Origin of the sequence: Neobacillus niacini, from assembly GCF_031456445.1 — a bacterium.
GTDB lineage: Bacteria > Bacillota > Bacilli > Bacillales > Cytobacillaceae > Neobacillus > Neobacillus niacini_I.
Window position 1 is genome coordinate 1 of sequence record NZ_JAVDUQ010000009.1, and the last position, 115,343, is coordinate 115,343.

Sequence of the window (115,343 nt, forward strand, 5' to 3'; positions counted from 1 at the left end):
TTGATGAATTTGTTCCTTTTGTTTTTTGTTTGGTTCTAATCGGAGTTTGAGCCCATAATGGCGTAGAATTTTACCTTCTTTAGCTAATTCTTCATTCTTTTCTTTGGTTGTTTTTCTTTTTGCCATTTGACTCACCTCTATTTGTTAAGAATATTTTACCAAAAACCAGAACACCTGTCCTGTAAAACACTTTTTATTTTCAAAAAAAATATGCCCTAACTCACGACTGAAGTCACGAGTGTGCGGGCATAAATCATCAAATTCATTCCGGTTTAAAATTCACTGCTAAATAAAAGATCTCCATATTCTTTCATTTACTTAACAATCTATTAACAAATTTGTTACTATATGATGGTTCGACAATTTTGTCAAGTTCCTCTTGTTATACTTTAAATAAATAGAATATTCGCAAATTAAATATTTGACTTTTAGACTGTTCATGGTGGTTGAATAAAAACGTTTATGATCAAGCACATGGGTCAAGTGAGCTATACCATTTTGCGGAGGTGACATGTTATGAGTGTAATGTATTCACCTAAAGATGTACAAAAATTACTTAAAATAAATAGCAATACTTTACGGAAATATGCGAATCACTTGGAAGAGCATGGGTATCCCATTCACCGTAATACTAGAGGACACAGAAGCTTTTTTGAAAAAGATGTGAATACGCTCCGCCAATTAATTGAATTCAGTAAGCAAGAAGGCATGACATGGGAACAGTCTGTTGAAGCCGTGATGGCCTGTGTTTCTGAAGAAATTAAATCGGATACCTCATCTGGACCGATACAAATAACGAATGACCGGGATGTGGAGCAGGATTTTCACCATAACGAGTTATTGGAGAATTTGGTTGAAGGAGAAATGATAGAGCTTTCAGAAGTAAATGAATCGAACAACGCAGCAGGAACGATAAAGATAACGAATGACAGGGATATTCAGCAGGATCGTAACCATCAAGAGCTATTGGAACGAATCGAACATTTGGAGCAAATAAACATGGATTTAATCAAACTTTTAAAGGAGAAGGCTGTACGGGAAGCTTCTCTGGAAGAAAAGCTTAATCACATCGTAAAGTTTGTAGATCGTTCAGAGCAATTGGTGGCAGAACGATATAAATTGATGGAAGAAGAAACCAGAATGCAGATTGCAGCCGCCCAGCAAAAGAAATGGTGGCAATGGTGGAAATGAGAAAAGTTGAACTCAGCATAACTTATAAAATTTTACCAAAACGCCTGATTTATTCTAAATTGGCGTTTTGTTGTCTTTATGGTATGCTCTAGCTATTTTTTTGAACTCTTCCTAATTTAATTATAGCATATAAAAAATGGTCAATATAGCCTTTTTATTCTCATTTACTACTGCTAAAATGCAATAGAACTTTAATGAGATTTGTTGGAGGGATATAGAATGGGTTCATTGGTTCTCGGTTTTCAGGAAATGGAAAAAACACAGCTTTTGCTCGTTGGCGGAAAAGGGTTAAATTTAGGGGAATTATCAAAAATTCAAGGAATACAAGTACCAGAAGGATTTTGCGTTACAACAGTAGGATTTCAAAAAGCCATCGACCAAAACGAAACATATCAAGCTTTGTTGGATCGACTAACAATGCTAAAAGTAGAAGATCGAGATCAAATTGGCGAAATTAGCAGGAAGATTCGACAAATCCTTATGGAAGTAGAAATTCCTTCCGATGTTGCGTGCGCAGTTGCTGACTACCTCTCCCAGTTTGGCGATGAACATGCTTATGCAGTGCGTTCTAGTGCAACTGCTGAAGATTTACCACATGCCTCTTTTGCGGGTCAACAAGACACCTATTTAAATATCATCGGAAAAGAAGCCATCTTGCAGCATATCAGCAAATGTTGGGCTTCCCTGTTTACGGATCGCGCTGTAATTTATCGAATTCAAAACGGATTTGACCATCGGAATGTTTGTTTATCCGTTATCGTTCAAAGAATGGTTTTCCCACAGGCTTCAGGGATTTTATTTACTGCAGATCCGATTACCTCTAACCGAAAGTTACTATCAATCGATGCCAGTTATGGGCTGGGAGAAGCACTGGTCTCTGGCTTAGTGACTGCGGATTGTTATAAAGTACAGGAAGATAAAATCGTCGATAAGATGATTGCAACCAAAAAATTGGCTATCTATGCACGAAAAGAAGGCGGAACAGAGACCGTGCCGATCGATCCAGATCAGCAAGAGACTCAAACACTTACTGAACAACAAATATTACAACTAGCACGGATAGGGAGACAGATCGAAGCTTATTTTGGTTGCCCACAAGATATCGAATGGTGTTTGGTTGATGATACATTTTATATTGTCCAGAGCCGGCCAATCACTACTCTTTTCCCCATCCCTGAAGCGAATGATCAAGAAAATCACGTCTATGTATCTGTCGGTCATCAACAAATGATGACTGATCCCATGAAACCACTGGGATTGGCTTTTTTCCTGTTAATAACTCCTGCACCCATGCGTAAAGCTGGTGGAAGGTTGTTTGTTGATGTCACACATCAACTGGCTTCACCCGCCAGTAGGAAAATTTTATTAAATGCCATGGGACAACACGATCCGCTCATGAAAGACGCACTTATGACTATAGTCGAGCGAGAAAATTTTATAAAATCGTTACCAGATGATGAAAAAATACAAAGTTCCAGTCAAAGCAATAATGGTAGATCTGTGGATTTTAAAACACAAATCGAAAACGATCCGACAATCGTTACAGAATTGATCAAGAGTAGTCAAACATCGATAGAAGAGTTAAAACAAAACATCCAAACAAAATCAGGATCGGATTTATTTGATTTTATTCTGGAAGATATCCAGCAATTAAAGAAGATATTATTTAACCCACAGAGCTCGGCTGTATTTATGGCAGCTATAGATGCCTCATCATGGATCAATGAAAAAATGGAAAAGTGGTTAGGTGAAAAAAACGTAGCAGACACGCTTTCTCAATCGGTACCAAACAATATTACTTCGGAAATGGGTCTAGCATTATTGGATGTCGCCGATGTGATTCGTCCTTATCCAGAAGTAATTGATTATTTAGAACATGTAAAAGATGATCACTTTTTGGATGAACTGGTTAGGTTTGAAGGTGGACAAAAAACCCGAGACGCAATCATAGCTTATCTCAACAAATACGGAATGAGATGTGCCGGAGAAATCGATATTACCAGAAGTCGTTGGAGCGAAAAACCAACTACACTTGTCCCCTTGATTCTGGGTAATATCAAAAACTTTGAGCCGAATGCTAGCAATCAGAAATTTGAGCGAGGGCTGCGTGCTGCCTTGAAAAAAGAACAAGAATTATTAGATCGCTTAAAGCAATTACCGGATGGTAAACAAAAAACCAAAGAGACAAAACGAATGATTAGCATCCTCCGGAATTTCATTGGGTATCGTGAATATCCAAAATACGGCATGATCAATCGCTACTTTGTTTATAAGCAGGCATTACTGAAAGAAGCAGAAAAACTCGTAGAAGCGGGCGTTATTCATGAAAAAGAAGATATATACTATCTTACTTTTGAAGAACTTGGCGAAGTCGTACGCACAAATAAACTGAATTACCCGATCATCAGCAAACGAAAAGACGAGTACAAATTATATGAAAAACTAACTCCCCCACGTGTGATCACGTCTGATGGTGATATCATTGCAGGTGCGTACAAACGAGAAAATCTTCCAGTCGAAGCGATTGTAGGTCTACCTGTTTCTTCCGGAGTTATAGAGGGACGCGCCCGTGTCATCTTAAACATGGAAGATGCTGATCTAGAAGTTGGAGATATATTAGTCACCTCCTTTACTGACCCTAGCTGGACACCATTGTTTGTATCCATAAAAGGCTTAGTCACCGAAGTTGGCGGACTAATGACCCATGGAGCAGTGATCGCACGTGAATATGGCTTACCAGCAGTTGTCGGAGTGGAGAATGCTACCAAACTGATAAAAGATGGGCAACGAATTCTTGTCAATGGAACTGAAGGGTATATCGAAATATTGTAATGGCTGAATATGTCCAGAATTAATTAGTAGCACCGCTCCAGTGAATACCAGAGCGGTGTCTCACAATTTTCCATTGGGACAAAAAGTTGAGGCCAACTTTATTTATGGTCCAGGCTTAAAAAATGATAGTTTTTATGAATGTAAAAAGAGTCAAAATACGCAAGTAGTGAAAAAAACTTGCATATTTTAGACTCTTTATTTTTATTCCTTATAGTGTATATGCACCCTATAGTCATTTTTTTAATTGTTTTATGAATTCTCTCATGAAGCCTGGCAGATCTGGCCATGCATGTCCGGATATTAGGTTTCCTTGTACGTGGAGATGATTTTCTATATATTTTGCTCCCGCTGCTTCTACGTCTGGTTTACAGGCTATATAGGCAGTCAACTCACGCCCTTCCATGTATTGGCGGACGGTTGTTAAAATCAGACTGGCATGGCAAATGGCAGCTACTGGTTTATTCGCTTCAAAAAAATGCGCAACAATCCTCGGAACGTTTTCATTTAAACGAATATATTCGGGTGCTCTTCCTCCCGGGATAATTAACCCGTCATATTCCTCCGGATTGACATCATCAAATGCGAGGTTTGCCTCAATCAAGTAACCTTTGCTTTCCGTATAAGTATCCCAACCAATAAAATCATGTACCACTGTTTGAAGTTTCTTCACGGATGGAGCGGCAATTTTTACGTCATATCCTTCTTCTAAGCAGCGAAAATACGGGTAATAAATCTCTAAAGCCTCAACAGCATCCCCTGCTAAGAGTAGTATTTTTTTCGTCATTAGTTCATTCCTCCTACAATATTGGTCAAATCACCATTATTTATATATTCGTAATTCAACCTATTATTTCCTCTTTTTAAATATTATTGAAAGTAAATTAAAACGGATAAATAGGAACCGAAAATAAAAAAAATCTGCCAGAGTTCTATGGCAGATTTTTAAATTAAAAAGTCAATTTAACAAGTACTATTTCCTCGCTGGACAAATTACTTTGCCCACAAAAAATCCAAGAAATCTAAATACTCGCTCAATTGTGTAGTACTCATATTGTCTAAATCTCTTGGTTTTAATCCAAACTCAACTTCGCTTTGTTTAATAAATTCTCGATATGTTTGTGTTTTTATAGAATCCAATTCAATCTCACAAATACGACTATCCAAATTTATTTTTGCTAACATTTTCAACCTCCCTTTCCATCGCAATTTTCAACAAATACCCCCACTGATCTTAAGTAAGTTACAAAGTAAGTAGTGGGAATCGTTTTATGATGGGAGTTGTCAGCTCTTTTCAACCTTTATAAGCGTCAATATGTCGCTTTTTCTTAGTGAGCTATATGGATTATAAATGTATTTTCCAATTTTTGTATAACGCAACCTATAAATAGTGAAAACTAATATCAGAGCAAAGCGATAAAATCCTTCTTAGTAAACAACCACCATGAAATGCTTTGCTCCAATAATTTGATAAAATGGCGAATATCCAAGATATACTATCTCGGATTAAATTTTCTGTATTCAAATACTGACCTTCAATGCGTATGATTATAATTAAGATCTTCAATTTTTACGTATGCCGAAAGAAATCCAGGCTTGTTTAATTAGTGATATTTACTAAAAGCAACATATTTTGCGCCATTCCACTACTTCAACGAACCTTCCTTCAGTAGATGAAGACATCAGGATTAAACATTTTTAATACCAAAATATAATCCTACTATTTAAATATCATGTTGATAATTTATCATATTATTTTGAAATACTTTTGAATGGACATGTTAATCAGATGAAAAGCGGATTTTATCAGCCTCAAGGTATATACACATATGCTACCTTGTTAAAAAAAAATGAATATGGGTTAGGACCAATTGATATTCTAAATTTACACTAGAAATATTTCGCACAACTATCCTGCACCGTTAAAAAAAGTGGGGTTCACTTAGAACAACCCACGAAGAAAATATCCATCGATATCAATGATAAAAATTGGAGAGGATAGGGTCTAAGTAATCAGTCGGCTAGTCCCTTCCATTCTTTGTAAAGAGACGGACGAAGAATTTTTACATGCTTCATAAATTCATTTAAATATCCAATCTTACTTAAATCCTTTAGTAATCTTACAGGGACATCAGTTTTTCTTCTAAATGCTCTTTTGTGGTCAATAACCTTTAATTCTCCTGATTCATTAACGAAAATATGACGGATCTGTGTATCTTGTCTCGTAAAACAAATTCTTTTGAATTCATCCAGCATGAATAAAAGTTTTTGAGCGGTTGGTTCGGTTAACTGTTTTTCATTTTTTAGATAATGTCTGAGAGATGGCCCGTTAATATACTCCATGACAATATAGTTTTTACCATACTCGTAGAGCCTCGGAATAACTGAAGATGATTTACCTGCCTGGTATGCAAATAATTCATTCTGAAAAGTTTCTTCCTTCTCAAAGATTTTTACACATTTCTCAGGCGTTAATTGAAAAATAGACCCGTCACTCCCCTTCCCAATTTTTTTATACTCGCCTAAGTCTTCAATAAAAACCCACCCTTTATTCCTAGTAACAATGTCTTCAAATTTATTCAAATCGTATCCCCTCTTCCATAATTTATCATCCACTATTCATAATGGTTTATAATATTTGAGAGTTTCCCTTAATCCAGTATTCAAATCAAAGGCCGGCTCCCAGTTCAAAAGTTTTATAGCTTTTGAATTATCTAATTGGCTATACCGAATATCTCCTTTTTTTTCAGTCATAAAAATGGGCGGGGGCCATAAACATTCGCATATCTTAATATGGTGTAGGGAATTTAATAAATACTGTTAAAGGTCTGAATATACAATTCTGAAGTGTATTTTGAATTACCGTAAAAGGATTTAGTTTGAATAGGGGATGTCTCCTTTATACTTCGGTCATCCTGTTCGCCATATACGGCACAGGAAGAGGAAAAAATGAATTTTTTTACGTTGAACTTATGGCAACAGGTAAGTAAGCGAATCGTACCAAGGATATTTTGTTTTGCATCTTCTACCGGATCCTTTATGGACCTGGCAACATCTACTTGGGCAGCAAGATGAATAACGACCTCCGGTTTTTCCTTTATAGTATTATTTGGGCAATTAGATTAACCCTAGTTCCTCTCCCCAAACCACAATTTTCTCCAGATATCTTTTTAAAAGTGCACTTTTTTGTCCGTTAAGTGCTCTATTTAAATGTTTAGCGAGTTTTTTCTCTAATGTTCTTTGCAAATACGCCATTTTTAATAGGTTTAATGGGTCTTCCTTAAAGTGGATTCCATACTTTTTCATTTCCTCCGTATATAAATGCACGCAGCGAGTTCGGATTTCCTCCTCCTTTTTTTGCCAATCCCAGCGAAAATCAATTAATAATTCAACAAGAATCACCAGATCATACCAGCATGGCGCGTATTTTACTGACTCCCAATCTATTAATTGAATATCCCATTCTCCGTCGTCACTTGCGTTTTTACAACAAATATTATGAACGTGGAGATCACCGTGAATAAGACACTGTCCGGCTTCGATAATTTCTGGGAAGAAAAGAGGACCTTTTTTCAATATTTTTTGAATGGCGTCATATTTTGGTTCAACTAATTCTTTTAATTTTGGGTCGATCATTGCTTGATCGAGGTACTTTCTAGTTTTTTCTAAATATTCCACTCTCTCTTTTCTTTTATCTGGCGAATCAAATTGGGGAAGAGAGATATCAAAAAGGTCTGAGTGCTGCAAAGATCGATTTCCAAAGGTTCGGGCATGAAATTTTGCGATAGTAGGAATAATTAGTTCCAAATGATGTGGTGCAAGTTTTATTTGCCCCCTTAGCGGCTTAACAAATTCAGTAACCATCCAAATTTCTTTACTACTTTCATTTGGTTCAAGCCAATACATTTTCGGCATATATTCATGGTAAAAAAGATAAGCCTTTGTATACATATTGATTTCTACCATATGATTTTCTTTTAGCGGCAATTTGAAGATTTTTAGAACAATTGGAAAGTATTCAGAACCATCTGTCATTACCAGCTTCCAAATACTTGTCTTTTCCCGTGAATTTTTTAGGTTTTCTATTTGATCTTGTATTAAATAGACCGATTTACCAAATGCTTTTGATAATTTTTTATCCCATTTGAATTGCTGCCACTGGAGAACAACTTCTTCTATATGGTTCAATGGTATGTTACCCCTTTAACTATTAGATTTTTCAACGTCTTCCCCATAGGTTTCGAATGTGGGAAATAAAACTACGAATAAAAGGAAGCGGATCATACAAGGAAAATAGGGCCTCTACCTTCTTTCCGGACAGACTTTTCATCCACCCAAAGAACGTCATCTCACCATTTCTTTTTTTCTGACGGAAGGATAGAAAATCTCGGACGAAATAAACCCACTTTATTCCTTCTTTTTGTTTTAGAACAGGAGATGGATTTTGGTCGGTAAGCGATAAATAGTACAAGTAGGCCAAATTAACACCTATAGAACTCGATAATGCTTGGGTTAGTCCAATTCTTGGATTTATTTCAATAAATTTTAATTGGCCATCTCTTGGATCTCTTTTAAATTCAGCAATCGCTAAGCCTTTAAACTGTATTTTTTTGAGAAAAGGTATAGCTGTCTGAATGACTTCTTCGTTTCGTTTACTTAGAACAAGAGCGGAGGATCCATAGTGCGGAGGAAATTGGTGTAATTTTTGGTTCATCCATAACCCAATTAAGTTCATCTGATCATCAAAAAACGTTTTAATAGAATAAATGCTATTGTCCTCTCCAGGAATTATCTCCTGAATCATTAACTCCCCAAAGGAACGGTAAAAAAGATACTCCTCCCATAGTTTGGAGGCATGTTGCACTACAATCGCTTTTTTATACAATCGCGTGTCAATATGTGAACGAAAATAGGAAGAATGAATGGGCTTTAATATACAAGGGAATGTAATTTGGTCGATGATTTGCTTAAGTTGCTTTTCATCCTGGATAGCGAAGGTTTTAGGACAGGGGAGGTTTGATTTGACGGCTAGTTCATACGTTAATCGTTTATCTAAGACTGCTTTAACTAGTGAATGTTCTGGCAGCAGAAATTTATAGTTTTGTGATAAGACGTATCTATTTTTAGATATAAAATAGACAAAATCGTCGGATCCAGCATACAAGACCGCTTTTTTGCCCAGATTTCGTGACAAATTCGCTAAAAATTTTAGCAGCTCATCTTCCTCCGAAACAGGACTTGGACATATACCACAGCTGGCATATCGAGTTTTACCAATTTTATATTTTCCCTCCGTATCATACGCATAAACCTGAATTCCTTGTTTTGCAAGACTCCGAACTATACCAATACCCGTTGCACTCAAATCAAATACAACTGCAGGAATGTCATTTCGCATGGATTCTTCTCCTTTCATAATAATGATCGGTAGATTTTATCTATTTCTTTAACCATATTAGTGACCGTCAATTGTTCATCAGCAAAATTCTTGGCTTGCTTAGCAAGTCTTATTCTTAACAATTGATTCTGCACGAGCAATAACAATTTTTCGGCTAGCTGCTTAGGATTAGCAGGTTCAATAATAAGTCCGGTATAATTGTCTTGAATGATTTCTGGGATTCCCCCCACATTTGTTGCCAGAATAGCCTGCCTAGCAAACATTGCCTCAATAATCGAGATTGGTAGTGTATCACTAATGGTTGGCTGAACAAATATGTCGGATTGCCTAAGTAATTTGGGTATATCGTTTCTACTCCCTAAAAAGTAAACATTCTTTAATTTAAGCTCCCGAATTTGATTTTCAAGCTCCTCTCGCATCTCTCCATCACCAACAATCCGCACCTCTACATTATATAAATCGTCTTTAAGAAGAGATAGCGCTTCGAATAAATACTTATGCCCTTTACGCGGGCGAAGGCGTGAAACACAGGTTATAATTATTTTGTTTTGTCCATTCTGAAATTTCTTAACCTCAAAATCGATTCCTGTGTAAACCGTGGTCATGCTGCTGTTTTTGGCCCCTAATTTTTTTAAAATCGGTCGAAAGGCATCACAAAGAATAATCAGTTGATTTGCATTTTTAATAGCTTGTTCGTCAATAGTGGAAAAATAACGTTCTTCAATTGACCCCTTTTCAATTAAATTAAACTTCAGTTTGGAATGAGTCATAAATCCATGCGGGGTAAATAGAATCGGTTTTTGAGAAGCCTCATTTAATGTTCCTAATACATTGCAAGTGAACCGATCCTGGGCATGAATGATATCATATTTACTGAAATCCACATTCATTAGCATCATTTTATAAAGAGAAAGATTGCATATATTGATAAGGATTTTTTGGCTTACAGTGCCGTAGCGGTCTAGAAAAAATTTTTTGAACTGATCTTTCATATCGGAATAGATCCCTTTTGTTTCTTCGATCGGAAACTGCTCTGGTGAAAAAACATCTACCAGATACCCTAATTTTTCCAATCCGTCTTTAAGATTAGCAATATAGTTTTGCAAACCTCCAATAACATGATAGTCCCAAAAGGTCGTAATTAGGATTCGAAGCTTTTTGTTTTGCTTTTTACCTTCGGGTGCATTACCTTTCTTCATTATTGGTTTATCCACAAAATTTGAAGCTACACCGTAATATTGATCCATGGCTGCGATTAGATAAGGGAAATGAGCAGGAAGTGGGGGCAAATCAACGAATTTTGCTTTGGTCATTTCCATACCCTCCTAATGATTTCAAAGGCTTCTGCATATTCTACACCAACGGTCATTCCTCGAACACGAGCTAAATATTGTACACCTTCATATGAACGCGGATGAGGAAATGGCCTCATTTCTACGTCATAATGCTTTAAAGATTTAATTTTTTCATCAATGGTGTCTGTTATATCGACAAAATAATTTGGTTTAAATTCTTTGTCATTCGTATGCTGGCTCCATTCACTCGAAGACACGGTTTCAAAACAAAGGATTTCCACCGACCTTTTTCCAGGCAGCGGCCGTGCAGCCGTTAACACAGATTGAAACAAAATTTGATGGTCACGATTCGTATCACCATAATGATGGGTAAAAATAATAGATGGATCATACTTAGCCAATAAGGCTTCAATCGATTTATTGATATCATGAAGAGGTATGGTTTCTAATAATAGATTGGGAAAATCCAAAAACAATACCTCTTCCACCCCTATTTGCTTGTTTGCTTTTAACATGAATGGTTTGATGTGATGCTCCTCTTCCTTTCTTCCTTTGGCGACAATAACGGAAATGACTCTATAGCCATTATTCACTAGCTTTTTTATCGTCCCGCCGCTTCCAAGAATTTCATCATCCGGATGAGCCGCAATCACTAGTACATTCTTACTCATTAAACACATCAACTCCAGAAAAAATCCTTTAAAGGAGTATATGAATATAATTTTTTTATGAACTGGACAAATGTTGAAAAATGACAAAAATAGGAATGTAATTCAAAGAATTATGCATTTCATAAATTATATATTCCTCAAATTGTATGAAGTTAAAAGTAAAAAAGGATGAGCAGGATAATGTAAACCTTTATTCATCTTTAAAACGTTCTTACTAACAATCTGTATAGTGGACACTCGTTTTTTCCAAAAAGAAGAGACCTTGAAGGGGATTTAGTCTTTCAAGGTCTTGTTTTACAAGGCTATTTTCGCATAGATTGTTGTTTTTCGTATAAGTTCATCAACCCGTATAACTATATGCTTCGTGGCATCTTTTCGTATGAATATTTGCAAAAATTGCCTACAAACTTAGTATATGGACCTTATTAAACCCCAAAAGCAACAAAGTTTACGAAAAAAGCCTTTACAAATTAGTTAATTTAATTTCATTATAGATTCTGTTTTTCATAAACTTTTAAATTGGCAAAAACGGCTTCTAATACTGGCGTGGAAATTTGTTCACTATGAGCAATCCCTAGTAAATAGCCATGCAAATGGTCTGCCTCCACAGGCAGTGATTTTTCCATATCCCTTTGCATCGATGATTTCATGAAATAAGCTAAACTTTCCATTTGTTTCATTAATTGCGTTTCAATTCTCTCGGGAAGTGGAGCGTTGATTCGATGCATGATAGAGACAATTTCATTTATTAGCTGGGCTACTACGGCTTTTCCGGCTGCTTGTTCAAGGATTGGTCCAATCGGTGCTCTCATTAACGTTGTAATCCCCGACATGGTTGAAATAAATAAATATTTATTCCATAAATCCAGTTTGATGTTCTCACTTAAGCGATACCCAACCTTCGACCCATTAAAAGCATCTTCAATTTTTACTACCCGATCTGACCGTTCCCCTGTCCGCTCACCAAATACTAAATCATGCTTCTCACTCGTTTGTATAATCCTACCCTGTTGATCGAGGGTGGTTTCGATAAAGCAAAGACCACCGATAATCCGCTCTTCCCCAAACTTTTCTATCAATTTTTCAATATGTAGTATACCGTTTAACAATGGCAGGATGACAGTTTCTGGACCAACATATGGTTGAATGCTCTCAATTGCTCCCTCAAGATGATAAGCTTTTGTCGATAATAGAATGACATCAAATGAACCTGCTTCCGCACCAGCTAATATCGTATTAGGACTAAGGATTACATTTCCATGAATACTCTCGATGACAAGTCCTGTTTCTTCTAATTGCTTTTTTCTTCCCTCGCGGACCAAAAAGGTAACGTCCTCCCTTTTTTCCAGTAGCCGTCCACCAAAATAACCACCGACTGCACCTGCACCCACAACTAAAAATCTCATGTAAAACTCCCCTTTCTAACTTCTATAAATCTAGTATAAGGGAATTTTCCCTGGGATAAATGGCGAAAAATCAAAATAGCAGGAATCCCCTGCTATTTTTACGAAATTAGTTTGCAGCTAAGTCAAATTCCGTTTCCTGTCCACACTTCAAGAAGTTCTTGAAAAAGAAAATATTCCATATCAGCATCAGGTGACTTTAAAATTTCCAATGTAGAAATGTCTCCGTTCTCCGATATATTAATGTTGTTTTTTGTAAATACTTGTCTGGGAATCTTCTGTTTCGCGATGATAAGTCAGGCTATGACTTCCAGTTTAAGAACGGATATTATTTCTAAATTAGATAAGATATCTGACGATATGAAAAAGTTTTACGGACTAGGTATACTTTTAGCGATAAAAGAAAAATGGTTTGAACAACCTCCTAAAGCAGTAAATAGAAGAGTCTAGTTGGATAATAGTACTTTATGTTATAGACATAGCTCAAAACCGCCCCTATTTATTGGACGGTTCAACCTAAATTCTAAAAAAGAACAATAATATTTAAAACCTATCCTCACTTTTATGTATTAGGGGTAGCGTCACATACCCATCAAGCTAACAGCACTGAAAAAATAAATGTAATAAAATGAATTTTTTTCGCCTAAACTTCCGGCATTCAAAATGATTATTAGATATATTTAAATAAGCCTTCACAGACTTTATTTTTTAAAATTCCATTATTCTACGCAGTAGCACGAGATTTCTGTGTACATTCATATACCACACCCAATATATCAAAGACTGTTTTCTTCTCGTATCGATGAGCCTTTCTCCCGTTTTTCTGTAGGAGGGTAAACAGGCGAAAGTGCATTGGTTGTGTATACATTTATCGCACTCAATCGTTTACTCCGTTCCTTCATAACAATTCCTTTCTTTTTCTCCTTTAACGCTTGATTTTTCCACCGTTTTCTTGTTTGTTCATCCGTTAGTCTGTGGATAATGACTCTAGCTGGCAATTTTTGATACTGCCCGATGTAAGCGTCAGATATTTCATAGGTTTGCCCCGGTTTTAATTGATTCATAAATTCTTCCAAATCTAATAGAATATACTCCGTTTGCTTTTTGACTGTTTCATTTTTGAAGTATTCGGGGTCAGGATTTCTCTGATAAATTCGAGTATTTAATTTTAAGCGAGAGATATAATAAGCTCCATTCTCATCTATTTGATGGAGATCTTTCAGGTCGAAATAACCTAAATCTCGTATACATAAATCACCTGTTTGTACGGTTTGTAATCAGGTGGAACCGTAGGTTCGATCATTTTGTTTACCTGGTCCTGAGTGAACGTGCATAAATTGACCACTAAGAAGATCATATTCTAATTGAATCTTTACGCCAGCTGTATGACTACTCCCTTCAGATCCTTGATAAGCTGAGGCAAACACATCTGGAAGTTGGAAAGTAGTAGAATCCAAGATTCGTATTCGGTGAAAACGAGTAGCATAACGATAAGGAAGAATCTTAGAGGAATAGAGCTTTTGAGTAAAACAAGGAAGTGAATACATGTCGTAAAATCTTGACTGCGGATGGATTAAATCGTTGGTTGAGTCCTTCAGGACTAATCAAGATACCCGTTGAAGATTCTAGACAACTACATAGTTGTGTTAATGAAGTATGAGCTACTTTTTGGCTCAACCATACGCATAAAGCAACCAAGTCTTGTGCTCGGTACTTACTTTTTCGTTGAACAAATCCTATCTTCTTAGCTAGTTGTTCTAGGGCTTGTGGCGACATATATCGGTGTAATTCCTGTGAAAAAAGGTAAAGCTCCTCAGAGATGGAAAGATTCATAAAAAAACACCATCCTTTCGTATAGTTCTACAAAAAGAATAGCGTTTTTCTTGTTTAGTGGAAATGATTTTTCCTCAGCTGCTGGCTTAAGCTAAAATGTGACCGCCTTCTACATGAAGAACGGTTCCAGTCACGAAACTATTTTGTAGCAAGTATAGTACGCCTTGTGCAACATCTTCAGCTCTTCCTATTCGTTTCACAGGAAGTTTGTTTTCAACAGTAGCATAGAAATTATTACGAGCTTCTTCTGGCATTTTGCTACGGGAAGGTGTATCAATTATACCGGGTGAAACGATGTTCACTCGGATCGGAGCAAGTTCTAATGCCAAGGTCTGTCCTAGATTCGAAACGGCCGCATTGACTGCCCCTAGAATTGACGAACCGACCATCGATTTGTAGGCTACAACCCCAGAGAATAAAATGATTGATCCGTTTGGTAAAATTTTCGGAGCACCGTATTTCGCTACATAATATTGTCCCCAAAATTTGTTTTCAAACAGTTGTCGGGCTTGGGCTGTATCCGTTTGGAGGAATGATCCGCTGGATGTTTCTGCCGCGCTTACCACAAGATGATCGAACTGGCCGACTTTTTCAAAGAAGGACTGAACTTGCTGTTCTTGTGTTGTATCTAGTGTATAAGCCGTAGCTCTAACTCCTAGTTGCTCTTTTGCATTCCGTAATTTATCTTCGGAACGGCTCGCAATGATTACTTCTGCCCCTTGGGCTATTAGCTGTTTAGCTGATTCTAAACCAATCCCAGAGCTTCCACCGATAATTACAACTTTTTTATCTTTTAACATGTTTTTACCTCCCTATGGGTTTACTTAATAGATTAAAAATTCAATACCTTTTGCAAATGTATATCAAGTTCGGATACAAACTTTTCAACCTTCGGATTTTTGATTACATCATAGCAAGTAAAACTCTTTAAAGGTTTCATTCCGAGGAATTTCTGTATACGATGTAAATGGCTTAATGCATCTTCTAAGCTGCTCCCTTCAAAAAATTGACTTGGATCGTTAAATGCTTTTTCAGGAGCATTCCAGGTAGTCGAAAACATATATTTCTTTTCGGTCAATAAACCGCCTCTTCCATACTGATCAGCACCCTTAAAAAATAAACCATAAGCATAAACTTCATCCATATACGTCTTCAGTAAGCCTGGAACACTAAACCAATAGATAGGTGTTTGATAAATAACAATATCAGCCCATAAAAATTTTTTTTGCTCTTCTTCGATTTTATATCCGTTTTGAATAATTGTAGTTTTTATATTGTTCTTTTCACTTAACAAACTGACCATCTTGTCCATCAAGGTTTGGTTCAAATTCCCCTTTGCTGAACTATATTTCTGATGACCGTTAATAATAAGTATATTTTTCATCTTTTTTCTAGCTCCTTTAATTCTGTAGTCTCTTTAAAAACCCTTAGGTGTTCAATTTTCAGATACTACTCCCAGCTGTTGCATTAATGTAAGATTATCCTCTAAGTGCCAATCCTCAACGATTTTTCCATTACTGAAATGCAAAATATCAATGGCAAAGAAATGAACAGGCTTCCCTGTTGGCGTTTTTCCCATAAACTTACCCTTGTAGGTCCCGGTGAATGAGAGACGAGCAGTCACCTTGTCAGCGGATACCAATAAATCCTCAATAGTACACTGTAAATCAGGAACAGCTTTACGAAAGTTGCTAGAAGCGAAGAGTAGTCCCTTCGGACCTTGAGGTCTTCCCTTCGGCAGTGTGTTGTCGAAGAAGCTGGAGGCAACAGCTTGTGAAATAAGATCTTCATTGCCAGTATTCCAGAATCCGTAGAAACGTTGGGCTGTTTGAACCATGGCCGTAGCTTCTTTTGATTTCAATGACGAATCTATTGTCATAGATTTTGGTTGAGGTAAATCCTTTAATAGTTGAATTTCCGCATGAGCTGTTTTAGCAGGTTCATAGTCAGTGTTGGTCTTAGTACATGCGGCTACCATGATTATTGCCCCAAGGACAATAGTAATATTAACTATCGACCGGAATGTTCTTTTTTGTAAGCCCATCATTTTTTCTCCTCAAATGTATTAATACAGGATGCGAATCATGCTCCCTAAGTGGCGACTTGCAATGAAAGCCCCCAAGGAAATAAGACATTGTACCTTTTTCTAAATTAACACACCTCTTTTCTCCATCAATGATGCAGCTCTACTCAAGCTCAGCGGATGAAGTATATGGTGCCTCTCCTCGATCCAAGGACCAGCTGAACAACGTAACCAAGAGACCGGCAACGGTAACCAATGCAGCTACCCACAACACAGCGTGAAGACCCGGTCCATGGTCGATTACCCAACCGCCCAGAAAAGCTCCTCCGGCATTGGCCAGATTAAAAGAGCTAATGTTCAATGCAGAAGCGATGTTCGGTGATTCTTTTGCTTTCGACAATACGCGCATTTGGAAAGTAGGAACTATCGCAAAGGATGCAATTCCCCAGACAAAAACCGTAACAACGGTAGCGAATTTAAAGGAGCTGGTTAGAGTGAATACCACCAAAACGGCAGCTAAGAGTGCCAGCATCCCAGCGAGGGAAGGCATCAGTTTCCAATCTGATAGCTTACCTCCAATCGCATTGCCGATTGTCATTCCTATGCCGAATATAAGTAGTATCGGGGTGACTGCACCTGAGTCGAATCCCGTGATATCCGTCAATATAGGAGTAATGTACGTAAAGACCGTGAATACACCGCCGAACCCTAGCGCCGTCATGAGTAAAGCAAGCAATACCTGTTTGTTACGAACGACGCGGATTTCTTGAAGATAATCCAAGATAACCTCTCCTTGGATACGTGGAACGAGCCAAGCAATCCCGATAAGAGATACGATACCTAGAACCGTTACAATCCAAAATGTAGCGCGCCATCCCCACATTTGCCCGATGAAAGTTCCAAATGGGACACCAAGAATATTAGCCAAAGTGAGACCAGCAAACATCATTGCAATGGCGCTTGCTTGTTTTTCACGAGGAACGAGACGGGTTGCCACGATAGAGCCAACACCGAAGAACGTGCCGTGCGCAAAGGAAGAAAGGACGCGGGCGGTCATCAGAACTTGATAATTGGGAGCTACAGCTGCCAGTAGATTTCCTGCAACGAAGATCAGCATCAAACTGAACAGCAGCGACTTACGTGACAAATGTCCGGTAAATGCGGTGATAATTGGACCGCCGATTGCGACACCTAGCGCGTAGCCGGTAACCAATAACCCTGCTGCGCTTAATGTAATATTTAAATCGTTTGCTACATCCGGAAGAATCCCCATGATGACGAACTCTGTGGTACCGATAGCAAAAGCACTGATTAAGAGTGCAATGAGCGCTAACGGCTGTTTGTTTAGTTGATTTCTCACACTAATTTTAATCACCTCCTCAATATAGGGATGGAATAATAGGTTCACCGATATTATATATGTAGTAAATTTATTTATGGAAGTAGTGATATTTAATTCATTAAGTTTCCAAAAATACACTATTGTGATATGATAAGGTAAATTAGTCGAAAAAATTTTTGAGAGGAAGTTTCAGATGAGTGTTATTGAGCCGGTCGTGCTGACCAAAGGGGCACCAGGTGAGCCTTGCCCCATTGCTAAAACGCTTGACGTGATTGGGACTAAATGGACCTTTTTAATTATTCGTGATCTGCTTATTGAAGGAACGATGCGATTCAGCGAGCTATTGAAATCAATGAATGGAATTAGCCCTAAAACACTTTCACTTCGTCTTAAGGAACTAGAAGATCATGGGATATTGAAAAGAAAGGTATTTCCAGAGGTTCCTCCTCGTGTGGAATATACGTTAACCGAAAAAGGAAAACGATTGGAAAGTATTTTCATTGAATTAAAAAAATTTGGATTAAATTTATAAAGGCTCTTTTCGTAAACTTTGTTGCTTTTGGAGCTTAATAAGGTTCATTTACTAAGTTTGTAGGCAATTTTCGCAAATATTCATACGAAAAGATGCCACGAAGCATATAGTTATACGGGTTGATGAACTTATACGAAAAACAACAATCTATGCGAAAATAGCCTTTATAAAAGATTAAATATAGATCATTCTTTAAATTTAGGTAAGTTAATTATGATCCATTTCAGAAATGCTTTGATTATGGAGGACAATCGAATCAGCTATGGATAGTTAATTCTAGCAGACGAATTTAATGACTCGGCTGGGTGTGAAAGTTCAAGCTGAAATCGAGGGTACCCATTTAATCCTTGAGGGAATATGAGTAGAAAAAAATAAACAGGCCACTTAGTGTATTTTATTACCATCAAGTGGCCTGTTTTAACAAAATGTTGGCCAAATTCCTCAAGCTGATATTTTGAAGTAATCCCAAAATGAAAATTTATATCTCTACAGTATTTATGAGAATTCAGCTCATTTTTTACGTTTTGGGGAACAAGGAATTTCTTACCTTGATGGGCATGGGGTAGCGTCAGGAAACCGCATTTACAACGGTAAAGAAATTATTATATTAAAAACCCCAATTTCTCAGTATTAATTAAGAATTGAACTTTTCGTTAACCTGATTACGGCCATAAGAATGTACCACTTCTGCCATGTTTTTTACCGCCGATTGTCACAAGATTTACCACTTGTTTCCAACACGTTAGCCAATGGAGTAATGTCAAGAAACGCGGATTTACAACGTTAAGGATTTTGAGAGATAAAAAATGTCTAATTCCTCTGCATTTTTACCAGGAATTAGACTAATGATCTTCAACAATCGCGCCCTATTGTTGAAGGTCATTGCTGAGTATTGTTGAAGAAAAGTACCTGTTGAAGAAGAAAAATTAAAATGTATTCCTAATATCATCCCAACCATATACAAGTTCGGATAGTTTCTTTTCTCCAATCTCCACTTCAACAGTATCTATTTTTCTACCTCCAAGTGATTCATAAAACTGACGAAAAATATTATCTTTCAAGACAAGAACAAGCATAGAGTTTAATCCCATTCCTTTAAATTCATCTATGATTGGTTTAACAAGGGCTGTTCCAATACCTTTACATTGATATTCTTTTAAAATATATATGGCGTATAACTCCCCATCGTACCCATTATATTTACCGCTTCTTTCCTTACCGCCTTTTGAAAAGCCAACTATTATTCCCTCATTGCTTTCTGCTACATAAACACCTCCATATGGAATGGCATTGGTCCACATTTGTTCGCGGCATTTATACGAAAGATTATTTAAATATTCATCTGGAACTATGTTGACATATGTTGTTTTCCAACTGTCGACGTGTACTTTAGCTATTCCTTTCGCATCGGTTAAAACTGCTTTTCTAACTTTAATGAACCCGTTATCCATTTGTTTCATCTTCTCCATATACTAAATTATACCAATTAAAACATCTTACTTTTTAAAACCGAAATGCAATCTTCAATCGTAGTTCTGATTGCCAGGTTCCCTCAGGATTTGTACGTAACCTTGAGTTCCATCTACTTTGATATAAGCACCATTTTTGATTATTTCCGTGGCACGATCGATACCGACCACCGCTGGAATACCATATTCACGTGCTACGACGGCTCCGTGTGTCATCATGCCACCTACCTCCATGACCAGCGCCTTTGCGGAGTGGAACAGTGGTGTCCAACCGGGATCAGTAAAGGGCGCAATCATGATTTCTCCTGCATTCAATGTTGCATCCTCTGGTCGAAGAACTACCCTCGCGTATCCTTCCATAATACCAGATGAGACAGGAGTACCAATTAAGGCACCTTCAGGTACATCCACTTCACGGCGTTTGCCTGAAATGATTTCGCCATCGCTTGTCATCACCCTTGGCGGTGTTCGTTTTTGGTTTAGATTATATTGATTCTTTCGTTCTTCTATCAATTCTCCAACATTTCCTTTAAACTCATTAGTTGTTAACTCATGCAATTCATTTATAGAAAGATAGAATGCATCGGACTCTTCACTTAATACACCATTTTTCACAAGCTCACTCGCTTCAAGTAAAATGGCCCGTTTGTAAATATCCAGATACTGAACTAAAAGATATTTATGATGCTCCCGCAATCCGCCCAAACCACGATAGACTTTTATAAATCGTGACAAAATTTTTGATTTCAGCTTGCCTTTATGTTTGCGGACTTGCTCAATGATTTCCATTGCAGCCTCTTCCGCTTCTTTTGCCCCTTGATTGAATTTCTCTCGATGTTCACCAGCCTCCACCGTCCTCAGATGACTCATAATCGGAGGAATCAATGTAGTCGGCACCTCACGCCAACGGGGTCTGGTAATGTCAATTTCCCCAGGACATCGCATCCCGAATTTTTTCATAAAACGATCAAGCTCTTGATGAAAAGAACGACCACCAGGCACTTCATCAAGACCCTCATAAAAATTCTCGTCCGTCCTTGACTGTAAATGGGCTGCCAGTTGTGGATGCCGGCGAACAAGATCAGCTAAATCCCCGATCATCAACCCAAGTTCACTGGTGACATTTCCCGCCATTGACCTTTCCAATCGATGAATGAGTTCGTTATTTTTTAACCATTTATCTAACACCCTCTTGATCATCGTTGAAGCAATCACACTTGAAACCCAATATGGCACAATTTTAAATACAGCATTTGGAAGTAATTTGCGTAAATCCTGCCTAACTGCTTCTATCCTATTTTCTTTTGAGGTATTCAAAATTTTTTCTTTGCCTATTTGAACTGATTTTTCTAGGAAATCTGTAGCTATTTTTCTCCCCTGTACAGGATCCGCAAACAGCAAATTTCTGATGATGGTCATAATCACTTGCCAGGCAAATGATGCGATTTTCCAAATGGGAACCCGTTTTTTAAAAGGAATTTCTTTTCCATAACGTTCCATTACTTCTTTCAGGCCAGCGCCGATTTGCTCATCCATGTGATCCAATACAAGCGGAATTCTTTTACGCAATGGTTTGATTGAAAAAACCGGTATCATATCTGCAAAGATTCTTCCGCCAGCCTGGCAAGCAATGGGAATGATGGTCTCGAAGATGGATATCCCTAAAGGTTTAATCGCTTCGGTCATCATTTGAATATGCCCCACCGACACTAGAACGTGAAGCTGGTTATCTGAAAAGATGGGAACTGGGTATAAGGATGTGATTGGTCTGCTCTGAACGATATAAAATTTTCCATTCGCAAAGCACCACTCAATATCTTGTTCCACGCCATAATGGGACTCAATCTTTCTTCCCAGTTTTACTAATTCAACAATTCTGTCATCAGACAATGCTTGTGCTTTTTGTTCTTCTGGTGGCAATTCTTTTGTGACGGTTCCCCCTTCTGGTATAGAGTAGATGGCAATTTTTTTCTCGGAGATTTTCTTTCGGATGATTTGACCTCCTTGGACTTGATATAAATCCGCCGACACCAGCCCGGATACTAAAGCTTCTCCCAAACCAAAACTGGCATCTATGGAAGCGATTTTTCGATTCCCTGATATAGGATCCGCTGTGAACAGGATGCCCGAAACATCCGGAAAAACCATTTCCTGAACAACCACAGACAAAAATACTTGACGATGGTCAAATCCATTTTTAGCTCGATAAGAGATCGCCCGATCAGTGAACAAGGACGCCCAACATTTCCTAACGGAATCAAGGAGTTGCTTTTGGCCACACACGTTTAGATATGTTTCTTGTTGACCTGCAAACGAAGCATTCGGTAAATCTTCTGCTGTTGCACTGGATCGAACCGCATAAGCTTTATCCTTTCCCGTATCATTCCACGCCTCTACTATTGTTATCTCTATCTCCTTTGGAATCGATAAATGTTCTAAATGATTGCGTATTTGTTGACCTAATAAACGAATTTCTTTTAAATTGTCAGGTTGGATGTGGTCAAGTTGGTCAAAGAATCTATTCATCTCTTGACTATTTTGAACAAATGTTTGAAACGCCATAGTGGTTACACAAAACCCTTGTGGAACAAGGAATCCTGCTTTCGTCATTTCCCAAGGTTCGCCCCTTTGCCTCCGACAAGCGGCAATGATGATTGATTGATTTCGTTGAAATACAAAACGAAATGATTCATTTTTTTCACCCTTTCGGTACGAATACCCACGGAACTCGTTTGTATTTTCAAGTTTTGAAAAAAATTAAGTGTTTAAAGGCTTACTGATTCATATTACTTATGAGGAACTTGTGTAATTCCTTTAATAAAAATGTCAATCAGTGCGCCAAGTGCTTCACTTGCGGTGAAGCCATGTCGTGATAGTGTATCTGGTCTGATCAGAGATTGTACGGTTTCCAAAAAAATCACTGTTGCCAAACGTGCATCTACATCCGTTGCCGCTCCCATCTTTTGAGCTTCTTTAATGGAAGATTCAATTTGCAAAATTCTTTGGGCACGAAATTCCTCTACCTTTTGCCATAAATCTGGCAAAAGCTTTTGTATATCTTCCAAGAAGAGAGGATGCAAACGAGCGACTTCAGTCTTGACTTGCTCCAATGAAGCACAAAGTTCAGCGATTGGATGATCATCATCTTGCTTGAGTGTGTCAAATTGCACAGATATTCGTCTGAAGACGGTCTCAATGACAGATGTTGCAATTTCCTCTTTTCCTGAGAAGTATTGATAAATGGTTTTTTTACTCATGCCCAATTTCTCAGCGATGTCGCTAATCGTCACACTCTTATAGCCCCGTTTATTAAAGAGTTCATCAGCAGCCTGGATGATTCGGTTTCGATTGAGATCCTCCATCATATCCTCCGATTCGTATACATTTTATACCGCGGAAACTATAAATGGATTTTTAGTTTCCTATCTCCAGTTTACTCCTATGATGCTTAGAGTTGTAAGGGGACTTGCGTAATAGTCAAGGCGCATTTTTCAGTTGAAAAATACAGAGTTTTAATTCTTGGGACATCCCGCAAGTCAGGGTGTAGATAAATGCTCTTTTAAAGGCTTTCAAAAGATAGTACCTCAACAGTAAATCCACCCGGTGCTTGAACATAAAATGTCCACCCGTGTGCTCTTTGTGGGGGTTTTACATCAAAGCCATCATCCTTCAAACGTTGATAAATCTTGTTCACCTGATCATCGCTAGGTTGGATAAAACCTATATGAAAGGTCTTTGGATAGTTGGCTTGAATGCCTTTCATCAAGGAGAGAACTAACCCATTATCGTCATGCAGTAATGCAAACGAATCACTACGAGTATGCTTTATTTGCAGATTAAAATATTTCTCCAAGAACTCTTTAGCCAATTTTACATCGGTCACCGTAAGATTGAGATGGTTTAGTTTCATAAGTTTCCCCTTCCTTTTATTAAATAATGTTTTGCTATCGATTTTTCCACAAATGTTTATGTAGAAACCATTCCTTTCATGCACAAATCTTCACTTTTCATGTTCAATAATAACCTCTTTGATCCCTTACTTTAATTTCTATTTAGGAAATAAAGGTCTTTTATATTTAGTTTTTCCTCGGAAGGATCCCACTTCTGTTTGATTTTGTTAGACAAAAAATAAAACGCCAAACTCGAATTGTTTGAGTTTAGCGTTTTTGCTTTTTGTTCTATGTAATAGCCCACACAATTTCACTAATGATGGCTGCTGCGTTCCCGCCCTGACCCGTTCTTAGTGTCCTTGTTGGACAAAACTTTTCGCAGGTAGGACTCGAACCTACGACCGATCGGTTAACAGCCGATCGCTCTACCACTGAGCTACTGCGGAAAAATGCTATGTTATTTGCTATCGCAAAAAAATCTAGTGGAAATGACGGGGGTCGAACCCGTGTGCAAAGATCATGACACTTATACCTCTACGAGTGTAGTCAGTAAAATTAGTTATCGCTCACTTCTTTAGCCTACTGACAGGCATGGAAGCAGCTAGTCTGGTTAATCTCTTCCTTTTTCCTCAGACGGTGGAATTCGGCGTAGTCCACTAAGAATGAGTCCCTTACCTGCCACATGGACGATGGAAGGAGGAACCGCTAACGACTGTTATTAGGCAGCGAAAGCGAAGTTGTTGTTTGGTTTGCCAGTTATTAGGCTTTATCGTTTTAACGAGGTCGATTCCTCGATTCGCAATATAAGCTCAAACGATCCCTGTCGATACCAAGACATTCCCATAATAGAATGGCAGAGAAGAAGGGATTTGAACCCTCGCGCCGGTTACCCGACCTACACCCTTAGCAGGGGCGCCTCTTCAGCCTCTTGAGTACTTCTCTGTAATAAAACCTTACGCGCAAGTTCCGTTAAGAACTTACAAGAGAAATATATCATGCCCTCCAAATGGAAGATAGCTGTAAATTTTGGTAGTCCAAAAGTCCTAATCATAACATTATGGTTTTCTTTAATAACCTTGCACATTTTTGGGAAAAATAATATAAAACTTTTGTTTTTACGGTAATTATTAAATAAATCTAATATTTGACCTTTGGAAAAAATACCAACTATGTTGGAAACAATGGAATGAACCTACTAAAGATTTATCCTGTTAATCCTGATATAGTATGTATTGTCGCTTCTGAACAAATTGATAAACATGAAATGGTGAGTAGTCGCGGTTCCTTTTACAGGAGCTGAGGAAAGTCCAGGCTCGCACAGTGCTGAGATGCCTGTAGTGTTCGTGCCATTCGCAAGAGTGGGCAGTTGGTCAATACCAACTGACGGCGGTGAAATCATGCTAAGTCCTTCGGGATATGCTGAGAATAACCTGAAAGTGCCACAGTGACGAGGCTTTTCTGGAAACGGAAAAGGTGGAACGGGTAAACCCCACGAGCGAGCAACCCAAATTTAGGTAGGGGCATCATCCTGCGGGAAATGAACCTAACGGATGAATCGATCTTTGGTCGATAGATAGATGACTACTACTTCTTATACAAGGCTTGCTGCCGTTTGCAGTACGGAAGTACAAAACCTGGCTTACAGCCATTTCATGAGTATTTTAACGTTATAGGAGCACAATAATTGCGGGGTGGGCTAGCCTGTGCTATTTACACTTAATAGTCCAGGTTTCATTACTCCCGCAACAAAATACATAAATCTATTTTATGTATGTACTTTTTTGAGATTTATCTCTTTTAAATTTGTCTAAGTTACCTCAGCTCTCCCCTCATCCACATTTTGTGTAATAATCGATTTGATCTTTCTTCCTTTTTCCCATAACAATTAAAAGTCCCTTCTGCTCACCAATCCAATAAACTTTTAAAAATTTTGGAAAAGGAACTCCTATTAATGGACTTCCCTTGTTTGCCTTCTTAAACGGAATATTATTATGTGTTGATTTTATTGAGGATGATCTCTCTGTACATACCATTAAACATTAAAGGTTTATCCTCTTTCACGAATAAAGCTCCTTTGTTTTTCTCGTATAATGTCTCAAAGTTTACACCTATGTCAGTACCTAATAATTTGATTAACGGTCTAGCCACTTTTTTCAAAGGAGAAAGTTCTTTTCCTTTCGGTGAAAACTTATCAAAGATAATCATCTCTCCATTGAGTTTCAAAACTCTTACCATCTCCTTGAAACACTTATCTGCATTAGGAACAACTGATAAAATAAGACTTCCAACCACTAAATCAAAATGATTATCTTTAAAACTCATATCTTGAGCATCCATTTTCAAAAACTGTATAGTAGAACCTTTGAATTTAGCTTTTGCCTTTTCAAGCATTTCGGTAGAGTAGTCTATCGCTGTAATATTTAATTTATTATGATGAATTAGTTCCAAATCAGCTCCTGTTCCTACACCAACGAACAGTATATTTTGATTTTTAATAAACATGTCCTCTTGAAAGATCTTTTTTCGTGCTTCGAGAAATTGTCCTGAATTAAAAAACTTATCATAGACAGGGGACCACAATTTATAGATTAATTCATTCCAGCGATTATCCATTCTTCACCTCATTATCTAAAACACCTTATTCAAAGGAACTACCCTTTAACACAATACCGAGTATGGTTTATTTGGTAAATTCTGATAATCTAAGTTTAACATAGGTCGTTTCCGTTGCAATCATTTTGCTGACAGTCTTATCGTCGTTTCGATGCTTGATATCGTCAAGAAATTTGAAACCAGGTATTTTTAATTGAACAATAGGTCCCCTTTTACAATCATCATTAAAAATGAAAGCCGCGATTCACTTGTTGTATAGCCTTCTATCTTTCCTGCAAATCCCCCTAATAACATATGCTTTTTCCCTGTTTCTGCGTGAACATGTACTACAGAATGTCTTGGTTTAAAAACCGTTGATTCAAATACAGCACGATACTATCGGCAATATCATATCCACGCCAATTATCCGGAGGAATGTCGCAGCGTGCAGCAATTGCCAGAGCCTTGCACCGCTTACTAAATTCTGCTTCAAACATAAAGTTCTGTTGTTTGTTGCTGTAGAAAGTAGTAAGCGGTCTTCCATATTCCACAAATAATGGGGGAGTATTTGTATCCATAAATAATTTCTCTTCCTCTAATTCTTTTAAGTCCCTGCGGATGGTAACCTCAGAAACATTAAAAAATTGACTTAATTCCTGAACAGAAGCTCTTAAGTTCTGTCGAGTTGTCTTGAGATGTTTTTTGTTCTTGGGTTACAGAAGTTAAAGCAGACGAAATTTCGTTTGATGCCTACTTAATCGCTTCCTGGGCGAGGATAGGATCGTAATTTGCTTTTTCAATTGTTTTTGTTAACAATTCCTGGGTAAGTGTTACATTTGCTTTTGCTTGATTTAATTGATTTACATCAATTTGAGGAATGAATCTCTCACCTTTATTTTAATTACTTCTATATCATGACATCGCAATTTATTTTTATAAAAGGAAAAAATTGCCTAACTTAAAATGGAATTTTGGTTTAAAAAGTTTAATGTATGAATCTCCCCCCATGGTGAACAGAATATACTCTATGATGATAATTAAAGGGAAACTCGAAGATGATAAAAAACACTCAGAAATGTCCTTTTTGAATGCATAACAAATTAACAAAGAGGGAGCAACTCGAAAATGTACTTGAAAAAAGTATAGAGGAATCATTTTTTTAATAGCCCTATATGTATTTTCAGAATCTATTACAGCAACCCATAGTTTAGCGAGTAATCGTCCAATTGAAGAGAAAGCTGAGACAACCTCAAAAAATCAAAAGTTAAAAAATGTGAAAATTTTAGCTACGGGGGGAACAATTGCAGGTTCTGCTTCATCTAAAACGGATACTACCGGTTATCAGGCAGGAGTACTTGGTATTGAAACACTCATTAATGCTGTTCCTGAATTAAAGCAAGTAGCCAATGTATGTGGTGAACAGATCGCCAATATCAGAAGTCAAAATATGGATAATAAAATTTTATTAAAGTTGTCGAAACGAATAAATGAATTATTAAAAACGAAAGCGGTTGATGGATTTGTCGTCACGCATGGAACAGATACCTTGGAAGAAACTGCATATTTTCTAAATCTTGTCATAAAAAGTAGCAAACCTGTGGTCATTGTCGGATCAATGAGACCTGCTTCAGCTTTAAGTGCAGATGGTCCTTTAAACTTATATAATGCAGTGAAAATTGCTGCTAGTGAAGAGGCTAAAAACAAAGGGGTTTTAATCTCACTTAATGGTCGAATTGGTTCTGCACGTTATATAACAAAAACAAATACAACGACGACAGATACATTCCAATCTGAGGAACAAGGCTATTTGGGAGCAATTGCAGGAAATAAAATATATTTCTATAATGAACCGACTCGTAAGCATACGACGGAATCCGTTTTTGATATAACAAAACTAGATGAATTGCCTCAAGTGGATATTATTTATGGCTATCAAAATGATAACAGATATTTTTATGATGCGGCTGTAAAAGCCGGGGCAAAAGGAATTATCATTGCAGGGGTAGGAAATGGGTCTATTTCGGATCATGCTCTTGAAGGGGCGAAAGCCGCAGCTAAAAAAGGAGTAATTATTATTCGCTCCAGCCATGTCGGAAATGGTATTGTGACGAGAGAAAAAACGGACGATGAAAATAATTTTGTTACAGCAGACTCACTTAATCCTCAAAAAGCACGCATTTTGGCCATGCTTGCATTAACAAAAACGAATGACCCAAAAGAAATCCAGAGATTTTTTAACGTATATTAATAAGATCCTGTCTTATATTGAAGCGGTCAATCAAGCGCAACCAAGAAATCCTTCTTACTTGAATACTTGTACGACCTCTTTTAAATATTTAATAGGAATATCCTAAACTATTACATTAACGAGATATTATTGTTGGAAAATCCTATTTATTTTTTAAACTGTTTTAAAAATAGATACAATTTCTATTTTTACCAAGGTGAATTGAAAGGCTGGAGTAAATGGGAGGCAAAAAAGAAAGTAAATTAAGCGTTTTGATTGCCTGTGTCAATAATTAAGGAATGATCTTTATCACTGACAGCCGCATAAAAGATGTTGTTAAAATGATAAAATCCTTTGTGCTGCAACTCTTCCAGAAGCCATTTTTCATCCTTATGGATGAATCTTAAATTTTTTTGCTGGATTTTCCCTTCGATAATTACGGCAATCGGCAATCCTTGATAGTCCGTTTCAATGCTTAAGTGTCTAGGATTCAAATTAACAACAGCCGGGTAGGCAATATACTAAGATCTCCATTTGGTTCTAGAATCACATAATCGAGATCCTGTATGTTCGGATATCCTGCAGCTCGAATTGCTGACAGTAGCTCCACAAGAGAAAAGCGTGTTTTTCGTAATTCTTTTTTAGAGATTTTCCCATGCTTGATTAAAATACTCGGATGCGCAAACTGAGCTAAGAAATAATTAAATTCTGATAGTACAAAAAACCGGCAGGCACCGGCTTTTTGCATATGACGATATCAGCTCTTTTGAGGATTCATTGCTTCCCATTCTTCTTTGCTAGGACCATATACGCCAGGAACTTTCAAGTCAGCTTGTCTCATTAGGACAGTCAATTGTCCGCGATGATGAGCCTGATGTTGAATTAGCAGACGGAAAACAGCCTGAAATGGCATTTCCATTCCAAATAAATTTACCATTTTGTTCATTTTTTCATCTGAAACCTGTTCAGAAAATGCTTGTGTTAACCGCTGACTTACTGTTTTGTAGGTCTCACTGATTTCAGCAGCAGATTTCGGTGCCTCTTTTTGAAGATCAGGATCCTCAAATTTCAATCCAACCTGTGATGGAAAGTAGAAAACTGCTCCAGTAATGTGCCAAGCCAGGCTTCCAATGCTGTATAATCCTGGAGAAACCTCCTGATTCAATGATTGATCCGTCATCGAATCTAGCACTTTTTGGGTGACTGCTGCTTCTTGTTTCCATTCGTTTAAGAAATCATTTACTGATGTAAACATTCCATTTCCTCCTTAAATTAGCAAATCCTTCATTTTTTAAACAAGCCTTTCAAATTCATTGTATCATGTCCAGCTAACCATCCGCTTCTCTAAAAGGCTTATTAATCGAAGGATATTTTGATATTTTTTTAAAACCTTATTCAACAATCGTGGCCCCGAAACATAAACAAAAGCACAATTCTTACTGTAGAATCGCGCCCGATTATGGAAGATCATTTAAGTTGTCTTATTGAAGATAAGTACCCGTTGAATAGCAATCCACTTTCTCAATTAATGTTTCTTTAAAAAATTTAGCATTTTATTGAAAGCGTTTTGGGATGATTTTTCATTAAATTTGGTAGAGTATGGGTCGCTAAAACCATGTTGTCCGTTAAATTTATGTATCTCGATATTCTTTTTATCTAGATTAGAAATTAACTCATCCACATTAAAAGATTGTTCCACTTGCGGAAAGAATAAAACTGTAGGACATAGTGGCACTATTTGTTTGTAATTCCTAATTCTCGAACCATAGTATGCCACAACCCCATCAAGACAATCTTCCTCACTACACAACCAAGCAACGGTTGCCCCAACGCTAAATCCAATAATATATATTTTTTGATAATCATTTTTAACATCTAATAATAGTTTCTTTATTTTAAGTACAGCTTCAGAGAACCCTACATTCTCCATAAAATTACGATAGGCAATCTCCTCTTGAGAATAATCAAAAGGTTGTTCTCGTTCTAATAAGTTTGGACAAATAACATCAAAATCCTGTTTTGAAAATATATCACAAAAATTCTTTATATGTTGATTAATGCCATAGATTTCGTGTATTACAATAATCAAATTACCTGACTTCTTCAATATCTGAAGCATTTAATCCCCCTTAAAATAATTCTCTGCTTCATACGGAAACGCAATTAGTTGAAAAACTAAAGAAAGGTGTCAGCAAATTGTTCTTCAGCCATTACTTTTAATCCATTTCTTTTTAGTAAAGCAGAAGTAACTCCCATCCCCTTAATTTTTTTACCAATAAATTCGCCGTTATAAATCTCTGAACTGCCGCAGGATGGACTATCCTCCTTGAGAACCACTATAGTCGCATTTATTTCTTTAGCCTTTTCGAGTGTAGCATATGCTCCTTTAATGTAAAGTTGCGTAACATCTTTTCCTGATTTATCAACTACTTTAGCCTTTCCATCCAGCACATCTTCTCCGTTTCCACCTATTATTTCAGCAGGTTCTCTGGGCGTTGAAAGTCCACCAAGTAATTCCGGACATATTGTAATAGCTTTATTTTCTTCTACTAGTTTATTTACTTTATTATTTAAACTATGCGTACCGTTATATCTCACCTCAAACCCAGCTAAGCACGAACTCACCAATATCATTTGCTAACCCCCTTCAATATTTGTGTAGTCTTTTGGTCTTGTATTAATTCATGTAGGTTAAAAAGTTCTAATTGTCCTTTTTTTGCATATCTTTCTCCATTATAAATCTATTCTTCTTAATGGACTACATTCGACAATAGACCGAAATTGTAATCATCAACTAAATATTATGGACATATCTATAGTGCATCTCCTCCAAATCATATGATCACACCCCTCACCCCAATAATCCTTCAGCAAATAATCAGGCTCTCCAAATTTTTTCTTCCATATCTTCTGTGCATTCGAATATCCACTATCTAAACAAAATTCTTCAATTCCCCTTGGCTGCTGACTTCACGAAACATTAAAGCAACGATCCATTGGTGGTCAATCCAGATCTATTTATAGAATTAGGAGCACCGATCGAACCCGCTTTTAAAACCAGTTTCTTTTCGGCATCACTCATTCGGGTTTCTGTAAGGACGATGAGCTTCTGGATTTAATTAAGCTAATGCTGATATTTTTTTATGCTGCGAATAGGCTCTTCCTCTAGTTGGTGAATACGCTGCGGAGAGACACCTGGAATATTGGAAAACTAGCAACTAAGATCATATTGAATATGGGTGAGAGCTTAATCAGATTGATGTTTCGCCTTTTCAATTTGAATGGCAAAATCCCGAATATCATGGAAGTTAATTTGAATTTTGCTCATTCTAATTCTTTTGCCTTCCCTTTTAATTGATGAATTTCTTTATGTATCTCCGCTAAGAGCTGTTCACCCATATTATAGATTTCACTTCTTAGAAAATTCAACTCCGCAGCCATCTTTTCGTATTCATTTCTTGCATCTCCATGCAATAGATGGGTATCCCTTGCGTGGGCAAAAACGAACATGTTTTTCCCTAGCTCTTGCTGCTGATCACCTGTTTCACATTCGTCCCCTGACGAAAGGAACCTTGTAAGGTATTTAGCCTGCGAAAAACCTTACCATTAAGAAAGTTGATTGGAGTACTGTGAAAAGATTAATACTTGTTTGTAATATCGAGCACAAATAAGTTCCCACACAAATAAATGGGAACTTTTTGTCTTTTAATTAATGATCCTAAGAAGAAATTTTTAAGAAAAACAATATGCGTTACCTTGAGCCCCGTTTCCAAATGAAGTCGTTTCTTATTTTAGACTTCTGAATATATCCAATTACTCATTAATAAGTTAAAATCTTAATAGTCAATAAGGCGACTTCCATGAGGAAAATGAGATTTTCTTAATTATATGTTTCCATTAAATTAAGATTCCTAGATAACGATTAACAGTGGAAAAACAAAAAATCCTTCTACAAACTATTTTTTCTTTTCTTTTAGCTTTAAGTGTCAGAATATTTCGTGTTATTATTAAACTAACAACTTAGTAACTAGCGGAAGTTGGTAGGTTATTTTATTAAAAAGCACGAAAAGGGGGATTGAAATGGATTTTTGCATTTCATGTGGAGAGGAATTATCTATTATGGAGAGGAATCGGACGGAATGCTGGGAGTGTAGAGACACATCAAACACAGAAGCGGAATGATGTATTTAATCTATATATAATCCCCCAATCTGGACTAGGGCCTAACCAAACTGCCGTTTTTGAATAAAAAAGACCAGTTTGGAAAAATTTCGAACACGCTCTCACACTAACACTTTTAACTTTAAATCGAGTCAGTTCCAGCCCCGGACAAATATAAGAATTTAACGAAATCATGTTTATTGAGGATTCTGTCATTAAATCGTTATCTCTTAATAAAAAGGAAGGGCATCCAAATTAATGGATGCCTGATTATACATTGGAAAGCAATGACTAAGGTGAGCTTCTTTTTTGTATTATAATTTACAATCAATCCATTCTGAACTTAATTCAAATCTATCATACTGATTGGTATTGTTTAATCAACAAAAATTTCTCATATTTTTTTATAGAATTGTTTACCAAATCAAAATCAACTAGTAAGAAAACCATTAAGATTTTTTAACCAGGAATCCAACGTTCATAATAATCTTCTGGAGTTTGAAGAAGCATGCTAAATGTAACGGGAACAATCAAAGCAAAAGGTGTACCATCTAATAGGATTGCTACTCGCCCTTCCATTAATGCACCGATGACACGATCCGGCCGTTCCGTACTTTGAACTTGTGGAAAGGGGCTGAGGTCATTATCTTCGATTAGTTGTTCAACATAGCCTGTATCCGAAACATCATCAAGGTCAATTTTCTGGTTGCCTTTTTGTCTAAAATTTGAGGCCTTTATTTAAAGTACAAAAATGAATGGTGTTGTTATGGTAATTTTATAATAAAGTCTCCTTTAAAAAGCAGTGTTAAACTTTCGATATAACTGCTTAATTAAAAGGAAAAATCCCAGTCATTTTATTAAAGAATATCGCCTACTAACGGAACAACTTATAGTCACTCAACAGTTACTTAATTGATCTTTCAATTTAGATATTCCACGATAAAAACACCCCTTTAGACCATATCCAAAGGGGTAAAACGGGACGATTTTTATTTTAAAATAATCGTGATAATCATAAATCCCGAAAAATTTGCGCCATTGTTATTTGGCATCATTCGTTTAGTTTTTCATCTTACAATTCGATTGCTTGGGCAGTATTCAGCATTTCTCAAAAAGTTTTAATAGATCATCTAACTGCATTGACTATAGAATGACCATTGAATCATTAAATAGTCGGAAACTCGTCCCATATCTTATCATCCGCTTACTTTCCTTCTTCTTACCAACCTTGTAAACTGATATGTAGAGGGTGAAGTTAAACCATTTTTTATTTAATTTACTTATACTAGTGCTAATAAATTGTTTTTGATCTTATCTACATTTACATTTTTTTGTGCAACACCGGTTTCTATCGCAGTTTTAGCAACAGCCGCTGCTACATAGGCAGCTACCCGACGATCAAATGGATCAGGGATCACATACTCAGGATGGAGGTCTTTCTCTGAGATCAATTGTGCAATTGCATAAACAGCCGCTAGCTTCATTTCTTCATTGATTTCTTTTGCGTGAACATCTAACGCACCTCGAAACATTCCAGGGAACGCAAGTACATTATTGACCTGATTGGGGAAATCAGAACGTCCTGTCCCAATGACTAGCGCTCCGGCTTCTATTGCATCTTCCGGCATGATTTCCGGTACTGGATTAGCCATGGCAAAAATAATTGGACGATGGTTCATGGAACGAACCATTTCTTTCGTTACGGCACCTGCGGCTGATACACCAACAAAGACATCCGCTCCTGCAAGAGCATCCGCCAGTGTCCCATGCTTTTGTTCTTTATTCGTGATACGGGCCAATTCCTCTTTGAACGGATTCATTCCGACAGAGCGTCCTTCATAGATGATCCCTTTAGTGTCACATAAGATGACATCTTTTACCCCCATTTGCAGCAAGAGCTTCACAATCGCTACACCTGCAGCTCCGGCACCGTTTGCCACCACACGAATATCCGCAATTTTTTTGTTAGCCAATTTTAGAGCGTTGATTAACCCTGCAGCCGTTACGATTGCTGTCCCGTGTTGGTCATCATGGAAAATAGGAATATTGCAAGCTTTTCGTAAGCGATCTTCAATTTCAAAACATTGCGGTGCTGCGATATCTTCTAAGTTGATTCCTCCAAAAGTTGGCTCCAATAATTTAACAACTTCTACAATTTTATCCGGATCATTGGTATCTAAACAAATTGGGAATGCATCCACATCTGCAAATGATTTGAATAACAATGCTTTCCCTTCCATAACCGGCATGGCAGCCTTCGGGCCAATATTCCCAAGACCGAGCACGGCTGTTCCATCTGAAACAACGGCAACAAGATTCCCCTTCATCGTGTAATCATATACTTTGCTTTCATCTTCATAAATGTCTATGCAGGGTTCTGCAACACCAGGCGAATAAGCAAGGCTTAAATCTCTCGCATCTCGTACTGGAATTTTCGAGTGGACGGCCAGCTTCCCTTGCTTTTCCTTGTGCAACTTTAAGGCTTCTTCACGTAAATTTGACATAAAATTTCTCTCCCTTTCATGAATGCGTTCTTTTGATGTTGACTTGTTTCCTCTTTTATTTTTTCTCTACAATACGTCTGACTTCTTAGTTGAAAAAAGAAATCAAACTGGACCCCATATATGCCGTTTGATTTCAATGGTATGGTTACGGGTTCTACTACTGTTTTCTTTTCTTACATCCGATTTGATGTAATTTTAATGGATCTAAGGAACCCTCAGAGGAATATACCGATTGGAATTGTTGCTTCGTTAGTTATTTTGGAGACAGTTCCTGTGTCACTATCTACCGTCCTCTTTATCGGATATAATCGTTAAGTCTCCTGCCAATGGTGTTTCAATGATCTCCTTGACCTGTTCCAGAGAATCAGTTTGTCCAAGCGCCCACATTAATTTGGCAACGATTGCTTCTGTATTCATATCCCCGGATAAAATAACCTGATGGTGCGCGACCATACGGCCCACTTCATAAAGAAACAGATTTTCTCCTTCTTCTAAGCATTGAGTGGTGATAACGATCGCAATACCCTTTTCTGTAAGCTCTTGTATTTTTGAAAGCAAGTTCCTTCCTTCAAAAGGCAAGCCACCGTTTCCAAAGCTTTCTATAATAATTCCTTTATATAAATCTTTTAGACTATCAAAGATTTCTGGCTTTGTACCAGGATACAATTTCATGAGAAAAACATCTGTACACAAATTAGTATTCAAAGAAAGTTTTTTTGCGGTAAACACAGGTTTCCATTGGTACTTAACTTCGTCTTTATTAACGTAAGCTACATACGGATGGTTGATACTCTCAAATGCATCATAGCTTTTTGTCCGCATTTTAATTGCTCTCGTTCCGAGAATCACTCGACCATCAAATACGATAAACACTCCACCAATATCCTCGAGAGCAAACCGAAGGGCATCAACAACATTTCTCTTGGCATCGGTTTTTTTGAAGCTGATTGGAACCTGCGATCCGGTCAGCACGACCGGTTTTTCCAGACCATGAAGCATATAAGAAAGAGCGGAAGATGTATAGGCTAATGTATCCGTTCCATGTGTAATCACAAACCCATCGTAGTCATGATAATGTGTGTAAACCGCATCCGCTATTTTTCCCCATTGCTCAGGCTGCAAATTGGTACTATCAATATTCATTAAGATTTTACCGTCAACTTCCATGTTATTAAATGTTTCTGGTAAGAAATTCAGCAATTCTTCAATAGATAATCCGGGAACCAGTCCTTCATTTCCCTCCACTGAAGCAATTGTTCCACCAGTAGCTAGCAATAATATTTTCTTCATGATCAACATCTCCATATCAAGAGGATAGTTATTTATTACGCGAAACGCGCACCTATACTAAGTATTATAAAACTAAATTTTAAAAAAAATCAATATTTTGTTCGCGTATCGCGTCTTTTTTCTAGTCAGCCCATTATCCCGTGTTCTAACGAGTTCAATCTTTTAAAAACGGAGTTTGAGAACATGATGGTACATAAATCCGAATTAAAAATAAGCAAAAATGGTTCTTACAAGATACAGCCGAACAATTTGAGATAACCAAAAGCACCTATGCGGGCATGAATTATAATGGCATGGCGCGGACCCTCGCTCCACTCACTACCACAATTTCCGATTTATTTGATATAACGATTGATGCTTTATTTGGAAGAACAAAAGAGAACCGGGATCTCATCCAGATTACAAGCTTTCAATAGATGGGGACTTTTTGTCAGCTGTTGAAATAATCGATTTAATCTCCTTTTTGAGGGTGAAAAGAATTTTAAGGAAATAGGAGAAAGAACTTCAACTAATACAAAATATGATTTTTTATAGCGGGGCAAGAATGGTAATTTTAAAAAATGGCTGGTTCCATTCAAATCGAACAAGCCATTTTTATTGCTCTTTTTACTAAAATGTTCGCGAATTGAATACAAAATATTGATTTTTTATCAAATTCAGTCTAAAATCCATTATAAAGGTACGCATATCGCGTGTTAATTATACTTTTTATCTTTTTTCGGAGGTTTTACGCAGAATTGTTTTTTATGTAACGCCCTTGCTTTCACAAAAGGAAATAATATCTCTACGTACATATACTACTAATCTGTGAAAAAATTGGGCGATTTTATCAAAAAGTATTTTGAAAACGCTTAAAGTCGTTTTAATCCAGATTATTACACCTTAAACTAAGGAATTACGTTTCTAAACAAATCGATATTTTAGTAGAACGGATTTTGAAATGGTGTAATGGTCTTTCTAAATAAATACATAATATGAGAGGAGTAAAACAAATGAACAATTTGCATCGAAGGATGGGGACTTTTTCGTTGACTATGGTAGGGCTTGGATCGATTATTGGATCCGGCTGGTTATTCGGGGCTTGGAGAGCAGCACAAATAGCCGGACCGGCCGCTATTTTCTCTTGGATAATTGGCATGGTTGTCATCACATTTATTGCACTTTCCTATAGTGAGTTAGGAGCCATGTTTCCTGAGGCTGGGGGAATGGTAAAATATACGCAATATTCACACGGTTCATTTGCAGGTTTTCTTGCAGCCTGGGCAAATTGGATTGCAATCGTTTCTGTCATTCCAGTTGAGGCAGTTGCATCCGTTCAATATATGAGTTCTTGGCCATGGAAATGGGCTCAGTGGACACATAGTTTGGTAGTAAACGGAACCCTTACTGGAGGAGGCTTGGCCATTGCTTCTGGATTACTGATCATCTACTTTTTATTAAATTACTGGACAGTTAGTTTGTTTTCAAAAGCTAACTCCTTTATTACTGTCTTTAAAATTATTATTCCTGGGCTTACGATCGGCTCACTTTTATTTGTCGGTTTTCATTCTTCTAATTTTACATCTACTGGAAGTATAGTACCAAATGGTTGGGCTAGTGTTCTTACGGCTGTTGCAACTTCCGGCATTATCTTTGCTTTCAACGGTTTTCAAAGCCCGATTAATATGGCGGGTGAAGCAAAAAATCCTGGGCGCTCAATTCCTAAAGCAGTAATTGGTTCTATTTTAATTGCTACGGTTATCTATGTACTGTTGCAAATTGCTTTTATAGGAGCCGTTAATCCGTCCATGATTGTGAACGGATGGCATCATTTAAATTTCAATTCACCGTTTGCCGACTTGGCCATTGCATTAGGCATAAACTGGTTAGTTATCCTACTATACTCTGATGCTTTTATTTCGCCCTCGGGGACGGGTATGACCTACACGGCAACCACTTCACGAATGATTTATGGGATGGAACAGAACAAATATTTACCAAGTGTATTTGGAAAACTGCATCCTCTTTATGGTGTCCCGCGTCAAGCTATGTTTTTAAATCTTGGGGTATCTTTCTTATTTCTATTCATGTTTAGGGGCTGGGGGGTACTAGCGGAGGTTATTTCGGTTGCAACTTTGATTTCTTATATTACAGGCCCCGTTACGGTTATGTCATTAAGACATACAGGTCCAAACTTGTACCGACCATTACGTCTAAAAGGTTTAAGCATTATTTCACCGCTTGGATTTGTTTTTGCGTCCTTAGTTCTATATTGGGCGAGATGGCCACTGACAGGGGAAGTCTTTTTTATCATTATGATTGGTCTCCCTATTTATTTCTATTACCAAGCAAAAATCAAATGGAAAGGATTCCGTCAAAACTTCCTGGCTGGTCTATGGATGGTTGTTTACCTGCTATGTATGATGGCGATTTCATATTTAGGCAGTGAAAAGTTTGGAGGAATAAACGTAATTCCATTTGGTTGGGATATGGTCTTCATTACATGTATGTCTCTTTTGTTCTATAGCTGGGCAATAAAGTGCGGATTCAAAACAGAGTATTTGGAACAAGGAAAGAAAATAAACGATGATTTGAGATCAAAAGAGAACAAAACGGCACCTCAATTGAATCAGAGCGATGCAATATAATAAACAATTCTAGCAAATTTTATTGTTACCTTGAAATAAAGTTTAATTAAATACACCTCATAAACCCGTATTTTTCGGTAAATATGAAGAATCCATTTTGAAAAAAAGATCGATCAAAATGGATTCTTATCTAGCAGTTTTAACTTATGTTTATAAATAACTAGAATCATTTTCTAACTTTCACCTTAAAATGGAGAAATGAGATTGAGCTTTCCTTTTCTCATTAATAGTGTCCTAAACGACAAAAAAGCTCTAGGGATAATCCTTAGAGCTATTCTATATTATACTATGCCTACTTATTTAACAGCTTCTTATAATTCCTTACCTGGTTTAAAAGCGGGAACTTTAGAAGCAGGGATCTGTAGTTCCTCACCTGTTTGTGGATTACGGCCTGTTCGCGCTTTGCTGAATAGGGGTTTACTTCTTACGCTACTGAGTGCTAGTAAAAAACTAAGGAGCAATTTTTGAAGTTCTATTGCATTTTTCAATATTCCGCAATCGGGCACTTTTCTATAGTAACGAAAGAGTCTAATTTCCTAATTAATCCTGATAAATCAAGCTTTTTAATATTATAATTTCCTTACCGTAGTAAATCAGTTTCCTAACGCTACCCCAATAGCAGCATTTAGTGAACTAGATCGAAAAATGATTAAGGAGAAGCAGCGTTCAGGGATGAATCATACCATAAAAATTTGATACCATCCTATTTGGAAAAGAGCATAAAACAACAGTAAGCAACCTCGTCAATCCGTACTGGAATGATAAGGTCGCTTACACTATTTTTTCATCCAATTATAACAAGCCCTTTCATTTATTTTATCATGTATTCGGAACAGAGAGGTTAGTAGAAAAAGCGCCTCCTTAAGCAGTATTGTGACTCTTGGATACCTAACGTATCAATTAATCGTCTGATTTCGCCTTACCTACTTCATTGGAATCACCTTCTTGTTTGGAATTTCAGATTATATGCAACCAAATAGTAAATGGATGCCTGACAAGGGCGCCTCTTCAATAATAAGGTGGTGTAATCGTAAGTTTCATTCACCATCTTTATAGAATTTTAGATCCCCCCTCACAAGTATCTTCAATTTTAAAACCTATTCTTCTTGCTGGTGCGTCTTCATTAAGTTTTGGAAGAGCCATCAATAAAAAGCTGATTTGGTCTACATTCTGAATTAGTTTGACTTTTGATCCATTGGGTAATCTTCCGATAAAAGCAATTAAACTAGGATTGTAATAACTCAAATCTTCAATATGAAATTGAACAGTTTGACCAAATGAAATTAGCCTAACACCAACCTCTTCATCATGATTAAGGCTAGCTTCGAAATCATTAATCATTTCAATTATTTTTCTATAAAATTCACTTGCATAATTGTTTTCTGCAATTCTTACAGCTGCTGGGTTAAAGGTCATTGGATCGATTTTTTGAATTTGTTCCATTTTTTCTCCCTCCCTTAAATATTCAAAGTTGTTTTTTACTCAAATTTTCTTCTTTGAATGCTTTAAATACTCTCGATTTCCATAGTTAAGATCATATCGTTTTGTTGGTAGGAATCCTACCAGAATTCGAAGGAAATTCTTGAGCTTTTTTCTTTTAGGGAACTTCCGAAACTCAATAATTTTACTCATCATATCCCTCCAGCAAAATGATGATGTAGATTTGAGTCCATTATAATTAGCTAATATTTTTGGTTACAGCCTTCGAAATCTCCTTTTTTAACCATTTTAGTCACCGATGAGATTGCACTAATCTAACTAAGCAAAGCAAACTCATAGGGGCACAGTACCAAACAAAGATAAATCCACCTTGATGATAGAAAGATGCATAGGCTACGGATACCCTAAATAGAACAAAAGATAGCATTAAGTAAATTCCAATACAGTTATGATAAAAACTATACTGATTAAAAGTTTGTTCTCTAATTTTTATTAAAAAATATCATTCATATTTTGAATACTAAAAAGGGGCAGAGTCACTAATGAATGAAGTCTGCCCAAACATATATAGGATTAGGGGAGCAACAATGGGATTTTCAAGATACAGATTTAATCACCCTTAATTTCTAGTTGTATAAAATAATATTTATCCTTGAGTTTTTCTTATAATCGTGTTAGAATAAAAATGGAATTAATTGTATTATTTAACTAACAATGGATATGGGAACATCCATTGTTTACGAAAGGTAATGTCTATATATGCAACATTTTAAATTATTTGCTATTCTTGCAATTTAAAATGTTATATATATTGTTTCTCTCCGATCTGTAACCGCTTTCAAATTTATGTTTCTCAATTATACAAAACAATAAGATTTTACATAAAGGATGATACACGTATTACCAAATAGAAAGACCATCAACGTAAGATAAAACAGAATCTCTATGAATTAATGAATGTTATAAAGAACCAATTTTTGTCTACTGTAATTTTCCTCTATCCTCCTTTTGGCAGATCCATGTATATAATCTACAAGAAAAAAAGTGAACTAAACCTAATTATTTACACGAATCGACATATTTAGACATTAGGTTCTATACAACTTCCTTAATTCTTGTTTATATTTTATAATTTTCTGAATATTTTTGTCAATATACTTTCTGAATTTTGTTTCTTTTTATCGTTTTTTGTTTTAAGAAAAACTTTCTTTAATGTAGGAGTTCTGAGTGCCAGGGGGTAATATCTGGATCCACCCGAACAAAATGCTCCAAGAAAGCTAACTCCCCGGTGTATACCGTGTCTCCTCCATGAATAATAAACAGTGAGTCCAATTCGGCTGCCTTTTTTAATACCAGTTCAAATTCTCCGTTCATTGTAAAACAATGATCATTATCCCCCCCCTCTGCTGTCTCCTAAAAATACAAAATGAAAATTTTTGTGGTTTAATCTTCTGATTCTTTGTTCCAGCAACTTTTGATCCCAATACTTTGGCGACGCTTTTGTCTATTTCTTTGTAATTCGCTTTGTTTCCATGTGTATTTTTGCATATATAACTTAAGCACGTCGTTCATTGACTTTCCATTTCTTTCAACCGCATCTCGAAAATCATCTCTTAACTGTTCTGGAATTTCAATACTTACTCGAACGATTTTTGGATCAATTTTATTTCCTATTCTTTCTTTCATTTTTTTTTGTGTGGCCGACACATTAATTAACCTCCCATCATAGTTATTATCAATACATTCAAAATAACAATTAATAATTATGCAACTTTATAAATAATTATACAAACTTACAAATAGGTATTCAACGGTAAAATAAGTATATTCTTAAACTGCTAGGAAAGCCACGGGGACGGTTCCGGAAAGCCACGGGGACGGTTCCAACGGCATTTTGCGCCATAGGATTTGTCCCCATGGTTTAAGTCTGAAGGTTATGGGATTGTTTCTGAAGAAAGACTTTTTGAAAATAGTCAGTATGAACTGGTCTTATTTAATGAAATTAGAAAAGAGTTTATATTAAAAATAATAGTTTTTTTTGCTATTTACGGTTATACTATATTAAATAGTTGCATAAATTAAAAAAGACCGAACATGGTGGAAACATGTCCGGTCCAGCAATAGACGGTTCCCTCAAAGGGGATCGGCTAGTTGGGAATAATCCACCTGAGCCGGGTAAACTCAAGGGTGGATTATTTTTTATGGTTAAATGACAGAATGGCTACGATTAAACTTGCAAAAGCAATCGTAATCATTAATGTTTCAAATACTGTCATTCAGCATCACCCCCTTTCTGTTTGGGAGTGCGCCGACCACGTTTATATTCTACATGATTTTGATACGCCCTCTCCTTTAAATCAGAAATCCAGGCGTGCACTTTCTTCCAATGCTTAAATAAATCACTGTTCTGATGTCCCTTTTTTGCTTCCTTGGCAAAAAGGACTGACATCACCTGTGCCGGAATTTTTTCTTTGAAACCCATGGCTCGCCGTGCTAGGACCAAGGCAGCGCTCTGATGAACGGAAAGCCCGTATGTTTTTTGATACTTAACCCGTCCAATTAAAGAAGAATAGTCGGCAGGTACCTGTGCGAGGGAGACTTCTTCTTTTATACATTTAGAAATGAGGGTAGTGATTATTTTTCTATATACAAAATTACTGCTCATACGATTAAATTTTGCATTTTTGCTCAAGTCACTTTTAAAATATAAATCTTCAATGGCTATGATTTCAATCCCATACGACTTCTGTCTTTTCCCCCTACATTTGCCTGAGCATATTTATTTCTATCAGCCTTTTTCAATACAAGTTCAGGGGCCTCTACATTTACAATACGTCCAAGTTCATCGGTAGTATATTTGTATTCATCATTAGTTACATACTTTGTATTTGGAAGTAGTTGTTTTTTGCCATTTTCACCTTTTATTATGTGCTTTCCGAAGTCAATTTCTTTTACTTCGTTGACGCTATTACCATCAGCCGTTCCCTTAGAAGTTCCCTTGGACAGTTTGTTTTCGACATCTTTTTTAAAACTAAACTTTTGAATGAGATCATTAACCTGTATCTTTTCTGTAGAAACACTAAGGACCTTTACTCCAGTGGCCGTAGCAAGTTGTTCCACCTTAACCCGAGTAGGTATTTCTACCTTTTCAACTTTTTTTACTAGGTCATCTATCGCGAGCTTTGTTTTTGAAATAGGACCCTTTATGACAGGTAGATGGGTATTGGAAAAAAGGACTTAAATGAATTTGAATTTATAACGTTTTTTACTGAGTTAAAGACCTTTCCGTTCGCAAGTGCCGTAAAACCTTGTTTCACCGTTTTTTGGAACAGATTACTTTTTATAAAATTACGCGCCCGCTCTTTGCCTTGCCGTAATGCTGCCTCTACTCCATTCGTTACTTGTTCCTTTAACTTTCCACTCCTGAAAACATTATACGGAAGAAGACCTTTGGACACTGGTTCCGTCGCTTTAGAGGCACCTTTTCCTAGCTTTCCTATTTTGCTGACCTTTCCGACTTTATCAATTCCTTTAAACCCGACAAGCGATACTAGAGAATATGTAAAAAATTTAGCACGGCTCCGGGGATTGCCATTTGTGACATCTCGTTCCCAAGCCTGCTCTACTGCACCCCACATATACTTAAATGTGTCGATTGGATGAAGAAGCGTATTCCCAATTCCTTTGAAAAATCCATGAGGATCCGTGATAATCGCTTTACCCAAATCCCAAAGTCCTTTGAAAATATCAAAAACCGCTTTAACAAAACCCTCAGCTATTCCGATAAACACGTTCCCAAATTATTGTACCAAGTTGAGGAACTTTTTTTCGAATTATAAGAAGATGTGCGGCTGCCTGTTTCACGAAACATTAGAGCATTTAATGATCCATTAGCGTTTAAACCTGAGCTGTTGCCTATCGAACCCGCTTTTAAACCTATAAGTGCAGAGTGTTCTACACCAATATTGGGATCGGCAAAGAAAAACCGGTTTTTGCCAGTAGATAGATAACTTACAAAAACACTCTCCCATTAATGGAAGAGTTATTTTTCAATTATTCTACGAAATACATTTTTCCATTAACTTCTACGGAGACTGATGATTGATGTAAAGCCTCCTTAATTTGTTTTGCGTAATTTGCAACATCATTGATTTTTGAGTTATTTAATTTTTGTGCAAAGCTATACACAATCGTAACCTTTTCTTTAATCAAATTTCCCTTATCATCAACCCAAGCCCCATTTCCATCAACTGCTGTAGCACCTCCAAACATAGTAGAAAAGTGAGTCATTGCATCATCTACCCATTTGTTATGCTCTTCTTTAGAAATCGGGTCACTCCCATTTGTAGACGGTATGTAGATTTTAACAATATTATCTAAATGGAATTCTCCTTCTAATGCATTAGATGGAGTTTGAGCTTCAATAAGTTTTGGTTGGGTGAATGCATTCCCCATAGGAGATAAATAAGCAAATGTTACCACGAATAAAAATGTAAATAGCGTTAATACTGTCTTGTTTTTTATTACTTTCAATCGTTTCACCCCATTTTATTTTTCTACCAAATTGTACCTTGAATGTAAAAATCTTAAAACAGGTTTTTTTGTCTTTTGTTGACTTTATTTGTCTTTTATTTTTTGTTTCTATTATTTGGTCATAAAAAATCTACCTCTAATTGCTAGTTGTAACAAACAATTGGAGTGAAGATTCTTAAGTCCTTTGTTAAGAAACAGTCGGTGCCAATAAAAAGGAATGAGACTGTGAAGGAATATGTAAAAACCTTGATCAAAAGATATGGGGTTTTTCTTACGATTGTCTGCATAGAATGTAGACAAGGGTGAGTGATCTCTCAATGAAAATAGTAAACCTGGAGGGAATAACCTAATGCAATTTATTGAAGATGTTAATGACGTGAAATTTAGTTTTTGGGAAAAACCGCCGGCGTCGTCTATGACTCATGCATTTGTTTATGTTAATAATGACAACGAATACTATGCAGTTAAAAATGGAGAGCGTTTGTCACGCAGTGAATTGCGGATTGGTAAATATAATAGGGTTTATACCGTCAATTTGCAGCATCAAACCATCACCTACAATGAGGAGGTCTCTTCGGCAACAAGAGGGAGAAGGTTCTCTGTCAATTTATCTATCGATATCGCCGTCGAACAACCGGAACGAATAGTTCAACAAAATGCAGGAGAATTTCGCACCATCATTAACAATAATCTGCCCTTCTGGGTAGAATCAGAAGCAAGATTTTTTCCTATTGAAGAGGAACTGAGATTTGCCCGGCATATTGAAGAATTTTTTCAATCCTCGCCATTAGTCAAGGTGTTAAGAGATGCTGGAATTGTTGTTCGAAATGTTCGGGTTTTGATCCGGCAAGGTATTCGGGACCAGCGCCATGATGAGGCGATCGCCGATTTAGACCGGAACGCAGAACTATCCGCCTATCAAGAGGCTCATGACTTGGAGGAAGCGCGCCGGATTTCGGCCACGATTAAAGAAGCCCTTGAAGCAGGTGATTTTATCACTGCCGGGAAGCTAGGAGAAAAAAATGAAATGGCAAAGCGGTTGGTAGAATCGGAGTTTAGCCAAAATCAGACCTTCAAATCTGAGGTAAACAAACAACTATTAAACTTGATCAACGATCACACGATTGACCAGTTCCAGGCAGAACAAAGATTAGCCAAACTAAAGAAACTATTCCCCTATCTTCCCGTCGATCTGGAAAAAGTAAATAGGAAAAAACAGATTTCTGATCCTAGGAGAGAACTTCCATCCTATTTAAATAAAGGAGATTAGTGATTGTGGAATCCATTATAAATCAGTTATTTTGGTTGTGGACACCTGTTTCTCTCCTTCCGGAATGGCTCCGTATTTTTTTGGTTCTCTTTGTACTCCTGCTGCTCGTAAGAACGATTTTGTTGTACGTTGTTCCTCCCTCCTTCAATTTGTTGTGCCGGTTGTTGAAAAAAATGCTTTATCTCCTTTCTTATCCCATCATGGCAGGAATTTGCACGATGCAAAGAAGCCGGAGAGAAGCAGGAAAAGCGGGCATACCTATTTGGATTGATATCATTGAAGGAATATTTGCCTTGTTCGAAAGGTTTTTCAATAAAATGATTCAGCTTTTCAGGAAACGGAAAAGGAATAAGGCAAGGATTAAAAGATGGACCTTCTATTCTGCTACAGCTTTAGCGATTTTGCTTTCTGCAGCAACTATAAACAATCCAAATGAGCGGTATACACAAAAATGGAAGAAAGCTGAGGCCTGGTTAAACCAAGAACATGGAGACACACAAGTATCCGGTGCCGCTTCTCCTGATACAAAAGAATTCATTTTAAATAGGAAATATAAAGATGGTGGAAATATTCGGGTAGCTCCCACACTAACCGCGGATCGATTATACACGATTGGAAATGGGGAAATCATGCACTTTTTGAATAAAGAACAAGTAGATTCCAAAGGAATTAAGTGGCTAAAAGTTCAAACCGCAAACGGGATCGAAGGCTGGATTTCAGCCAGCATTGTCCGAGAAAAATAATAAATTGAGAGATTTACCATCTTAGTGTCGCAACTTTATGCTCCGTTTTTCCATTCATAGAACAGGCTAAATAAGGAGAGTTGATTCAAATGGAAATAAGTACTCTCCTTATTTAAAGCTCTTCCAAATTCATCAATCCATGAACCTCTAACTAGATGGTCACTCCTAGTCCTGACAACATTGAGAAATCACTTACCAATATGCCGATTGAGAAATTGTACCATTTCTTTATAGGCAGTACTTTTATTTTTAAGTTTTTCGAATTTATGGCCTTCATCTTCAAACCGAATAAATTCAACTAGGTGATTTCGATCCTTTAATTTATTCACCATTTGCTCGGATTCTGTTATCGGGACACGGGGATCATTTTCCCCATGGAGAACCATTAGCGGGGAAGTGATTCTATCTGTATGATTCAATGGATCAATTCTATCAAAAAATTTTCCGTCTCTTTCTATTGTTCCATATTCAGCCTCCCTTTGCTTCTTACGCCAGGGGCTTGTTGTTTCGAGGAAAGTTCTAAGGCTTGACATTCCCACAATATCAATGGCGGCAGACCAATACTTAGGAAAATGGCTAATGGCAGCAAGAACCAGAAACCCACCATAGCTGCCGCCCATTAAGGCAATCCTTTCAAAATCTATGTTCCTATTTGTCTTTAGCCATTTAACTAAATAAACCAGATCCGTTACAGCATCTATTCTTTTTTGGACATCATCAAGATGGGTGTACGTTTTTCCGTAGCCCGTACTGCCCCGAACGTTTGGTGCACAAACAGCAAACCCAAGATTTAATAAGTATTGCTGGATGGAGTTGTAAACAGCACGGCTTTGGCTCTCAGGACCCCCGTGAATATAAAGGACAACAGGCAATTTTTTAGTGATGTTTTTCGGTTGGTAGTAAAATGCTGGAATCTGAAGTTTGTCAAAAGAGTGGAAAGTTATGATTTCCGGTTCAATCAATTTATCCTTCAGAACTGGTGATCGGGAAACATATGTAAGCCTCTCAGCTTGTATTGTTTTAAGATCCAGTTCCCATATTTCAGGTGGATAAGCTGGTCCATTAAATTCATATGCCAGTTTTTGATTATCAGGGGAAAAATTCATTTTTGATATGACACCAAGTGGTGTTTTCCATGTATAAAGATTGCTTGTGTTTAAGTCTAAAATGATCCCTTTGGAAATTCCCCCTTCATTTATCGTAAAGGCAAGCTTTTCTTTATCATTACTCATTTCTAGATTTTCGAAATCCCACTCTCTAAGCTCCATCCAATCGAAATGTTTTGTTTTTAAGTTAATAAAGGCAAGCCCAAAGAATTCTCTATCTTTATTGGATAATAAATAGAGATGAGTTCCATCCTTATTAAAATGAGCATTTATAAAGCTTGCTTCCCCTGAATGTTTTGTTATCCAGTTCACGCTCCCAGTTGAAAGGTCAAGTATACCTAAATCATTATCTAGAGGTGTATTTATTTTCTCAATTAATAGCGAATTTCCATCTGGGGCCCATTTAAGGGATGAAAATAGCCCATTATCCGAATAAACAAGACGGATTTCTAATGTTTCCAGATTTTGAATGTATATATCAAAATAGGCTGGATGCCGGCGATTACTAGACCAGGCAATCCATTTTCCATCAGGAGAGCTTCCGCCATAAAGATGAATATGTTCTGGTGAGTTTGTCAGATCTATTAGTGTATTATCTTTCTTTAGTAAGTATAATTGCTCATTTTCATTTCCCTTAATATCCATCCCAATAATTAAATGAGATGTACCGTTTACATACTTAATAAGGGTTATTCTATCCTGTGTAAAAGAGACTTGGGCAGGCCAGCCTTCACCTCGATCGAGCTCCCATACTTGAGGTACACCCGTATAATCAGCAATAAAGCGTAACTTGTTACCAACAGGAGCGTATTCTGGATTTTTCGCAGTACGAACATGTAAATAAGGGTCTAAACTTACGACATCCATAAAATCCCCTTTCCTGGATTAAATCAAAATCGTTCTTTACAATTGAGAGCTGTTGAAAGTTCAAATGAAATAAAACGGGATAAAACTCTCCAATCCATTTTATTTAATCAAAGGGGAATTATGCTAAATTGGCCCATACTTGATACTCATTTATTCCACTGAGTTACTGCCGATTTAATTATTGGAGTAAAAATCGGTGCAAAAGATGTATCAGCGAATAGGACATTCGACAATTGGTTTCACGATGGACACATATACTCATGTGGAACCAAAGATGCAAAAAGCTGTCATTTTTTACAGCTTTTAGTTTTTTATTTATTTTTTAATAACCATTTTTAATATTCTTAAAAAGTAAATCGGCGTAACACTTAAGTATTCTATATTAGATTACCTGTTCTACTATTTTAAAATCCTAAAAAACAAGTAAATTGTCCTAGTCTGATTTAGACAAGTCAGGAATATAATTCAAATGATTCTAAAAATTACCAATTTGGAATTTGCATTATGAATAGGTATTCTATCAGGAGGTCAAGAATGATTGAATTTAATCAGGTAAATAAGTTTTTTGGCGATTTTCAAGTCTTAAAAGATATTAATCTCACAATCCATCCAGGTGAAGTTGTAGTAGTAATAGGTCCATCGGGTTCAGGGAAAAGTACTTTGCTGCGCTGTATTAATCATCTGGAATCAATCTCTGACGGTACTCTCACCGTAAATGGGATATCTGTAGGAAATAAAAAAACAGATATCAACAAGCTAAGGCGCAAGATTGGAATGGTGTTTCAGCATTTTAACTTATATCCCCACAAAACTGTGCTTGAAAATATCACTCTTGCTCCTATGAAAGCATTGAACCTATCTGAAAAAGAAGCGAAGAATACGGCAAAACATTATCTTGATAAGGTAGGGATATTAGATAAGGCCGATTCTTATCCTTCCCAGCTTTCCGGGGGCCAGCAGCAGCGTGTTGCAATAGCCCGCGGCCTTGCAATGAAACCGGAAATCATGCTTTTCGATGAACCGACCTCGGCACTTGATCCCGAAATGATTGGAGAGGTTCTAGATGTTATGAAGGCCCTTGCCAGGGAAGGAATGACGATGGTCGTAGTCACCCACGAAATGGGCTTTGCCAGAGAGGTGGCAGACCGAATCGTATTTATGAATGAGGGGCGAATTTTAGAAGAAGCAGTTCCGGCTGAATTTTTCGAGAATCCACGTGAAGAACGGGCTCGCTTATTTCTCAGCCGTATATTAAATCATTAATAGGGGGAAAGAAAATGTTCAAAACAAAAAATTTATTAAAAACGGTGGTCGTATCAACAATGGCTGCCCTACTTCTTGCCGGCTGCGGCGGGGACAAGGACACGAAAGGCAGCAGCAAGGATGTGCTTGCCAAGATTAAGGAAGATAAAAAAATCGTATTTGGAGTAAAATATGACACGCGTTTATTTGGATTGAAAAATCCTTCGACGGGAAAGGTAGAAGGATTCGATATTGATCTCTCCAAAGCCCTTGCAGAAGAAATGTTTGGAAAGGATGTTAAACCTGAGTATGTAGAGGTTACATCGAAAACAAGGGTTGGACTCCTTAATAATGGCAAGGTTGATGCCGTTGTCGCGACCATGACCATCACGGATGAACGGAAAAAAGAAGTAGACTTTACGGATGTCTATTTTGATGCAGGGCAATCTTTGCTTGTGAAAAAAGGCAGCAAGATTCATAGCATTGCAGACTTGAAAAAAGGGACGAAAGTGCTTGCTGTTAAAGGCTCAACATCGACGATCAATATTCGTGAAAAAGCCCCTGAAACAACCGTCCTAGAATTCGAAAACTATGCGGAGGCCTTTACAGCCTTAAAGGCAGGTAAGGGTGATGCCCTGACTACAGATGATTCAATCCTTTATGGAATGGTAGAAGAAGATCCATCTTTTGAACTGGTTGGAGGAACATTCACGAAAGAACCTTATGGCATCGCTGTTAAAAAAGGCAATAAAGAGCTTGTCGATGCGTTGAATAAAGCATTAAAAAGCCTGAAGGATTCAGGAAAGTACGATGAAATAAAGAATAAATGGATAAAAAAATAATCCCTTTTTAACAGGTTTCTAGTCAGGATGGGCAGTTGTAAGTTTGTAAGTTTACAATCCAGCTCATCCTGATTCATTAGGAGGAGATCGCTTGTGGATTTCTCGATTTTAACCACTAATATCGATTCATTTTTGGAAGGATTAAAAATAACCCTTATTGCCAGTTTAATCGCTTTATTATGCAGTTTCCTTTTGGGAACACTGATTGCAGTCATGCGAATTGGCCCGTTTAAACTACTAAACTGGCTCGGTACGGCATATGTTGAATTTATCCGTAATATACCGGTACTAGTTATTATCTTTTTCACATACTTGGTTGGAAACTTTGGCGGGATGGTGGCAGGAACACTAGGATTGACCATTTATACGGCGTCTTTCATTGCCGAAGCCATCCGTGCTGGAATTATGTCGGTTCCAAAAGGCCAAATGGAGGCTGCCCGCTCGACTGGGTTGAGTTACGGCCAGGCAATGAGAATGGTTATCCTACCCCAGGCGATCAAAATTGTCATCCCTCCACTTGGCAACCAATTTATCAATTTAGTTAAAAATTCATCATTGTTAGCCGTCGTCGCTGGTGGGGATTTAATGTATCAGGGGGACTTAATTTCAGCAAAAACATACGTAACCTTTGATACCTATGTGTTTGTTGCCCTATTTTATTTACTATTAACAATTCCTTTAAGTCTTGGTGTCGGATATTTAGAAAAACGCATGGCTCGTAGTCATGAAGGAGGTGCATAAAAGGATGGATTTTCTGGCACCGTTCACTGAAGTATATACACTGGACAATTTTAAATTTCTGTTGGAAGGACTTGGGGTCACTCTTAAGGTCGCTGCCATTTCGATTGTCCTCAGTTTTGTTATTGGCGGTCTTATGGGTACTCTCAGATATGCACGGATTCCGGTTGTTTCACCAGTTCTTGCTTTAATTGTCGAGACCATTCGTAACCTTCCCTTGCTGCTGATCATTTTCTTTACCTATTTTGCATTACCCGAAATCGGAATTGAGATGGAAATAACCACTGCAACTATCGCAGCATTGACAGTTTTTGAATCGGCCATGCTGTCAGAAATTATCCGAAGCGGATTAAACTCCATCGAAAAAGGCCAGATTGAAGCAGGACGTTCTTCCGGACTGACCTATATCCAGACATTACGCTATATCATCATGCCCCAGGCTCTGAGACGAATGGTTCCCCCTATTGTCAGTCAATTTATTTCTCTGCTTAAAGATACATCCCTGGCAGTCGTCATTGCCCTGCCGGATTTATTACACAATGGACAAATTATTTACGCTCAAAAAGGATCGTATGTGATACCTGTTTTTATCATTTTGGCATTGATGTACTTTATTGTTAATTATGCTTTGTCACTCATTGCACGAAAGTTAGAATTAAAACAGACTTAAAAAATCCGGCTCCTTATTTGGGCCGGATGTCTTTTCTTGAAAGGCCTCTTCCGGTGTTTTTGGCAATTAAAAAATGCTATTTACTCTCCTGTTTTTATTTTTACTAGGCTCTGTTAAACTTGGTTGTTGATTTCCGCTCCAGGCACTTCGCTTTCCGTGGGCGGTTCGGGGAGCCTCCTCGTCGCTTCGCTCCTGCGGGGTCTCCCCTGTCCCTTACTCCCACAGGAGTCTTCGTGCCTTCCGCTCCTATCAACGCTGTTCGAAAAATCAACATTGTTCTTTAACACAGCCTTTCACTAAAAAAAAAAGCTTTCATAGAAACTGAAATGGCAGTAGTTGAGTAGCTTTTTAGCATCTTAATATTCTATTCCATCCACTTTTTGTAGAGGGCGTCAAATTTCCCCTGGAGCTTCATTTCATCCATCCACGTTTCCAAGTTCCTGCCACTCGGCTATCCTTATGTTTTATGATGCAATCGGTCCAGCGAGTCCCAACTTTGTTTCTAAAATACCGATTAATCCGTTAAAACCTGTTACAACCGTACCGACCTCTGCTTCTTTGTCACCGAGTGCGTCCGGATATGTTTTAGAATCGGGCGAGCCAATGGTCTAGAATAATCTTCAACATCGTTACCCTCTTTTGCAGTGAATTCCTTATAGCTTCTGTTTCACTACGGCTTTTTTACTAGTTAATTTCTAGAGGAAATGGTTATATCCTTTTATTACTTTTTGTTTTCGTTTACAGGAACTATTGTACTCCAAAAGGTGCACCATTTTCAGTACACCCTTTCATAATTATAGAAATATAGTAAAAACTCCATGAAAAAAGCTTGTCGAAAAGTCCTTTCTAGACTTAATCAACAAGCTTTTAGTGTGTTCACTACCGACTATCATTAAAAAAATTATAATATTATACTTACTAAAAGTGTTAACTTTTGATTTTAAAAGAGAATAACAAATGTGGCCCTTTCAAACTTCCATTCTACTTTAAAAGATAGTAACTCAACTTACCAGACCTAGATTTTTCCTCGATAATTGGCACAGTTGGTTTAATACTTTTACCTGCAATAGGAATTTGGTAGGTTGGAAAAGAATAGCTACCTAACCCTGATTTATAAAAAATAGATCCAGTGCTTTTACTAATTCCATAAATTCTATTCTCTAATACAACCATCTCATTCTTTAAATGAATAATCTGTGGATTTTCAATTTTATTGATAAAAAATAATTTATTTCCTGAAACACCGACTCCCTGACTATTTTCACCTTGATACCTTATCGACCATTGGAGCTTTCCTTTATCAGTTAATGTGTATATCCAACTTGTACCCTCAAAATCAGTTGAGCCAATATAAATAAGGTCTTGATCAAAGATTATAAAAGTCACATATCCATTAAATGTTTTTTTCCAAGATAGATGAAAATCTTTATCATAGACATTTATAGTATCATCTTCCCCCTTACCAATGGTCTTCATATAAATTTGTCCTTTTGGTGAAAATTGAGGTGCATCATAAAATGAGTCTTTAATTAGTACCTTTTCATTTCCTTTTGAATCAAAGGAAATCAATGATTTAGAGGATTGATCAGTCACATAAATTTTCCCTTTATACAAAGCTGGTGGACGATTTACTACTCCTAAACTTTTTGACCAAAGGATTTTTCCAGTAATGATAGAAATACCCAAAACCCGGGAGTATTTTTTGCCTGGGGTTGTTCGACCCTCACTAATTCGGTCATAATATCGGTCGGTCACGAAGTAAAGAACATCTCCAAAACTAACAGACTCATAACCGTCATATGCAATAGAACCGTTTAAATGAGTTCGATATAAAGTTTTCCCTTTTGTATTTAAGACAACTAAGTTGGAAGGACTATTGTCAAGTAAACTTGGACTACGTTCATCTAAAAAAATGAGATTTCCTTCTACAGCCAAAAGACTTACCCCAGGGTGATACTGCTTTTTCCAAAGGGTTTTGCCACTTTTCTTTGCAATTAATAACATACTAAGATCCATACTAATATCTTTTGGATAGGAATACACTTGAACTCCATTATCCGTTTTTAAATTTCTCTTATTTTCTGGAGTGAAATAGTCCTTTAACAGTGGATGACTTTTTGGATTTGATATATTTACCTTTTTGACGACCCCTGTAGCAGCCGAAATCATTGACACTCTAAAAAAGCTAAAGATGAGTATCAACGAAATGAACATCATGATTCTTGCAGATCGTTTTTTCAATTCAATTCTCCTTTCCTTTTTTGTATAAATCATTCATTTTAATTTATAATCAAATACCATTATATTCTAATATTTTCAAATTTACATATTTTCAACAAACTTATATATGGTTGAGTTAATTTCATAATTGATTTTATGTATAAATTATGCAGGAAAATTGGAGTCAGTCCCCCGGTGAGTTAACCCTTTACTCTACCGGGGGACTGACCCCTCGAACACGAAGATAGAGGATTTCATACAGTGGATTGTACAACTGATTTATCATCTTACGAACCAAGCGAATTGCACGAATGCTTTTAAATGTAAATGACCATTCGACGAACAGCTTAATTCAGCTTGTTAGGAGGGCTCACTTCTTAAGCACCTTTACCAATAAAAATATTCCGCCAATAACCAGTGCTAATGTTATTAAAAATATTAAACCTGGCACACCTATATTTGAAATCAAATCTTCTCCCCCTTAAAAATCCAGTTAATTTCTACCATTAATTATAACGATTTTTTTAGGAGCTGACTTGATAAGTTTTGAAAATTCCGTGTTATCAAAAATAAGGTAAGAGACTCCTTAAAAAAGTACGAGTAAGTGTGATATTTATGCTGCGAATATAAAATAAAAAAGTAGTCCGTTTTGGAGTGCTAAATTAATTTTTGTACTCTAATTATAACATCATACGTACAATCTGAAACAAGATGAGGGATATCGAGATTTTTTCTACAACAGTTATGTTAGCATTGCTTAGATACTTTCGGACAAATGCTTCGTTTGTTCCGCCTGGATTTACACCGATGCGTACAGAAGGCTTGTTAATATCTTCTATGGTAAGATATTTATCTTTATCTTCTTTGTGAATCAAAGGCACCTTACCGAATGATAGGTAACCTTGGGATACATAAGCGCTTTTTTGTCTAGCTGTATTGCGAATCACACCGCCCACAGCGATATCAAATTTGTCCGCTTGTAGGTCTTTCATCATCGTAGGCCATGTGGTAGCAACAAATTTCACCTCCACACCGAGGTCTTTTCCAAGCTCTTTGGCAGCACACAAAAAAGCTTGAGAAATATTTTCAACCTCAAGCTTTTTGACTTTAATGTGGTAAGACTTTAATTAATACGCCCCGTTATACAGTAATTACCACTTTTCCTTGAGCGTGACCTTCCTGAAAATATTTGAAAGCTTCAGTTACTTCACTTAATTTATACCGTTTATCAATTATTGGTTTTACTTTGCCAGTCTCAAGTAAATCTTTTACATAATTTAAGTCTTTTTGGTTTGATCTCTGTAACAGGTTACTTATTTTCTTGCTTCCAGTCATTGAAATAAAAGGTCCAAGAAATAATGTTTGAAAATATTGGGATTCGGAACCTCCTACGTGAACGAAAATCCCATTTGGTTTTAGTACACGTTTATAAGCTGAAATGGAATTAGAACCGTTCACACCAATAATCAAATCGTAACACTCCTCATCTTGGGTGAAATCCTCTTTTGTATAATCAATGATATGGTCGGCTCCTATTGAACGCAATATCTCTAAATTTCTTGTACTACATACACCTGTTACTTCAGCACCAAATGATTTGGCAATTTGTACCGCGAAAGTACCGACGCCACCAGATGCCCCATAAATTAATACTTTATGTCCCGATTTAATCTTACCTTTATCACGGAGTCCCTGTAAGGCAGTCACACCTGCCATAGGAGTCGCAGCAGCTTCCTCGAAGGAGATATTGGTTGGCTTTAAGGCTAAAGCATATTCGGGGACAGTTACATATTCAGCAAAACCACCCCAGCCACAACCCGAGAGGTCGCCAAATACTTCATCACCTATTTGAAATAGCTTAACATCTTTACCAACAGCTTCAACTGTACCAGCTATGTCACCTCCTGGAATAGAGTATTTTGGTCTCGTTAGTCCGAAGGCTAAACGGGCTAAGAGGGGTTTGCCTTTCAAAAGAACCAAGTTACCAAAGTTCAAGGATGCTGTATGAACCTTTACCAATACTTGATTCTCGGTAGGTAAAGATTTTTTTATCTCTTTTAATTCAAGTACATCGGGTGAACCATATTTATCACAAACTATTGCTTTCATAATAACTCCCTCCAATATTCTTTAAAATGAAAGGATTTGCTTGTTTATTTCCGAAATTATCCATAGACTAATCTCCTTGATTTAATTTTATTTAATAATAACAAGGGGATTAAAACCTTTCATTGACTTAAGTTAATTTCTAGAAAATTTAGAGTTTTTTTATGGTGGTTATTACAAAGAGTAAGGCTGGTATTATGCTCAATGATGCTTGGTGAGTTAAGCTTCGGTATTTTGTTGCTGCTGAGAGGAGGGAAGATTGCGAAATGTGGATGACATCTATTTTAAAATTTATTTTTTTTTAATTCGCTTTTTTATTCTACTTAATGACTCAGGAGTAATTCCAAGATAACTAGCCAATTGATGCTGTGGTACACGGTCAACTAACTGTGGACGTTTCCGTAAAATGGATTCGTAGCGTTCTTCTGGAGAAGAATTAATAAATTCTCCGAATTGTTCTTGTATTTCACCAAGGTTTATCTCCATCATTTTGCGTATCATTGTTTCCATTTGTGGGTATTTGTTAAACATCGTTTTTTCAGAATAAACGTTGCCAACAACTAATATGCAGTCTTCGACACACACTAATGAATATTTTGATAAATCACCTTGTGTCTGTTCGTTCATAATTGGAATAGCTTGTTCTTCAGTAAAAAAATTTGATGTCACCTCTTTACCTGATTCATCTATAAAAAACTGCCTAACACACCCCATTAATATGAAATAACATTTAATGGAAGAAAGTTCTCCTTGTCTAAGAAGGTATTTTCCTTTTTTATATTCATCAATTCGTAAACTTTCAGAGATTGCCCGCTGTTCATCTTCGCTGAGTGAAGTAAAATCAGACATATATTTCAAGAGAATTTTCCTCATATTACCTTCCTTTCTAATTGAGGTAATTTAAATGTTCCTTAATCATTTTAACACTTTTATCCATATACTTTTTCCTTTTTAGATAAAATTACAATTGAAATAGCACTCAAATTCGCACGATGACAATAGCTATTGTCAAGATGTTATTTGGGGTGCTATTTTAGGTATATTTTCTTTAAAAATGTTGATGTATCAACGAAAAAAAGTATACCAATTGCTTCGTTAATTGATATGCTAATTCAAATACTATTTATTATGTTTCTCCACGAAAACGGAACTACTTACTAATACTAACGGGTTCTCTTTCGAGGTGCAAAACGTAAAAAAACAAGTGAAATCACACACGAAAAAGCAGGTGAAATCGCAAACGGATTCTCCCTGCTTTTCTCTGTATATAGGGATAAAATTAAAAATGTTAAGGTTAATGAACATTTCGGTTATTGAATGCTACGCTTTTAGATATAATGTAAAAACAATTTGACATTTTGACATGATGATTTATAATTATAAATGTAAAAAGTTTTTTACATTTATTGAAGTTTAGGTGGTTCAGGTTGAAAAATAATATTAGAAATGTACGAAAAGAAATGAAGCTCTCACAAGAAGAACTTGCCAATAAGTGTGGGGTTACAAGACAAACCATTAATGCCATTGAAAATAATAAATATGACCCAACTTTAACATTAGCATTTAAGTTATCCATACACTTAAACACGCAAATTGAAAAATTATTCTTTTATGAGGAGGAGAAAAAATGAGATTACGAAAAGCTGACGAGATGGAAAAGTATCAAAGTGACCAATCCGCAAAGTATGGATTTATTTTTTATACCATAGCCCTATTGATTTGGTCTGCATATGATTTTTATGCCAAAGGAAACTCTGGATTGCAATTTACTATTTTATTGATAGGAAATGCGGTTTACCTTTATTCAAGAGTGGTTTACAACAGAAAAATGAACTCTTCACAAAAATGACCTTCTTATTATCGAAGGTCATTTTTATGACATGTAGATAATGTCTTTTAGTTCAAATACCCTGTCTGTTAATCCAATTCGTTGAGCGGGGGTAAGCATTTGCTTATGCCATGGGGGACGGTTCTTGTGGCCACTTTTACACTAAAAAAGCCACAAGAACCCCCTAGGTCCTTTCTTGTTATATTACTCCATATTAGAAATAAATTCTCTAAATGTATTAGCTACAAAATATGTTATTGGTTCTAATTCAGCAGATTCTTCATGATTCCAAACAACAACTTTTGGATTTTCTCTATCATCCCTAAAATCCAAACATACAAAATCACCAGCAAACAAAACAGCAATTGGTAAAATATCTGCACCTATTAAATCTTCATTATCAGTCAATCTATCTTCAAGTTGTGTTAATGTAACATCGATATCATACATTCCTAATGTATTATCTTTAGGAGTCTTTAATAAACATAAAAAGCGATCTATTGCATATTCGCGGTTATTATATGTAAAAGCTCCATCTATTGGTCTTCCCCCATTATTTTCTTTCAGAAAATCAACAAAATCTTTTGGAAGTTTTACTCTCCAAATTTTTTCTTTTCTCTCAAACAAATCATCTGTTGGTAACGGTAGAGCTATAGTCGACTTATCTATTTTCAATTAAAATCCTCCTTATTTAAAGCTCTCCCAAATTCATCAATCCATGAACCTCTAACTATACGATAACGATCAGCGGTCTGCCAGATCTACGACGGGAAAATTGTCTTCACTACCATTCTGTTTGCTCAATATTCCCCATTCATTATCCATCATTAACCTTGATATCCGAAGCTGGCATTATATTATCTACCTGATCAAACATTTTCACTATACAGGAGAAAAAACTTTCATTTATATCCCAAAACGAACAGGTGAATTCAATACCTTTTTCACATTAAATAGCAACATCAAATTTCAGTAGAGTAAAAACCTTGAATAGCATGTCGCTGTCCAAGGTTTTGGTAAAGAAAAATCCTATTTTGTTTTTATTACTTCTTTTATTTCTTCAATAATATTGTTTAGCCATTCAAGTGGTTCTACACCGAGATCCGGAAAGTATACTCCATCTGCACAGTATTGAATGTATTCATTTTTGTCATTATCTGAATACTCACTTCGAACAAAATCTGTTAGGAAGACAATTGCATTTTCTAGATACTCTTTACTTTCCACAGATAATAACTCATGAAAGGCCTCTTCCGGAGACTCAATGTCCTGATGAAAGGTTCCAGCTAAGAACTGAAAAACAGGTTCTTCCAGTTTGTTTGTAAATAACATTGTATCGCACCCTTCAGTATTAGTTTGGATAACCAGTCAGAATGAAGTTTCCTTCTCCATTCTTTTTTAAAACAATTCTTGCATTTTTCATATTTTCAATAGTTGGAGAATCTCTTTTTACTCCGAATCCAATTACATCATTTCCTTGGTAAGTTAAGACTAAAGTTGATCCACTTTGTGGATTATTTAACCATGATTGGATAACTTTGTTGTTATCTGTATCATTTAAAACATTACTTACAACTCTTTCAGCTGTAGCCCTATCAATAAAAGTAGAAGAACCTGAAATTCTAGGATTACTTTCCATTCTCTGTATTAATTTTTCTGCAGTTTTTCCAACATGCCTTTCAATCAAATGGCCGCCTTTTAACTCATGTGCAGCTAATCCTCCACCTGGTACAAGAGAACTTTTATCTCCTGGTTTAACATATTCAATACCCTTTAACCTTACTCCCACTGACTCGGGATTGTCCTGTCTATTTACGCTAAACTTCTGAAAAAAATCTCCAACCTGCTTTTTTGCTGTGGTAACCATTAAAATCTTCCCACCACTCGCAGAGGACACCTTTTCCACCTTGATTCTAGTTGGAACTTCCACCTTTGTAACTTTTCTTCTTAAATCATCAATCGCAAGCTTTGTTTTAAAAGTTGGACTCTTTAAAACAATGTTATAATGGTTTTCAAAAAAGGTTTTAAACGATTTGGGATATACAACGTTTTTAACTGTATTAAAACCTTCGCGTTCGCAAGCGCTGTAAACCCTTGTTGCACCATTATTTGAAACAGATTACTATTTAAAAATTTATGGGCCTGATCTTTTCCATGATGGAATGCTGCCTCTACTCCATTCGTTACTTGTTCCTTTAATCTTTCAGTCCGGAAAACATTATACGGAAGAAGACCTTTAGGCCCAGCTTTAGTCGCTTTAGAGGCACCTTTTCCTAGCTTACCTAATTTGCCGACCTTTCCGACTTTATCAATCCCTTTTAACCCGACAAGCGACACTAGAGAATATGTAAAAAATTTAGCACGGCTCCGGGCATCGCCATTTGTGACATCTCGTTCCCAAGCTTGCTCTACTGCACCCCTCATATACTTAAAAGTGTCGATTGGATGAAGAACCGCATTCCCCATTCCTTTGAAAAACCCTAGGGGATCAGTGATAATGGCTTTTCCCAAGCCCCAAAGCCCCTTAAAAATATCAAAAACTGCTTTAACAAAGCCCTCTGCTGCTCCGATAAATAGATTGCCTATTGTTTTGTACCACGTTGAGGAACCTTTTTTTGCTGATTTATTGGGGCTGGATTCAAGAAACATTAAAGCATTCAACGATCCACTGGCGGTCAATCCAGATCTATTTATTACAGAAGACAAATAGATTAGGAGAGAATGGGTCTAAATCGAATCCTTCTTTAACAAGAATTGCTAATCCGTCTATTGATTTTCTTAAATCCGTGAAACCTCTTGCGAGATAGACACGATCAACGCTAATTCCATCTAACACAACGTCTTCAACACCGTGATAACGTCAGCCAATAGAGAAGGATTAAAACCAGGTTTCACCTCAATGGACGCAAGTCCAACTTTTACTTGTAATGTTTCACTATTTTCATCAGTTGAATCTTCTAATTCTATAGGAACCCATTGGGAGCTTGGTTTCGTTTTGGATTCTAATCCTTCGATTCTTTTTAACCAATATTTAAATTGATGAATACTTATATCATTGGCTTTACACCAATTAGCTTGGGTTTGACCGCTAGACCTGTAAACTAAGATCCGTCGTTCCCATTCTTTACGTAATTGCGGATTTGATTTCTTAGACATGAAAAACCTCCTCAAATATTGATTTGAAGAGATTATCTCATGTTAATTAATATGTTCCTAGGTGGGGGCTATTTGACGCTTACGTTATTAAAACATACCCTCATATTGGTGCAATTTTAGTGAGTTCTGAATTTCAAGTTAACCTCAATCATGTTGTCCTATACTTAAATTGCTCAAAAAACAAAAAGCACCTGTTGCCTAAAAGGCAATAAAGTGCTTTATTGTTAACTTATATAAACATTTCACGACAAATATTATGATTACCCAACGATCTTGGGTAATCTCGCAAGTATATAGATTGTTCCCTATAATAATACTTGGATGTTTAAAATGTCATCTCTAGCCAAATTATCGTTATATACCTAAGTACCGTTATGCAACTCTATAAAGATACCCCCATCATAAGTCTTTACTATTTTACAGCCTAATATTTTTTTTCTCTCTACTGCAAACATACTTTAATTATATCAATCTACATATTCAGCCGTACCAATAAACTCCAACTTGTAGGAATTCTTATCAACAAAATTCACAATTTTACCTTCTTTATTATAATCATAATTATAAATTAAAATGATGGTATTGTATTTAGATTTTAACTTAATGTTTTTGAACTGTTGTATTAATTGATTATCATATGAAAAATCTACTAAAAGATTTTTTATGTCATCTTCAGCATCAGGAATCCAATCTTTTTCAACTAAGTCCCTGTCATAATAGCCTAATTTAAAATCTTTCTCAAAAATAGAGGGAATGCTATCTCCGTCTTCATTATATTTTATTTCAGTGTACTTTTCGAGCTCATCAAAATCATTAAAGCATCCTAACCACAAGGTAACATCATTTTTCATTTTTTACCTCCTCAAACCTTTTGGTAAATCTATAATGCCATTTTTCATTCTATTTTTTGCCCACTCATTAAGCCTTTTAACAAAACTTTCATAGTCAGAAGAAGAATCAATTATCTTCAAAATTTCATTATGTGCCTTTGTTGAACCTCTTCTCCCATGACGACCAGGTGGATTGACAAATTCTACATCTTTAGTCAATGACCTCATTTCTTTAATGTCATCCATACTAATTCCCCACTGTTTAAATATAGGAGTTCTTGCTACAAGATGCCATTCATGATATCCTCCTGGTCGTCTAATCCTATCTTCTATTTTACTTCTCAACTCAGGATTATTCCACATTTCCTCAAATTCTATTGGTGAAAGACTATCAAACCATTTATTAAATTCATTGTTTCTTACTGATGGAATTTCCACATCATTTAAATTCTTACTATACTCACTATATCCTTTACTATCATCAACCGTACCCTTAGAAGTGTCCTTTGCCAGTTTAATTTCGACAACTTTTTTAACACTAAACTTTTGAATAAGATCATATACCTGCATCTTTTCTGTCGAAACACTAAGAACCTTTCCCCCGGTTGCTGCAGCTAGTTGCTCCACCCTAACTCGAGTTGGTATTTCTACCTTTGAAACTTTTCTTCCCAGTTCACCTATCGCTACCCTTGTTCTCGAAATCGGGCTTTTTATAACAGCATTATAGGTATCGCTAAACAAGGACATGAACGATTTCGGATTTACCACGTTTTTTACTGTGTTTAGGACTTTCGCATTCACAAGTGCCGCTAATCCTTGTTTCACCGTTTTTTGGAAAAGATCACTTTTTAAAAATTTATGGGTATGATCTTTTCCATAACGGAATGCAGCCTCTACTCCATTAGTTACTTGTTCCTTTAACTTTTCAGTTCTGAAAACATTATACGGTAGAATACTTTTGGACCCTGATTCCGTAACTTTAACGGCACCTTTTCCCAGCTTTCCTAATTTGCCGACCTTTCCGACTTTATCAATTCCTTTTAACCCGACAAGCGACACAAGAGAATAGGTGAAAAATTTCGCACGGCTCCGAGCATCGCCATTTGTGACATCTCGTTCCCAAGCCTGCTCTACTGCACCGTATAGATACTTAAAAGTATCAACTGGATAAAGGATCGCATTCCCAATTCCTTTGAAAAAACCTAGGGGATCTGTGATAATCGCTTTTCCCAATTCCCAAAGTCCCTTGAAAATATCAAAAACTGCCTTAACAAAACCCTCTGCAATTCCGATAAGCACATTGCCTAAGGTTTGATACCAAGTTAAGGAACTTTTTTTCGAATCATAGGAAAATGTACGGCTACCTGTTTCTCGAAACATTAAAGCATTCAATGAACCTCTAGCGTTCGAACCTGATGTGTTTATTGAATTAGGAGCTCCGATCGAACACGCTTTTAAAACCAGGTTCCTTTCGTCTTCACTCATTCGTGTCTCGGTCAGGACAACAAGCTTTTGGATTTGATTGAGCTTTTGCTGATATTGTTTTATGCTGCGAACAAACTCTTCCTCTATTTGATGAATACGCTGCGTCGGGACACCTGGAATATTGGCAAACAAAGAACTAAGATCATATTGAACATGGTGGAGAGCTTGATCACATTTATGTTTCGCCTTTTCGAGTTGAGTGGCAAAATCCCACAAATCATGAAAGTTAATTTGGATTTTGCTCATTCTTATTCTTTTGCCTTCCCTTTTAACTGATGAATTTCTTTATGTAACTCCGCTAAGAGCTTTTCACCCATATTATAGATTTCACTTCCTAGAACATTCAACTCTGCAGCCATTTTTTCGTATTCATTTCTTGCATCTCCATGCCATTGATGAGTATCCCTTGCGTGGGCAGAAACGAAAAGGTTTTTCCCTTCATTCATGCAGCTCATCGCCTGCTTCATATTCGTACCATACCCTTCCAAAATCCCAGCCTGCACTTTATATAATTTTCTCTTTGTTTCTTTCTCTAAATCAATCATCCTATTGAATCCCCTTCATTGCTTACAACTTAAAAACCAATTCATAAATTAGCTATTGTAAATTTTACCAAATGTTTAATCATAGGTAATCCTACTAAAGTCACGGAAATGGGTTGGCCCCCTCTACCGTAAAATATTAATTAAACGGGGGACCGACACAAAGAACAACAAGTTTACCTAGGGAGTAATATGAAAAATGAATATACAACTTAAAGGATTCTGAAAGCTAAAAAAAGTCTAATTCCTCCGCATTTTTACGGAGGAATTAGACTAATGATCTTCAACATTCGCGCCCTTTAATTTAATAAGTGATGATTTATTTTTCATTCCATTAGTGAGCTGGCATTCCAAAAGCAACGTGATCAATGATCATGGCTGTCCTTTTTAGGATTGGGAATGAATATTGGGATTAAGTATTTCTTAACGTTGTAAAAAACAGGGTAATCGTCTTGAAAATATGATTAGCATTGTAATCCGCATTATCCTGACGTCACACCTATTAAGCTTACCTGTCGTTTACCTAAGCTATTTGACTTTTACGGGAATCCTTAATTCAACAACCGAGTCCATTGGGTTACCGTTCAATAACGCTTCAATGACATAGGTATCTTTATACACAAGTTCAGGATGGTTTGGTAAAATATCTCCGAAAAATTGGCGAATTAATCGGTCAAATAATTTTCGACTTGGTCCTCCTGCAGCAGTAAGCACGACATAATCATTAGCTGGCAAAACTAATTGTTCCGTATCTTCAGCAACAGTTGCCGTATTTGCTCCTGCAAAATAGGATAAGCCCTCACTGCCAGTTGTCCCGACAGCATAACCAATTTTGTCTCTGCTCCCAGCCATTAGTGCGCTAAATTTGCCACTTTGTGCGAGTTGCCCGAAGTGCGCTGATTTTTGTTTCGATACCTCATCGACATTCTCCATTGTTGGCATTGGAACGGTGGTGCTATAGCCAGTCAAGGTTAATTCATCCATGTGTTTTATTGTTAATTTAGTCATTTTATTTCCCCTTTTCTTATTTTCTATCTATACTATAACCAACAAACCCTGACAGCTGTCTGTCATATATTTGGAGATACTTATGAAAATCGAACGATTAATTAGTATGATTATGATTTTATTGCAGCGAGAATTAGTCTCGGCAACAGAACTAGCAAATATTTTTGAGGTAACGACACGGACGATTTATCGCGATGTCGAAACACTGAGCATGGCGAAGATCCCCATTTATACCGTTCCGGGACGAGATGGCGGAATTGGACTAATGCCTACCTATAAAGTTGATAAAAAGCTGTTAACCTCTATGGATTTGCAAAATATTTTAACTGCCTTACATGGTGTGGAGCAGCTCATTCAAAGTCCAGAAATCAAATCAACTATGACAAAAATCCGTGCAATGCAAACAGAACAACGGAACGCTGAGATGGACTTTTCTTTGCATTTTACTGGTTGGCAAGGAACAGAAGAATTGAAGGCTGTAGCTGAGTCTTTACAAGAGGCAATCCGTTTACATTTAATTATCAAATTTGATTATTATGATGTTAATGGAACACACTCTTCTCGAAAAATTGAACCCTATCACTTGATGTATAAAGGCGAACGCTGGTATTTACAAGGCTATAGCTATGAAAGAGAGGATTTTCGCACCTTCCGCTTGGCGCGCATGTCGAATTTGAAATTTACAAACGAAACATTTAATATACGCGATTATATCGTAAAAGACAAAATTCCAAAAGAAAAGCTACCCCAGTTTTACCCAGTTCGTTTGAAAGCGACTATGAGGGTTCGCGATATCATTATCGAACGCTTTGGCACCTCGGTGATTACACCCTGTGATGAAACAACCTACTATGTAGACCTGCAACTTCCGAATGTTGAGAATGCCTATCGCTTTATTTTACAGTTAGGAGCGAATGCCGAAATGATTGACGGTGGTCTTTTTGAAAAGGATTTTCGCAAGTATTTGGCAAAAATCATGAACATTTATGAACTTAATCTTTAATGCCAAAAAGATAATTATCTAATCAGAAGACTACTTAAAAGTCTGGAAATATTAAGGGCTGTGGAAACGTTAGACTAACCAGATTAGTGAATATTTTAAGAATTAAAAAAGATTTGAAAGAAATCAGTAAATTGGATATAATTACACTTAATGGGTGATTTCGGAAAAATGGAATCACTCTTTTTCTAAAGCAGAAGTTAACGTGAATAAAATTCAAATGGCATACTTGCCAATAATTTTAACAGGAGGTAAAAAATGGCATTCACTTCAAAAAGTATTTTTATTAATTTACCGGTAAAAGACGTGAACAAGTCCACCCATTTTTTCAAAGGGCTAGGTTTTGAATTCAACCCACAATTTTCCGATGAGACCACATCTTGTATGATCATCAGTGACAATATCTATGTAATGATTATGATTGAAGAACGTTTCAAAGGGTTTACTAGGAAGGAAATTGTAGATACTACTACTTCTGCCGAAGCGATATTCTGCTTATCAGCTGAAAGTCGGGATCAAGTGGATGAGATAGTAAATAAGGCATTGTCATCTGGCGGTAAATCCTATAGTGATCCTCAAGATCATGGATTTATGTATGGATGGGGATTTCAGGATTTAGACGGTCATATATGGGAAGTAGCTTATATGGATGAAAGTGCAATGAATCCGGAATAAACTTTATGGTTTAGAGTTAGTTTTTCAGGTTTAATATTCTAAGGGATGATGCCATAAAAGGTATCATCTTTTTTTATTTCTTTCAGATTAGAAATATTTGAAGTAATATATTTAGAGTAAACGGGATCATTGTCCCAACCTGCCTGAGACAGGTTTATACAACTAGGGGTGAACAGTTCACTTGGCGAATTTATTCCTACAGCTGCCTTCTCCTCCAACCCCTAATACCCTCAGCCTCAAAATGCTTAAGCCATATTCTTACTTGATTTTTATCCTAAATTCTTTAGCTTATTATGTTATAACCCATCCTATCTTTAAGATGAAGATTAACAACTTTCTTTTTGAGGTTAAATTATGTGCTTTACGTGTTTTCATTATAAAAAATCCCCTTATAGTAGTCAGATAAGTATACTTTCTTATTACTGTCTTCTATAAGGGGATTATATCTTAAATTGGGGGTTTTTCTCTTTAATAAATATTATTTAGGATTCGATTAAAACAAACTCATTTGCATAGGCTTTTCTTTTAATGCTTCTATATCCTCTTTATCAACATCCAATATTCTCTTTCCCATTCGCTCAATCAATCCAACTACAAGGGCATTTCCCATGCAGAAATATCTCATTCTATCTGTCATTCCTTCGGTCCAGTTATCAGGAAATCCATTTAATCGTTCACATTCCACAGGGGTTAAAATTCGTATACGATTCGTTTCTGGGTCCGATACAACATGACTGCTGCGGTTGACAGTTCCTTCACTTGTCAGCATCGTCCGGCCAGGCTTATTAAGAGATTCAGGAAATGCCATTCCACCCTCAGAAAATACATATTTGTGCCCATTGGCTGCTGTACGTTCAATCTTTTTCGGCCCTTTTAGATATTCGAATTTTTCAATGGCACTTTCGTTTAAATAATATTTTTCGTCGACTCCAGTTTGAAGAATTTCACCTAATGTGATTGGCTCTTCTATTATAGGGGTTAACTCTTCAGAGTACACCCTATTATCACGCATAATACCAGAGTTATAATAGTTTTTTGAAAAATGATCTGATACATCGACAATATCTTCATTAAAGGTAAAACCATCAAATTTTTTCCCTTTTTCGTCCAAGACAGGAAAGGCTTGTGCGAAAAATCCATCCGTTCGAAGCATAGCCTCATCTTCTAGATCCGTTCTGTTTCTAATAAACTGAATATCATTACGGACCGCAAATATGAATATTCTTCGCCGACGTTGAGCTTGTCCATAATCAGCAGCATTGATTACACGCCATTCCACAGAATAGCCTAAATCACGAAAACTTGCTAGCATAATGGAAAAATCCTTGCCTCGTTGTTTTGAAGGAGACTTCAACAGCCGGTCCACATTTTCGAGCAAGATATATTTTGGTTTTATTTCAGTCGCAAGCCTAACAATCTCCCAAAATAATACTCCTTTTTTCCCTTTAATCCCCTTCTCTCCCGAAAGGCTACGGGCAACGGAATAATCCTGGCAAGGAAAACCGCCTACAATAACATCTGCATTTAAATCCCTTAATTCCTTTTCATCCACGGTAGCTATATCTTCATTTGAGTGAATGCCTTTTCCCTCGAAGTTCCTTGCATAACAATCAAAGGCATCCTGTGCCTTTTTTGATGGTTCCCATTGGTTTCCCCATACCACTTGAAGGCCTTTAGTTTGCTCAAGACCTAGCCTGAAACCTCCTACACCAGCAAATAATTCTATTACCTTTAACATTCCGAACATCCTTTCGGTATCGATTATACCTAAGAAGTATTATAATAAAAAACAGACAAAAGATCAACCATTTGTTCAGGTGAAATTTATGACAACTAATTTCTGATGAACAACTCGTAAACTAATTATACACTAAAAGGAACGTTTGTTCTAATATTTTAGAATACATATTTGTAGAAGATAAAGGAATGGATTATTTACTTTACGTGCTAGATTTCATTCCACGGCTATAAAAAATCAGGCTCATTTTCTAGAATGGGCAAAGCATTTCTGTTGGCCTAAAAATTAAGTTCCACTTTTCATTAAATCAAAGTTTTCCTAAAACCTTTTGCCTCATAATCCGATGAGTTAAAATCCTTAGCGAAAGGAGAAATCTTTTCCTCTGGATTCTCCGATGCTACATAGAAAAGGAACATTGCCTGTTTCGTCCTTGTCAGAGAAACATAAAGGATACGTTTTTCCTTGTCTTCGATTTCCTTTTTATCATCCAAAAAGTCCCTTGAATTGACCGATTTTTTCTTGTTTAAATTTTCAATTTCATCTTTATGAGGATAATAAAACTTACTAAAATCTAAGATAAATACATAATCAAACTCTAGACCCTTCGTAGTTTTAGCCTCAAGAAAATATATGTCCGGCCGCCCGGTTTTGGTTGTCTGAGTATTCACTTCAACTCGCTGGATATACGTATTAAAGGTGAAAAAACCTCCAAGGAACGTCTTGATTTCCCTTTCTTTCTGTAAATCGTGTTGTCGATGGATAATCGCAAAGGTAGCTTTTGGTTCATTCCTGTGCAGTTCAAGGATTTTATTCCCTACGGCAGTTAACATCTTTTGATGCCCAGAAAACGCTTGTATAACCGGCTTTTCACCTTGCCGTGGAAAATATTTCTCATCATCATACCTAGAATCCTCCTGCGAGCGAGAAAACTGTAATGAGTTGGCTAACTTCATAATTTGGTACGTCGATCGCCAGTTCGTCTTTAGCACGACATTATGCCCGCTTTGAACGTTAATCCCTAAAGCACGATAAGAGAAAGGACTGCTCTTGTAAATGCGCTGACGTTCATCACCGCTAAGCGTTAGGGTTCCTTTATTAATGTTCACCAATAACCTCAACTGCATGGGCTGCAAATCTTGAACTTCATCGATAAAGATATGATCATATTTTTCTTTGTGTAACAAACGGTGCAGGTTTTCCATCACTAGAAGAGCATAGTCTTCCCTGTCGATACGGTTAAAGAAGTCTTTTTGCTGGTCCTTCAAATAGTATTCAAACAACCTAAAAATCGTCCTACGCTGCTTTACCGAAACATTCGGCAACTTTCCCCTTCCGACCCTCTCACAAATCAAGTAGTCTTCCAGTGTAATGAAACCATTGCCCTTCATCCACGAAAATTCATCAAAAAGGAAGGTGGTGTTTCTTTTTTTCTTAATTGTATGGATTGATGGCAGATTCTTAAATTCTTCGGTTTCCAGTAAATCCATCAACCTAAGCATGGTGCCCTTGACATTATCCTCATTCCGATTCAAATTGTAATGGCTGGTTTGGAAGAACTTAACCGGTTTTCCTATGGACTTTAATAAATGGTAGGCAAGTTCATGAAAAGTATAAAAATGAACCGTATGATGGTGCTCCTTCAGCTGCTCGTAATACTCTGACTTCTTGAAGCGGTTCTCGGCATCTTTGACAAGCTCTTGATTGAAGGAAACAAACAAAAACCGCTTACCGAAATCCTCTGACATCTTTTGCATCATTCTTGTCAACAGGGTGATGCTTTTCCCGCTTCCTGCAATCCCTTTGACCAGCAAATGCGTGGAATTCATTTTGGCCACTTTCTGCTGCTCGTCGCTCAATTCAATATTTTGCAGAAATTTAGCCGTCCTCTCCGAAATGTCGTTTTCGATACTTGGGACGGTGGAAAGGGCAGCGGACAGGACGGAAAACGCGTAATCCAGCTTTTCTCTATTATAATCAAATTCCTGCTGCGTCAATGTCATTTTCATCAAATCCCTTTTTAGAAATATCTACGGCATAATAAGCGTCTTCACAATATTCCGCATGAGGACATAGCTTGCAGAACACAGACGGACTCGCCTCCGTAAGAACACCTGTTTGATTCGCCATCTTCTGAATCATTTCTGACTTTTGTCTGCGGATTCCGGTTACCGGCGTAAATGCCGATTGCCACATCTCATTCTGGAAGGCCCCGCGATGGGTCAAAAACTGAAAATACAGCATGCTCTCAGGATATTCGATGTCGGCAAACTTCCGTCTTTTGCCTAGTCCATACTTCCGCATTCCGGCCACATAGTCTTCATTCATGTTTTGATCAACAATGGTCCTTAGAGTAATTTCGGTCATGTACGGGAACATCTGTTGAAGCATGTCGATAATCTCTGTTTTGTTTTTCCCTGTCGAAGCATAGACCTTCACAAGATTGCCAATTAGGAATCCTTGGTGAAAGGATGAACGATAGGTGGCATAACCATCAACAATCGAGCTGTAAATGAAGCGCCTTTTACACAAGCTCATTTCAGCAAATTCCTCTTGCGGAAGCTTGCCGATTTTTTGATAAACAAGCTCCGGATTCAGCCCCTCCGGAATGTAAGCTGGCGGCATATAATCGTAGCTTCCCCCGTCAGCCTCCCCGTCCGATGAATGTTCAAGCAATTGGATGTAGATGGATTTATCCAACTCCTCGTATTCATTCCAGTTCTTCACCCAAGAAAAGCATATTTTACGATTAAAGCTTAAGGCTACAAAAAATAAATATCTCGAAAACGCCAAGGAATTCTCCTTTCGGAAAATATACATGTCGGCTGCATGGTTATTCAACTTGGAAATCGAATCAAACGACAATGGCCATGGCGATGGTGAGGTGGTTTCCGGAAAGTGCTTCTCATCCATCCCACATAAATGGAGCTCCTCGAAATCATCCAGGAGAATCAGCCCATCCAAATCCGCCATCTTGCCTAGATGAATCGGCTTCACACCGGCCTCTTCGTCCGTTACACCAGCTGGAATCTCCGATGAACCTAGTTCATTATCAGGATCCTCAAGGCCATTTTTCAAAAATACTACAATAGCATCGGCCAAATCCCCGACATGATAATAATGTTCTTTACGAATCGGTTTCGAAAGCAGCTCTTCCAGATGTTCCACCAGCTTACCTTCAATCGTGTCAGTCAAAGAAGACTTCAAGTTCGAATCATCAAGGAGCTGCTGGATGCGTTGGAAATGGGTTTTGATTGTAATACGTTCTTCTTTTATGTTAACCAGCCATTTGGCGTCCTTCACCAATTTCTCAACAAACCCCTGCAGCTTGGTTAACTCCCGCAGCGGCACAGAAAAATAGGAAAAACGCAGGACAGGGCTCACCCTGACCGCTTCAAGGTAATCGTCCTTCTGCAGATGGTAATTTTTAAAAATCTGGGCGGATGATCGTTTGGCATCAATCAGCATCTGGAACTGTACCACCCAATCATCGGCGGTCTGGCAATTCGCGAAATACGGCAGTACTGCTTTCAACTCGGTTGTGTATTGGCGGGCATTCTCACCTTCGTATTGAAGCCAGCCGGAAGCAAAGGATTCCATCAGAATCTTTTCTGTTAGGTAATAATCCTGTTTTTCCTCATTCCATATTGAATGGAGGTGGAACAGATATTGGCCAATTGGATAAGAAAGGAAATGACGATCCTTCAAGAATGAATCAGGACGGAATTCCTTCAATCTCTTTTTTAGTTCGTCACTGTTTGGCGACACATAACGGATTCCGTTCTTGAAGTCATCCATAAATTCGACCATATAATCATAGGGCTTTTCGGCAATGTTTTGCAGTTCCCCGCACATGTCCTTACCATCGAAATAGGCAGCGAACAGACGGCTATTCATCGCGGCATCGTCCCTTGTGATCTGCCAATCCTCGTTCCTTGCCCAGCCATATCTGTCCGAGAAGTTTTCATTCAAAAAAGAAAATACTGAAGGATAATCAGCATGGTACAGATTTAAAATGACAATATTTATCCCCAATTCCTTCCACTTGGTAAAAAGATAATGCTGCACAGGAGAAATATAATAAAAGCCATGCAGGACAACAATGTCGTTTCTCAATGGAATATTCGCATTTCGAAATACTTCCCTGACTTGCTCCAGGTCAGCAATCTTTTTAGCTGCTTCATCCATGTACACCTTAAAGTTTGGCAGCATAGCTACCCAAAGGTCACAGAAAAACTGCTCTTCTATCTTCTTCACATGGGGACGCAAATCCTGCGGTCTTAGTCCAATCTCTGTAAAATTCCTCATAGTAATTAACAGATTCAGTTTATTTCGCTTAAAGGACCGGAGCACTTTTGAATCTTGTGGTTTGTCCCAATTACGCAATATATCCGATAGCTGGCTATACTGGATAAATCGGTTTTCCGGAAGATTCCAGTCAGGGTAAAACATATCGATAATTTCCCCTGTGGATTCTACAAAAGGAAGCTTGAACTTTCGCTTAACCCCAGCTGTCAAAGCTCTTGTCGCACAAATATGAGGACAATTTACATACGGCTGGAATTCCAGTTTTTCGTGGAAAGTATAAGGATTTTCGTATGTTATAACTGTGACATTCCCACTCATATCTATCATCCTATCTAAATTGGGTTAGTAATCTGGACCAGGTCCAATGGAAGGCATCGTTTTTCATGTTCCGAATCAGTATCAGCTGATTCTTCGCCCGCGTCATCGCCACGTACAGAAGCCTGGTCTCCTCTTTAATTGATTCCGTCTCATCGTGAGAGGAAAGCTCCATAAAATGGTTATTATAACGAACTTCATAGCCTGGTTTTTGAATGGACCAGCCCGCCTTCTCTTTTTTATCATCAAAAATAATCTTACTGAACGAAGAGGTAAACGGCCGTTCCGTAAATGGAATAATGACTGTATGATACTCGAGTCCTTTGGCCCGGTGGGCAGTCAAGATATGGACATGATCCAAGCCGCCGCTAGTCGGTTCGAAGGAAACTTCCTCTTCATCTCTGTTCGTGGCAATTTGGACCTGTAGCCAATCCGCAATTTGATTAAGTGAGACAAAATCCTCTGAAAACCGCTGATGAAGCATCTCAAATAGTTTACCAACCGTCATCTCATATTTTCGTGTCTCATCCTTTGCCTCTTTCACCAGTCGTTCCTCGGTATACTCCTGCGCAAAAACCGCCCGAAGTTCATCCAATTTGCGCGAAAAAATCCAATTATAAGGCTTTCTATCGTTGATAATCGTCCGAAGCACGGAAAGAACAGGCTGATAGGATAGCAATCTATGATACTTTTCAAAGGAAAAGGATGTTGCCCCTTTAAGTATCTCCACTGTTCCCGTTGTATACCTCCCTGCCGCCAGCAAGTCCGGAAGCAGATTCTTTTGCACCTGCCCGTAAGGACCCTCCAAAAGATTCGCTAGATATTTACCGTTATCAGGAAACAGCAGGGCCAAAATGAGAGAATGAAAGTTTCTGACTGCTTGTGACAGGAAAAATCCTCCTCCTACTTTGAGTTTAATAGGAAGCTTTTCCTCTTTGCACCAACGATTGATCATCCTCGCCTCTTCAATAGTCCTAGTTAACACCGCCAATTTTTCAGGTTCTTCTCCCGGTTTAATGGCTTCGTTCAGCTCTTGGATATTTGTAAAATGCTGCTTAATAAACGGCATGAAGTTGGTCCGCATATTTTCCTTCGAATCTTCCCGTTTGTTAAGAATGACCAGGGGCACTTCCTCATTCCCATGCCGCATTCCTTTCAGCCGGTCGTTTTCCCCATCATATTGGAGATACTCCTTCTCGCCCCACCAGGAGAAAAACTGGTCCATTTCGGTCAGCAATTCTTCCGTTGTCCGGTAGTTCTTATTCAAATAGTAATCTTCGTCATTGATGGAGATTTGCCGCTCCTCCAAAGATTGCTTAAGAATTTGAAATGCGGTATGATTCGCTCCCCTAAAGCGGTAAATCGATTGCTTAGTGTCCCCTACAACGAACAATGTGGAACCAAACGCTTCCTGCAGAGTGGCAATCAGGCGGATTTGAACATCATCACTATCCTGAAATTCATCGACAAACAAGTAAGAAATCTTCGTAGATAATGTTTGAAATGCCTTGGCACCATGCGTTTCCCGGATCAAATCGATCTGCCTTGTCAAATCATTCATCATCACGGCATTTAGCAGTTCTTTCTCCGAAATAAACCGCGATTCTACCTTTCGAATCACCGTCTGAATCAAATCGTTCAACCGCTCATTACCTGGCGGCGCCTCACCAAAATCGACCTTTTCGATAATTTCATAAGAAGAAAAACCCTTCTGCTCAAACTTCTCCCAAAAATCATAAAGAGTATCGACCAGCTCATAAAATTTTAAAGGAGATAGCATATCTTCGATAGTTATATCTTTGTTGGCAAGTTCCGCTTCGAAATACCGGTTCAGTTCTTCTTCAATCCATCGCTTTTTCTCGGTTTTGAAGCTTCGGAGCTGAAGATTTAAGCCGAATCCTCTTAATGAACCAAGCTCCTTTAACAACGCCTTTGAAAAGGAGTGGATTGTTTTAATACTCATTTCGTTCAGTTGCTCAAGCAGCGCCAATAACTGCATTGAACCGGATGCCTTTGAACGCAGGTATAGCTGCTCCCGTAATTTCTTGTACATGTTTTGAGCCGCGTCCCTTGTAAAGGTAATCATCACGATTTCGGCCGGCTTGATTTTTTCTTTCAATAATAGATATAGGACACGTTCTACCATGACGGTTGTTTTACCCGTACCCGCGCCAGCTTTGACCATGATATTTTCTTGATACGGTGCATGCTCAATCTTATATTGTTCAACGTTGAACCTTGGAAAATCGTCGACAATACTAGTAATCTCTTTATTCCATTGACCGTCAATGATTGTAATCGTCTTATCGATGGTTATGTCCTCAATCATCAGATTGAACAGCTTTGCCTTTTTAAAAGGCGCGAGTTCCATTTCCGTCCAATTTAAAAGAGTTTGTTTATTAGTAAATAAAAGGACTTTTACACCTTTTTCCAACAAGCTGGATAATAACTCTGATTCCCGTTTCACTACATATGAATCAGCATATAAAACATATGAATATTCAATTAGTTGATCCATCATGAATACGTTTCCCCATTCCCATTGCGAAAAATATTACGTTTATACTATTATAGTATACTTTATTTCCCAATTCTAGGGTTTGGAATCGAGTACTACTAGTCTTATAGGAAAAAGGATGGAATAAAAAAACTCGCCAAGCGGCGAGTCGTTAATTTGATATAGTCAAGTAAAGGAAAATTTAAAGATTATTTAATCTTATCGTCCTCAACAATACATGGTGAAAAAAATAGCCACTTTATCATTTGGATATTTCTTCAGCTATTAAACATTTTTTATAAAGAAAGACTCTTATAATTCACATAAATCCTTTTGATTCATTCCTCTCTCTTAGAATTTCATCAATCCGAAGCTGAATCATTATATCACCTCGATTATGGGATTTCGATATTCACTAACTGAATATAAAATTAATATTTATCTAATGCCAAGTCATTGATATACTAAATTAACAATTGTTGTTCGTTATATTGGAGGAGTGGATTGATTTGAGTAGTGTCTATAATACTAAGGAGAAAGTACATAAAAGAGCATTAGAAGCGGTTGGAAAGACGCTTGGAGAAATCGATGTAAAAAGCACCATAAATGTGAAAAATAAATCTTATCCAGGCAATGTAATAGAGCAAGTCTGGTTTGACCACCCTGCAGATAATTATGCCGAACCAGATTTTCCAGAAGCTGGTGTAGAATTAAAAGTTACCCCCATAGATACAAAAAATGTTATAAAGAAAAAAGTCACAAAATTTATTGCTGGGGAGAGACTTGTTTTAAATAAAATTAATTACCAAAATGAATATGGTAAATCATTTGAACAAAGCTCATTTTGGCATAAGAATAAGCTAATTGAATTAATTCAATATTATAGACGTGATGTCTCGCATAAGAAAAAAATTTCTAGCGGAGAAATAATTGAAGATAAGACAAAATTTCGAGTATTATATGCGAATCTACTTTCAATGACAGAGTTAAAAGATTTTGGCTTGCCTAAAGATACTGTAATTGAAATACCTGAGAAAGATTTAGAAATCATCAAGCAAGACTGGAAAAAAATATCCGAATATATAAACTCTGGTAAAGCTGAACAATTATCAGAAGGGCTTACAAATTATCTAGGAGCATGTACAAAGTCAACAACTGGTGGTGATTTTACAAAACAGAAGCATGCAGATGTTCCTGCAAAACCTAGAGCCTATTCATTTAAATCAAAATTCATTAATGAACTCATAAATAATCATATTATTGGACAAGACCATACCCGAGCAATTAAGAGTATTGTGAAAGATGTTAGTGAGCTAGAAAAAAAAACTCTTGAGGAAATAATTGTCTCCCGCTTTACTCCCTATTACGGTATGAAACAAAGTGAATTGATTCAAAAACTTGGTATCGTTGTTGGTAAAAGTCAGACACAAAAAAATATCAATAATATGATAATCCGTGGAATTCTTAATTTGCCAACCACTACAGATGATGTCACATCAGAAGAAATCGAAAAAGCAGAAATTAGTTTAAAAACGGTTACTTTAAAGATGGGGCAACCAAAAGAACATTTTAAATTTATGGGAATTCCTTCATTTCTTGAACTAGTTAACGAATCTTGGGAGGAATCAAGAGTTTATGACTTCTTAGATAGAAAAAAATTTCTACTACTAGTCTTTAATGATTTTAATAAACAGAAAAAAGATAGTGATTTGTACGAAACAAACCCTGAGAATATTATTTTTGTAGGCGCTAAATTTTGGAATATGCCAATTCCTGATATAGATGGGCCAGTAAAAAGAGTTTGGAAAACGGAGGTAGAAAAACTAAAAAACGGTGTTGAACTAACTTTTACCAAAAATGAAAATAATGGAATCAGAATAAATAATAATTTCATTAAACCATCCCTAGAAGATATTTTACATCTTCGCCCCGATGCCCAAGTTGCTCAATACAGATCAGAATACTATAAAGACGTTGTAGCTAAAGGGATTCCTAAAAAGAAATTAATGAATAATTCTAGGAAATTACCTCGCCCAGCAAAATGGATAAATCGACCAGAGAGTGAAAAAGAAAATTTTACAGATGATTATATGACAAAACAAGCTTGGTGGTTAAGTAAAGAATATATATATGAACAAATTAAAGATTTGTTGTAGAATAGCTTTAATCTAATAAAAAAGCTTACCGAAAATAATCTGGCACCCGTGTCAAGGACACATGAAAAAAGAGTTATGAAGTTAAAAGATGATTCCTATATTGAGTAGGGGTCATCTTTTTTAAATTACATTGATATCGATAATTGTTATAGTACACCATGTAATAATTTATTTTCGCCTTTAGTTCATCTAATGTTTTACAGGATTGATAGTCTACCTCATCCTTTAAATGCCCAAAAAAAGACTACATCGGGGCATTATTCCAAAAGTTTTCTTGCCTAGACATAGACTGGTCTAAACCATGTTTTTTTAACAATTTCTGATATTTTGGGCTTGTGTAATGGCTTCCTTAATCTGAATGGATAAATACCTACTACTCGTTAAATTGCGTAAATGACTTAACTCGAAATATTTTAAACGGGTATTCTCCGTCTATTGAGTACCGTTGATTAGTAATAATTAATAAATGTGGGAATGGTGACGCCATTACTCCAGAATTATAAAAATTTACATATCGCCCAAGTTTATCCGCCATTTGCTTTTCACTATACCAGGTCCGTTGACATTCCAAGAAAAATCCCGTATTGCGAAATTTTGCATACGCTTCTGGTTCAACTAATCCCTTGCTCCCGTACTTTGGCTCAACGAGAAACGTTTCAAGCCGGCCCCGCTTTCTCATTTCTTTGTACAGGTTAAGGACTGCGTGAAAATGATTTATCTTTTGTGAATTCTTTTTAATTTGCATATCTGCAGCGAAATATACGTAAGGTTGAAAATGAACGGATCGACAAATTTGGCCATCTCGAAGTAAACCTAGTAATTCCGAATTAGCTGCGGTTGTCGGGTTCTTAATTCCATCGTAATCAAATCAAAAAAACTACCTTCTACGGGTAGTTTTTTTAATTATTCACAGGCAACGCCATCTCCATCCCGATCTAATTCATCTCTGTATCCTGCATCATCCTCATAAAGCGGTGCAGCATTATGGTAACGAGCATCGGTACAGTTTTCATAATAATTCGATGCATCTTTATTTTGGTGATGCCCAGGATTAAAAAACATAAAAAATATAAGAACCACTGCGACTCCCCATTGGCTAAAAAAAGAAGCAAAAACAGCAGACAAAATATCTTCCCCGTTAATGTGTACATTAGTTGTTACTTTTGATCTTTTATACCAAACGTACGTAATATGTATGATAAATGCTAATAATAGGCTTAAAACAATTTCGGTACCTTTCGAAGCATGGAACATACCAATTCTATATGCAATATACAAAATCGTTGATACAATAAAAGCAGCCCAATAAGCTGGAACAGAGAAATCTAAATTATTTTTATCCATATATCCCATCCTAATTTTTTATTGGTTCATTTTCTATTATTAGTTGCTAAATTAGAAATGTCTATGGATTTTACGAAAATTATAACAATTTTAGTCCCAATATTAAAAAAATGCATAGGAGTTGTAAAGGTAAAACGAAGAGGCTAGAACGGTAAAGAACATCGAAACATAAAAAACCCCGACATTAACCGCCTGAGACTTCTTCTTGAAATTTCCGTAGCTTATAGAGCGCCATTTCTTTCGCAGCTTTATTGGTACTTCCGTAACAATTCCAAACCGCTCGATCTCCGTCTGATGCCATCGCAATATAGCCTTCATCTCCGCAATAAAATACCTTAACTTTTATTCGTTTCTTTTTTCGAAAAAACATTGATTATCGCCTCACTTTCTACCCTAAATATTTCGGTAGCTTGCGGGCCATACCTGCGGTTATTTGCGACAGTTGTGTGACGTTAACCTATCGAGGTGGAAAAAAATTATGCGCAAGATAGAACGTCAAATGAAGGGGCTGTGCCGGTCGGCTTTGGGGGGTTCGAGCGGATGCCGAGCGGTGTCGGAATTGTGTGTCTACCGCAAACAATTCGCATTCAGTTCTGTTTGCATGCGATTGTATAACGTATTCAACATCATTACGTATATGAATATAACCCCCGACATATCAACGCCCAATCATTACGCAAAATTATCCGATATGCAGTTTCTTATACATCCCCGATTTACCGCCAGACTGCTACGGCTACCTTCATATGTTTCATTAAGTGATTTAAAAGCCCTTCCTGTTTAGAGGTGGAGGGCTTTTAATGTGTCCTTTTTGAAAGACTGTTTTTACAAAATAAAAGTGCCAGGCACCATCCTATTTTTTATCACTTCTTGAAAAGGAGGTTCGTCCTTTTGAGTAGGAAGCATTAAACCCAATTCTTCCATTTTGGACCATGTTTTTGCCAAGTTCGGGTTTTTCTGATGATACTCTTTGTATTTCTCTTTGTAGTCCTTCAAGGTCTCCTTATTTAAGGAGATGGTTTGATCCGCATAGAAGGTAGTTAAAAACTGGTCAAGCGCCTCAGCAAAAACTTGTTGATCGTTGCTGACGGAAAGATTCCATTCAACACCCTGATTAAGTGCAGATTTTGATAAATTGAATGAGCCAATAAATAGGCATTCCTGCTCCCTGTCTTGAAAGAGATAGGCCTTTGGGTGAAACGATACACCATTACTCTTCCATAGACGAATTTGAATTCAATCATCAATAGCAAGAAGAGCCCTTCAGGTTGAGTTACATATAAATAATCACCGGTACATATTTTTATATCTGCCCCTCTTCTCGCAGCGGCCTTCAGGGCATTTTTTAAAAAGTCCACTCCTGACTTCATGACAAAGGAGGTTAAAATACAAATAGAAGAAGCTTTTTCAATTTGAACCAACAGATGTTTCCCTAATTCTTTGGTGATTAATTCAACCTTACTCATCCTCGACCTCAATCAAAAAGATTTTTTCTTTAAAGCCGCCTCTTTTCTCTGCCTTTTTTTGACGAACTTCTTCCACTTTCTCAATAGATGACTCATGATATTCAGCAAGGGCATGAATAATTTCCAATAGGTCGGCAAGTTCTTCTATTGCATCCTCATTGTTTGTGGTATTCATGTATTCTTCAAGTTCTTCGAAGCTTTTTTTACGAAGTTCCTTTATGTAATCATTGTTATTTAATATTTTGGTAGAAAAAGTTTTACCTGTATCTTCAATTATTTCTGGAATTCTGTCTCGAACAAGCTTATTGTATATCGGCATTTTTACTGATACCTCCAAGATCTTTGTATCTTAATTATAACTAAGGAGGACTTTGATTTCTAAATAATTTTAGTTTGAGGCTGAATTGTCCAGAGAAACATTTAATAACAACGAGTTTTAACATTTAAGAAGAAAGCTTGTCTGTTTAAATTATGTAAATATATGTGACAAAGAGGAGTTTAGAAAAATACGGCAGCGGAAAGATAGGAATAAAAAATGCCCACGGGAATCACAGACTCTCGAGGGCAGGGCGTTTATTACAACAAAATCAGTATATTATATAATAATATTTAGAATACAATCCAGTGAATGTGCACTAATATCAAAAGTTGTCGGGACTTTGTAGGATTTGAACCCACCAGACCTGCTAGATCTGACCAGCAGATATAACTATTTTTTAACCCCTATAGGCTAACCGACAATTCTGCTTCTGGCGTTCCAGTATTGCTAAACCATTGATCAAAGAAATCCCTATAGCCCTGCTTCATGATTTTACTAGAAAAATTCTCAAAAGCATATTGCCGATTTTCAAAAGAAACCCTTTTTGGCAAAGAAGCAGCCATGTTCACAAGCTCAAACCAGTTCTTCTCATTACCAGAAAAGGTTTGTTTGGAACTAATATGATCGTAACAGGGATGTTCAGGTTTAACTATAATTTTCCCCATTGCTAAAGCTTCTGTTAGAGGCATAGCAAAAGTATCAAATTTTGAACAACTCCAATATACCTTTGCTGTGTTCATAAGAGAAAATATCTCATCTTGTGTTAAAGCAAATTGCAAATTGACATTTCCAGGTATTTTATACCGCTTTATACTTTCTTTATAACGTAATCCGCCAAAAACCATAAACACTTCTTTGTCCGGATTTTGACGCGCATACTCGAAAACAAGGTCAGGTCGTCTATTTTCCTCGTCCCTTCCTATCCAAAGAACACGATTTTCTACGATTTGCGAAGGATCAAAATACTTCTCTGCTATACTTTCATTGAAACCAATTGGAATAACGGTTACATCTCTAACGCCAAATTTTGAGTCTAATTCACGTTTAAGAAATTCTGTTTGTACTATTGCCTTATCAACCATTTGATAAAACGGCTTCATCATTTCATAACCAGTTAAGGCCGGATCTGGAAAACTATGTGGGAATAAAACGCTATTTTTTATGAACATTTTTAAATAGGTGAATCCTGAAACAGTATATATAACATGATCAATGTTTTCCGAGTAGATTTTATCCAATACAATATCATAATTTACTAAATCACCTTTTTCATGTTCATAACCTGGAATCCAATCATACCCGCTAACATGACGATCGGGTGATATAAAAACAATGTCAATACCAAATTCTTTACAGATTTGCTTTAATCGATCCGCAAAGACACGAGGTCCTTGGGACTCGGTAAATTGTATTTTTCTCATGACTAATCCAACTTTTTTCATCGATAACCACCTTCATGATTTACTGGATTAAGTATAATGGTAACTTTATCGTAAAAAATAAATTTCTTTTTATTAATATCCACTTTTTATTACATATCTTCCAATTTTACAATTCTATTAATCTATGAATTTCTATTAGAATCCATTTAACACCAAAATCTGTCCCTATCTTTGAAGTAAGGATAAAAATTCGGCACGTGCAACCGAATCATCGGCAAATATCCCGCGAACAGAAGAAGTAGTCGTAGAAGCATTTGATTTTTTGATCCCTCTTCCACACATACACATGTGTTTTGCTTCGATGATCACCATCGTTCCTTTTGGTTCAAGAATTTCTTCCATTGCATGAGCAATCTGAGATGTAAGGCGCTCTTGAACTTGAAATCTTTTGGCATATCCTTCAACCATTCGAGCAATTTTTGAAAGGCCGGTAATTTTTTCATTAGGAATATATCCAACATGTGTAACACCAAAAAAAGGGGCGAAATGATGTTCACAAACAGAGTGAAATTCGATGTCCTTAACGAGAATAAGTTCCTGATGTTCTACATCAAAAGTTTTTTCAAGATGGAGTTTAGGATCTTCCCGATAACCTTCCGTGTACTCGAGGAATGCCTTAAGTACACGATAAGGAGTTTCTTGAAGACCGTCTCGATTTGGATCATCGCCGCATAATTCGATTAAATCCTTGACGCCTTCCATAAATTGATGACCTAGTTTGGTTTTTTTATTTAATTCATGGTATTGTTCCGTTACTCCCGGGAATTCTCTCGTAATTAATCGTTTAGCATCTACAGCCATTTATTTTTCCCCCTCTTTTTTACTTTTCAATTATTTTTATCTTTATAATTTTGTTTGGACGAAGGCTCAAGAGTAAAAATTGGAAAGTCTTCTCCAATCGGTTCGTCTAACAAGACCCGAAACACACACCGTCCATCCCCATTTTGAAAACGTTCTTCACGTATCACACGATGCCCAAGTAACCGAGTAAGCATGGAAACAGTCACACTACAGAGTGCTGGACGTTGTTTGGCTACATTAAAGAAAGGACAGTTTCGTTCTATAAGGCTTAGCCGATCCCCAGAATTTTCAACATCCATAAACGTGTCATTCTTAAGATAAATTTCCTTCAATACCTCTACACGCTCCGCTAGATCTAATCCATGAAGACGAGGCTCCCACTCCCGAACCCGTGCCTCAGTCATTTTTGAAAGAACTTGTTGCAACGCCTCCCCACCAAGCTGATTAGCAACAGTATCAATGACCTCCAATGTCAGAGAGTCATAATGCTTGGGGAATAAGTGGTCACCTTCAGGAGTTAAGCTGTAGTGCATGGACGGCCTCCCTCCACCATTTCCTGAATCTCTTTTCAAAAACCCTTTAATCCATCCTTCGTGCTCAAGCTGTAAAAGTTGTTGACGTACCGCTTCGCGCGTCATTTCTAACTGAGAGGCAAGTTCCGCAATTGTAGCAGGTCCTTTACATTTAAGGGTGCGAAGAATCATTTGACGAGTTTCTGATAGTTGTTCAACACTTAAGCCCATAATCAAATTCCCCCCTTAATCAAAGCTTTGTTCTTCCTTTATGGTTATGTTTAACCAAAATTATAAAAAAATATAACAAGTTTTGCAAGTTATAATTTGTATAATTACTTTAATTAAATGATGTACTTTAACAAGTGCAAAATATTTTGAAAAGACCATTGGAAATACTCTATCTATGCAGATACCACACAAGTCATGGAGTTTATTGGAAATTATATAAAAGAAGAAGGAATGCATGTCCATTTGGATAGCTCAGACATGCGGTGTTGGTTTATCACGGTTAAAGAGTAAGTCCGGTGATATAACATATCGTTGACACTAAAGGAATAAAAAAGACCTTCTATTGACTAGCCTACTCTCGTATCTAAGCCCTAGTTCAACAGGAGGTCATAGAATGAAAATAATTGTCTCTTTCAGTTTTTAATTCTAAGGTAGTTGAAAATGACTTTTACCTAAGAGAAACTTTCTACTCCATTATATGCGAGGACGATGGGGGACCCGGGTGGGCTCGGAAAGATTGTGATGGATTTGTCTGTTTAATAACGCGTGCATCGAAAAAAGATTAATGTAAAGCATTCTATTAGGCGTTGGGTCAGGAGTCAAATACAATTTACCCACATCCATCTTAAGCCATCCTATAATTTAGTGGGGGTTGTTTAACTTAGTAGATTATTGTATGAGAAATTCACATTATTTTGTAATATCATCCCTTTAGTTCAAAAATAAAACTGGATATGACTTAATAGTCACCAAAGTTATTAACTTGTACTCTATTTCTTAAGTACCTTTGAAGTATTTTGTCCATTCGATGATACTAATGCAAAATTAATCCCAATAAGGTAGTGTCTCAATAGAATTTCTTGTTTAATTATTATATAACCATCCAAGTAAATCTCATTTAGGGAACATTTTTTGCCTTGTTATCAGGCTGCGGTCGAGGATAGGGTGACAAAAATGAAAATCCACCTTGGGGGGGCAGTCAAAACGGTTTTTTCTATACAAAAAAAGACTCCCAATCAGTCTAAGAGCCCCTTCATAATATGGTTAATCATCGTCAAATATGGAATGCACCTTAATGATGATACCGATATTTTAAATCTTTCTGTGCTTATCTATCGTATATCTATAAAGTAACTATTAGAATTTTCCCTAATATATTTAATTTACTTATTTTACATAAACTGGCTTTATATCTTTAGCAATAAACTTCGGGGCAGAAGCATCTAATTTAATATTCTTATAACCTGTTGCAGTATTCAAGTATAATTTTACATTATTTTTAAACACTTTATTTACACCAACATTATCAGCAGTGTATGAGTAATCTTTACCGATTATATTACCTTTATTGTCCAATAAATTCCAACCCAACTGAAACCAGTCAACCTTTACACCCAACTCATTTTTGAAAGTATATTGCCACTGATCGTCGTATTCTTGGTTATAATCAAGATATACTCTAACCTTCTTAACAGTTGCTTTCTTTAACATATCTTTTAATATGATATCCAAATCTTTATAGGCTTGCTCATAAGTTTTTTGTCTAACTACATCTTCCTTCTTAACATAGAGAATTTGAGATGTTTTATTGACCTTATATTTCAATCTTGTTTTGTACCATATTTTATCAACCTTAACTAGTTGTACCTTATTATGAATCATAGACAGCTTTTTGTGATTCTTGTTATAAGCCGTGAAATAATCGTCTGTGTACAGATTTCCTTGCGATAACTTTGGAGTAGTAGTTGAAGCAGCAACTTTATAATTACCACCTACCATAATCCCAGAAGAAAATAATACTACTGCTAAAATCCCTTTTACTAACTTTTTCATGTTATCCCCCATAATCTTTGTATTTTATTCAGATAAATGTTAACACAAATCGTGTTGGCTGAGTCACCTTTCTTCCCGATACACAAATAAAATGATGAACTTAATAATGTCGTTAAAAATTGCATACCAAAGGCAATATAAAAGAAGTCTCCCAATTGGTCTGAGAGCCCCTTCACGCAATATGGTTATCATCTTTGAACCAAAAATAATTAAAAAATGGACAAATCACCATCGAAACAGATGCAACTTAGAATGTTAAGAAAATGCCTAAGTAGAAATTAAGTCAAGGTACGAATGGATTGAAATACTAAAGAAAAGGAATCAAAGATATGCCGTAATGTTAAAAATCAAGAATTTTAGGTTTTCCGCCCAATTATTACTTCTAGATAAAAACACATTTTTGTTAGAACAAGGTTATAGGTGAATAACCAAAGAATATGATGATGTGAATAAAAAATGAGTGGCAAATTCACATTCAATTTGGCACTCATTTTAATTATTTTGAGATTGGTAAAAAACCCGTTGTCAGTCATTTCTAATTTTCTGCTTCAAAAACGGAGTTTATTTTTCTTTATTTCTTTTTGATTTACAGCTATACCTTCCCTTCTTCTCCACAATGATAAATCCCTTTACTGGTTCGTCTGAGCGGCCTAACGAGTTTTTTGTGTTACTGGTGATCATATCCTTTAAATCCTGGGCAGATTGTCGTTTATCACGAAAAGCCGATGCCTTCATAGCGATTTCAATCGTATGTCCATAACTTAAGAATACTCTTGTGAATTTGACACCAAGTGCCTCTGGGTTTTTAACGTGATTGAGGTTAAACCAGACACAGTTTTCCTTTTTATAGGATTTTGTTGGAAAAAGCCAGATATCCAGCGTTGCGTCAATTTTAATTGGATACATGCATTTATTATCACCCAGCTGTTTTTTCGAGCTCTTCAATGCTCCACTAAAGTTTGAGCCATAGCTCATTAGAGATTGATCAATCAGCTTGACTGGTGACATTGCTACTAAAAATTCTTTGTCTCCTTCCACCACATGAGTAAATGACTCACCATTTTCAAAACATTCACCGTAAAATAGCACCGTTTTTCCGTTAATTAAATAATTATTCTTTATTTCCATAATACTACCTCTTTCCCTCAAAGTTTATCAGGCTATTCATCTTGCATCTTTGATTTTTTTGCGAAAAAGGGTATACTAACAAAAGGTTGGTATACCCAACTCACCAAAACCCATGGGTGTCGTCCGCCAAGACATGATCACCTATGGGTTTTTTATTATGATCAATCACATTCTCCTCACCTCCCTTGATTTTCCAGCCAACTAACTAGCTTTTCTATCGTTTCCTTGTCATTACTCAAATAATAGAATCCTAATCGTGCAGTGCCTTTAAACTCTTTCCAAACGGGATTCAGCCGGTTGAAATCCACATTATTCAACCGTCTCATTCGTTGGACCAGCTCTTGCTTCCGTTCTTCTAAGCTGAATTGTTCTAATCCGTTATTCGCATAATACGCAATACTGACTAATAAAGGATAATTGGCGATGACCGACTCATTAAAATCACCGATTCGTTCCGCAGGGTATAATCGAAATAATTCATGAAACCACCGGTTAATCAGTTTGATATATTCTTGGGCTTCCAAATGTGTATCATAATAATCATCATTCGGTCTGTAGATCATCTTACCAGTTAGAAAAATAGCAACAATTTGACGCAGGTGTGATAGTGATAACAGTTTTTTATTAGTCGGTCTCACCACTGCTCTCTTCTCGATCTCCACACCTGCTAACTTTAATTGTTTATTCGATTTCAATATGGTATTGGTGATAACATTCAATTCTTTTCTGGAATCGAAGGCAATCCGTTTCGATAGCGCCACTTTTTTACCCTTTGTATTCAGGTCGATATAAAGCTGATCGGCATCTTCTTTTGACAACCCTTCGAACAGCTGTATAGCAACCTCCGTATTCATGACAAAATGGAGCAGCTTATAGCCTTTTTTCATTTCCTCTTCATTATCACTTTTTGCTGCCCTGCATCCCATTTCCTCGATTTGACAAAACGCCCTTAGCCGTTGATTTCCGTCAATGATGGTTAGTTCCTTGGGCTTGTCCGTTCCCAAACTGTCAACATTTGCAACCATTGGCGGGATATAAATTTGCTCGGTCAAGACGTTTTCAAGAATGTACTTTTTAATCGCCCTTACATGTAGTTTGTTTACTTCCCGCAATTTCACTTGTCCGCTTTTAATAAGTGATGAAAGCTCTTGAATCGTGTATGTTGCGATTGATTGCCGTTTGGAAAAAATATGGTTGACGATCAAGGAAATCCTATCCTTTCTGTATTTAACATCGCAATAAACTTAAATGCTGTTCTTTGAATCGAAGTGGTTGATGAATGATGCTTTATTCGTCTAGTTGCAGGATCGTATAGATGAGCGAAAAGCGGGTCATCATGTTTCCATGAGCAATTGGGCTTAAGGTTCTTTAACTGCTTAATGGCTTCTAGATGAGGCATGGAGTGTTTCTTGGTGAGTTCGTATATGGTAAGGGCTAAGGCCACCTGTATTCCTGTCAACCCTGTTACATACTTCTTGCGGTTGGTCATTTGTTTCGGGAATAGTTGCTGCCATGATTGAAAAAATGCTTGTGAAATTTCCAATACTTCGATTGGTGTGTACTTTCCAAAGTTTGCATTTCCCTTTTTCACTGTCAAATTCCCTTCAAATAAGGCAAGCAGACATTTTCTCATGATGGTCAGTGAGGTAACGGCAGTGTTTTCGATCGTTAGCCGGGATAATTCCTGTTCAATTTCAAACTGGTCCTGTAGTAGTCTTGCTACATTTCTCGTTAATTCTGTGTAAGGATCACGATGATCATATTGCATGATTAATCCGATATGTGCTTCTTTCCGCTCTGTATTAATGTCGGTAAAGAGCTGTCTTTCTTCCTGTTGTGTCAGGTCCAAATAAACCTGCATCGCAACTGGGTACGCTTTCAATTTATCTATGTATCCCTGGATCTTTACTGCTTCTTTCTCATTACCTGTTTCTTCTGCTGTCTCTTTTTGCGATTTTAAGTGGCTGAGTGCCGATGACATGGCACTAGAGCGGTGCTGGCCGTCCAGTATGTAAAGCTTGCTTCCCGGCTCAAGAGCCCAACCTAAATTTGTTTGCGTAAATGCACCTCGTGCCGAAAAAATAAAGGGTGAAAAATAAAAGTCCTTGCCTTTTAATGAACTTAAAATAAATTCTCTGATTTCCGATCTTCGGACCGGATCCAGTTTTCGCTGCACCTCCCGATCGACCTCAAAAAGTGCTTCTAATGTTGAAAATCGGATTTGAGTCGCGAGAACTTTTTTTCCGAACTGATTATAACCGGTGCCTTCAATGATTGATTTAAAATCAAGATTCGACAATTTCCATCACTCCTCCCGAAAATATTATAATTTTTTCCATATAGAATTGTAAATTGTAATTTTCATATCTTGTTGCGTTAAACTTCACCTTCTGCCTTGTTTTTATATCTGATTCCAGCAGTACCTTGACGAACATTTACTATAGCAGTAAAATAATCAAATTATTTTCTTTAAGAGGTTTTAGCATCAACTCTACTGCAAATTGAGGGCTACAATCACCTTTTTTTCTTAAAATATATTTATTTTAATGAAATAGATCATTTTTTAACAGATTTGACACCTTTTCTTCAAAAATAATACATTTTTTATATTAAGACGTTATAATACGTGGCTTTTTCATTAAACGATTCATTTTTTCTTATATTTGTAAAGCACAAAAAAAGACTCAAAAGAGTCCCTAGAAGTCATTTTTCAGTTATCACATTATCCAATTCAATTAGTGCCCCTCAAGTAATCATCTTCCTACTCCACCTAAATGTCCTTCGATTTCTTCCTTATTGCATACTTTTCTGGCAGACAAATTGCACTGGGTCTTAAGCTTACTGCAATCGCTATATACTTATCGGTAAAAAATACTCGATTTTTTACATAACCACCTTTGCTATGCCACGTAATTCAGCAGGACAGTCCATTCTTTCGTAACCTTTACTTTTGCGCTGACCGCCATCGTACCAAGTCTATTGCTGATTTATTGTTGCATATCAGGCTCCATAAGGGTGTAAGTTTTACTACATTGCGCCTTTTCTGAAGTAATCTACTGACGCTTACAATATAAATTTAACACCTTACATTTGTTTATATATTTTCACAATTTATTTAGAGTTTTTTGTTAACATAACAAAGTTATAGTTTACGTATTATTACCAACGATGTTATCACATGTCAATCCATACTTTCCTCTTAAATAGCCAATCCCGCCATTCAATGCGAGGCCAGCCACACCTGTTTCGGAAACAGTCCCAGTCGGCACCGCCAATCCATATTTTTGCGTCTCAAGGTCGATATCCTCCAGTTTGTGGGGTTGTTCCCTCTCTTTCCTTTTCACCTCTCCATTTTAAAATACCCCGCAATAGCAGGAAAACTCTTAATATCCTTCTTCATGTCCCGAAACGAAATCACCTCCTTGCCTCTAGTAAGCTGGAAGTCTAGCGAATATTCATGACAATTCAATGGAGTTTGATGAAAGGTTTTGGTATAGAAATCGATTGCTTCTTCTTCGCTTTCTGCAAAGATAAAGACAAATTCCTTATGGTTCATCTTCAATGAGTAGATGCCCATTTTATGGATCCCTAAGTAATTATGTTGAATCAATTTCGCTACCTTCTGCTGATCTACTTGATTGAGGTCTATTTTTGAAATGTCATCTTTTAATGAAATTTTCTGCTCTTCTAGTAAATGGTAGATGCAATGGGCCAAAGAGGATTCATTATATTGGAAACAATCCTGGTACAATTCTTTCACCATCATCTGGTACCACCTCGATATAAGATTGTTTATCCTAGGCTCCGTGGTCTAATTGGTTTCCTTTTGCTCCTCTATCTTTCCTGTATGCTCGTTGTAATTCACTGGAATGGTTCCAACTGGACCATTTCGATTTTTTGAGACAATGATTTCAAGGGAATGATCCTCAGATTCCTTGTCATAATAGGCTTCGCGATACAAGAACAGAATCACATCGGCATCTTGTTCCACACTGCCTGATTCCCGAATATCAGACATCATCGGCCGTTTATTGGCTCTTGATTCCACTGATCGATTTAACTGCGCCAAACAAATGACGGGACAATTAAAATCCTTCGCCATTGTTTTAAGAGATTTGGATATTTCCGTCACTTGTAAGTGGGAATTTCCGCCATAAAATTGACCAGAATGGATGAGCGTTAAGTAATCAATAAAAAAAATCGGTTTCTTGTATGGAAATTGATGCATCATTTTTCGCGTTTTCGCTCTCATTTGAGAAATAGTTTGTCCAGCCCCATCAAAAATTTGCATCTGAGTTTCAGCGAGGTCCCCAATGACATCCGACCATTTATTCTTTTGACTTTGATTGAGCATTCTTTTCGGATCGCGCATTTTTGCACGGTTAAAGCCTCCCGTTGAAGCCATTAATCGGGAGGTGATCAGCCTTTCGGGCATTTCTAAGGAAAATACGAGAGGCAAATATCCAGCCCATCCCGACATTTTTGCAAAATGAAGCATCACATCGGTTTTTCCCATCGAGGGTCTTGCCGCTAGAATTGTCACTTCCCCGTCCTGAAAGCCTCCCGTCACTTCGTCCAGCTTTTTGATACCCGTTGTCGCTGTTTTCAACGTTGGTTGATCTTCCCAGGGTGCCTCATAAATGATTGACATCGCTTGTTGTAATGACGTGTGGTCGTCCATTTTCATTTGGTTAATTTTATCCAATTCGGCGATTACTTTCGCAATTTCCCAATCGTTCATGGCTGCAACCGTTAAGATGTTTCGCTTTTCCCGTTCCTTCCACTGATCAAGAATGAGCTTCTCCGTACTGTCAAATTTCTCTATATCCGCATACGATAACAGCTCCGAAAGGTAAGACATTCCACCTACAGAATCGAGGTCAGGTAAAGTGGTCAAGGAAATTAAATCAATATTTTTGCCAGCACGGTTAAACTCTACCATCCTTCGCATTAATTCTTTATGCCGTATACTTTCTAGCTGTTCAGGCTGAATCACCGTATCCTTGAGTAAGTATTCCGCTTTCATCAAGCTTCCTAAGAACGCTTTTTCTGCTATACTCATCACTCTTCACCTGCGGTCAGGTCAAGTTCAAATCCTCTTGGAATATCTCTTCCGGTAGGAAACGATTCAGTTGATTTCCTTTGCTTTGGTGCAGGCTTTTGCTTCTCCTGATCAGTTTCAACTTCTTCTACGGTCAGTAAAGATTCATTTTCCCAGTTCTTCAGAATCCCTAAAATATAGTTCAACTTCCGCTTGTTATTCGCACACGCAATATTCATTGCTTTTAAAATCATCTCTTTTGGCTGTAAAAAGCTAGAATCATCTAACCACGACAACAACTGCTCTTTTGCATTCACGTTTGTAAATCCAAATCCATTCGCATCCCAAAACTCAATAATTTCTTTCACATCTTCTGTTTTTTGATTACGCAATAAGGGATTTTGTATGTCTGGATTATGTTCTATATTGTGATCGAAAGCTTTTTCTTTTTCTTTTTGCCCACGTATCGAATGACGATGCAGGAACGTTTCGTCAATTTTTTTATATTCAGTTGTGTATGTATCATTTTCATCTAAATCCCTATCTAAAATATCTTCTTTATAAAGGTTATCTTTAACAGCAGGCTCGTTTATCTCCGAAGCTGTAGGATCTATTTTTGTTTTGATGTGTTTCCTTTCATTGAGCTCTTCTTCCTTCTTTTGCAAATTTGGCGCTAATTCCAGTGCTTCTAACCGTTCATAATCAATGGTGTACCACTTGGTTTTATCCATTTTGCTTTTATTCCAGTTCCCTGAAAGCAAGAATCCTTGATCCGCTAGCGAGCGAAATACCCGTTTGATCGTACTGAGTGACCAAAATGAAAACTGTTCCTGCCAATCGTTATAGGTATTGTAAATCCATTTTCGTCCCTCAATGATATGGGTGCTTTTATTCACCCAGTAATGTAATTGCTGCAGGACGATTGCTTCATTTAAACCAATCCTGTTGGCTAATGATGGGCTCACGATCATCAGATTTTCGTACACTAATAATTTACTCATCTCTTTTTTCCTCCCTTACCAAAGTCCAAACGATTAAACTGTTTGCTTCCGTTTCTTGTTTCATCGATTGGTTCATTCATCTTTCACTAGCTATATAAAGAAAAATGACAAAAAGGGACAGGGTAAAATAAAAACGTTTTTATAAATATGGAAATTAGGTGAACGATTGGATGAGGGAGGATTTTGGTCTTTAAAGGGGTTTTTTTAATTTCTTTGGATGAGGAAAATAAGAGGATTTTTCTTTGTTGTAGTCTTTGTAATAATCTCTGAAGTAATCTCTGGTATTGCTTGGTTCAGACTTGTTCCCTCCATTGTGTGAATCTGAAATATTATATGGGTTCAAGTTGACCTCTTATTTGGTTTGATCTGAAATACTCTTTGATTCGTTTTGAGTAGTAGAATGGTCCTTTTTAATTTCTAATTTTTCTGTTCAAAAATGCCAATTATAGAAACTTATTCCGATACATAAATAAATTATTTGCCAAAAGAAAAGTGCCTGGAACCATCCTTTTTTCTGGATGGTTCCAGGCACTTTTTACCCATATGGTTTTCTAAAAATGCGAAAATTTCCTAACAAAATAATCACGATTCCTTTCATGCAGAGCTGTATAAAAAAAGACCCCAAAAGGGTCACCTAGGTACTAGGCCAGGTAAAATCTTTTTTATAATATTGCTTCTTTAATTTTTGTAAATCATGATCCCATTCCCTGATAGCGTAACTAAACTTTTCTTTGCCGTTTTTTTGCCCCTTGAGTAATTTTACATTTCCGGCAATGGTGTATGCGACTTTTCTTAAACCAATGGCCGGGACTGCACGCTGTAATACTTTCCACCGCAAATCCCTGGTTGAATTTGTGATCTGGTAACCCATCTTCCTTAAGTCACTTTTTTCATGAAGCTCAAATTCATTCTCGGATTCAATACCCGAACCGGATAGGTCAGTATATGGCCACGCAAATAAATCATTTTTATTGCAAATACCCCCAACTTTAAGGAGGAGGAATTATAAAGATTTAATGTAACTAAGCTAACGGGTGCAAGAGTGGAAGAACTAGCTGCCATCGATCAGCTTTTTTATTGTAACGGGGCAGTTAAGTGGAAAATAGACATCACAAATCTTCTTCCCACAAAAGAGGCTTTTTTATTAGTACAACCCCAGTACAGGATTCATATATATAAAAAAAAATGCTTGTTTCATGGAGAGGGGAAAATGTATTGATGTTTTTAGGCAGGATGAAGTCATTTTTAGGTAAAATGGTCAAAATTGATCAAGGTTTTCAAGAAGCAGGGGTTGGAAGGTTATTAGGTGTTTATGATGATTATCTTGTCCTACTCACTGAAGAAGATGGGGTTGTTTACTATAATAACGATCACATAGAAAGTGTGACAGAGAATACCAAGGAATTCAATATCGTATCTCCAGAAGATATTGAGTACAATAAAGCTAATAATTTACTAAATCTGTTAGAAAATCAAAAACTAAAATGGGTCAAAATAAACAGTGATGGACCAGTAAAAATAGAAGGAGTTTTATATGATGTAAATAATGATATTATTTCATTGATTTATGATGAAGAGATAGTTTACGTTTCCTTCAACCATCTCCATAATATTAGCATAGACTAGGATTTTGAAAAAATAAAAAATGAAGGCGATTTAAGTATGGTGTTATTTTTGATTATAGTGGTAGCCTTTAAAAAGCTGTAAAGGAATATCACAAGATGTATCAATTAATTAATTATTAAATTTTCACCATATTCCTTTATTATCTCGCTTTTTTAAAATCCCTTTAAAACAACATTCTTATTGAAAACAGCTAAAATAAAACATCTTGTTGAACTAATGGGAGCAAGAGTTGTAGAACAAGCTGACATTGTGGCAGCTTCTCTTATTGCTTTAATGGGATTGTTCCCATGGTTTAATTATGGGTTACCCCCAACCATAAGAACCGTCCCCTTTGCCACCTCAGCCAAAAGGTAAACCCTCCCTTCCTACTCTTAAACATCTATTACTCTAATAATTTCTCCATTCGCTTTTTCCATTTCATTCTCCCCGGCGCCATCTTTTTGCCATTTTTCATGTCTTATTAAAAATGCATATTGATGTCTTCCTCTTTTGGACAGCGCATTAACCTTTTTCACTACAATAAAAATAGCGTGCCCAAAGACAAGGCACGCCAAGTTTAAGATCCTTCATTTATTATTTATTCAGTTTCAATAATAAAAAAATCCGCCTCTATTTATGGTAAGGTTCACTTTGATTAATATTAGAGACGAAAGCTCCCTAAAGAACATAGTTGATTTTGACCATCAGGTTTAAATATCCATATGATAACCTATACCACTTCAAAGTATTGTTGGAGTGGTCTTTTACTTTCCATATATATAGAAAGCTATGACTAAAACAATAATGTCTGGGAACAATTTATCCCATAAACTTATCTTCATTAATTTTCTATTGCAATCTTATCAATATGTAATCTCACCCGAATATAACAAATGATTTATAATAAGAAAAATAAAATACATTCAATACATTTGTTGAATCACTATAATATTCCCAAATAGAGATAATAAGATAATAAATTTCTGAAACAACTAACCAAGCAATAAATTTCTAACTATATCAGTTCCATAAATCGGTATTTTATTTAAACTACCCCCTAAGGTTTAGGATAAATTGATACTTTTAAATATACCAATTATTTGCTACTATTACTCCATAAAATACACTGATTTAAAAAGGAAGGATTTATATGAGATTTAAACTAAACTATGCACCAGGACCAACGGACGTACGTGAGAATGTACGCTTGGCGTTAGCTAAAAAAACAAATAACACTGATTTTGATCAAGAATTCATCCACTATTACCATGAGGTATGCCAAAAGATGGGCCAGGTCATGGGTACTACAAATGAAGTACTGCTGCTTGCCGGAGAAGGGATTCTAGCTTTGGAAGCTGCCTGTGCGAGCTTAACTGAACCTGGTGACCGTGTCCTTGTACTCGATAACGGTATATATGGTGAAGGGTTTCAATATTTTGTCAGAATGTATGGAGGAGAACCTGTTCTCTTAAGTTTTGACTATCATAAAGACATACCTGTTGAAGAAGTACGCAACTTTTTAGAAAAAGATCATGACTTCAAATATGCAACATTTGTTCATTGTGATACACCAACATCCATCTTAAATGATGTTAGTCAACTCTCTCCCTTACTAAAAGAATACGGCATTCTAACAGTGGTTGATTCAGTAGCTGGTATGGTTGGTGAACCAATCGATGTCGACCAAAATCAAATCGATATTTGCTGTGGAGGTACTCAAAAGGCTATCTCAGCACCTGTTGGATTAGCTATCGTTTCCGTTAGTGACGACGCTAAAAAAGCGATGAATAACCGTATAACACCCATTGCTTCATTTTATGCAAACCTGCAAATTTTCGAGGGATATCTTGAAAAAGGAACCTTGCCTTATACGATGCCTGCTGGCAATATTGAAGCTTTAGATGTTGCCTTGGACAATATTTTAAAAGAAGGACAATTGGCGGTTTATGAACGACATGCGAAAATTGCGAACGCCGTGCGGAAATCTATTCAAGAATATGGACTAACATTATTCTTAGAATCAGGATGCTCCAATACAGTAACTGCCCTGATCATTCCAGCAGAAATAGGCGCATTACGATTACAACAACACATCCAAGAAACATACAATCTATTCATCGCTACTTCTTTGGCGCAATATGAAGATGTCATCTTGCGTATTGGTCATATGGGTGAAAATGCCTTCATTGAAAAAGTTCTATCTGTATTAACAGTAATCGATAATGGCCTACGTGATTTAGGTTTCAAAGGAAAGGGTAATCTTGGACAACTATTCCTAGATGCCTATAGAGCAGACAATTAAGAAATAGTTTTTGGTAATGACCGCTAAGGAACCCACTCTTCTTTAAGGAGTGGGTTTAGTTAATAATTAGGGATCTTAAAAATTCTTGTAATCAGTACCTCTATTTTTTTAACCAATTAGTACGATTGTTTACTTGAAACTACCGAACCTCATTTACTTATGGTACGGTTCACCGTGATCTATCTAGATGAGGTTTTTATTTCATAAAGAAAACACAAGCCTTTTAATAGATAATGGAATAAAACAACTTAAAATCCGATTTAAGGGAGAAAAATTCTCTATTTTGGTGCTGCCTTAAAAAATTTTTCCTTCAATCGAAAAAAAACTATGAATCACATTTCAACTGAAATGTAATCCATAGTTCCTCGTGTTGTACTTATCCTAACTGGCGTTTAAATGCTTTAATGGCGAAGAAGTAAGTGATGACCATGATGCCGACGCACCAGGCTAGCGCGATCCAGATATCGTTGCCAACAGACCCTCCATATAAGAGGGCACGAATGGCATTCACGATTGAAGTCACGGGCTGATTCTCAGCGAACGCACGGACAATTTTAGGCATGGTTTCAGTTGGGACAAAGGCCGAGCTGATAAACGGCAGGAAAATCAGCGGGTACGAGAAGGCCGTCGCCCCTTCCATAGACTTCGCTTTCAAGCCGGGAATGACCGCCAGCCATGTCAGTGCCAGCGTAAACAGCCCGAGTATTCCAGCTACCGCGAGCCAATCCAGGATACTAGCGCTCGAACGGAAGCCCATTATGAGCGCGACCAGAATAACCACCACGACAGTAAGCCCATTAGAAACAAGCGATGTCAACACATGAGCCCACAATATCGACGAGCGCTTGATCGGCATGGTAATGAAACGCGCCATCAGCCCGCTTTTTACATCCCCGAACAGACGAAAGGCAGTGTAAGAGATTCCGGAGAGAACAGCCATCAGCAAGATTCCCGGCAATAAATAATTGACGTAGTTTTCCGTTCCTGTCTTTATGGCGCCGCCAAATACGTAGACAAACAGCAGCATCATCGCAATTGGTGTTATCGCCACCGTGATAATCGTATCCGGGCTGCGCATGATGTTGAGCATTAAACGTCCTAGTAATACCCCTGTTCTGCTTTTCACTTTACATCTCCTCCTTTTTGCCGATGATCGCAAGGAAAATTTCCTCTAATGTCGGCTGCTTCTCGATATACTCCACTTTCGCTGGCGGGAACATCTCTTTGAGTTCGGCTAGAGTACCGGTCGTTATGATTTTTCCGCCATGCAGGATGGCGATACGATCCGCCAGTTGTTCGGCTTCCTCCAGGTACTGGGTCGTCAGCAAGATGGTTGTGCCACTGCCGGCAAGTTCCTTGACGGTATCCCAGACTTCAAGCCGCGCTTCAGGATCAAGACCTGTCGTCGGTTCGTCGAGAAAAATGACTTCTGGACTTCCGATCAGGCTCATGGCGATGTCTAGCCGGCGCTTCATCCCGCCGGAATACTGGTCCGCCCGGCGGTTTGCCGCGTCACGCAGGCTGAATTTTGCAAGCAGATGATCGGCGACTTGAGCGGGATTGGAAACTCCCCGCAACTTGGCGATCATCATCAGGTTTTCCCTTCCTGTGTGCATGCCGTCTAAGCTAGAGAACTGCCCCGTCAGGCTGATGCTCTGGCGAACATGATCCGGTTGACGCTGGACCTCATAGCCGCAAATACCTACTTCGCCGCCATCGGGCTTCATCAGCGTCGTGAGGATGTTGACCGTCGTCGTCTTACCCGCTCCATTTGAGCCCAGCAATGCGAAAATTTCGCCACGCCGCACCTCAAAATCCACCCCCTTTAAGACCTCCTTGCCTTTAAAGGATTTTTTTAATCCTTTTACAGAAATCGGTGCATTACTCATAATTGTTTCCCTCCTATTTATAAAGCTAAAGGCGCGAGCTCACAATGCAGTAGCGCCTGCAACTGGGTTTGTCTATATAGTCTGACTGATAATCAGTTATACTAGTTACTTGGTCAAAATTTAACTGAACAGCTTTTTTGTAAAAAAGCTCTTCAGTTGGGTTGTTTAACACTTATTTTTTCTTACCCACACGATTCAGAATGCTTTTGTTCAAATTATTGCGTAATTTATCATCCCATCTTTTCGCTTGGTCGATAAGTCCATTGGCGAATGTTGTCACGTCTTCACCCGTCACTTCCAATACGTCTTTGCCATCTGCCGCACCAGCTTCAAACAAATCAATGAGATCGTACTGGATTCTCAGCATATCCATGCCGCTTCCAGAGGCGAACCTCCACATATAGTTGCAGATTTTTTTATAGACTTCTGGGTAGTTGCCTGGCAAAGCTTCCACACGCGCCATCATTTCTTTGTACTCTTTTTTATCATCAAGTATCTTTTTGATGAAATTTACCATGGTATATAACCTCCTGCCTTATTTTTTATTCGTCCAAATTTTTACTTGCTGTTCAACTCTACTCTCAATTTCTTTTTTGAAATCTACTTGCCCTTCTAAAATACTCGCCGATTCTCCATCTAATTTTGAAAGAGCCATCAATTCGTCGGCAAATGCCGCCACGTCTTCACCGGTAACATCTAGTACATGCTTGCCTTCTGCTGCACTAGCTTCAAACAGTTCATACAAATTGATAATTTCTTCACCAAAACCATATCCGAAATTCCACATGTACTTTTGAATCTTTTTGAACACAAAGGCGTAATCTTTTGGAAGGGAATTTACTTTTTTCATAAATGCCTTGTATTCCTTCTTGCTTTCTAAATCGCCTATGATTAGCTCTATAAATTTCTTCATATTATTTCACCCTCTTTAGAATATTAATTTTTGAAGATAAAAAATCCCATTTTTTCCAAAATAATTCAAGTTCCTGGCGGCCAGCCTCATTGAGTGAGTAAAACTTGCGGGGCGGCCCCATATCTGAAGGTTTTTTTTCAATGTTCACCAGCTTTTTCTTTTCTAATCGCACGAGGATGGTGTAGACCGTTCCTTCCACGACTTCATTAAACCCAAGCTCGTTTAGGCGGCGAGTAATCTCGTAGCCATAGGTTTCATGGCGGCTGATGATTTCAAGCACGCAGCCTTCCAGAGAACCCTTCAGCATTTCAGTTAAATTTTCCATGTTCGGAACCTCCTTTACTTTGTCTGACTTATATTCAGTATAACTTAGTACAAAGATAAATTTTTTACTTAATAGCATTTGGGAAATCACGCTATTAAGTATTACTCATTACAAGTACATTGTAACACCAAGTAGTGAGGTGCGTCAACTATTTATCTTATAATTTTTTTTGCAACCTCACTATTAAGTGTTGTTGGTATCCAGTGTTACTTACTACATGTATATCGTAACACGCAGTAGATGCACTGTCAACTGGATTTTCTAATTATTTTTAATACCAGCTATCCCCATTGGATACAGCCAATTTTCTTTTATTTGGTAAATTAGGGAAATCCTCTGAAAAACAAACAGTTATGCTTTCAGCAATTTTACTCAGTTAAAACAATCATCAACAATATTATGAATGAATATAAAGCTTGTATGTAAATTTGAAAGGTAACTGGCCCATATTCTTAACGCAATTCGGTCAGTCACCTTTTAAATTTAAAAACCTCTTACTTATGGTACGGTTCACCCCGTTTAAATCCCAAAACACTCCTATTAAAGATCTGAAAAATTGGGGTCAGTCCCCCGGTGAGCTAACGTTTTACTCCATCAGAGGACTGACCCCCTTGAACACTACGAAAAGCCCTTTTCAAAATCAGTCCATTTATATGGTAAAACTCCAGAAAAAAAGCTTGTCAGTAAGTCCATTTTTAGGCTTAATCGACAAGCTTTTTACGTTCTCACGATCCCTTAAAAAGTCTATTGCCTCTTTTTCTTTTGCCTCCAAGATTTCAATCATCTTGTCCATTTTGGAACTGTTCGTATCTTGGTTTAAAAAAATAAACAGATTGGGCACTCGATCAATAAAATATTTATAATGATGTTCCGCATTTTTGATCACTTTAAATAGTGAATAAGGAATTTTATTCTTTATTATTTCAAACACTTTTTCATTTGATTTTAAGAATTTCTCACTTACAACATGATTATTTCTAGCTTTTTTGTCCCCGCAATCCATGTAAAAGCTTTTAATATGTGACAAATTAGACTCAATAAGACTAAACCAGCTACTCCTTCAATGAATAGTGTGTCAGATCTTTTAACTAATGCCACTTTATTTTGTAAGATAATAAATATTTTTCCTATTAACAATATTTTCAACGTTTTGTTTCTGTTGTTTTTTATACTTCTTTTCGTAATTAACAAACATTGAAACATTGACTAAAATTCCTACAGCAATTGCTAATTGAATCAGAGAAGATCCTCCATAACTGACAAATGGTAGGGGGACACCAGTAAGTGGGATGAGACCAGAGATCCCAGCAAGATTAACAAAAGCTTGGATGCCAATCATGCTTGAAATACCGATAGCAAGTAAACTTCCAAATGGATCTTTGCATTGCAATGCAATATAAATCCCTCTTAACACTATATACGCTAATGTAATAATTACAAAACCAACACCCCATATTCCTAACTCTTAAGCAATAACAGCCATAATGAAGTCTGTATGTGATTCTGGCAAATAACCAAGCTTTTCGATCCCTTTTCCCAATCCTAATCCATTTATTCCACCATTACCAATTGCTATGTATGAATTTACAAGGTGGTATCCAGAGGTTTCTTGGAACTTAAATGGATCTTTTAAAATTTCAAAACGATTCATTCGAGTTGATGTGAAAATTGTATTATAAAAAAGAAGAAAAAATGGTACAGTACAATTACACCAAGATATCCTTTTATTCAATTATCCTTATTTTTTTAATAGTGTTTGTATTTCTTGCAATGTTGGCAGACCAGACATGGCACCTTTTTTGGTTGTAGCTAATCCACCGGAAATATTTGCAAACTGAATCATCTCCACTATTTCTGACTCAGAAAGCTCATCGAGTGCTTTCTGGGTTTCATTAATAGAATAGAGAATTCCTGATACAAATGCATCCCCTGCACCAGTAGTATCCACAACCGAACATTTCAACCCAGGTACCCTCCCCATCTGACCTTTAAAACGATAGATACAACCTTTTTCACCTAATGTAACCAAAGTCAAAAGGTTGTCAGGTAATTGAGCCACTCCTTCTTCTAAGTTTGCACAGCCTGTTAAGAAGGAAAGCTCCTCATCCGAAACTTTTAAAATATCTGCATATGGAAGTGTATCCAAGATGGCTTCTTTAGCCCTCTCTTCGGAATCCCACAAGCCTAAGCGAAGATTAGGATCATAGGAAATAACCAATTCCCTTTCCTTTGCTATTTCCAATGCCTGAATGGTTGCTGATTTGGAGGGATCACTAATCAATGAGATGGAACCAAAATGAAAAATCTTATGCTTGTTAAATAAAGATGGAGATATATCCTCTTTTTGTAAAAACCGATCTGCACTTGGGTTAATATAAAAACTAAAATGACGATCTCCGGAAGGATCTAATGTAACAAACGTGACGCCTGTTCTTGCTTCATCAATAAAGTTCATAGAATGGGTATCGACCCCGTACCCTTGTAATGTATCATATAGAAAATGCCCTAATACATCATTTCCGACCTTTCCAAGGAAAGCAGCAGTACCTCCAAGTTTTGCGATACCTACTGCAACATTTGCTGGGGCCCCGCCAGGAGCCTTTTGATACGTTAAATTATCTGAATCCAATGGTATAAAATCAATTAGGGCCTCCCCTAAACATAAAACACCGTTCATATTACACCTCTATCAATCACAATATCAATTAGCTTTCAATAATCCAAGATTCCATTTTTTTAGATTAAAACATGCATTCCCCTTAAAGGTAATCGTTTCATCATTCGGATTTGGAAAATAGCGAGCTGTAAATACTTCTTCACCATCATTGACGAAAATTTCTAAGGATGAATGATCCATAAAGATATGAAGCATAGTAAGAGAAGAAATTAAGCAAGTTCTTGTTTCTAGCAAGCCAGTTTTCAAATTTTTTCTTTGCAAACTGATTTCCCTTTTATCAGAATCATAGATTAAAGATGCTTCACTTCGAAACGAAATTTGGAGTTTTCCTTCCTCTACTTTCAATGCTTCCATAACAAATTCTACGGCTTTACCCGTTACTTCCTCAAGCGTCATCCGCTGTTCCTTGATATTCACGTTCTGAATTATAACCTCATCATTTCGAATCCTTTTTAATTCTTCAATAGGTTTTTGATAAATTTTTCCTTCTTTATACTTTAGCTCTCTGGGCATGGTTAAAGCGTGAACCCAATGATTGGCTAAAGTCGGCTGATGTGACTCAATCTCATCTGTTATTCCCATCCAACCATAAAGAATCGTTCTTCCTGAGTCATCTGTAAACGTTTGTGGTGCATAGAAATCAAAACCACGATCAAGTTCAGTAAAAGATTCATGCTTAAATTGCATGTTTTCATAATCTAAATTCCCTACAAAATATCCTGATTGAAATAAATTATGATAACAATATCCGCTTGGTTGCAACCCTTGCGGGGATACCATTAAAATATCTTTTCCTCCTAATTTAAAGAGATCCGGGCATTCCCACATGTAACCAAAGTCCTCTAACCCATTCATTCCTGATCCTGCAATTTTCCCTGCTGCCTGCCAATTATACAAATCATCAGAAGTAAACAAAAGTACTGTTCCCTTTAGCTCCAAAGTCTGAGCGCCTAAAATCATATACCAGCGATTATTCTCTTTCCAAACCTTTGGATCTCTAAAATGCGGGGTATAGCCTTCCGGGAGTTGTAGAATTGGCCCGTATTTTTCAAAGTGTATTCCATCCTCAGAAACAGCTAAGCATTGATACGTTTCACGTTCCCCATTCTCCCGCTTCACATTTCCTGTATAAAAGAGATAAAGCTTTCCTTCCCATTCAACGGCACTTCCGGAATAACAGCCATTTTTGTCATACCACTCAGATGGTGCCAGAGCAATCGGTTCCTCTTGCCAATGGACCATGTCCACTGAGGAATAATGACCCCAAAATTTTGCACCATGTACGGTGCCAAATGGGTTCCACTGATAAAAAACATGATAAACACCCTTATATTGGATTAGGCCATTAGGATCGTTTAACAAACCAACCGGAGGCATCAGGTGATAAGCTAATCGATAGGGATCATGCCGCACAATATCCTGATATTTTTTTACTTCTTCATAAGCCTTTTGCAAAAGAAGACTTTCTTTTCCTGTCATTGCAAACCATCCTTGCTCATTTTGTAATAAAAGAAGGCAAGGTTATGCATTCTTACCTTCCCTCCATACCTATTTTTCAATTTCTTTTTTAACCGTATCTGAATAACCAAACATCCAAGTAAGAATAAATGCTACAGCTATCGCAATTAAATTCACTAAAATGTATTGTAAAACCTGGCCATTTAAGTAAAGCAGAGTACCCGGGATAACTGTTACTGCCATCCCTGTTGCCTTAAGCTTAAGTAAGGATGCCACAAATCCGCCTGCTGCACCGCCAATTAGTGCCATAATAAATGGTTTTCCATAACGTAAGTTGACCCCAAAAATGGCTGGTTCGGTAATGCCTAGAAAAGCGGACAAAGCGGATGGAAAGGCTAGTGCTTTTAATTTTTTTGATTTTGTTTTTAATGCAACAGCTAGAGTTGCACCACCCTGTGCTGCAACAGCACACGTAATAATCGCATTATATGGGTTGTTGTGATACTGGGCTAATAATTGAATCTCCAACATATTAAAGATGTGATGGACACCAGTAAGAACAATAATCTGATTAAGTCCTCCAATAATGACCCCGCTAATTCCGAATGGCCATGAGAGAACGGTTGTAGTAACAGATAAAATACCTTTTTCAACAGTATGAAAAACCGGTCCAATAACTAATAGCGATAACGTAATCATGACTAGAAGTGTAAGGAAAGATGTTATGATTAAATCCAATGATTCCGGTACACGCTTACGTATGGCTCTCTCCAATTTCGCTCCGATAATTCCAGAAATAAAAGCTGGTAACACTGAAGCTTGGTAACCAACAACAGGAATAAAACCAAAGAAGTGAAGCGGCTTCACGTCACCGCCTGCTACAGCCCAGGCATTTGGTAATGATGGGGAGACAAGCATCAAGCCCAGTATTAATCCGATAATCGGTGTACCGCCAAACACGCGGAATGTAGACCATGCAATAAGTGCAGGTAGGAATATAAAAGCTGTATCTGTTAATACTTGGGTAAATAATATGAAGTTTTGCGAAACATCACTTGGTTTCATCCCAAATAACGCCAAAACTTGCTCCTGCATTACCAAGCCGCGAAGGCCCATAAAAAGACCTGTAGCAACAAGGACTGGGATAATGGGAACAAAGACATCCCCAAAGGTACGAACCGCTCTTTGGAATCTGGATCCACTTTTGATTGCCTCTTTTTTCTGATCTGAAGCAGACATTAAGGAGAGACCTAGTTGCGTAACCTCTTCATAAATTTTATTAACAGTACCCGTACCAAAGATAATCTGGTATTGTCCTGAATTAAAGAACGCTCCCTTTACTTTATTTATTGTCTCTACTTGTTCCTGGTTAATCTTTTCCTTATCATTGACCATGATTCGAAGTCTGGTAGCACAATGGGCTACTGACTGAATATTTTCTCTGCCTCCAACAGCAGCAATGACTTCTTCTGCGATTTTGCGATTTTCCGCCATTTTTCTTCACCCCTGTTTTGTATAGAAAATAATAGATAAGGAACCCCAATTATTTTCATTTTGAATAATAGTTTTATGGAATCGATTTCATATTTACTAAAAAAAATAAATTAGTGCTTTAATAGTTTGGAATGAATGATATTCTTTATTCATCGCCTATGATGTGGAATCGATTCCCTATTGCACAAAAAAATAAAATTTATATTTATAGAATCGATTCCATTCGCCGGCATGTATGGAATCGATTCCTTATTAGAAAAAATAAAGTGTAATCGCTTCATTTCATTATGGAATCGATTACACAATCATTATATACTGCCTCGTTCTAAAAGTCTATACTTAATCGTCCGGGTAACTTCATGGTAATTTCCCCTATTTATTTTTTCCAATAATAAAGAAGCAGCCTCACGTCCCGCCTCTTCAATTGAAAAATCGATCGTGGTTAGAGAAGGACTGATAAACATGGAAAGTTCTGACCCTCCCATCCCTGCAACAGCTATATCATCAGGTATTGATAAACCAGCTTGTTTTAAATACTGCATAGCACCAATTGCAAGTCTGTCTGTTACTGCTAACACAGCAGTAGGTTTTTTATGAGAGAGTTTTAAAATAGCTTTCATGCAATCGTTACCGGATTCCATATCAAAAATTCCCTTTTGGACCCAGCTTTCCTCAATAGGCAAATTACCTTCTTTCATCGAATCCAAGTAACCGGATTTCCGTAAATAACCAACAGCGCGATCCTTCTCGTCAACCCCTATAAAGGCAATATGTTGATGGCCTTTTTTTATCAAAAGATTCACCATGTCTTTGGTCGCATGATAATCATCAAAAACTACATTGGATAATCCTGAAACATGCTGCCCCACCATTACAAAAGGAATTTTTAATTGATAAATTTCTTCTACTAAAGGCTGATTTGTATTCGTCGCGGATAGGATAATACCATCGACATGCCTGCTTTTTAAAAGTCTTAAAAATTCTATTTCTTTTTTAGGTATAAGTTTCGAATTTGCAAGAAGGATCTGATATCCTTCTTTTGCTAAAACTTCATCTATTCCATTAACAAGACGGCTTGATGTTTCAGTACTTATCTTAGGAAGAATAACACCAATTACCTTTGTCTTTTTCGTTCGTAATGATTTAGCATTTTCACTTGGGACATAACCCGTTTCTTCAATGACTTTTAATACTCTTTTTTTTACTTCCTCACTGACATATCCTGAATTATTTAGTACTCTCGAAACAGTTGTCCGCGAAACATTCGCCCTTTCAGCAATTTCTTTTATGGTTATCATAAACAGGTCCTCCTGGGCAAATAAATAGTCTACTCTTATTTTACACAAATAAACACAAATTGAAATGGATTATTCAATTAGGGTAAACAATTTGATAGGCTATTGCAAATTTAGTTGAAGGAATTAGTCACAAATTCCAGCACTAAGGTGATTACCTTATATTTATCATTGATTTTTTTTATGTAAATTATTAGAATAGTTTTAAGTTGATGTGGAATCGATTCCCTAATCAAAAACAATATATGAAGGTGGCTTTTATATGTTTAAAAGTTTATTTAAAAAGAAAGATATTGAGAGTAATTTATTTACTTTAATGCCTTTAGAGGGACAAGTTGTCTCCATCGAAACCGTCCCCGATCCTGTATTTTCTCAAAAAATGATGGGTGATGGTTTTGCAATCCTGCCTTCAAACGGCACCGTAATTTCCCCAGTTGATGGAGAGGTATTAAATATATTTCCAACTAAGCATGCAGTTAGTCTAAAGGACCGAAATGGAAGGGAAATCTTAATTCATATAGGGCTTGATACAGTCAACTTAAAGGGCGAAGGATTCACCACTTTTGTAAAAGATGGACAGAGAGTGAAGAAAGGACAAAAGCTCATCGAGGTAGACTTTGAGTCGATTAAAAATAAAGTACCTTCAATCATTACTCCAGTAGTATTTACAAACTTAAATAAAAATGAAAAAGTTATTTTCGATGAGCAAGGGATAAGAATTTCATCAAAATAATTAATTTGATTATAATTACGCTAGTATTCGGACATGATTGCCCTTTGCTTCTATGAAATTGTCCGAATGAACACCTGTTTCGGACACGAATACCCTTGGCTACATCAAAGTTGTCCGAATGAACCCCTCATTTGGGCACGATGGCCCTTGGCTTAGTCGAAGTTGTTCGAATGTACACCTGATTCAGACACGATTGCCCTCGGCTTCAATAAAGCTGTCCAAAAAGAACCTCAATATTGAATTATTCTTATATCAAGAACAACAAATTTTAAGAAAAGAGCCTTATCTTATTAGCTAAATATCCCAAACCAATGACAAGAACTGTAATAGCAGTAGGAATCAATAAATGGTAATCGTGTGGAAAAATATACTCGAATTTTGGTTCTCCCACCATCATTTCACCTGCTGTCCAAGCTAATATTCCAGCACCAGCATAAGAAATGATGGGGTACTTTTCCATTGCCTTTAATATCAATTGGCTGCCAAAAACAACGAGAGGAATACTGACAATAACTCCAATCATGATACCGGCTATATTTCCTTCAACCGCACCAGCAATAGCTAGTACATTATCAAGGGACATGATGGCATCAGCCGTAATAATGGTTTTCACAGCGGAAATGAAACTTGAACCCCCTTCTCGATGAGAGTCATTATCATCACCTATTAGAAGTTTTATGGCAATATACACGAGAAGTAGACCACCTAAAAAAGTTACCAAAGGTAATTTTAGTAGGTAAACAATTGCTGCTGCAAAGATTAAACGTAAAATAATAGCTCCAAATGTTCCCCAAAAGATTGCTTTCTTTTGTTGCTTCTTTGGAACATTACGTGATGCCATCGCGATCACAACTGCGTTATCCCCACTTAATACAATATTGATTAAAATAACCTCCAAAAGAACCGCAAAAGACAAACCAAAGATCTCCAAACTATTCACCTCTGGAACAAGCTAACTAAGTCATTATATTAATTTGAGGTTTAAAAAAGACCCGATTTGTGATATTCTGCGATTCTTTACAGATTTTCCGAACGAGAAAGCCCATGCAGGACATTAGCCCGTCTTTAGACATGGGATGACAGTGAGGTCAAATGCGGAGTACCACTTAAAACCGAAAGGTTTGTGGTACTTCAAGCATTTGAAATATCTTTATATCTTTTTGTTGAAAAATACGAACATTTGTACTACGATACACTTATAAGATGTTCTTTGAATACTGAAGATATGAGGTTCTAGCAGGAAAAAAACGTCTGCTAGGTAAAATCTTCAACGATCTATTAAAAAATCGGTCGTGATAACGTCCGATGCGGAACGGAAAGCACATCGAGAGTCATTGTGGCTTATCGAGTGAAGTGCCTTGCTGTACACAATACGTCCGTTAATGTTCTTAGAAAGCATCCACCAGTGCTTCGGTAGAAACTCTGTCCGAAAGGAAAGATAAGGGTACCGTTGAAAAGTGTATTAGTACCTTAGAACCCCACTGCTTTAGCGGTGGGAGTTGTCAGTATTTAACTTAATATATTCACGAGTAATTTAAAGAAGTTTAACACAGCCCTATAATAAGAAAAACCAGGCATAGCCTGGTCCTTTTTTGTTTAGTGAATATCCAATAGAATGTTTACCCCATTTACTTATGATACGGTTCACCATTTCATTCTATTTAAGAAGCCGAAATCTATAATTTTAATGGCTGCCCCTCAAATGCTTTAACCTCTAATGGTGCAGTCAAAAAGTCTTTTGCATTTGCTACGAACTTGGTAAAGTGCTCGCTTGAGTTATGATTGGCAACGGCTTGCATATCCTGCCAAATCTCCACCATCGTAAATACATTTTCGTTTTCTGTATCTTTTTGAAGGCGATATGAAATATTTCCGTTTTCTTCTCTTGAGGCCACAATTAACGGCTGAATTTCCTCTAGAAACAAATCCTGTTTCGCTGGATTTATATGGAATGTTGCATGAATAATAATCATCGAACGTCAATCCCTTCTTATTTACATTTCATTACTTCCATTGTGTGACTTGATCAATAGGTAGACGAACTGATGGATGTCCGTTATCTGCAGCTTTACCAATAGAGATTAACATAACCGGAACATAACGATCTTTATCCAATCCAAATGCTTCTGCAATTTTGTCTTTTTCATATCCGCCGATTGGATTTGTATCGTATCCATAAGCGCGGGCAGCAAGCATGATCTGCATGGACACAAGTCCGCCATCCACTAAAACAACATCTTTCAAATCTTCACGTGAAATCGTTTCAAAATAGCCTTTAAAGGAAGCATGAATTCCTTCTTTTACTTCTAAAGGCATAAATCCCTTCTCTACAGCTGCGCCGTAGATTTCTTCAAATTTCTCAAAATTATTCATATCACCAAAAACAGCAATAACTGCTGATGATGTTTCAACTTGAGTTTGGTTAAAACGTGCCAGTGGGGCAAGTGTTGCTTTTGCCTCAGGACTTTCAATCACAAGAAAGCGCCATGGCTGCATATTAACAGAAGAAGGAGCACGTGTTGCTAATGTAAGAATCTCTGTCATTTCTTCATGGCTGATTTTTACGGACTTATCATAATTTTTAATGGAACGGCGTTCTGTCACAATTTTATTAAAATCATTCGTTATTTGTGCTGTAGTCATAGAAGTCATTGTTATATTCTCCTCTTTTCGTTATGAGTAATGTTTATAATATTTGAGTTCTTTAAATAATTTTGTTCATTTTAGACAAAAGTATTATAAAGTGTCTAAAATATTAACTGTGTATAACCTTACTCCACTTTCTTTTAGTTGTAAACTGAAAAGAATTGGAATATCAGAATTTGAAAGAACACCATTGGATTATGATATAATTTCCTGATAAAGGGAGTGGTAGTTTGAGAAAAATTGCACCTGATGAAAGACAGATGATGAGAAAAGCCTATGTAAAAAAGTTAATCCATGTCGTTCGGACTAAAGGCTTCCTTTCCCTTACCAATCAAGATATCGCAAAAACGATGAATTTAAGCCGGGCTTCCTTGTATAACTACTTTTCTTCGAAGGAAGACATTATTATGGAGCTGACTAATCTCTGTATTGATTATATAAATGAAGCTGGTCAAACCATTTCCAATGAAGAGTTATCATATCCACTTCGTTTGCAAAAAGTGTTTGAACAAGCTGTTTTTTCAGCTGTCTATGCTTCAGATATTTATTTGACTGATTTAAAAACAAACTGTATGCATCTTTATGAAAAAAAGATGCACTCAAGAAAAGAACAACTATCTGCGATTCATACCTTTTATCGAAATGGCATGAAAGCAGAAGTTTTTAATCAATTGAATCCCTCGATCTTAATTATTCAGGATGAAACTGTACTAGGGAAATTGGTGAATACAGCCTTTTTAGTGGAAGAAGAATTGTCATTGAAACAGGCTCTATTGGATTATTATGTAGCGAAGAAAACCCAGGTCCTAAAACCTGAGTACTTGAAAAACACGGAAAATGAAGATATTCATGCAATGGTGGAAAGCATCCTCAAAAAGCTCTCAGCCATCTAATGACTACAAAAAAGACTCTTACGCGATGGTAAGAGTCTTTAGTATTTTATGGTTGCAACTATACGTTTTAAAACGAGCTTTATAGTTTCTGTTGAATTCTGTTTAAAATGGTTGATAGTGTTTGATTTAAATTCTTTAATTCCTTCATGTCTAAGGACAGATTTTCTAGCAATTTTGAAGGAATACATTGAGCTTTGCCATTTAGTTCTTCACCCTTTTTGGTTAATGAAATGATGACCGTTCTTTCATCCTCTATTGACCTTCGGCGTTCAATAAGATTATTCCCTTCCATTCGCTTTAGCATAGGTGATAACGTTCCCGAATCTAAAAATAACTTTTGGCCAAGCTCTTTCACCGTCACCGATTTTTCCTCCCAAAGTACCAATAATACTAAATATTGAGGATACGTTACATCCAATTCTTCTAATAAATTTCTGTATAATTTAGTGATTTCACGTTCGGCCGAATAAATCTTAAAACATATTTGGTTCTCTAGTTTTAATTGATTATTTTCCATTTTCTTGTCCTTTCATCTTTCATTAGTACCATTATAATACAATAAACAATTATTTAAACCGCAATTTAATTTTACACAATTTAATTATTGACTTCAGAATACTTTATCGTTACTATAATTTTATAAAATAAATTGTGCACAATTAAATTTTATAAAATTATATTTCGGGGTGATTTTTTATGGAATTATTATATACCGCAAGTGCTACAGCAGAAGGTGGCAGAGCAGGGAAAGTAACAAGCAGTGATGGAACATTAAATTTAGCACTTTCAATGCCAAAATCTTTAGGTGGTCAAGGAAAAGAAAATGCAACGAATCCAGAGCAATTATTTGCTGCCGGCTATGCAGCCTGCTTTGATAGTGCGCTAAATTTGGTCGCACGACAAGCGAGAAAACGAATTGAATCTATGGTTAAAGCGGAAGTTTCACTTGGAAGAGATCAGGATGGTGGTTTTAAATTAGCTGCAGTCTTAAACGTGTCGATCAAAGGGGTTTCATTAGCAGAGGCTGAGGAATTAGTCCATAAAGCTCATAGTGTTTGTCCTTACTCTAAAGCAACGAATGGGAATATGGATGTGAAATTAATAACGAATGTAATCTAAAAATTTCTCATCTAGAAACATCTTGGGAACGAATTTATTGACAGGAAATTCTCACTTTCATGGGTGCTCTAAGGGGCGCGATTATTTCCACACAATTTTACTGTTTTCAACATCCGGAAGTAGGTATTATAGACAACAGTAGTTAATGCAATTGCTTTCCTTGAAGCCGGTTTGCCTTTATCTCAATTTTAAATAGGATGAATTGAAAAAAACTGTAGACAAATGTCTACAGTTTTTTGTTTTTGACATCTTATTGCTTAAGGAATTAAAACTACTTTAAAAACCTCATTTACTTATGGTACGGTTCACCCCGATTAATCCTAAAACACTCATATTAAAGATCTGAAAAATTGGGGTCAGTCCCCCGGTGAGCTAACGTTTTACTCCACCAGGGGACTGACCCCCTGAACACTGCGAAAAGCCCTTTTCAAAATCAATCATTTATATGGTAAAACTCCAGAAAAAAACTTGTCAGTAAGTCAATTTTAGGCTTAATCGACAAGCTTTTTACGTTCTCACGATCCTTTAAAAAGTCTATTGCCTCTTTTCCTTTTGCCTCCAAGATTTCAATCATTTTGTCCACCTTTGGAACTGTTCGTATCTTGGTTTAAAAAAGTAAATAGATTGGGCACTCGATCAATAAAATATTTATAATGATTCTCCGCATTTTTCATCAATTTAAATTGTGAATAAGGAATTTTATTCTTTATTATTTCAAATACTCTTTCATTTGATTTTAAGAATTTCTCACTTACAACATGGTCATTTCTAGCTTCTTTGTCCCCGCAATCCATGTAAAAGCTTTTAATATGTGACAAATTAGACTCCATTAAAAGTTTCTCAATTTCTTCCTGGTTGCGGTAGAACGCACAGGAAATTCCAGCTACATGCTTAAACACTTCAGGATAAACACAAGCAGCATATGTGGATATAAGTGCTCCGAGAGAGGCACCAGCTATTGCGTTTGAGTTTTTCAAGGTGCGATACTTACTATCTATAAATGGTATTAGCTCATTCACAATAAAATCAACATATTGTTTCCCCTTACCTCTAGTTGTACTAGGTTGTCCCAAGACATCTTCGCAATATGCACCAGCCACCCAAGGACAATACTCGTTTAATCTCTCTTTATTATTTTGATCGATAGCAACGGCAATAACATCCAATTTTTTATCATTAAGATACTTTTCTAAACCCAAAGATACTCCACCTATTGCTTCACTATCATTAAATACATTTTGCCCATCATGCATATATAGAACCGGATATTTTGTTAGTGTAGATCGATTATTAGCAGGAACATATACTCCTATTTTCCTATCTTCTTTAAATGCATGTATATGAATAGTATGAAACTCCAACATTGTCTCCCCATCTTTCGGGCTACTTATATCCATTAGTTAACTGTTAATTTTTTACTTTTAGTACATGCCATTTACAGGTCAATTTGTGCATACCTTTAGAATTACATGAATTATAGATCGAATTTATTAAGTAATGCTTCCTTATTTCTTGGTTGAAGCATAATTGAACTACTTTTAGTAAAGAAAGAACTCATACTTTATTCAGCTGGTGTTTTCGTTAATTGAATTGAACAGTTGACTGATCTACTTTCACTAACAAATGTAGAGCCTAATAGCAGTACACCACCAAGCATTTGAACAATTGTCATTTGTTCTTGCAGGATAATTGCAGAAATTAATATAGCCACAAATGGATCGACATAACTTAGCATAGCTATACTCTGACCTTTTAATCCTTCCATACCAGAGAAAAATAACCAGAACCCAATCCCTGTATTAATAATCCCTAAAATTAAAATAAAAGGAATGGAAGAGCTTGATACTTCAAAGATACCAAAGCCTTCAGTAAAGAAAACATATGGCATTAGAAGTAAAGTGGTTGTTCCAAGCTGAATGATGGTCAGCTCTAACCTTCCCATATCTTTAATAAATTTATTTAGAAGCAATACCGCGGCATAAAATGCAGCTGCAATTAATCCAAAGAAAAGTCCAAGAAGATCGGATGAGCTGGATGCTCTCACGCCTTCTCCTACAATCATTAACATCCCTATGATCGCTACACCAATACACACAATTTTCTTGATGGATAATTGTTCCCGAAGTACAAAGGGAGAAAGAATCATCACAAATACAGGTGCAAAGTAATAACCTAGCGTCGCATTGGCAATTGTCGTATGATCATACGATTGATAAAGAAAAATCCAATTTCCTCCCAAGGCAATTCCTGAAAGAATCAAAAATAAAGCGTTAGATTTAACTAAATT

111 protein-coding genes, 2 tRNA genes, 3 other RNA genes and 8 pseudogenes (1 of these 124 running past the window's edge) are annotated in these 115,343 nt (G+C 37.0%); 25 read left to right on the forward strand and 99 right to left on the reverse strand.

What is annotated here, in order from left to right; all coding sequences use genetic code 11:
• Positions 1 to 516: 516 nt before the first annotated feature.
• Positions 517 to 1,191: a MerR family transcriptional regulator gene (locus J2Y67_RS10005; protein WP_310173445.1), complete on the forward strand. Its 675-nt coding sequence runs from the start codon at positions 517 to 519 to the stop codon at positions 1,189 to 1,191.
• A 219-nt stretch (positions 1,192 to 1,410) separates the two neighbouring features.
• Entirely contained in the window at positions 1,411 to 4,023 is a 2,613-nt protein-coding gene (ppsA, locus tag J2Y67_RS10010) for a phosphoenolpyruvate synthase (RefSeq protein WP_310173447.1), read from the forward strand.
• A gap of 232 nt (positions 4,024 to 4,255) precedes the next feature.
• Here the strand turns inward: ppsA and J2Y67_RS10015 are convergent, their stop codons facing one another.
• From J2Y67_RS10015 to J2Y67_RS10055, 9 genes are all read right to left on the reverse strand, one after another.
• A complete protein-coding gene (locus tag J2Y67_RS10015; RefSeq protein WP_310173449.1) occupies positions 4,256 to 4,807 on the reverse strand; it encodes a DJ-1/PfpI family protein in 552 nt (183 codons plus the stop codon).
• Between the two features lie 206 nt (positions 4,808 to 5,013).
• Positions 5,014 to 5,205, reverse strand: coding sequence for a hypothetical protein (locus J2Y67_RS10020; RefSeq protein WP_310173451.1), 192 nt, complete (start codon positions 5,203 to 5,205; stop codon positions 5,014 to 5,016).
• An 828-nt stretch (positions 5,206 to 6,033) separates the two neighbouring features.
• Positions 6,034 to 6,585 carry a kinase gene (locus J2Y67_RS10025; protein ID WP_310173703.1) on the reverse strand — a complete coding sequence of 184 codons (552 nt, stop codon included), beginning with the start codon at positions 6,583 to 6,585 and terminating at the stop codon, positions 6,034 to 6,036.
• A 242-nt stretch (positions 6,586 to 6,827) separates the two neighbouring features.
• The gene (locus J2Y67_RS27950; RefSeq protein WP_396954065.1) at positions 6,828 to 7,121 is read right to left on the reverse strand and encodes an NAD-dependent epimerase/dehydratase family protein; all 294 of its coding nucleotides are present in this window, start codon (positions 7,119 to 7,121) and stop codon (positions 6,828 to 6,830) included.
• A gap of 16 nt (positions 7,122 to 7,137) precedes the next feature.
• Complete coding sequence (locus J2Y67_RS10035; protein WP_310173455.1) at positions 7,138 to 8,208, reverse strand: aminoglycoside phosphotransferase family protein; 1,071 nt, start codon at positions 8,206 to 8,208, stop codon at positions 7,138 to 7,140.
• Positions 8,209 to 8,239: 31 nt separating this feature from the next.
• Entirely contained in the window at positions 8,240 to 9,418 is a 1,179-nt protein-coding gene (locus J2Y67_RS10040; RefSeq protein ID WP_310173457.1) for a carboxylate--amine ligase, read from the reverse strand.
• Positions 9,419 to 9,432: 14 nt separating this feature from the next.
• Positions 9,433 to 10,731 carry a glycosyltransferase family 4 protein gene (locus J2Y67_RS10045; protein WP_310173459.1) on the reverse strand — a complete coding sequence of 433 codons (1,299 nt, stop codon included), beginning with the start codon at positions 10,729 to 10,731 and terminating at the stop codon, positions 9,433 to 9,435.
• Complete coding sequence (locus J2Y67_RS10050; RefSeq protein WP_310173461.1) at positions 10,728 to 11,384, reverse strand: PIG-L deacetylase family protein; 657 nt, start codon at positions 11,382 to 11,384, stop codon at positions 10,728 to 10,730. Before J2Y67_RS10050 ends, J2Y67_RS10045 begins: the two co-directional genes overlap by 4 nt.
• 488 nt (positions 11,385 to 11,872) lie before the next feature.
• Complete coding sequence (locus J2Y67_RS10055) at positions 11,873 to 12,790, reverse strand: ketopantoate reductase family protein (protein WP_310173463.1); 918 nt, start codon at positions 12,788 to 12,790, stop codon at positions 11,873 to 11,875.
• 240 nt (positions 12,791 to 13,030) lie between these two features.
• Here J2Y67_RS10055 and J2Y67_RS10060 point away from each other — a divergent pair, with 240 nt between their 5' ends.
• A complete protein-coding gene (locus J2Y67_RS10060; RefSeq protein ID WP_310173464.1) occupies positions 13,031 to 13,237 on the forward strand; it encodes a DUF3231 family protein in 207 nt (68 codons plus the stop codon).
• A 274-nt stretch (positions 13,238 to 13,511) separates the two neighbouring features.
• On the opposite strand, the pseudogene J2Y67_RS10065 reads toward J2Y67_RS10060, so the two are convergent.
• The 5 genes and pseudogenes from J2Y67_RS10065 to J2Y67_RS10085 all read right to left on the reverse strand — a co-directional run bounded on the left by J2Y67_RS10065 (position 13,512) and on the right by J2Y67_RS10085 (position 18,123).
• Positions 13,512 to 14,620, reverse strand: a pseudogene (locus J2Y67_RS10065) (IS4 family transposase).
• Positions 14,621 to 14,706: 86 nt separating this feature from the next.
• Positions 14,707 to 15,420, reverse strand: a complete 714-nt coding sequence (locus tag J2Y67_RS10070) for an SDR family oxidoreductase (protein WP_310173467.1) — start codon at positions 15,418 to 15,420, stop codon at positions 14,707 to 14,709.
• A 32-nt stretch (positions 15,421 to 15,452) separates the two neighbouring features.
• Positions 15,453 to 16,004, reverse strand: a complete 552-nt coding sequence (locus J2Y67_RS10075; protein WP_310173470.1) for an NAD(P)H-dependent oxidoreductase — start codon at positions 16,002 to 16,004, stop codon at positions 15,453 to 15,455.
• Positions 16,005 to 16,055: 51 nt separating this feature from the next.
• Positions 16,056 to 16,667, reverse strand: a complete 612-nt coding sequence (locus J2Y67_RS10080; RefSeq protein ID WP_310173474.1) for an ester cyclase — start codon at positions 16,665 to 16,667, stop codon at positions 16,056 to 16,058.
• A 139-nt stretch (positions 16,668 to 16,806) separates the two neighbouring features.
• Positions 16,807 to 18,123, reverse strand: a complete 1,317-nt coding sequence (locus J2Y67_RS10085; protein WP_310173477.1) for an MFS transporter — start codon at positions 18,121 to 18,123, stop codon at positions 16,807 to 16,809.
• Positions 18,124 to 18,178: 55 nt separating this feature from the next.
• Between J2Y67_RS10085 and J2Y67_RS10090 the strand changes: the two genes are divergently transcribed.
• Complete coding sequence (locus tag J2Y67_RS10090) at positions 18,179 to 18,517, forward strand: winged helix-turn-helix transcriptional regulator (protein WP_310173479.1); 339 nt, start codon at positions 18,179 to 18,181, stop codon at positions 18,515 to 18,517.
• 926 nt (positions 18,518 to 19,443) lie between these two features.
• On the opposite strand, the gene J2Y67_RS10095 is transcribed toward J2Y67_RS10090, so the two are convergent.
• The 8 genes from J2Y67_RS10095 to J2Y67_RS10130 form a co-directional block, all read right to left on the reverse strand.
• Positions 19,444 to 19,968 (reverse strand): GNAT family N-acetyltransferase, encoded by a 525-nt coding sequence (locus tag J2Y67_RS10095; RefSeq protein WP_310173705.1) that lies wholly within the window; start codon positions 19,966 to 19,968, stop codon positions 19,444 to 19,446.
• A gap of 72 nt (positions 19,969 to 20,040) precedes the next feature.
• On the reverse strand, positions 20,041 to 22,596 hold the full coding sequence (locus tag J2Y67_RS10100) for a phosphoenolpyruvate synthase (protein ID WP_310173480.1): 2,556 nt from the start codon (positions 22,594 to 22,596) through the stop codon (positions 20,041 to 20,043).
• A gap of 176 nt (positions 22,597 to 22,772) precedes the next feature.
• On the reverse strand, positions 22,773 to 23,348 hold the full coding sequence (locus J2Y67_RS10105) for a TetR/AcrR family transcriptional regulator (protein WP_310173482.1): 576 nt from the start codon (positions 23,346 to 23,348) through the stop codon (positions 22,773 to 22,775).
• A 197-nt stretch (positions 23,349 to 23,545) separates the two neighbouring features.
• Positions 23,546 to 23,896, reverse strand: a complete 351-nt coding sequence (locus tag J2Y67_RS10110) for a VOC family protein (RefSeq protein WP_310173484.1) — start codon at positions 23,894 to 23,896, stop codon at positions 23,546 to 23,548.
• A 270-nt stretch (positions 23,897 to 24,166) separates the two neighbouring features.
• Positions 24,167 to 24,249: signal recognition particle sRNA small type (gene ffs / locus J2Y67_RS10115), an RNA gene on the reverse strand.
• Between the two features lies 1 nt (position 24,250).
• Positions 24,251 to 24,322: transfer RNA gene (locus J2Y67_RS10120), tRNA-Asn, on the reverse strand.
• 34 nt (positions 24,323 to 24,356) lie between these two features.
• Positions 24,357 to 24,718: a transfer-messenger RNA gene (gene ssrA / locus J2Y67_RS10125) on the reverse strand.
• Positions 24,719 to 24,727: 9 nt separating this feature from the next.
• Positions 24,728 to 24,818: transfer RNA gene (locus tag J2Y67_RS10130), tRNA-Ser, on the reverse strand.
• Between the two features lie 321 nt (positions 24,819 to 25,139).
• On the opposite strand from J2Y67_RS10130, the gene rnpB reads away from it, so the two are divergent.
• Positions 25,140 to 25,523, forward strand: an RNA gene (rnpB, locus tag J2Y67_RS10135) — RNase P RNA component class B.
• 342 nt (positions 25,524 to 25,865) lie between these two features.
• On the opposite strand, the gene J2Y67_RS10140 is transcribed toward rnpB, so the two are convergent.
• From J2Y67_RS10140 to J2Y67_RS10150, 3 genes and pseudogenes are all read right to left on the reverse strand, one after another.
• Positions 25,866 to 26,489: a class I SAM-dependent methyltransferase gene (locus tag J2Y67_RS10140; protein WP_310173486.1), complete on the reverse strand. Its 624-nt coding sequence runs from the start codon at positions 26,487 to 26,489 to the stop codon at positions 25,866 to 25,868.
• Positions 26,490 to 26,556: 67 nt separating this feature from the next.
• A pseudogene (locus J2Y67_RS10145) lies at positions 26,557 to 26,667 on the reverse strand (IS1595 family transposase); the annotation flags it as partial.
• Between the two features lie 148 nt (positions 26,668 to 26,815).
• Positions 26,816 to 27,046 carry a hypothetical protein gene (locus J2Y67_RS10150; RefSeq protein ID WP_310173488.1) on the reverse strand — a complete coding sequence of 77 codons (231 nt, stop codon included), beginning with the start codon at positions 27,044 to 27,046 and terminating at the stop codon, positions 26,816 to 26,818.
• 572 nt (positions 27,047 to 27,618) lie between these two features.
• Here J2Y67_RS10150 and J2Y67_RS10160 point away from each other — a divergent pair.
• Positions 27,619 to 28,716, forward strand: a complete 1,098-nt coding sequence (locus tag J2Y67_RS10160) for a type II asparaginase (protein WP_310173707.1) — start codon at positions 27,619 to 27,621, stop codon at positions 28,714 to 28,716.
• A gap of 242 nt (positions 28,717 to 28,958) precedes the next feature.
• Here J2Y67_RS10160 and J2Y67_RS10165 read toward each other — a convergent pair whose 3' ends face one another.
• The 10 genes and pseudogenes from J2Y67_RS10165 to J2Y67_RS10210 form a co-directional block, all read right to left on the reverse strand.
• The gene (locus J2Y67_RS10165) at positions 28,959 to 29,189 is read right to left on the reverse strand and encodes a YetF domain-containing protein (RefSeq protein WP_310173490.1); all 231 of its coding nucleotides are present in this window, start codon (positions 29,187 to 29,189) and stop codon (positions 28,959 to 28,961) included.
• Positions 29,186 to 29,443, reverse strand: a complete 258-nt coding sequence (locus tag J2Y67_RS10170; RefSeq protein ID WP_310173492.1) for a YetF domain-containing protein — start codon at positions 29,441 to 29,443, stop codon at positions 29,186 to 29,188. Before J2Y67_RS10170 ends, J2Y67_RS10165 begins: the two co-directional genes overlap by 4 nt.
• A 9-nt stretch (positions 29,444 to 29,452) precedes the next feature.
• A complete protein-coding gene (locus J2Y67_RS10175; RefSeq protein ID WP_310173494.1) occupies positions 29,453 to 29,950 on the reverse strand; it encodes a DinB family protein in 498 nt (165 codons plus the stop codon).
• A 270-nt stretch (positions 29,951 to 30,220) separates the two neighbouring features.
• Entirely contained in the window at positions 30,221 to 30,814 is a 594-nt protein-coding gene (locus J2Y67_RS10180; RefSeq protein ID WP_310173496.1) for a dienelactone hydrolase family protein, read from the reverse strand.
• 56 nt (positions 30,815 to 30,870) lie between these two features.
• Positions 30,871 to 31,329: a 2-thiouracil desulfurase family protein gene (locus J2Y67_RS10185; RefSeq protein WP_310173498.1), complete on the reverse strand. Its 459-nt coding sequence runs from the start codon at positions 31,327 to 31,329 to the stop codon at positions 30,871 to 30,873.
• A 156-nt stretch (positions 31,330 to 31,485) separates the two neighbouring features.
• Positions 31,486 to 31,653: pseudogene (locus J2Y67_RS10190) on the reverse strand (GNAT family N-acetyltransferase); the annotation flags it as partial.
• Between the two features lie 366 nt (positions 31,654 to 32,019).
• The gene (locus J2Y67_RS10195; RefSeq protein WP_310173499.1) at positions 32,020 to 32,205 is read right to left on the reverse strand and encodes a hypothetical protein; all 186 of its coding nucleotides are present in this window, start codon (positions 32,203 to 32,205) and stop codon (positions 32,020 to 32,022) included.
• Between the two features lie 1,113 nt (positions 32,206 to 33,318).
• Positions 33,319 to 33,561: pseudogene (locus J2Y67_RS10200) on the reverse strand (spore germination protein); the annotation flags it as partial.
• A gap of 575 nt (positions 33,562 to 34,136) precedes the next feature.
• Positions 34,137 to 35,360: an NADP-dependent malic enzyme gene (gene ystJ, locus J2Y67_RS10205; protein WP_310173505.1), complete on the reverse strand. Its 1,224-nt coding sequence runs from the start codon at positions 35,358 to 35,360 to the stop codon at positions 34,137 to 34,139.
• A 279-nt stretch (positions 35,361 to 35,639) separates the two neighbouring features.
• Positions 35,640 to 36,650 (reverse strand): asparaginase, encoded by a 1,011-nt coding sequence (locus J2Y67_RS10210; RefSeq protein ID WP_310173506.1) that lies wholly within the window; start codon positions 36,648 to 36,650, stop codon positions 35,640 to 35,642.
• A gap of 992 nt (positions 36,651 to 37,642) precedes the next feature.
• On the opposite strand from J2Y67_RS10210, the gene J2Y67_RS10215 reads away from it, so the two are divergent.
• On the forward strand, positions 37,643 to 39,277 hold the full coding sequence (locus J2Y67_RS10215) for an APC family permease (RefSeq protein ID WP_310173508.1): 1,635 nt from the start codon (positions 37,643 to 37,645) through the stop codon (positions 39,275 to 39,277).
• 311 nt (positions 39,278 to 39,588) lie between these two features.
• On the opposite strand, the pseudogene J2Y67_RS10220 reads toward J2Y67_RS10215, so the two are convergent.
• The 8 genes and pseudogenes from J2Y67_RS10220 to J2Y67_RS10250 all read right to left on the reverse strand — a co-directional run.
• A pseudogene (locus J2Y67_RS10220) lies at positions 39,589 to 39,678 on the reverse strand (HU family DNA-binding protein); the annotation flags it as partial.
• A gap of 649 nt (positions 39,679 to 40,327) precedes the next feature.
• A complete protein-coding gene (locus tag J2Y67_RS10225) occupies positions 40,328 to 40,720 on the reverse strand; it encodes a DUF6173 family protein (protein WP_310173510.1) in 393 nt (130 codons plus the stop codon).
• Positions 40,721 to 42,160: 1,440 nt separating this feature from the next.
• Complete coding sequence (locus tag J2Y67_RS10230) at positions 42,161 to 42,424, reverse strand: hypothetical protein (protein WP_310173512.1); 264 nt, start codon at positions 42,422 to 42,424, stop codon at positions 42,161 to 42,163.
• 485 nt (positions 42,425 to 42,909) lie between these two features.
• A complete protein-coding gene (locus tag J2Y67_RS27955) occupies positions 42,910 to 42,993 on the reverse strand; it encodes a putative holin-like toxin (protein WP_369689624.1) in 84 nt (27 codons plus the stop codon).
• Entirely contained in the window at positions 42,990 to 43,409 is a 420-nt protein-coding gene (locus J2Y67_RS10235; protein WP_310173515.1) for a hypothetical protein, read from the reverse strand. The genes J2Y67_RS27955 and J2Y67_RS10235 overlap by 4 nt, the downstream gene beginning before the upstream one ends.
• Before the next feature lie 29 nt (positions 43,410 to 43,438).
• Positions 43,439 to 43,837: a DNA/RNA non-specific endonuclease gene (locus J2Y67_RS10240; protein WP_310173516.1), complete on the reverse strand. Its 399-nt coding sequence runs from the start codon at positions 43,835 to 43,837 to the stop codon at positions 43,439 to 43,441.
• An 83-nt stretch (positions 43,838 to 43,920) separates the two neighbouring features.
• Positions 43,921 to 44,508 carry a hypothetical protein gene (locus J2Y67_RS10245; RefSeq protein WP_310173518.1) on the reverse strand — a complete coding sequence of 196 codons (588 nt, stop codon included), beginning with the start codon at positions 44,506 to 44,508 and terminating at the stop codon, positions 43,921 to 43,923.
• Between the two features lie 262 nt (positions 44,509 to 44,770).
• The gene (locus J2Y67_RS10250; protein ID WP_310173520.1) at positions 44,771 to 45,250 is read right to left on the reverse strand and encodes a DUF3574 domain-containing protein; all 480 of its coding nucleotides are present in this window, start codon (positions 45,248 to 45,250) and stop codon (positions 44,771 to 44,773) included.
• A gap of 349 nt (positions 45,251 to 45,599) precedes the next feature.
• Here J2Y67_RS10250 and J2Y67_RS10255 point away from each other — a divergent pair, with 349 nt between their 5' ends.
• The gene (locus tag J2Y67_RS10255; protein ID WP_310173522.1) at positions 45,600 to 46,520 is read left to right on the forward strand and encodes a hypothetical protein; all 921 of its coding nucleotides are present in this window, start codon (positions 45,600 to 45,602) and stop codon (positions 46,518 to 46,520) included.
• 5 nt (positions 46,521 to 46,525) lie between these two features.
• The gene (locus J2Y67_RS10260; protein ID WP_310173523.1) at positions 46,526 to 47,263 is read left to right on the forward strand and encodes an SH3 domain-containing protein; all 738 of its coding nucleotides are present in this window, start codon (positions 46,526 to 46,528) and stop codon (positions 47,261 to 47,263) included.
• Between the two features lie 188 nt (positions 47,264 to 47,451).
• Here the strand turns inward: J2Y67_RS10260 and J2Y67_RS10265 are convergent, their stop codons facing one another.
• Positions 47,452 to 49,236: a S9 family peptidase gene (locus J2Y67_RS10265; RefSeq protein WP_310173525.1), complete on the reverse strand. Its 1,785-nt coding sequence runs from the start codon at positions 49,234 to 49,236 to the stop codon at positions 47,452 to 47,454.
• 534 nt (positions 49,237 to 49,770) lie between these two features.
• Between J2Y67_RS10265 and J2Y67_RS10270 the strand changes: the two genes are divergently transcribed.
• The 5 genes from J2Y67_RS10270 (at position 49,771) to J2Y67_RS10290 (ending at position 53,340) form a co-directional block, all read left to right on the forward strand.
• Complete coding sequence (locus J2Y67_RS10270; protein WP_310173527.1) at positions 49,771 to 50,499, forward strand: amino acid ABC transporter ATP-binding protein; 729 nt, start codon at positions 49,771 to 49,773, stop codon at positions 50,497 to 50,499.
• A gap of 14 nt (positions 50,500 to 50,513) precedes the next feature.
• Positions 50,514 to 51,320 carry a transporter substrate-binding domain-containing protein gene (locus J2Y67_RS10275; protein WP_310173529.1) on the forward strand — a complete coding sequence of 269 codons (807 nt, stop codon included), beginning with the start codon at positions 50,514 to 50,516 and terminating at the stop codon, positions 51,318 to 51,320.
• A gap of 93 nt (positions 51,321 to 51,413) precedes the next feature.
• The gene (locus tag J2Y67_RS10280; protein ID WP_310173531.1) at positions 51,414 to 52,061 is read left to right on the forward strand and encodes an amino acid ABC transporter permease; all 648 of its coding nucleotides are present in this window, start codon (positions 51,414 to 51,416) and stop codon (positions 52,059 to 52,061) included.
• A 4-nt stretch (positions 52,062 to 52,065) separates the two neighbouring features.
• Complete coding sequence (locus J2Y67_RS10285; protein ID WP_310173534.1) at positions 52,066 to 52,728, forward strand: amino acid ABC transporter permease; 663 nt, start codon at positions 52,066 to 52,068, stop codon at positions 52,726 to 52,728.
• Positions 52,729 to 53,187: 459 nt separating this feature from the next.
• Positions 53,188 to 53,340, forward strand: a complete 153-nt coding sequence (locus J2Y67_RS10290) for a hypothetical protein (protein ID WP_310173536.1) — start codon at positions 53,188 to 53,190, stop codon at positions 53,338 to 53,340.
• Positions 53,341 to 53,709: 369 nt separating this feature from the next.
• On the opposite strand, the gene J2Y67_RS10295 is transcribed toward J2Y67_RS10290, so the two are convergent.
• The 4 genes from J2Y67_RS10295 to J2Y67_RS10310 all read right to left on the reverse strand — a co-directional run bounded on the left by J2Y67_RS10295 (position 53,710) and on the right by J2Y67_RS10310 (position 57,927).
• Positions 53,710 to 54,969 carry a PQQ-binding-like beta-propeller repeat protein gene (locus J2Y67_RS10295; protein ID WP_310173539.1) on the reverse strand — a complete coding sequence of 420 codons (1,260 nt, stop codon included), beginning with the start codon at positions 54,967 to 54,969 and terminating at the stop codon, positions 53,710 to 53,712.
• 659 nt (positions 54,970 to 55,628) lie between these two features.
• On the reverse strand, positions 55,629 to 56,015 hold the full coding sequence (locus J2Y67_RS10300) for a transporter substrate-binding domain-containing protein (RefSeq protein WP_310173541.1): 387 nt from the start codon (positions 56,013 to 56,015) through the stop codon (positions 55,629 to 55,631).
• A 73-nt stretch (positions 56,016 to 56,088) separates the two neighbouring features.
• Positions 56,089 to 57,057 carry an NAD(P)-dependent alcohol dehydrogenase gene (locus J2Y67_RS10305; protein WP_310173543.1) on the reverse strand — a complete coding sequence of 323 codons (969 nt, stop codon included), beginning with the start codon at positions 57,055 to 57,057 and terminating at the stop codon, positions 56,089 to 56,091.
• Positions 57,058 to 57,345: 288 nt separating this feature from the next.
• On the reverse strand, positions 57,346 to 57,927 hold the full coding sequence (locus tag J2Y67_RS10310) for a Crp/Fnr family transcriptional regulator (RefSeq protein WP_310173545.1): 582 nt from the start codon (positions 57,925 to 57,927) through the stop codon (positions 57,346 to 57,348).
• Positions 57,928 to 58,481: 554 nt separating this feature from the next.
• Here J2Y67_RS10310 and J2Y67_RS10315 point away from each other — a divergent pair.
• Positions 58,482 to 58,685 (forward strand): helix-turn-helix transcriptional regulator, encoded by a 204-nt coding sequence (locus tag J2Y67_RS10315; protein ID WP_310173547.1) that lies wholly within the window; start codon positions 58,482 to 58,484, stop codon positions 58,683 to 58,685.
• The gene (locus J2Y67_RS10320; protein ID WP_310173549.1) at positions 58,682 to 58,903 is read left to right on the forward strand and encodes a hypothetical protein; all 222 of its coding nucleotides are present in this window, start codon (positions 58,682 to 58,684) and stop codon (positions 58,901 to 58,903) included. The genes J2Y67_RS10315 and J2Y67_RS10320 overlap by 4 nt, the downstream gene beginning before the upstream one ends.
• 183 nt (positions 58,904 to 59,086) lie before the next feature.
• Here the strand turns inward: J2Y67_RS10320 and J2Y67_RS10325 are convergent, their stop codons facing one another.
• The 4 genes and pseudogenes from J2Y67_RS10325 to J2Y67_RS10340 all read right to left on the reverse strand — a co-directional run bounded on the left by J2Y67_RS10325 (position 59,087) and on the right by J2Y67_RS10340 (position 61,393).
• The gene (locus J2Y67_RS10325; protein ID WP_310173552.1) at positions 59,087 to 59,557 is read right to left on the reverse strand and encodes an SMI1/KNR4 family protein; all 471 of its coding nucleotides are present in this window, start codon (positions 59,555 to 59,557) and stop codon (positions 59,087 to 59,089) included.
• A 354-nt stretch (positions 59,558 to 59,911) separates the two neighbouring features.
• A complete protein-coding gene (locus J2Y67_RS10330; protein WP_310173553.1) occupies positions 59,912 to 60,214 on the reverse strand; it encodes a contact-dependent growth inhibition system immunity protein in 303 nt (100 codons plus the stop codon).
• A 19-nt stretch (positions 60,215 to 60,233) separates the two neighbouring features.
• Positions 60,234 to 60,641 (reverse strand): annotated as a pseudogene (locus J2Y67_RS10335) (RNase A-like domain-containing protein); the annotation flags it as partial.
• Positions 60,642 to 60,871: 230 nt separating this feature from the next.
• On the reverse strand, positions 60,872 to 61,393 hold the full coding sequence (locus tag J2Y67_RS10340) for a hypothetical protein (RefSeq protein WP_310173557.1): 522 nt from the start codon (positions 61,391 to 61,393) through the stop codon (positions 60,872 to 60,874).
• Here J2Y67_RS10340 and J2Y67_RS10345 point away from each other — a divergent pair.
• Positions 61,380 to 61,592 (forward strand): hypothetical protein, encoded by a 213-nt coding sequence (locus tag J2Y67_RS10345; protein ID WP_310173559.1) that lies wholly within the window; start codon positions 61,380 to 61,382, stop codon positions 61,590 to 61,592. The two genes, J2Y67_RS10340 and J2Y67_RS10345, sit on opposite strands and share 14 nt — an antisense overlap.
• On the opposite strand, the gene tnpB is transcribed toward J2Y67_RS10345, so the two are convergent.
• From tnpB to J2Y67_RS10370, 6 genes are all read right to left on the reverse strand, one after another.
• The gene (gene tnpB, locus J2Y67_RS27960) at positions 61,569 to 61,718 is read right to left on the reverse strand and encodes an IS66 family insertion sequence element accessory protein TnpB (protein ID WP_396954064.1); all 150 of its coding nucleotides are present in this window, start codon (positions 61,716 to 61,718) and stop codon (positions 61,569 to 61,571) included. The genes J2Y67_RS10345 and tnpB overlap by 24 nt on opposite strands.
• Positions 61,712 to 62,038, reverse strand: a complete 327-nt coding sequence (tnpA, locus tag J2Y67_RS10350) for an IS66 family insertion sequence element accessory protein TnpA (RefSeq protein ID WP_310173562.1) — start codon at positions 62,036 to 62,038, stop codon at positions 61,712 to 61,714. The genes tnpB and tnpA overlap by 7 nt, the downstream gene beginning before the upstream one ends.
• Before the next feature lie 467 nt (positions 62,039 to 62,505).
• The gene (locus J2Y67_RS10355; RefSeq protein ID WP_310173565.1) at positions 62,506 to 62,889 is read right to left on the reverse strand and encodes an immunity 22 family protein; all 384 of its coding nucleotides are present in this window, start codon (positions 62,887 to 62,889) and stop codon (positions 62,506 to 62,508) included.
• A gap of 3 nt (positions 62,890 to 62,892) precedes the next feature.
• On the reverse strand, positions 62,893 to 64,599 hold the full coding sequence (locus J2Y67_RS10360) for a hypothetical protein (protein WP_310173567.1): 1,707 nt from the start codon (positions 64,597 to 64,599) through the stop codon (positions 62,893 to 62,895).
• A 2-nt stretch (positions 64,600 to 64,601) separates the two neighbouring features.
• The gene (locus tag J2Y67_RS10365) at positions 64,602 to 64,898 is read right to left on the reverse strand and encodes a hypothetical protein (RefSeq protein WP_310173569.1); all 297 of its coding nucleotides are present in this window, start codon (positions 64,896 to 64,898) and stop codon (positions 64,602 to 64,604) included.
• 525 nt (positions 64,899 to 65,423) lie between these two features.
• The gene (locus J2Y67_RS10370) at positions 65,424 to 65,903 is read right to left on the reverse strand and encodes a GyrI-like domain-containing protein (protein WP_310173571.1); all 480 of its coding nucleotides are present in this window, start codon (positions 65,901 to 65,903) and stop codon (positions 65,424 to 65,426) included.
• 82 nt (positions 65,904 to 65,985) lie between these two features.
• On the opposite strand from J2Y67_RS10370, the gene J2Y67_RS10375 reads away from it, so the two are divergent.
• Together J2Y67_RS10375 and J2Y67_RS10380 are read left to right on the forward strand one after the other, a co-directional pair.
• Complete coding sequence (locus J2Y67_RS10375; RefSeq protein ID WP_310173573.1) at positions 65,986 to 66,906, forward strand: helix-turn-helix transcriptional regulator; 921 nt, start codon at positions 65,986 to 65,988, stop codon at positions 66,904 to 66,906.
• Positions 66,907 to 67,161: 255 nt separating this feature from the next.
• Entirely contained in the window at positions 67,162 to 67,578 is a 417-nt protein-coding gene (locus J2Y67_RS10380) for a VOC family protein (RefSeq protein ID WP_310173576.1), read from the forward strand.
• Positions 67,579 to 68,071: 493 nt separating this feature from the next.
• Here J2Y67_RS10380 and dcm read toward each other — a convergent pair whose 3' ends face one another.
• The 4 genes from dcm to J2Y67_RS10400 form a co-directional block, all read right to left on the reverse strand.
• A complete protein-coding gene (dcm, locus tag J2Y67_RS10385; RefSeq protein ID WP_310173578.1) occupies positions 68,072 to 69,316 on the reverse strand; it encodes a DNA (cytosine-5-)-methyltransferase in 1,245 nt (414 codons plus the stop codon).
• Between the two features lie 302 nt (positions 69,317 to 69,618).
• A complete protein-coding gene (locus tag J2Y67_RS10390) occupies positions 69,619 to 71,322 on the reverse strand; it encodes a UvrD-helicase domain-containing protein (protein WP_310173581.1) in 1,704 nt (567 codons plus the stop codon).
• Entirely contained in the window at positions 71,291 to 73,939 is a 2,649-nt protein-coding gene (locus J2Y67_RS10395) for a PD-(D/E)XK nuclease family protein (protein WP_310173583.1), read from the reverse strand. The genes J2Y67_RS10390 and J2Y67_RS10395 overlap by 32 nt, the downstream gene beginning before the upstream one ends.
• 10 nt (positions 73,940 to 73,949) lie before the next feature.
• Positions 73,950 to 76,457 (reverse strand): UvrD-helicase domain-containing protein, encoded by a 2,508-nt coding sequence (locus J2Y67_RS10400; RefSeq protein WP_310173585.1) that lies wholly within the window; start codon positions 76,455 to 76,457, stop codon positions 73,950 to 73,952.
• A 485-nt stretch (positions 76,458 to 76,942) separates the two neighbouring features.
• Here J2Y67_RS10400 and J2Y67_RS10405 point away from each other — a divergent pair, with 485 nt between their 5' ends.
• Positions 76,943 to 78,589, forward strand: a complete 1,647-nt coding sequence (locus J2Y67_RS10405; protein ID WP_310173588.1) for a Sau3AI family type II restriction endonuclease — start codon at positions 76,943 to 76,945, stop codon at positions 78,587 to 78,589.
• A 73-nt stretch (positions 78,590 to 78,662) separates the two neighbouring features.
• On the opposite strand, the pseudogene J2Y67_RS10410 reads toward J2Y67_RS10405, so the two are convergent.
• The 18 genes and pseudogenes from J2Y67_RS10410 to J2Y67_RS10495 all read right to left on the reverse strand — a co-directional run.
• Positions 78,663 to 78,956 (reverse strand): annotated as a pseudogene (locus tag J2Y67_RS10410) (IS3 family transposase); the annotation flags it as partial.
• Positions 78,957 to 78,962: 6 nt separating this feature from the next.
• The gene (locus tag J2Y67_RS10415) at positions 78,963 to 79,268 is read right to left on the reverse strand and encodes a hypothetical protein (protein ID WP_310173591.1); all 306 of its coding nucleotides are present in this window, start codon (positions 79,266 to 79,268) and stop codon (positions 78,963 to 78,965) included.
• Positions 79,269 to 79,492: 224 nt separating this feature from the next.
• Entirely contained in the window at positions 79,493 to 79,933 is a 441-nt protein-coding gene (locus tag J2Y67_RS10420) for an excalibur calcium-binding domain-containing protein (RefSeq protein WP_310173594.1), read from the reverse strand.
• 184 nt (positions 79,934 to 80,117) lie between these two features.
• Complete coding sequence (locus J2Y67_RS10425; RefSeq protein ID WP_310173596.1) at positions 80,118 to 80,303, reverse strand: hypothetical protein; 186 nt, start codon at positions 80,301 to 80,303, stop codon at positions 80,118 to 80,120.
• Positions 80,304 to 80,758: 455 nt separating this feature from the next.
• Entirely contained in the window at positions 80,759 to 81,169 is a 411-nt protein-coding gene (locus J2Y67_RS10430; RefSeq protein ID WP_310173709.1) for a phospholipase D-like domain-containing protein, read from the reverse strand.
• Between the two features lie 222 nt (positions 81,170 to 81,391).
• The gene (locus tag J2Y67_RS10435) at positions 81,392 to 81,718 is read right to left on the reverse strand and encodes a nucleoside triphosphate pyrophosphohydrolase (RefSeq protein ID WP_310173601.1); all 327 of its coding nucleotides are present in this window, start codon (positions 81,716 to 81,718) and stop codon (positions 81,392 to 81,394) included.
• A gap of 404 nt (positions 81,719 to 82,122) precedes the next feature.
• Positions 82,123 to 83,160: a glycosyltransferase gene (locus tag J2Y67_RS10440; protein WP_310173603.1), complete on the reverse strand. Its 1,038-nt coding sequence runs from the start codon at positions 83,158 to 83,160 to the stop codon at positions 82,123 to 82,125.
• 165 nt (positions 83,161 to 83,325) lie between these two features.
• Positions 83,326 to 83,961, reverse strand: a complete 636-nt coding sequence (folE, locus tag J2Y67_RS10445; protein WP_310173608.1) for a GTP cyclohydrolase I FolE — start codon at positions 83,959 to 83,961, stop codon at positions 83,326 to 83,328.
• 26 nt (positions 83,962 to 83,987) lie between these two features.
• Entirely contained in the window at positions 83,988 to 84,704 is a 717-nt protein-coding gene (locus J2Y67_RS10450; RefSeq protein WP_310173611.1) for a helix-turn-helix transcriptional regulator, read from the reverse strand.
• 1,167 nt (positions 84,705 to 85,871) lie between these two features.
• The gene (locus J2Y67_RS10455) at positions 85,872 to 86,537 is read right to left on the reverse strand and encodes a hypothetical protein (RefSeq protein WP_310173614.1); all 666 of its coding nucleotides are present in this window, start codon (positions 86,535 to 86,537) and stop codon (positions 85,872 to 85,874) included.
• A 561-nt stretch (positions 86,538 to 87,098) separates the two neighbouring features.
• Complete coding sequence (locus J2Y67_RS10460) at positions 87,099 to 87,665, reverse strand: competence protein ComK (RefSeq protein ID WP_310173617.1); 567 nt, start codon at positions 87,663 to 87,665, stop codon at positions 87,099 to 87,101.
• Between the two features lie 176 nt (positions 87,666 to 87,841).
• The gene (locus J2Y67_RS10465) at positions 87,842 to 88,870 is read right to left on the reverse strand and encodes a DNA sulfur modification protein DndB (RefSeq protein ID WP_310173620.1); all 1,029 of its coding nucleotides are present in this window, start codon (positions 88,868 to 88,870) and stop codon (positions 87,842 to 87,844) included.
• The gene (locus tag J2Y67_RS10470; protein ID WP_310173621.1) at positions 88,867 to 89,964 is read right to left on the reverse strand and encodes a DNA sulfur modification protein DndB; all 1,098 of its coding nucleotides are present in this window, start codon (positions 89,962 to 89,964) and stop codon (positions 88,867 to 88,869) included. The genes J2Y67_RS10465 and J2Y67_RS10470 overlap by 4 nt, the downstream gene beginning before the upstream one ends.
• 850 nt (positions 89,965 to 90,814) lie before the next feature.
• Positions 90,815 to 91,009, reverse strand: a complete 195-nt coding sequence (locus tag J2Y67_RS10475) for an FAD-binding protein (RefSeq protein ID WP_310173625.1) — start codon at positions 91,007 to 91,009, stop codon at positions 90,815 to 90,817.
• Positions 91,006 to 91,431, reverse strand: a complete 426-nt coding sequence (locus J2Y67_RS10480) for a hypothetical protein (RefSeq protein WP_310173628.1) — start codon at positions 91,429 to 91,431, stop codon at positions 91,006 to 91,008. Before J2Y67_RS10480 ends, J2Y67_RS10475 begins: the two co-directional genes overlap by 4 nt.
• Before the next feature lie 45 nt (positions 91,432 to 91,476).
• Positions 91,477 to 92,727, reverse strand: a complete 1,251-nt coding sequence (locus J2Y67_RS10485) for a replicative DNA helicase (protein WP_310173630.1) — start codon at positions 92,725 to 92,727, stop codon at positions 91,477 to 91,479.
• Positions 92,727 to 93,707 carry a DnaD domain-containing protein gene (locus J2Y67_RS10490; protein ID WP_310173633.1) on the reverse strand — a complete coding sequence of 327 codons (981 nt, stop codon included), beginning with the start codon at positions 93,705 to 93,707 and terminating at the stop codon, positions 92,727 to 92,729. Before J2Y67_RS10490 ends, J2Y67_RS10485 begins: the two co-directional genes overlap by 1 nt.
• A gap of 634 nt (positions 93,708 to 94,341) precedes the next feature.
• Positions 94,342 to 94,578 (reverse strand): hypothetical protein, encoded by a 237-nt coding sequence (locus J2Y67_RS10495; protein ID WP_310173637.1) that lies wholly within the window; start codon positions 94,576 to 94,578, stop codon positions 94,342 to 94,344.
• 314 nt (positions 94,579 to 94,892) lie between these two features.
• On the opposite strand from J2Y67_RS10495, the gene J2Y67_RS10500 reads away from it, so the two are divergent.
• Positions 94,893 to 95,333, forward strand: coding sequence for a hypothetical protein (locus J2Y67_RS10500; RefSeq protein ID WP_310173640.1), 441 nt, complete (start codon positions 94,893 to 94,895; stop codon positions 95,331 to 95,333).
• 371 nt (positions 95,334 to 95,704) lie between these two features.
• Here J2Y67_RS10500 and J2Y67_RS10505 read toward each other — a convergent pair whose 3' ends face one another.
• Positions 95,705 to 95,848 (reverse strand): hypothetical protein, encoded by a 144-nt coding sequence (locus tag J2Y67_RS10505; protein ID WP_310173642.1) that lies wholly within the window; start codon positions 95,846 to 95,848, stop codon positions 95,705 to 95,707.
• Positions 95,849 to 96,462: 614 nt separating this feature from the next.
• Between J2Y67_RS10505 and J2Y67_RS10510 the strand changes: the two genes are divergently transcribed.
• The gene (locus J2Y67_RS10510; RefSeq protein WP_310173645.1) at positions 96,463 to 97,614 is read left to right on the forward strand and encodes a pyridoxal-phosphate-dependent aminotransferase family protein; all 1,152 of its coding nucleotides are present in this window, start codon (positions 96,463 to 96,465) and stop codon (positions 97,612 to 97,614) included.
• Between the two features lie 376 nt (positions 97,615 to 97,990).
• Here the strand turns inward: J2Y67_RS10510 and J2Y67_RS10515 are convergent, their stop codons facing one another.
• From J2Y67_RS10515 to J2Y67_RS10565, 11 genes and pseudogenes are all read right to left on the reverse strand, one after another.
• A complete protein-coding gene (locus tag J2Y67_RS10515; protein WP_310173648.1) occupies positions 97,991 to 98,740 on the reverse strand; it encodes an ABC transporter permease in 750 nt (249 codons plus the stop codon).
• Position 98,741: 1 nt separating this feature from the next.
• Complete coding sequence (locus J2Y67_RS10520) at positions 98,742 to 99,503, reverse strand: ABC transporter ATP-binding protein (protein WP_310173653.1); 762 nt, start codon at positions 99,501 to 99,503, stop codon at positions 98,742 to 98,744.
• Between the two features lie 172 nt (positions 99,504 to 99,675).
• Positions 99,676 to 100,020: a DUF1048 domain-containing protein gene (locus J2Y67_RS10525; RefSeq protein ID WP_310173656.1), complete on the reverse strand. Its 345-nt coding sequence runs from the start codon at positions 100,018 to 100,020 to the stop codon at positions 99,676 to 99,678.
• 18 nt (positions 100,021 to 100,038) lie between these two features.
• A complete protein-coding gene (locus J2Y67_RS10530) occupies positions 100,039 to 100,416 on the reverse strand; it encodes a DUF1048 domain-containing protein (protein ID WP_310173658.1) in 378 nt (125 codons plus the stop codon).
• 1 nt (position 100,417) lies between these two features.
• Positions 100,418 to 100,741 carry a PadR family transcriptional regulator gene (locus J2Y67_RS10535; RefSeq protein WP_310173660.1) on the reverse strand — a complete coding sequence of 108 codons (324 nt, stop codon included), beginning with the start codon at positions 100,739 to 100,741 and terminating at the stop codon, positions 100,418 to 100,420.
• A 649-nt stretch (positions 100,742 to 101,390) separates the two neighbouring features.
• Positions 101,391 to 101,768, reverse strand: a complete 378-nt coding sequence (locus J2Y67_RS10540) for a hypothetical protein (RefSeq protein WP_310173662.1) — start codon at positions 101,766 to 101,768, stop codon at positions 101,391 to 101,393.
• 72 nt (positions 101,769 to 101,840) lie between these two features.
• Positions 101,841 to 102,437, reverse strand: a pseudogene (locus J2Y67_RS10545) (FtsW/RodA/SpoVE family cell cycle protein); the annotation flags it as partial.
• A gap of 42 nt (positions 102,438 to 102,479) precedes the next feature.
• Complete coding sequence (locus tag J2Y67_RS10550; RefSeq protein WP_310173664.1) at positions 102,480 to 103,418, reverse strand: aminoimidazole riboside kinase; 939 nt, start codon at positions 103,416 to 103,418, stop codon at positions 102,480 to 102,482.
• A gap of 24 nt (positions 103,419 to 103,442) precedes the next feature.
• Positions 103,443 to 104,897 carry a glycoside hydrolase family 32 protein gene (locus J2Y67_RS10555; RefSeq protein ID WP_310173666.1) on the reverse strand — a complete coding sequence of 485 codons (1,455 nt, stop codon included), beginning with the start codon at positions 104,895 to 104,897 and terminating at the stop codon, positions 103,443 to 103,445.
• 69 nt (positions 104,898 to 104,966) lie between these two features.
• Positions 104,967 to 106,370 (reverse strand): sucrose-specific PTS transporter subunit IIBC, encoded by a 1,404-nt coding sequence (locus J2Y67_RS10560; RefSeq protein ID WP_310173669.1) that lies wholly within the window; start codon positions 106,368 to 106,370, stop codon positions 104,967 to 104,969.
• 308 nt (positions 106,371 to 106,678) lie between these two features.
• A complete protein-coding gene (locus J2Y67_RS10565; protein WP_310173671.1) occupies positions 106,679 to 107,668 on the reverse strand; it encodes a LacI family DNA-binding transcriptional regulator in 990 nt (329 codons plus the stop codon).
• Positions 107,669 to 107,927: 259 nt separating this feature from the next.
• Between J2Y67_RS10565 and J2Y67_RS10570 the strand changes: the two genes are divergently transcribed.
• Positions 107,928 to 108,398: a PTS sugar transporter subunit IIA gene (locus J2Y67_RS10570; protein WP_310173673.1), complete on the forward strand. Its 471-nt coding sequence runs from the start codon at positions 107,928 to 107,930 to the stop codon at positions 108,396 to 108,398.
• Between the two features lie 268 nt (positions 108,399 to 108,666).
• Here the strand turns inward: J2Y67_RS10570 and J2Y67_RS10575 are convergent, their stop codons facing one another.
• The 3 genes from J2Y67_RS10575 to J2Y67_RS10585 all read right to left on the reverse strand — a co-directional run bounded on the left by J2Y67_RS10575 (position 108,667) and on the right by J2Y67_RS10585 (position 111,041).
• The gene (locus J2Y67_RS10575) at positions 108,667 to 109,314 is read right to left on the reverse strand and encodes a TerC family protein (protein ID WP_310173675.1); all 648 of its coding nucleotides are present in this window, start codon (positions 109,312 to 109,314) and stop codon (positions 108,667 to 108,669) included.
• A 760-nt stretch (positions 109,315 to 110,074) separates the two neighbouring features.
• Entirely contained in the window at positions 110,075 to 110,371 is a 297-nt protein-coding gene (locus J2Y67_RS10580; protein ID WP_310173677.1) for a putative quinol monooxygenase, read from the reverse strand.
• A gap of 31 nt (positions 110,372 to 110,402) precedes the next feature.
• The gene (locus tag J2Y67_RS10585; RefSeq protein WP_310173710.1) at positions 110,403 to 111,041 is read right to left on the reverse strand and encodes a nitroreductase family protein; all 639 of its coding nucleotides are present in this window, start codon (positions 111,039 to 111,041) and stop codon (positions 110,403 to 110,405) included.
• Positions 111,042 to 111,274: 233 nt separating this feature from the next.
• Here J2Y67_RS10585 and J2Y67_RS10590 point away from each other — a divergent pair, with 233 nt between their 5' ends.
• Positions 111,275 to 111,937 (forward strand): TetR/AcrR family transcriptional regulator, encoded by a 663-nt coding sequence (locus J2Y67_RS10590; protein ID WP_310173680.1) that lies wholly within the window; start codon positions 111,275 to 111,277, stop codon positions 111,935 to 111,937.
• A gap of 79 nt (positions 111,938 to 112,016) precedes the next feature.
• On the opposite strand, the gene J2Y67_RS10595 is transcribed toward J2Y67_RS10590, so the two are convergent.
• Positions 112,017 to 112,454, reverse strand: coding sequence for a MarR family winged helix-turn-helix transcriptional regulator (locus tag J2Y67_RS10595; RefSeq protein ID WP_310173681.1), 438 nt, complete (start codon positions 112,452 to 112,454; stop codon positions 112,017 to 112,019).
• A gap of 179 nt (positions 112,455 to 112,633) precedes the next feature.
• Between J2Y67_RS10595 and J2Y67_RS10600 the strand changes: the two genes are divergently transcribed.
• On the forward strand, positions 112,634 to 113,056 hold the full coding sequence (locus J2Y67_RS10600; protein ID WP_310173684.1) for an organic hydroperoxide resistance protein: 423 nt from the start codon (positions 112,634 to 112,636) through the stop codon (positions 113,054 to 113,056).
• Between the two features lie 433 nt (positions 113,057 to 113,489).
• Here J2Y67_RS10600 and J2Y67_RS10605 read toward each other — a convergent pair whose 3' ends face one another.
• The 3 genes from J2Y67_RS10605 to J2Y67_RS10615 form a co-directional block, all read right to left on the reverse strand.
• A complete protein-coding gene (locus J2Y67_RS10605; RefSeq protein WP_310173686.1) occupies positions 113,490 to 113,630 on the reverse strand; it encodes a hypothetical protein in 141 nt (46 codons plus the stop codon).
• Positions 113,623 to 114,420 (reverse strand): alpha/beta hydrolase, encoded by a 798-nt coding sequence (locus J2Y67_RS10610; protein WP_310173688.1) that lies wholly within the window; start codon positions 114,418 to 114,420, stop codon positions 113,623 to 113,625. Before J2Y67_RS10610 ends, J2Y67_RS10605 begins: the two co-directional genes overlap by 8 nt.
• A gap of 197 nt (positions 114,421 to 114,617) precedes the next feature.
• Positions 114,618 to 115,343 carry the 3' portion of a DMT family transporter gene (locus tag J2Y67_RS10615; protein ID WP_310173692.1) on the reverse strand. It continues 168 nt past the right edge of the window, so only the last 726 of its 894 coding nucleotides appear in the window; the start codon falls outside the window, past its right edge — the gene reads right to left on this strand; it ends in the stop codon at positions 114,618 to 114,620.

Coding starts and splice junctions, on each gene's coding strand:
- J2Y67_RS10005 (WP_310173445.1), top strand. CDS start 517: ATGAGTGTAATGTATTCACCTAAAGATGTACAAAAATTACTTAAAATA.
- ppsA (WP_310173447.1), top strand. CDS start 1,411: ATGGGTTCATTGGTTCTCGGTTTTCAGGAAATGGAAAAAACACAGCTT.
- J2Y67_RS10015 (WP_310173449.1), bottom strand. CDS start 4,807: ATGACGAAAAAAATACTACTCTTAGCAGGGGATGCTGTTGAGGCTTTA.
- J2Y67_RS10020 (WP_310173451.1), bottom strand. CDS start 5,205: ATGTTAGCAAAAATAAATTTGGATAGTCGTATTTGTGAGATTGAATTG.
- J2Y67_RS10040 (WP_310173457.1), bottom strand. CDS start 9,418: ATGCGAAATGACATTCCTGCAGTTGTATTTGATTTGAGTGCAACGGGT.
- J2Y67_RS10045 (WP_310173459.1), bottom strand. CDS start 10,731: ATGACCAAAGCAAAATTCGTTGATTTGCCCCCACTTCCTGCTCATTTC.
- J2Y67_RS10050 (WP_310173461.1), bottom strand. CDS start 11,384: ATGAGTAAGAATGTACTAGTGATTGCGGCTCATCCGGATGATGAAATT.
- J2Y67_RS10055 (WP_310173463.1), bottom strand. CDS start 12,790: ATGAGATTTTTAGTTGTGGGTGCAGGTGCAGTCGGTGGTTATTTTGGT.
- J2Y67_RS10060 (WP_310173464.1), top strand. CDS start 13,031: ATGTTGTTTTTTGTAAATACTTGTCTGGGAATCTTCTGTTTCGCGATG.
- J2Y67_RS10070 (WP_310173467.1), bottom strand. CDS start 15,420: ATGTTAAAAGATAAAAAAGTTGTAATTATCGGTGGAAGCTCTGGGATT.
- J2Y67_RS10075 (WP_310173470.1), bottom strand. CDS start 16,004: ATGAAAAATATACTTATTATTAACGGTCATCAGAAATATAGTTCAGCA.
- J2Y67_RS10080 (WP_310173474.1), bottom strand. CDS start 16,667: ATGATGGGCTTACAAAAAAGAACATTCCGGTCGATAGTTAATATTACT.
- J2Y67_RS10090 (WP_310173479.1), top strand. CDS start 18,179: ATGAGTGTTATTGAGCCGGTCGTGCTGACCAAAGGGGCACCAGGTGAG.
- J2Y67_RS10095 (WP_310173705.1), bottom strand. CDS start 19,968: ATGGATAACGGGTTCATTAAAGTTAGAAAAGCAGTTTTAACCGATGCG.
- J2Y67_RS10100 (WP_310173480.1), bottom strand. CDS start 22,596: ATGACGAAAGCAGGATTCCTTGTTCCACAAGGGTTTTGTGTAACCACT.
- J2Y67_RS10105 (WP_310173482.1), bottom strand. CDS start 23,348: ATGGAGGATCTCAATCGAAACCGAATCATCCAGGCTGCTGATGAACTC.
- J2Y67_RS10110 (WP_310173484.1), bottom strand. CDS start 23,896: ATGAAACTAAACCATCTCAATCTTACGGTGACCGATGTAAAATTGGCT.
- J2Y67_RS10140 (WP_310173486.1), bottom strand. CDS start 26,489: ATGGATAATCGCTGGAATGAATTAATCTATAAATTGTGGTCCCCTGTC.
- J2Y67_RS10150 (WP_310173488.1), bottom strand. CDS start 27,046: ATGGATACAAATACTCCCCCATTATTTGTGGAATATGGAAGACCGCTT.
- J2Y67_RS10170 (WP_310173492.1), bottom strand. CDS start 29,443: ATGCAAAAAGCCGGTGCCTGCCGGTTTTTTGTACTATCAGAATTTAAT.
- J2Y67_RS10175 (WP_310173494.1), bottom strand. CDS start 29,950: ATGTTTACATCAGTAAATGATTTCTTAAACGAATGGAAACAAGAAGCA.
- J2Y67_RS10180 (WP_310173496.1), bottom strand. CDS start 30,814: ATGCTTCAGATATTGAAGAAGTCAGGTAATTTGATTATTGTAATACAC.
- J2Y67_RS10185 (WP_310173498.1), bottom strand. CDS start 31,329: ATGATATTGGTGAGTTCGTGCTTAGCTGGGTTTGAGGTGAGATATAAC.
- J2Y67_RS10195 (WP_310173499.1), bottom strand. CDS start 32,205: ATGTTCGTTTTTGCCCACGCAAGGGATACCCATCTATTGCATGGAGAT.
- ystJ (WP_310173505.1), bottom strand. CDS start 35,360: ATGTCAAATTTACGTGAAGAAGCCTTAAAGTTGCACAAGGAAAAGCAA.
- J2Y67_RS10210 (WP_310173506.1), bottom strand. CDS start 36,650: ATGAAGAAAATATTATTGCTAGCTACTGGTGGAACAATTGCTTCAGTG.
- J2Y67_RS10215 (WP_310173508.1), top strand. CDS start 37,643: ATGAACAATTTGCATCGAAGGATGGGGACTTTTTCGTTGACTATGGTA.
- J2Y67_RS10225 (WP_310173510.1), bottom strand. CDS start 40,720: ATGGAACAAATTCAAAAAATCGATCCAATGACCTTTAACCCAGCAGCT.
- J2Y67_RS27955 (WP_369689624.1), bottom strand. CDS start 42,993: ATGACAGTATTTGAAACATTAATGATTACGATTGCTTTTGCAAGTTTA.
- J2Y67_RS10255 (WP_310173522.1), top strand. CDS start 45,600: ATGCAATTTATTGAAGATGTTAATGACGTGAAATTTAGTTTTTGGGAA.
- J2Y67_RS10265 (WP_310173525.1), bottom strand. CDS start 49,236: ATGGATGTCGTAAGTTTAGACCCTTATTTACATGTTCGTACTGCGAAA.
- J2Y67_RS10270 (WP_310173527.1), top strand. CDS start 49,771: ATGATTGAATTTAATCAGGTAAATAAGTTTTTTGGCGATTTTCAAGTC.
- J2Y67_RS10275 (WP_310173529.1), top strand. CDS start 50,514: ATGTTCAAAACAAAAAATTTATTAAAAACGGTGGTCGTATCAACAATG.
- J2Y67_RS10285 (WP_310173534.1), top strand. CDS start 52,066: ATGGATTTTCTGGCACCGTTCACTGAAGTATATACACTGGACAATTTT.
- J2Y67_RS10290 (WP_310173536.1), top strand. CDS start 53,188: ATGTTTTATGATGCAATCGGTCCAGCGAGTCCCAACTTTGTTTCTAAA.
- J2Y67_RS10305 (WP_310173543.1), bottom strand. CDS start 57,057: ATGAAAGCAATAGTTTGTGATAAATATGGTTCACCCGATGTACTTGAA.
- J2Y67_RS10310 (WP_310173545.1), bottom strand. CDS start 57,927: ATGAGGAAAATTCTCTTGAAATATATGTCTGATTTTACTTCACTCAGC.
- J2Y67_RS10320 (WP_310173549.1), top strand. CDS start 58,682: ATGAGATTACGAAAAGCTGACGAGATGGAAAAGTATCAAAGTGACCAA.
- J2Y67_RS10330 (WP_310173553.1), bottom strand. CDS start 60,214: ATGTTATTTACAAACAAACTGGAAGAACCTGTTTTTCAGTTCTTAGCT.
- J2Y67_RS10345 (WP_310173559.1), top strand. CDS start 61,380: ATGGCTTTTCCCAAGCCCCAAAGCCCCTTAAAAATATCAAAAACTGCT.
- tnpA (WP_310173562.1), bottom strand. CDS start 62,038: ATGTCTAAGAAATCAAATCCGCAATTACGTAAAGAATGGGAACGACGG.
- J2Y67_RS10355 (WP_310173565.1), bottom strand. CDS start 62,889: ATGAAAAATGATGTTACCTTGTGGTTAGGATGCTTTAATGATTTTGAT.
- J2Y67_RS10360 (WP_310173567.1), bottom strand. CDS start 64,599: ATGAGCAAAATCCAAATTAACTTTCATGATTTGTGGGATTTTGCCACT.
- J2Y67_RS10365 (WP_310173569.1), bottom strand. CDS start 64,898: ATGATTGATTTAGAGAAAGAAACAAAGAGAAAATTATATAAAGTGCAG.
- J2Y67_RS10370 (WP_310173571.1), bottom strand. CDS start 65,903: ATGACTAAATTAACAATAAAACACATGGATGAATTAACCTTGACTGGC.
- J2Y67_RS10375 (WP_310173573.1), top strand. CDS start 65,986: ATGAAAATCGAACGATTAATTAGTATGATTATGATTTTATTGCAGCGA.
- J2Y67_RS10380 (WP_310173576.1), top strand. CDS start 67,162: ATGGCATTCACTTCAAAAAGTATTTTTATTAATTTACCGGTAAAAGAC.
- dcm (WP_310173578.1), bottom strand. CDS start 69,316: ATGTTAAAGGTAATAGAATTATTTGCTGGTGTAGGAGGTTTCAGGCTA.
- J2Y67_RS10390 (WP_310173581.1), bottom strand. CDS start 71,322: ATGAAAATGACATTGACGCAGCAGGAATTTGATTATAATAGAGAAAAG.
- J2Y67_RS10395 (WP_310173583.1), bottom strand. CDS start 73,939: ATGAGTGGGAATGTCACAGTTATAACATACGAAAATCCTTATACTTTC.
- J2Y67_RS10400 (WP_310173585.1), bottom strand. CDS start 76,457: ATGATGGATCAACTAATTGAATATTCATATGTTTTATATGCTGATTCA.
- J2Y67_RS10415 (WP_310173591.1), bottom strand. CDS start 79,268: ATGAGAAAGCGGGGCCGGCTTGAAACGTTTCTCGTTGAGCCAAAGTAC.
- J2Y67_RS10420 (WP_310173594.1), bottom strand. CDS start 79,933: ATGGATAAAAATAATTTAGATTTCTCTGTTCCAGCTTATTGGGCTGCT.
- J2Y67_RS10425 (WP_310173596.1), bottom strand. CDS start 80,303: ATGTTTTTTCGAAAAAAGAAACGAATAAAAGTTAAGGTATTTTATTGC.
- J2Y67_RS10435 (WP_310173601.1), bottom strand. CDS start 81,718: ATGCCGATATACAATAAGCTTGTTCGAGACAGAATTCCAGAAATAATT.
- J2Y67_RS10440 (WP_310173603.1), bottom strand. CDS start 83,160: ATGAAAAAAGTTGGATTAGTCATGAGAAAAATACAATTTACCGAGTCC.
- folE (WP_310173608.1), bottom strand. CDS start 83,961: ATGGCTGTAGATGCTAAACGATTAATTACGAGAGAATTCCCGGGAGTA.
- J2Y67_RS10450 (WP_310173611.1), bottom strand. CDS start 84,704: ATGGGCTTAAGTGTTGAACAACTATCAGAAACTCGTCAAATGATTCTT.
- J2Y67_RS10455 (WP_310173614.1), bottom strand. CDS start 86,537: ATGAAAAAGTTAGTAAAAGGGATTTTAGCAGTAGTATTATTTTCTTCT.
- J2Y67_RS10460 (WP_310173617.1), bottom strand. CDS start 87,665: ATGGAAATAAAGAATAATTATTTAATTAACGGAAAAACGGTGCTATTT.
- J2Y67_RS10480 (WP_310173628.1), bottom strand. CDS start 91,431: ATGATGGTGAAAGAATTGTACCAGGATTGTTTCCAATATAATGAATCC.
- J2Y67_RS10485 (WP_310173630.1), bottom strand. CDS start 92,727: ATGAGTATAGCAGAAAAAGCGTTCTTAGGAAGCTTGATGAAAGCGGAA.
- J2Y67_RS10490 (WP_310173633.1), bottom strand. CDS start 93,707: ATGAGTAAATTATTAGTGTACGAAAATCTGATGATCGTGAGCCCATCA.
- J2Y67_RS10495 (WP_310173637.1), bottom strand. CDS start 94,578: ATGGGTTACCAGATCACAAATTCAACCAGGGATTTGCGGTGGAAAGTA.
- J2Y67_RS10500 (WP_310173640.1), top strand. CDS start 94,893: ATGCTTGTTTCATGGAGAGGGGAAAATGTATTGATGTTTTTAGGCAGG.
- J2Y67_RS10510 (WP_310173645.1), top strand. CDS start 96,463: ATGAGATTTAAACTAAACTATGCACCAGGACCAACGGACGTACGTGAG.
- J2Y67_RS10520 (WP_310173653.1), bottom strand. CDS start 99,503: ATGAGTAATGCACCGATTTCTGTAAAAGGATTAAAAAAATCCTTTAAA.
- J2Y67_RS10525 (WP_310173656.1), bottom strand. CDS start 100,020: ATGGTAAATTTCATCAAAAAGATACTTGATGATAAAAAAGAGTACAAA.
- J2Y67_RS10530 (WP_310173658.1), bottom strand. CDS start 100,416: ATGAAGAAATTTATAGAGCTAATCATAGGCGATTTAGAAAGCAAGAAG.
- J2Y67_RS10535 (WP_310173660.1), bottom strand. CDS start 100,741: ATGGAAAATTTAACTGAAATGCTGAAGGGTTCTCTGGAAGGCTGCGTG.
- J2Y67_RS10550 (WP_310173664.1), bottom strand. CDS start 103,418: ATGAACGGTGTTTTATGTTTAGGGGAGGCCCTAATTGATTTTATACCA.
- J2Y67_RS10555 (WP_310173666.1), bottom strand. CDS start 104,897: ATGACAGGAAAAGAAAGTCTTCTTTTGCAAAAGGCTTATGAAGAAGTA.
- J2Y67_RS10560 (WP_310173669.1), bottom strand. CDS start 106,370: ATGGCGGAAAATCGCAAAATCGCAGAAGAAGTCATTGCTGCTGTTGGA.
- J2Y67_RS10565 (WP_310173671.1), bottom strand. CDS start 107,668: ATGATAACCATAAAAGAAATTGCTGAAAGGGCGAATGTTTCGCGGACA.
- J2Y67_RS10570 (WP_310173673.1), top strand. CDS start 107,928: ATGTTTAAAAGTTTATTTAAAAAGAAAGATATTGAGAGTAATTTATTT.
- J2Y67_RS10580 (WP_310173677.1), bottom strand. CDS start 110,371: ATGATTATTATTCATGCAACATTCCATATAAATCCAGCGAAACAGGAT.
- J2Y67_RS10585 (WP_310173710.1), bottom strand. CDS start 111,041: ATGACTACAGCACAAATAACGAATGATTTTAATAAAATTGTGACAGAA.
- J2Y67_RS10595 (WP_310173681.1), bottom strand. CDS start 112,454: ATGGAAAATAATCAATTAAAACTAGAGAACCAAATATGTTTTAAGATT.
- J2Y67_RS10600 (WP_310173684.1), top strand. CDS start 112,634: ATGGAATTATTATATACCGCAAGTGCTACAGCAGAAGGTGGCAGAGCA.
- J2Y67_RS10605 (WP_310173686.1), bottom strand. CDS start 113,630: ATGATTGAAATCTTGGAGGCAAAAGGAAAAGAGGCAATAGACTTTTTA.
- J2Y67_RS10610 (WP_310173688.1), bottom strand. CDS start 114,420: ATGTTGGAGTTTCATACTATTCATATACATGCATTTAAAGAAGATAGG.